The organism is Desmonostoc vinosum (assembly GCF_059505385.1).
In genome coordinates this window covers 1-81,737 of sequence record NZ_JCACKM010000305.1, presented here as the reverse complement: position 1 = coordinate 81,737, position 81,737 = coordinate 1, and the positions used below count along the sequence as shown (strand labels likewise).

The following is an 81,737-nucleotide window of genomic DNA, read 5'->3' as shown; positions in this document are numbered from 1 at the left end:
CCACAAGAGTTTTATTTAATTTGATTATGTAATTTAGATGTTTTTTAGCTTAGTATTAACAGTCAATAATTATGCAACTAAGGGTATAGGGGATTAGTTTTTACCATTCGGTCGTTGAATGATTGTCTCTATCACGCGTCGCTTGGCTTTTTGATCAATTCCTACTAGGCGCACATATTCACCACTGTATTTCGTGAGACAAGATTCCAATATTGAGATTGCATCCGACTCCGCATCTATATGAATAGTGCCACAACTTTGCCAAGAACCTGTACGGAAGCGACGTTCATCTACATGTTCAAAATTAATTTGATGACCTTGGGATAAAATTTGCCGAATCTGTTCTTGTGTCTCTAAACTCAAATGAGTATTTGCAGTTTGTTTTTGCTGGAAGCCATTAGTTAATGTTTGGTTAATTGGCGTGACCACAGTCGATGGTGCTGGTTGAGAATTTCTCCCTCGATTCAGGCGATTATATTCATCTACTAGCTGTGAACTTTCCACTCGTTTTTGTTCAGCCACCATTAAGTGACCAGACTCGATTAAGTGAGACAGGCTGAAGTTTGGTTTTTTAAATTTTGGCAGCCCTTCGGTGCTGTTAACCACACGCAGAGATACACGTTCAAAGCCCACTTTATAGATAAACTCCCGGATTTGCTCATCATAAATGCGCGATCGCAATGCGCTAAAAAAGTCAATCGATTGATTGGCAAAAGTATCGACTAACTGTGCAATTTCTCGTTCTGAAAGTCCATCTGGGGCAAAAATTCCAGCGACAATCCCCACCTTGTCATCACGGTTAGGTTCCCAGTAGAATTTTTCCATCCGACCATCCCGAATTAACGGTGCATAGAGGGTAGAAAAATCGTTGCCGGTGACAATTATTGGTACACGACGTAAAGGTGTGGCGTCATAGCTTCCCGGTAACTGCACATCTGTGGGATTATCTGCAATATTCATCAGTGTGGCATTCACCAACTGCGTATTCACAGTATATTGAGTGCCTTCATCAAAACGCCCTGCACCGGCATCTAAATCATTGATCATCAAAACGCACATTTTACCGCGCACTTTGATTAATTCTGCTGTTTCACGATAACGCAGACGAATCAAACGTGCTGGATCTCCGGCATCGGGGCTTTCTAACTCTCCGCCGGAGATCATCGTCGCTTCGATACCCATCTTCTCGAAAACTAACTCACATTGGAAAGATTTACCCTCACCTTTACGCCCATGAATCCCTAAAATCAAGGGTACTCGCACGCCAGGAAGATTTAAGAAGTTTTTGGTAATGTGAACAGCAAGTTTGTCTAAAAAGCGAGGAGCAATGTAGTAAGCCATGAGCTTGCCTTGTAAATAGTTAGCACTTCTACTAATGTTAGGTTTTTCTGGGGACAGCGATCGCTTTTTCTCTAAATCACCTTTTTACTAGGTTGCTTTTCTTAGCTTTATTTCACCAGTTAGCACCAACCTCAACCCACAGCGTCTACAACTTCACCCTCCAGAAACTGAGTGTGGGTAGGTAAGAAACCATAATTTAGTTTTGTTTAAAGGTGAATTTTTTCTTCAACTTTTGGGCATTTTAGTAAAAAGATAAAAATCTTGTTCTTGTGAGGTTTAATTTACTACTCAGTAAACAAGTAAGACCCAATGTAGTTACAAATTTCTAATTCCTATTTGTTATTTAATCTATTGTTAAGAGGTTAACAATAGATTAAATATTATTGAATTTTACACCCATATAGTAGATAGGCAAATATCAGGTAATTATGTTAACTTTAGCTGGCTATACAATTCTTGATCAAATTTACGAAAGTACTAATTCTTCAGTTTATCGAGGACAGAGAAACCAAGATCATCAACCTGTAATTCTTAAATTTTTGAAACAAGACTATCCCACTCCATCAGCACTAGTGAGATACAAGCAAGAATATGAAATTACGAAAAATTTAGATCTGGATGGTGTTATTAAGGTTTATAGCTTAGAAAAATATCAAAATAGTCTCGTAATAATCTTAGAGGATTTTGGTGGCGAGTCCTTAAAAATTATCATGAATCGTCGAAAATTGACATTGATAGAATTTTTATCTATAGCCATTTCAATTACTAAAGTTTTAGGTGAAATACACCAGAAAAATATTATCCATAAAGATATTAACCCCGGCAACATTGTTATTAATTCCGCTACATCTCAAGTGAAAATCATAGATTTTGGCATTTCGACTATACTAACTCATGAAAATCCGACAATTAAAAACCCTAATGTTCTAGAAGGAACTCTCGCTTACATTTCACCAGAGCAAACAGGCAGAATGAACCGATCAATGGATTATCGCACTGATTTTTATTCGCTTGGTGTAACTTTCTATGAACTACTAACACAACAATTACCTTGTAACTATGCTGATGCGATGGAATTAGTTCATTGTCACATTGCTAAACAACCAGTTACACCTCACGAAATTAATCCCCAAATACCCAAGTCTATTTCCAAAATTATCATGAAACTGTTAGATAAAAAAGTAGAAAAAAGATATCAAACTACTTGGGGAATTATTACTGATTTAGAAACATGTTTAACACAATTACAAACTCAAGGTAATATTTCAGATTTTATACTTGCACAACAAGACCTTTCTAATAAATTTCAAATTCCGCAAAAACTCTATGGTCGAGAACAAGAAGTTTCTGCTCTACTAGCAGCTTTTGAACGAGTTAGTGCTGGAACGATAGAAATGATTTTAGTTTCCGGCTATTCTGGGATTGGTAAATCAGCATTAGTACAAGAAATTTATAAACCAATTACTAAAGCTAGAGGTTATTTCATCTGTGGTAAATTTGACCAATTTCAGCGTAATATTCCTTATTCAGCCGTAGTCAAAGCTTTTCAATCATTAGTTCGACAACTATTAACTGAGAATCAAGAAAAACTAAATCAATGGCAAGAAAAACTTTCAGAGTTTCTTGGTGCTAATGGTCAGCTAATTATTGATGTTATCCCTGAAATCGAACTCATAATTGGTAAACAATCTCCAGTACAAAAACTAGGAGCTTCTGAAGCTCAAAATCGCTTTAATTTAGTTTTTCAAAACTTTATTCGAGTATTTTGTTCGCCAGAGCATCCTTTGGTGATTTTTTTAGATGATTTACAGTGGGCTGATTTAGCTACGCTGAAGTTGCTAGAAGTAATGATGACTGATCAAGAAACGGGTTATCTATTTTTAATTGGAGCATATCGAGATAACGAAGTTGACTGTAGACATGCATTGGTGATGGCCCTTAATTCACTACGTTCTCAAGCAGCCATTATTAACGATATTACTTTGGCTCCTTTAGCAATTGAACACGTTAATGAACTAATTACTGAAACATTGCACAGTGATGCTATCAACATTCAGTCATTAGCCAAATTAATCATACATAAAACTTCTGGAAATCCTTTTTTTGTTAATCAATTTCTCAAAACTTTGTATCAAGAAAATCTGTTAATTTTTCAACCTCCATCAGCAATTAGTCAAGCCTTATGGCATTGGGATATAGCAAATATTGAGTCAATGGATATTACTGATAATGTTGTAGAGTTGATGATTAGAAAATTAAGAAAACTTCCTGATCTCACACAACAAGTTTTACAGTTAGCTGCTTGTGTAGGTAATACATTTGATTTACATACACTTTGTATTATTAGCGAAAAATCAGCAGCAGCAGCTTTTCAAGACATTTTACCAGCTATTGTAGAAGGCTTAATTTTACCTGTTTCCGATTTAGAAACTACACCAGAAGAAGTAATTAATGCTCGTTTAGTTATTTTCAATTTTAGATTTTTACATGACCGTGTACAACAAGCTGCTTATGAACTTATTCTTAAAAAACATAAAAAGCAAGTTCATTTAAAAATTGGTCAACTCTTATTAAAAAATAGTAGTGCTGCGGAACTGGAAGAAAAGATATTTGATATTATTAATCATCTTAATTGTGGTGTTGAGTTAATTAATGATTTAGAACAAAAGGCTCAATTAGCTGAGTTGAACTTAATGGCAGCTAAAAAAGCCAAATGCTCGATGGCTTATGCTACCGCTAGAGAGTATTTGATCATGGCTATGGATAATTTAACTATAGGCACATGGACACAACAGTATAGTTTAGCTTTCAAAATCTATAAGGAACGAGCAGAAGTTGAGTATTTAAACGGAAATTTTGAACAATCTGATGCATTAATTAGATTAATATTATCTCAAGCAAAATCAGCTATTGAAAAAGCAGAAGTTTACAATATACTAATTGTGCAATATACCCTGCTAACTAAATATGAAGAAGCAATTCAAGCCGGACGAGCAGCACTAGCATTATTAGGAATTGACTTATCGCAAAAAGTAGAAGATTTAGAAGCGATGCTTCCCAATGAAATAGCTAAAGCTCAAGCATATTTGGGAGATAAAACAATTGCCTCGTTAATTAATGAAGAAAAAATGAAATCTCCAGAGCAAAAAGTGGCATTAAAAGTATTAGGACATATGGGGCCACTAACGTTCTTTTCTCATCAAGCTTTATGGAAGATTACTGTGATTAAAGCAATTAATCTATCTTTCCAATATGGTTTTGTAGCTGGTGGTTCCTATTGCTATTCTTGCTATGGCATTATGTTGAGTTGCATGTTAGAAGATGCTCAATCTGGATACGAATTTGGACTGCTATCTTTAAAATTAAGTGAACTGACAAATAATTTAGCTCAAAACTGCCAAGATAATGTGATATTTGCCAACTATTTAAATTGTTGGATGAATCATATTAAAACAACTGTTAATATTAACAACGAAGGTTATAAAATTGGGTTGCAATCTGGGAATTTGCAATGGGCAGGATATAACCGGATGTTTCAAACTATCACCCTTTTCTTCCAAGGGCTAAATTTAGAATTTCTTCTAGAGGAAATAGCTAATTTCATTTTATTTTGTGAAAAAACTCAAAACCAATGGGCTGCTGATATTATTTTGGCTAACAAACTAGCTGTATTAAATCTGATAGGAGAAACAGATGAATTAAGAGATTCCCAGTATCTAGAAATATTTCATCAGCATAAGAGTATGGCGGCTATTTGTGAATATCATGTTCTGAAAGCCCAGGTTTTTTATATTGATGAACAGTATGATAAAGCCAAAAAATGGGCCAATTCAGCTGCGGAAATGCTGAATTATTTGATGGGACATATTTCTAGTTGTAATCATTATTTTTATTACTCATTAATTCTCACAGCACTTTATCCCTCTGCTTCTGAATTTGAACAAAAATATTATTGGGAAATATTGACAGATAATCAAACAAAAATAAAAAAATGGGCAGAACAATGTCCAGAAAACTTTTGGCATAAATATTTGTTAGTAGAAGCAGAAATTGCTCGTATCTCTGGTAAAGTTGTCAAAGCAATGGAGTTATATGATCAAGCGATCGCATCAGCTAGTGAGCATGAATTTATTCAAAATAAAGCCTTAGCTAATGAATTAGCAGCTAAATTTTGGTTAGCAAATAGTAAAGAAGAGTTTGCTAAATATTATTTATTAAAAGCTTATCATAACTATAAAATATGGGGAGCTTTCAGTAAAGTAAAAAGCTTAGAAGAGAAATACCCAAAGTTGTTGGTTAAAGAATTAGCGAAGACAATTGCTAAAACTAAGAATATCCAAACAACATCTCATTTTACTACTACGAGCATCGGAGAAACCCTAGATCTAACCACAGCTATGAAAGCAGCACAAGCTATTTCTGGTGAAATAGTTTTAAGCAATTTACTCGCTAGATTGATGAAAATAGTGATTGAAAATGCTGGTGCTGAAAAAGGTTGTTTAATTTTAGAAAACCAAGGTAAATGGCTAATTGAAGCTGAAGGTTCAGTCAATAGTGATGATGTAACTGTGCTGCAATCAATTTCGGTAAGTTCAAAAACAGCTTCTGTGGAAAAACTCAAACTATCAGATGCCATTATTAACTATGTAATTCACACTCACGAAAATGTTGTTTTAAATAATGCTACTCAAGAGGGACAGTTTATCTCTGACCCTTATATTGTGGCTATTCAACCTAAATCTATTCTTTGTACTCCTTTGCTATATCAAGGTAAAATAATCGGAATTCTTTATTTAGAAAACAATCTAACTGAAGGGGCTTTCACTACAGATAGGTTAGAACTATTAAGGTTATTATCTTCGCAAATTGCCATTGCGATCGAAAATGCTCAACTCTACAAAAACTTACAAAAATTCAATCAAAACTTAGAGCAATTAGTGAGCCAACGTACTCAAGAATTATCTGAAACACTACTTAATTTAAAAGCTACGCAAAGTAAGCTAATTGAAGCCGAAAAAATGGCATCACTAGGAGGATTAGTTGCTGGTGTTGCTCATGAAATTAATACCCCAGTAGGTATTGGTGTTACTGTTGCCTCAGCTTTAGTAGAACATACTTCAGATTTATGTTCTAAATATCATAACGGTACTATGAAACGCTCCGACTTAGAAAAGTTTTTTGATTTAACTACACAAAGCGGCAATACGCTTTTAATTAACTTAAATAGAGCAGCAGAATTAATTCAAAGCTTTAAACAAGTTGCTGTAGATCAATCTAGTGAGGTACAACGTGTATTCAAATTTAAAAACTATCTCGATGAGATTCTCATGCAATTACAACCTAAATTAAAAACAAGTAAACATATAATTGAAATTTATGGAGAACAAGATATTACTTTAGATTCTTATCCAGGTGCATTGTCACAAATTGTTACTAATCTACTCATGAATTCTTTGATTCATGCTTACGAGCCAGAAGATTCTGGAAAGCTTGTTTTTAAGTTCCAGCAAATTGATGAACAACTGCAACTAGAATATGCTGATGATGGCAAAGGTATCGCTGCCGAAAATCTAAGTAAAATTTTTGAACCTTTCTTTACTACTAAACGTAGTCAAGGAGGCAGTGGGTTAGGATTAAATCTTGTTTATAACTTAGTTACTCAAAAATTGAAAGGTGAAATTGAATGTCAAAGTGAGTTAGGAAGAGGGACAAAGTTTATGATTAAGTTTCCTGTGCGATTAACTACAATTTAATCACTACCATTTTTTTACAGACAAGATTATGTTACAAAATACTTTGACCTTTGTTGAAAAAGATAAATCATTTCAAAATGTGGCTTCATGTGATATTGATCATTCAATCAATTTAGATGATGAGTTAGTGTTTGCTGCTGAAGTAGATGAAGAATTACCAAATGAGAACTGGAAAATTCTAATTGTAGATGATGAATCTGAAGTCCATACTGCTACTAATATTGCCCTGACAAACTTTGTTTTTGAAAAGAAATCTTTAGCTTTTATCAATGCTTACTCAGCTAATCAAGCTAAAGAGTTAATTCAAGAACATTCTGATATTGCCATAATTATCTTAGATGTAATTATGGAAACAGATAATGCTGGGCTAGAGTTTGTCAAATATGTTCGGGAAGTTATAGGTAATCAATTAGTACGAATTATTTTACGTACTGGGCAACCAGGTCATGTACCAGAAAAGGAAATTATCTTTAACTACGATATTAATGATTATAAAACTAAAACCGAATTGACAATGCAAAAGTTATACACTACGATACTAACTGCTTTAAGAAGTTATTCTTTAAGTCAGAAATTGCAATTAGAAATTGAGCGATGTCAACAAATGGAAATAGCGCTGCGTGAAAGTGAGCAAAGAGAAAGAGAAAAAGCCATTGCTTTAGAAAATTCCTTAAATGCTCTACAAAATGCTCAATTACAGTTAGTGCAAACTGAAAAAATGTCTAGCTTAGGTCAGCTAGTTGCAGGTATAGCGCATGAAATTAATAACCCTGTTAATTTTATTTATGGTAATATATTGCCTATGCAGGAGTATATTCAACAATTAATTGAGTTACTACAAACCTACGAATTACATTATCCAAATCCTGTACCAGAAATTGTGAATCAGATTGAAGATATAGACTTGCCATTTATAATTTCTGATTTATCAAAGCTAATTTCCTCAATGCAATTAGGTAGTCAACGTATTCGTCAAATTGTACTGTCGCTTAGAAATTTTTCTCATTTAGATGAAAATGAAATGAAGCCAGTTGATATCCATGAAGGTATTGATAGTACCTTAATGATATTGCAGCATCGCTTAAAATCTAAATCTGAACGTCCAGATATTGAAGTGATTAAAGAATATGGTGTGTTGCCATTAGTAACCTGTTATGCTGGTCAGCTAAATCAAGTTTTTATGAATCTTTTAGCTAATGCCATTGATGCGATAGAAGAACGTTTTTGCTCTCAAGATTGTGCAAGTGATCGCTTACAAATTCGTATTCGTACCGAGACAACCGAAGGTGGATTGTCTAAAAGCGATCGCCCCACTTCACGTGTTAGAATATCGATTACTGATAATGGCTCTGGGATGACAGAGAATGTTCGCTCTAAAATTTTTGACTCTTTCTTTACTACTAAACCTATGGGCAAAGGCACAGGTATAGGATTATCGATTAGTCAGCAAATTGTGGTAGAAAAGCACTGCGGTCAATTACAGTGTATTTCCTCGCCTCTACAAGGAACAAAATTTACTATAGAAATTCCTGTAAATTAAGGCTTAATCGCTAAGTGTTGCACAAAATTTGTATGTTCTTCGCTATGCAATCCTTGTTGTAACACAGCTAAAACTTCTGCCATTTCTCCTTGAAGTAATGCTTGTACATTCAACCACAAACCGGGAAAGATGCGGCTTTTAATCACTCCATTTGCACTTGGTTGTAATGATACATACTCTCCATTTTGTAGGCTGAACCAAGCGAGTTGATTCTCTAAACTTTGCCAGACAATATACTCTTGAACGCCGTTACGACGGTAGGCTTTTTTCTTATCATATAAGTCAATTGCAGCGCTGCTGGCTGCAACTTCTGCAACCAATTCTGGTGCGCCTGCAATATAATCGTCCTTACTGATACGTGCTTGTCCACCTAAATTTTCATCAATCAACAATACAACATCTGGCTGCGGTTCGTTGTCTAAATCTAAACGTACTGTGGCGTTATCACCCAACTCTACCCCAGGAGTGGAAACTTTATAAGTTCCTAACCAAACTATCAAGTTACCATGAGGTTTGCCATGACTGTTGAAACGTAAAGGTGATGCCACGTAAACAATTCCTTCTATTAATTCTGCTTTCTTCAGATGTGGCATCGCAGTATATCGACGCTCAAATTCACAGCGGGTAAGTCTGTCTCCACTTTCTAAAGGTAGTATAGGTATCTTTTTGGCTGATGCCGTCATCAACAGGTTCCTTTAATTTGGTTATTTGTTCTTTTTACTGAGACTTGCTTGCTAAGTGTTGCACAAAATTGATATGTTCTTCGCTATGCAATCCTTGTTGCAACACAGCTAAAACTTTTGCCATTTCTCCTTGAAGTAGCGCTTGTACATCCAACCACAAACCGGGAAAGATGCGGCTTTTAATCACTCCATCTGCACTTAGTTGTAATGATACATACTCTCCATTTTGTAGGCTGAACCAAGCGAGTTGATTCTCTAAACTTTGCCAGACAATATACTCTTGAACGCCGTTACGACGGTAGGCTTTTTTCTTATCATATAAGTCAATTGCAGCGCTGCTGGCTGCAACTTCTGCAACCAATTCTGGTGCGCCTGCAATATAATCGTCCTTACTGATACGTGCTTGTCCACCTAAATTTTCATCAATCAACAATACAACATCTGGCTGCGGTTCGTTGTCTAAATCTAAACGTACTGTGGCGTTATCACCCAACTCTACCCCAGGAGTGGAAACTTTATAAGTTCCTAACCAAACTATCAAGTTACCATGAGGTTTGCCATGACTGTTGAAACGTAAAGGTGATGCCACGTAAACAATTCCTTCTATTAATTCTGCTTTCTTCAAATGTGGCATCGCAGTATATCGACGCTCAAATTCACAGCGAGTAAGTCTGTCTCCACTTTCTAACTGTGGAATTGGTGCAACTTTGTCGAAGTTTTGTTCTATCGATGCTGTCATTGACAGATTTCTCAAAGGAGTGTCACTGCATCTAGTATAGGCATTTATTGGTGATTACACGATCGCCACTATTATCTGTATGCTTAATACATATAATTCTCATTTAGAACTAGCATACAGCTAATGACAATCACTATTTCACAGCAGGCTTACTGGGAACTATTTGATGAAAATGTCAATAATGTAGATAAAATTGACCCTAGTGATGATTTAGACATAGTTTATAAATATCCTCAGCAGTTAGGTCAAGGTTATTTACGCTCAATTGAACTGCGGCAAGGATTAGAGTTGCAAATCAGCAACTTCCGTCTGCACGATTATTTGATCACCCAAGCTCCTGAACGTGAGCATTGCTTGGAGTATATCTTTTATCTGTCTGGAAATCACATAGATAAATTTTGGGCTATTAATACCGGAGAATACGGCCTCTATGGTAGCGGCATAGCACCAAAAGAAGATTGTCAATCTTTGACAACACAGCAGCTAGTTGAAATTAATGTTCATATGGAACCAGAGATTTTGCGCTCATTTATTGGCGATAAATCTGGGCAATTGCCGCCAGAATTACAGCATTTAATCAAAGGTGGTCAAAATAGCGATCGCATCTACTACAGTAACTCTGGAATCACAACACTAGCAATGCAAACAGCCTTGCAACAAATTTTACACTGTCCCTACCATGGCGTCACCAAGCGTATGTACTTGGAAGGGAAAGTTTTAGAACTAATGGCGTTACTCGTGGAACAAGAACTAGCAAAGCAAAAAGGTAAAAGTCCGACTTATCCATTTAAAGCAGATGAGTTAGAACACCTCTACCACGCTAGAGAGATTTTATTGCGAAATCTTGACAATCCTCCCTCTTTGGTAGAACTGTCACGACAAGTAGGTTTGAATGAGTGTACTCTCAAGCGGGGTTTTCGTCTTGTTTTTGGGACAACAGCTTTTCATTATTTACATAACTATCGCCTCGAAAAAGCACAGCAACTATTGGCACAAGGAGATATGAACGTCATAGAAGTAGCGCGGAAAGTGGGTTTTGCTAGTCGCAGTTACTTCGCAGAGGCTTTTAGAAAAAAGTTCGGCATCAACCCTAAAGATTTTCTTACCCAACAGAAAAATTCCCTCTAGCGTTCAAAAAATTCCCTCTAACGACCATAGTTAACTCCCACGCACCAAAACACTCATGTAAGCTTTTTGATAATGATTCTTTGGTATTGATAGTTTGTCTTACCTCAAAATTTAAAAATCTCCTTCACTAAAAGGCGGGATTCGAGGAAATTTAAACTATTGATTCTGATACAAGCTTGATTTTTCTTTGAGAAATTTTCTTAATTTCTTAACTTTAGTGTGTGGAGTTATGACTAATCAACTGCAAAGACTGTTTTTGATGACCAGTTTGGCGCTAGTGTTAATTGTGCCGCCAGCATGGTCGCAACAAATAAAAATTGAAGGAGAAACAAAAAATAGGAGAACCAAAGAATTACTTTCTCCATCGCATCCAAAAGTGACGACACTTTCCCAAAATCTTTCTCCAACCCCCACTCAAATAACAGGTATCCGCCTAGATACAACTGACAAAGGACTCGAAGTTATTCTAGAAACAACCCAAGGGGACAAGCTGCAAACTGTAGACAAGAGTCAGGGAAATAATTTCATCATTGATATTCCCAATGCTCAACTGCGCTTAGTCGGTGGTAGTACATTTGAGCAAGAGAATCCTATTGCAAATATTACATCTGTGACTGTCACTAACCTGGATGCAAATACTATCCGCGTCACAGTGATAGGTGCGACAAGTCTACCAACAGTCGAATTATTTGATAGTAACGAAGGTTTAATTTTTGGCGTCATAGGTGTTGCATCTGTCACATCACAAAAACCAGAACAAACACCCCCAGAACAACCCGTAGCACAGCCAGAGGAACCTATTGAATTAGTGGTAACGGGTGAGCAAGATGGGTATCGGATACCAGATGCATCAACTGCTACAAAAACGGATACACCTATCCGCGATATCCCGCAATCGATTCAGGTAATACCGAAGGAGATTTTGCAAAACCAAGGTGTAATTCGCGTTAACGATGCGCTGCAAAACGTCAGTGGTGCTAACAATGCTGGTTATTATCAAGGATTTAGTGAGTATCTTTCTTTACGAGGTTTTAGTGCTGATACTTATCGTGATGGTATTCGTTTGTATCAAAATTATGGTGGATTTCTCGAAACCGCTGACATCGAACGTATTGAAGTTCTTAAGGGGCCTGCATCAGTGCTGTTTGGAGACGCAGAACCAGGGGGACTAGTTAATTTAGTATCCAAGCAACCCTTGAACCAACCGTTTTATGCTTTCGAGGGAACCGTTGGTAGTTTCAGCACTTATCGCGGTGCAATTGATTTATCTGGGCCAATTAATCAGGAACAAACAGTACTCTATCGCTTTAATACTTTTTATGAAAATGCAGGGAGTTTCCGCGATTTTGTCAATAGCGATCGCTTATTTTTTGCTCCTAAGTTAAAGTTGGTTCTCAGCCCTAACACAACATTAACACTCGATGGTATACGGTTAGATGAAACCCGAACAGCGGATGATGGTAATGTCGCAATTGGTAATCGTCCGGCGAATTTACCTCGCGATCGCTTTTTGGGTGAACCCTTCCAAAATGTGGAAATTAATGTTACCAATTTTAGCTATCTACTCAACCATAAATTTAGCGAACAATGGTCATTAAGAAACTCATTCCGCGCTCAATTTGTCAATTTACAACGTTACTATCCTCTACGCGATTCCTTGGATGAAGATACAGGTGATTTAAGCCGACTCAGGTATTTTTCTGAACGCCAAGATGATGCCTATGCAACTCAAACAGATGTAGTTGGTAAATTTTCTACAGGTTCTATCAAACATCAACTATTGTTAGGATTTGATTATACTAAAATCACGGAAAATGGAACTTTTGGTGATTTTACACCTTACCCATCGATTAATATTTTTAATCCCGTTTATAGCCGATTAGAGTATCCCAAACAAGACATCATAGACTTTTTCCGCGATGATAGTCTCGATAAATATGGCTTTTATATCCAAGACCAAATCGATCTATTACCGAGTCTTAAAGTACTTGTAGGCGGTCGATTTGATATTTTTGATCAAATTCGCAGCGAGCAAAATTTGGGTGCAGAAAAGCAAGAGTTTGAGCAATCAGATAGCAACTTCAGTCCGCGATTAGGAGTTGTCTATCAACCTACACAAAATATCTCTTTATATGCATCTTACACAACTTCATTTCAACCCAGCTTTGGCACAAGTCGTAATGGTGATGGTTCACCTTTCAAGCCAGAAACAGGTAGGCAATTTGAAGTAGGTATCAAAGCCGATATTAATCCTAACTTGAGTGCAACCTTAGCGTTATATGACCTCCGCAAACAAAATGTTGCAGGTGATGATCCTAATTCATCCGACCCCAACGATCAAATTCAAACAGGGGAACAAACAAGTCGCGGGATTGAATTTGACCTCGCTGGCGAAATTTTGCCTGGTTGGAAAGTGATTGCTTCCTACGCTTATATAGATTCTTTCGTTAGTAAAGATACTTCTGGTTTAGAAGGGCGGCGTCGGGATAACGTACCAGAAAACACTGCTAGCTTGTGGACAACCTATGAGTTTCAACAAGGAAGTTTACAAGGATTCGGTTTAGGATTGGGAGTTTATTTTGTAGGCGATCGCTTTGGAGATTTAGCCAACAGTTTCATCTTACCAAGCTACGTCCGCGCAGATGCCGCCCTATTTTATCAGCGTGACAACTGGAAAGCTGCCATAAACTTAAGAAACCTTTTTGATACAGAGTATTTCTTAGGCACAGATGGTGGACGCTTACAAATTCAGCCAGGGGCACCATTGAGTGTTTCTGGCACATTCTCTATTGAATTTTAAGCGAATAGAATTCACGGCTACACAGACAAAGTGGCTAAAATGAGGGGTCTGCCACTGCAATCATCAAAAGTTTATAGGAAATACAATATTTATGATTAATTCCTATGGCTAGGGGTTGATTAAGGCGATCGCTAACACGGAACTGCGATCGCTTCTTAAATCAGTTACTTATTTTGAGCAGCTATATCAAACTGTTAAATAACAATAGAGACGTTGTAGTGCAACGTCTCTATATAGTCAACCCGCAGCAGTTAAAACAAATTAACGAGATTCAGTTCCTTGATTAGGGCTACCTGGTACAGAATCTTCTCCTGGTGCTTCTGGTGTAGCAGTGGGTCTAGCACCACTTTTTTCTGCATCGCCAGTTTTGCGGATACCTTCTTCGATAGGGGTTTGGTAGCCACCAGAAGCAGTGGGTGTAGTATCTTGATTATTAGATTTTTGTTTGTTTTCTTCAGCCATTGTTAGGACTCCTAAAATTGCTTAGCTACTTGTCTTGCCATTATTTTAAAAAGATAGTAAAGACAAATTTATCTATCTAAAATCTAGTTATTGCTAATTATCCCTCTGTCGGAAGTCTTGTTTAGTACTATTCATGCTGAGCGCTATTAGATAAACATCTCGAACCTCCGGGCAAGCTTACAGATTGCCCCAATAAAGAAATCATTTTTGCACCATTCAAATCAGCATCACCATGCCAGCCACAATTACCACATTTGAAACGTTTATCAGACCTCAAGCCAATGTGCAAACATTGGTGGCAAGTCTGACTTGTGTAGGCAGGTGGCACAGCAATTACTTCTACTCCTTCCTTAATTGCTTTGTACTCAAGGAAGGAACGCAACTGATAAAAAGACCAAGAGTTAGAGCGTCTGCGTTCAACTTGATTTCTAGGTTGCTTGTTAGTACGCTCTCTAATTCCAGTCAAGTTTTCAATTGCAACAATAGCATTTGTGCAGCGTGCTTCTTTGATAATTCGGTAGCTGATTTGATGGTTGAGCCATTGCTGGAATCTTCTCTCACGCCCCGACAACCGTTGCAAAATCTGCCTTGCCCTACGGCGAGTAGACCTTGTGCCTTTCGACGCTTCTTGTGTCTGAAGCCTGGGGCTTCCTCGGCGCGAGGTGTTTGGTGAATAATCATAAGAGGATGTTAAAAGCCGCTGGCAGTGTAATTAATGGAACAAAACAATTCACTGTTACCAACTGGATGTGTCCTCCGCAGGGCAACCTCTAAGGATGTATGGTCGATTCGAGGGCTAGTATTCTCAGCTAAACTTGACCCTACCCAATTACGTTGGCAGCAATTCTGGGTAATTGAATGCAAAAAAGATTTAGTAGCTTGTGGACAGCTACGCAACTTCTCAAGCACACAGGAACTCGGTAGTTTAGTTGTTACACCTGCTTGGAGAGGTCGGGGTTTGGGTACTTTATTGGCACAGCATTTGATCAGTACGGCAACGCAACCATTGTATTTGGAATGTCTGGGTGAGCAACTGGCGCAATTTTACAGTCGCCTGGGTTTTGTGCGAATTTCCTTTGCAGACTTACCGCGATCGCTCAAACCTAAGTTTAGATTATCTCAGTTAGCTAAACAATTAATCAAGGTTCCCGTTGTTTTTATGCATTATCTACAGAGGGAGTAGGGAGTAGGGAGTAGGGAGTGGGGAGTGGGGAGTGGGGATTAGGGGTAATGGGAAATTGGGAATTGTCGTTCTCCGCGTCCCCGCGCATCGCTTAAGGCAGGGGAGCAGCACTTCGACTTCTCCTGTCAAAGACGCTACGCGTAGCTTGCTTCCCCATAGGGGTACGCTCAGTGACCGGGAGCTAGTAGGGTGCGTCAGCACGAATAATTTCTCAGTGACCGGGAGCCGGGAACAGGGGAGCAAGCCCTGAGCCTTTGCATATTCAGTAGCATTTATCACTTTGTATTAGAGATGTATAGCAACCGACACCATAAAAAATCCAAGATTTTGAGCGAATCTAGAAACCCTTGTGAGATAAGAGGCGTTTTCAATTCATATCAAGCGTAATAATAAATAAATTATACAATCTTGTGAGGTGGGCAACATGAGCGCCCCTAATCAATAAACCAGCAAAAGCTGATTAAAAGATACAAAACCATGAATAAATTATTTTCAAGATTAACCCTAACAACAGCCACAGCTTTAACCATTGCACTAACAGGAGGAGTAATGAGCAGTAACTCCGTTCTTGGAGACACATCTATTGACTTAGACGCTGTGCGTAGCGCTGCTGTGTCTAAACACAACACCTACCGAGCTACGCATAAAAGCCCTGACATTACCATCGATAAATCCCTGAACACCAGCGCTCAAGCTTGGGCTGAGAAGATTGCCAGTAGTGAAAACTTTGAACACAGTAAAACTCCTAATCTGGGAGAGAACATATACGCTTCTTATACTCCCGCGACTTCGGTAGACCCAACCACCCTTGGCAACGGAGCAGTTGAAGACTGGTATAGCGAAATTAAAGATTACAAGTACGAGAGTCCAGGGTTTTCTTCTGAAACCGGACATTTTACTCAGGTGGTGTGGAAAGGCACTACCAAAGTAGGCTGTGGTGCAGCACAAGGCACTGCAACGGTTGAAGGTACTAAATATAACGCCTTTTATGTCGTTTGTCAGTACTCTCCTTCAGGTAATGTGAAAGGGGAGTTTCCTGCTAACGTGCTGAAACCATAGTACTTACTTAACCCAAGTTGCTGTACAGATCCCCGACTTCTTAAAGAAATTGGGGATCTGTACCAATACGGTTCAGTTAAGGCTATGTAGTGCTTAAAACAACAAACACAGGAGGATTGGTTATTATTCCAGTGCTTCTGTGTTTAACTTTTTTAGAGCGAAATTTTGATACAGGCTTTTTAACAACCCTTAAGTTATTTCTATGAACCCTTTCAGGTAAAACTTGGTCGAGGATTTCCACAGTTAACCAACTCAAAAAAAGGGGAGATCTTGTGGTTGCAAACGCTGAAATTTTGGGAAGGCACACGAATCTAGAACTATGTTTTGGTGGGCACGTTACCCATAAGTCAAACAATGAGCAGATTTTGACCTGGTAAATGAGTATTTATGTAAAACAGACTATAGCTAATGATTTCTCAAAGCTCCAGATTGCAGTAGTAGACTTGCTAGCCAATAGCACAGCTAGCTGACGATACTACAAAATGTCCGAAATTAGAGGGCACAAAGGTGTAGTCAAGTATATTCCTCAAGAGTAAATATGTAGCCAAAACAAAGCAAAAAGTAATAACTGCATAAAACTCTCGAAACCAACCGTATACATTTATAGAAGTTCAAATCCTACAAATTTAACCAACCTAAAGACTATAAATAATGAGGTGAACAATTATGACAAGCTTTACTCAAATTCTATCACACAACGACCTGTTGCACCCAATTCGTGAGTGGCTGGAATCAATCGAAATTCACAACACCAAGCTAGCCCATTTCTTATGTAAAACTATTCCTGCTCAGTGTCCTTTTGAGCGAGATATCACTCTGTTTGGTCGTAAATTATTTCATATTCCACCAATGTGTAAATTAAACCCGCTTTACGAGCAAGTGGTTAGTCTACGTTTCAAAGCGCTCTGTTATTTGGCTGATGAATGTGGTGAAGATGTCACAGCCTATTGCTAATAATTCAGTATAATGGGCCGATGATAAAGCAGTTATCAGTAATCGCAGACTTACGGTTGTTACTTGCTTAGGTTTATACTAAGCTAACCTAGAACTAATTAGATGTCTGGCTATTTAGAAGCTAGTACCATTCTATTAAGTGTTCCAGTCTTGATAATTGTTTCCCACACCCTGCTGAAATCATTAACACCATCATGACGCACATCTTACTGGTTGAAGATGAAGTCAAATTAGCACGATTTGTCGAATTGGAATTGAATTACGAAGGCTATCAAGTCAGCGTTGCCTACGATGGATTAACTGCACTTACCGCAGCGCGGGAGTTGCATCCAGATTTAGTAATTTTAGATTGGATGTTACCTGGTGTATCGGGGTTAGAAATTTGTCGTCGTTTACGAAGCACTGGCGATCAAGTGCCGATCATCTTATTAACTGCTAAAGATGAAGTGAGCGATCGCGTTGCAGGTTTAGATGCTGGTGCAGATGATTACGTAGTTAAACCCTTCAGCGTTGAAGAATTATTAGCCAGAGTTCGCGCTCACTTGCGAAGAAAACAAGAATTAGACGGCGCAGATATCCGAGAATTTGAAGATCTGAGTTTAAATCGCCGTACACGGGAAGTGTATCGAGGTCAGCGGTTAATTGAGTTAACTGCCAAAGAATTCGATTTACTTGAGTATTTACTTGCCCACCCCCGACAAGTAATTACGCGCGATCGCATTTTAGAAGAAGTCTGGGGCTATGACTTCATGGGCGATTCCAACATCATCGAAGTTTACATTCGTTACCTACGCCTGAAACTCGAAGCAAATAAAGAGAAGCGGCTCTTACAAACTGTGCGCGGCGTAGGCTACGTTTTGCGTGAATCAGATAGGGGCTAGGGGATGAAGCAGGGGAAAGTATACTGAGCGAAGTCGAAGTATACTTTCCCCTGCCCTCAAATAATTCGTAATTCGTAATTCGTAATTAACAAATTGGAATTCTCAGCGTTTGTTCCATCGGAATACCACTCCAAGAGTTGAACACTTGGTTCCAAAGGCTAGCGACTTCCCAAATAGTACGGGCGTATAGCTGTCCACAAGACGAATCGCGATCGCATTGTGGAATCAAATCAAGCCCTAAAATTTGGTGTTTCATATCAGCTGCTTGATGAACTAGCCAATAACCTTTAGGAATCAACCCCAACTCCGCCAACTTAGGGTTGACAGCCGAGTAGAAATCACATGCGATTCCCTCTGTGATTAAATTTAGTGTAATAATTTGATGTGCTACGGGTTCACGCATGACCGAGTGAATAAAATACGAGCCTAAAGCCAGAGTTTCTAATGTTGGTGGTACTGAAGTTGGTTCTTCATCAGTTTTTAACAAGCCAAACTCATGCATCCAATTAGCCAGATCTTCTGGGTGTGTTACTTCTTCAGCAGCATGTTCGCCAAAAGCGTCGCGAAAACGCGGGTCTTGGCAACTACCGTAGCGTAATGCTACTGCCGCTGTAAAGTCGCAAGATAAATAATACAACTGCCGAATCCATTTCAAGTCTGCGGGAGAATCAGCCACAGCTACTGTTTTGTAAAACACACCGCTTCTAACAATATTTAGATACTTTTGTGCTAAGTCTCTAAGCCATTGCATGGGCATTGTACGAGTTAGCATAGTAACTCCTTTTTTACCCTTTGTTGGGTAAAAACTCTATATTTCTATCTCTATTAAAGCCTTAAATTAATTGATTGTGTGTAGATTGCAATTACTTAATATTAAAAAAATAACTACTATAAATAAATAGGGATCAAAGATTTTGATCTAAAAGTAGCTTATACAAGCTGCTATTTTTGATAAAACTATAAAAATAGCAACAAATCCATTGCTAAGGGCTTAACATAGAGCATATCTAACAAAAGATTTAATTATTAAATTATTTTTAACAATTGTTAATCTACAAAGTAGACTTCGTTTGTATGATGGCGAATTCGATTAGGCAACTCTCAGCCAAAACTCATCAAATTGAGGATTAATTATATTAGGCTACATAAGGTGGACTCAATCTCAAAAGTGCAATGACTTATCTCGAAACAGCGGCTCAATTTTACAGTGAAGCTGCCCAAACACCGCAAGTTGGGCTTTGTTGCGTTCAAAGCACACCTCTACAACTACCTGGACTGCAAATTCCTTTACTGATGCAGGAAATGAACTATGGTTGTGGCACCACTGTTCACCCTACCGAACTAGGCAACCAACCAACTATCTTGTATGTCGGTGTTGGGGGTGGGTTAGAAGCGTTGCAGTTTGCTTATTTTTCTCGCCGTGCAGGTGCTGTAATTGCCGTAGAACCCGTTGCACCTATGCGGGAAGCTGCTGCACGCAACCTAGAAATTGCTGCAAAAGAAAACCCTTGGTTTGAGACTAGTTTTGTAGAAATTCGCACAGGTGACGCTTTCAACTTACCTGTGGCTGATGCTTCCGTCGATATTGTGGCGCAAAATTGCCTCTTCAATATTTTTGAACCAGAGGATTTAAACCGTGCTTTGAAAGAAGCATATCGCGTATTAAAACCAGGTGGACGCCTGCAAATGAGCGATCCGATCGCAACTCGTCCAATTCCGGCACATCTGCGAGCCGATGAGCAACTACGAGCCATGTGTTTATCAGGCGCTCTTACCTATCAAGAGTATACTCAGCAGATTATAGACGCTGGCTTTGGTCAAATTGAAATTCGCGATCGCCGCCCTTATCGCCTATTAGATGCTCCAACTTATAACCTCCCAGACAACCTACTTCTAGAAAGTTTAGATTCTGTCTCTTTTAAAGTTGCTATTCCAGAAGATGGAGCTTGTATTTTTACTGGAAAAACAGCAATATACGCTGGGGCTGAAACATTTTTTGATGACGCCGCAGGTCATTTACTGCAACGCGGTATTCCTGCCGCAGTGTGCGATAAAACTGCTGCTAAACTTGCAGTTTTCAATCCCCAAGAAATCATTATTACTGATTCAACCTGGCATTATAGTGGCGGTGGTTGTTGTTAAATCAGTCTTGAAAGTGGAGAGTAGTGAGAAGCCACTCCCTGCCTAAGCAAATAATTTCATGAATCAAGTCAAATTCCATTTACCAATGCAAACTAAATCACTATTAACACCATTTAAAAATAAACTCAGTTCTCCTTTGAACAAAAAGGAGATTCGTGTCCTACAAATTAATTTAGGTAAGCGATGTAATCTTGCCTGTACACACTGCCATGTTGAAGCTGGGCCAAAACGTACAGAAGAACTTTCTTCAGAAGTTTGTGCAAAATTAATTGAATTAATTTACAGATTTCCCCAAATCCAAATTATCGATTTGACTGGCGGCGCACCAGAAATTAATTACGGTTTTAAACCATTGTTAGAAGCAGCCAAGGCAAATAATAAACAGATAATTGTTCGGTCAAACTTAACTATCTATTTTGAGGATGGTTTTGGTGATTTACCTACATACTTTGCTCAACATCAAGTGAGAATAATTGCCTCTCTACCTTGTTATTTAGCAGATAATGTTGATCAGATGCGTGGTACTGGCGTTTTTAATAGTTCAATTAAAGCTTTACAATGGCTTAATCAACTTGGCTACGGTCAAGATCCAAACTTAATTTTAGACTTGGTATACAATCCCCAGTTACCCACAAGTGAAAAATTTTCCTTGGCTCCTGAACAATCCAACCTAGAACGAGATTACAAAATGTTCTTGCAAGAACATTTTGATATTGTATTTAACAATCTCTATACCATCACTAACCTACCAGTTGGTAGAACTCAAATGCATTTGGAGCGCAAAAAACTTTACAGCAGCTATTTGCAGTTTTTGGAATCGCATTTTAATCCCAGCACTGCTGAGCATTTAATGTGTCGCGATGAACTTTCGATTGACTATTTAGGCAATGTATATGATTGCGACTTTAACCAAATGATGAATCTGCCTGCAAAAACTCACAATGGTGAAGTTCTAACAGTTGCTAAATTGCTAGAAGCTGATAGTTTAGATTTAATTGATGAGGTGCAAACAGCAGCTTATTGCTATGGTTGCACAGCTGGGTGTGGTTCTAGTTGTGGTGGAGCCTTGGTGTAAAATTAGTTGAGGTAAGAAATTAAAAGCTGTCGCATTTAAAACTTTGTCTTGGTAATTGCTACTTTTTCCTTGATCCCTATATTCCAGCCATATCAAGAAATCAAGAGTTTTTAATTGAATCCATAACTATCTCTAGATGTCAGAGAATGATTATTTTGTTACAACTTTTGTTACGGATACATACGTAACAGAGAAATGGGTTTATGATGATGTTAGTTAAGTCTCCTCACACCACACCAAAAAACCGTGGAATCCTATAAATTTCCACGGTTTTTATTTTTTAATTGCAGAAAAAACAATTCCCTCTTTCCTCTCTACACTGATATAGATGTCATGTTGGTGATCATGATGGCGTTGCAAAGAATTCTGTTACCAAAACTGTTACGAGCGTGCGGCAGCTTGGCAGTTACTTTATGATGATACCTAGTTAAGCTCCTCACACCACACTAAAAGCCGTGAAACCTCGTGTTTCACGGTCTTTTTCTTTTATGCCTGGTGATATCATGTCCAGATCATGTCAAACACAATTTACTGAGTGTAGTTCACTACCCAATACTATACAAGCAGTTTTTGACTGTGGTGTGCGGCGTATTCATTTATGATCATCATATAAAAATCTCTTTTTTAGCAAAATGTCCGATTGTAGTTACGCCATTTTAGGAACTGGTGCATTAGGTGGCTTTTATGGTGCCAAACTGCAAAAAGCTGGTTTAAATGTCCACTTTTTGCTGAAGAGTGATTATGAACATGTCAGTAAATTTGGTTTGGTTGTTGAGTCAAAAGATGGTGATTTCACCCTTAGACAAGTCAACGCTTACAATAATGTCGAAGAAATGCCACAATGCGATGTGGTGGTGGTAGCACTAAAGACCACACAAAACCATTTATTGCCGCAGATGTTGCCGCCTGTCGTCAAGGATGATGGGGTAGTGTTGGTATTGCAAAATGGACTAGCGGTGGAAGAAGAAGTTGCCAATATAGTTGGCAATGCCAGCATCATTGGTGGGTTGTGCTTTCTCTGTTCTAATAAAGTCGGAGCAGGACATATCCGCCACCTCGACTATGGACAAATTACATTAGGGGGATATGCCTCTGGTTATGATCCTACTGGGATTACAGATAAGATGCGGCAAATTGCCAATGACTTGAAGAGTGCTGGTATTTCAATAGAATTAGCTGAAGACTTATTACTAGGGCGATGGAAAAAATTGGTGTGGAATATTCCTTATAATGGACTGTCTGTAATTCTCAACGCTAGAACAGATGAATTAATGTCCTATATCCACACCCACAAACTAGTTGAACAGTTGATGTATGAAGTTGCAGCAGCATCCAAAAGTTGCGGACGCATCATTCCTGATAGCTTCATTCAAACAATGCTGGATTACACCGTGAAAATGCAGCCTTATCGTACCAGCATGAAAATCGACTATGACGAAAGGCGGCCTATGGAAGTAGAAGCAATTTTTGGGAACCCATTACGGAAAGCGCGTTCCTCTGGTGTGGATTTACCGCAGATTAGCTGTATATACCAACAGCTAAAGTTTTTGGATGAGATGAGAAGAGTGGGAGAGCGGGAAAACGCTTAATTCTTCTGCCACTTTGCATTTTGTCCAACGCCAAGACTCTTTGGTACAGGATTTAGTAACGTAGGGATAAGGGTTTCAGTCTCTAAAATTGGGGATGGTTCAAATGGTACAGCTAAAAGCAGGTATTCAGTCTGTTAAGTTCTTATTTTTAGGGGAAAGTTGAAAAAATTTTCTGAAACTCTTCTGAGTAAAGGTTTTAGCTGAACTTCCCCCGATGCAAATGTACTATACAAGCCTTCAACCCTTGGTACGTAATTAATTTAGGCTTTGCTGCAACTATTAGCGTACCCATGTAAGCCCTGGAACTATTGGTATATCTGGGGTACTAAAAATCGGGGGTCAACGCTTCAAGTTCTCTCCGCAAGCCCCTTTGACAATTGTAAGAGCGTAAGAGCGATTCAAAAAAGTTTGAAAGTCGCTCTGGATAGGAGTTAGCCCTTTTTGCTTGGGGGGAAGTTCAGTTTTAGCCTACGCGTGGCGGCTGGTGATAGGCTCGCTACTTTTGGCCCTACTCAGACTAGGTTTTAGAAAAAAACTAACTTTTACCTAAAGTTTAGGATTTGGCAGACCACATCCACTAATTTTGGATTCATATTTATTCTTTCTAACGGTACAAGACTAATAAATAAAAATAGTGCAAGTTAAGAATAGAGCAATAAAGATAGATTCAGGTGTTGTTTTTAATTGCATCGGCTCTACCTTTAAATCTGATATTTAATACAGGAAAGATTATCATGACACAGCAAAATGCTGCCCAACTTTTGAAGGCTGTGAAGGAAAATCAAGCATTAAAAGAAAGACTAAAAGCAACAGAGAACCCAGAAGCCTTTATTAAGATTGCTCAAGAGAGTGGCTATGACTTCTCAAAGGAAGAACTAGAGAGAGAAATTAGCAAATTATCAGATGAAGATTTGGCAGCCATTGTCAATCCAGGCTGGGGAACTAGACGACACATTCATCCTAGATAAGTGTAAACAAAATTCTGTGGCTGATATCTTGCACCAGTCCCAAAAACCGCCATAGGTTAGAAACCTATGGCTAATAGCAAAAGTCCTCTCAAGAGGACTAAATCTCACAAAAAGCATAGATTTTAGTCCACTTAAGTGGACTTAACCTAATAAGAGCGAGAATTTATTCTCTGGCGGGAGATTGGGCAGGTGCAAGATCTAAGGTGGAGAATTTTACTATAGATGCACATAAAACAGGTTTTTATACCACAGGCAATATTCGTCCACAAATTTGACGGTTTGTAAGTGGACGAGGCTCTACCATGCTCTGTGTCTTCATTCTAGGATTTGTATATTATTATACTACCATGAAAGTGACACAAGAGGGATAAGGTGGGTACTGCCATGACGTTAAAAATCAAGGTTTGAGCGAATCGTCGGCAATACCCGCCTAATAAAAATTGCAATAAGGCAACTTTTAATTGACACATTTGCACTCAAACGATTTATACTATTTACTTAAAATTTACTCCAACTGCCTGATTAGCATCTAGGCAGATGCTTTCACTTATTCCAAGAGTTTTATCGGAATTTCCAGCCATGATTGCTCAAGATGAAGATTCTTATTCTTTTGTTAACGACCTCTTACGAAAAATTAGAATTAGAGAAGCTCAGCTCAAGACTGCACAAGAAGCTAATTTAGTCTATGTGACTGAAGGATTAGAAAATCAATTGTTAGAGTTGCAGCGTCAACTATCAGATTCACATGACCCTCAAATACAATCGTTAATGAGTTTGTTAGACGATTGAATTGCCTGACTCTGGATTCTTTTGTTCCTCCTCCAGTACAGCGAATTGACAGCGATATCGCTAGCCGCGCTGGTGTTGATTTGTGTATGCTGCGCTTGGACTTGATGCATCCACACATTAACGGCAATAAATGGTTCAAGTTGAAGTACAATCTTTTGGAGGCTCAGCAAAATAATTTTAAGACGTTGCTCACCTTTGGCGGTGCATATTCTAATCACATATATGCGATCGCAGCAGCTGGTAATCTTTTTGGTTTCCGTACCATTGGTATAATCCGGGGAGAGGAAAGGCTACCCTTGAACCCCACCTTAAGTTTTGCTAAACAGCAAAATATGCAGATTGTATACTGCGATCGCCTAACTTACAAGCAGCGACATACAGCCAGATTGCAAGCAGAACTACAGCAACGCTTCGGGGAAGTATTTTTGATTCCTGAAGGTGGTAGCAATTTGCATGGTGTACGCGGTTGCACAGAGATAGTTAACCAATCAACAGCATTTACTACCGTATGTTTAGCCTGTGGTACAGGTGCTACACTGGCTGGAATTGCACTCGCACTACACAAACAACAGCGAGTAATTGGTTTTCCTGTACTCAAAGGTGGAGAATTTCTCAACCAGGAAATTGAAAAGCTGATAGCCGATTACCTGGTTTCGGGTTTACCTGTAGGTGCGAGTTCTCCCGCATCTTGGCAACTGGTATGTGATTATCACTTCGGCGGCTATGCCAAAGTTAACAAAGAGTTGTTACTTTTTAGCCAAGAGTTTGCACAAGCGCACGGTATATCTTTAGATTACGTATATACCGCAAAAATGGTTTACGGAGTGATGAATTTGATACAACAAGGATGGTTTAATAGAGGCGATCGCCTGTTATTAATACATACAGGCGGTCTACAAGGCAACCAAGTGGCCAGTCTCCCCTTGGACATTTAATTCTCTTCTACAAATGACAAAGTTGTTTTGCGCGATCGCACTATGTAAGGCATCAAGTAAAAATAAGTAGTGCGAGCATCTTGCTCGCGCGGGCAAGATGCCCGCACTACAAATATTAAATTGTTCAACTTATTTTTACACGAATCCTAACCGGAGGTTTACCCGAAGCGCGGGAGCGATGTCTGCGTCGGGCTACGCCTACGCACTAAGCAGAAAATGGCGATCGCATTCTGAACCAGCCTAACGAGTTGTTCTGCAACTTCTCTGTAATTTGGGTTATCACATGAGGCGGGTGGTAGAAAGCATCTTTTAATTACGAATTACGAATTACGAATTACGAATTACGAATGTTACTCTCGAATCCACGATCGCAACGACCGGATCACCGCATTATCATCGTCCGTATCGTTGCTCTCCTCCAGAAATCGCTGTAAGTCTACCACAGAAACCATTGGGAACGCAGCACTGAATTCACAATTTAGATAGTTCCCGTCATGAAGCTGTTTGATTTCAATCGCCTGCACCGTATACCGCCACACTTCGGGAACCTGTAAAGACTTATAGATAGGCAATCGATGGGTTGAAGAACTGGTAATGTCTACTTCTACAACTAGATCTGGGGCTGGGTTGTTGACCAAATCCAGTTTTCTACCCCGAATACGACTTGCATTTTGAATATAGAATCCTGAGTCCGGTTCTACCCCTTGTTCCAGGTCTTCCCGATTGAGAGTCACAGAGCCAACACCCCGCACTTTCAGGTTGAGTTCTTCAGTTAGGGCTACAACGATTCGTTCCAGCAAATGTTTGATAAATTCGTGCAGATCAGACGGCATTGTGATTTCAAGCACCCCATGATCGTAGGCGAGTTGGGAAGACCGATGATCTCCCATATCTGCCAGCATTGCCTGATAGGTTTGCCAGCTAATGTTATGCAGTACAACCCGCTGGGTGTTTTGCTGATGGGAGGGGTTTTGAAGTAGGCTAACCATAGGCAGGTTGACTCAAGAGTTCCCTGATTCAATTCTACGGCAAAGAGTTGTCAATCTCAAATCCTCGACTTCGAGAAATTAGTGAAGTGATGCTTCTTTGGCACTCAAATCAACTACCAAAGTTGAGAACCATCCTCGTAGATGCAGATAGTTCTAGCTCTACTTCACGCAGGGGATTATCTTTTTACTTTTTACTTTTTACTTTTTACTTCTTAAAAGGATGTAGAAACCCTGTCCTCGACGGGGTAGTTCATGAAATCTTAATGTTATTCCTGCGAGGTAAATTGCGGCGTTGTAAAGTATCAGATTTCACTAATTTCCAAACAGAGTAATAGCGATCGCTGTAAACAAGCTCTGTTTTAGAATTATACCTTTTTTCGATTGCCTTGCGCCAATTATATGTAGGGTTAAATAAAAACACATCAGCAAAACTATCAGGAATTCTGGGAACTTTTTGGTCTTGTACTAATACGAATTTTACTTTTGGTTGCAATAAATAGCTTAAAGAAAATACATTACCATAATTAGTACCAAATGCATCACTAACTACAAGAGGGCGAGCAGTTTGATTGATAATTTGAGCTACTTGGGGGTTGCCATAGCTCATACCTTTATTCCACCACGTATCTGCTTGAATACTCACCCTCGAAGAAACTAGTCCACAAATAATTATCAGTACTGTAACTATTTGCCAGATGAGCCGACGTGACAAGTTTCCATAATATAATTGCGTAGCTAGTAGATAAGCAACAGCTAATTGAATCCCCAAGTAGGATGGGATTAAATATGCTTCTGCTACTGAACTAATATCTCCAAAAATTAAGTTTGGTAACATTAGAGGTAGGGCTGGCACTACAATCAATATCAAAATAAATAACCAAATTTTGTAATTAGTTGTACGGCAAAGAAAATAAAGTGCGTATCCTACTAAAGTTAAAAAAACTGGTACAACTACATAGCTAAAAGGATTTTCTAAGCCAAAATTCAAATCAAAAAATATTCGACTTAATTGGATGAGAGCAAATGGAATCACAGCCATTGAATTTGACTGCATTATTGTTTCTGTTCCATCTGCGGAAATTAAAAATTGGAAGAAGCTAGCGATAATAATTGCCATCCAAGGCATGAAAGCTAAAAATCCCACTAATGATGCTAGCAAATAAGCCCTAACTGTTTCGTTTAGCTGAAATCTATTGGTAATTAACACATAAATTCCATGCGCGATCGCTACAAATCCACTCCACAAAAATGTGTACAAACTAAGTGCTAAAGTAACTGCATAAATGCTCCAATTAGCAAAGCGATCTGGTGGTTGTTTTTCTGGAGCTAATTTAGCTTTATCTTGTGGTTCTAACCTAATTGCACGCAGTAGTGCAGTACTAGAAAGTGATATACTCAGTAACCAAAGTATGTATTCTCCTGCTTCTTGAGCATAAACAAGGTGGATAGGAGAGATAGCCATGAGTGCGATCGCTAAACCAGGTACTGATAAAGGTACATTAAATAATTCCCGACATAGCCAATAAACACCAGGGAAAATTAACAAACTCATCAAAGCCGACAAACTTCTAATCGCCGTCACCGAATTGCCAAAAATTGCTAACCATAACCGGGCAATTACATAATAAAGTGGCGGATGTTGAGAGTCCTCCATTACCAAAGTCATAATTGTGTCATTTAAACTTTTATCAGAATTGACACCTTGGAATAGGGCAAAACTCTCTTTATCAATGACTTGACCGTTAAAAATTTGCTGTTTTACTTGAGTTGTTGTGTAACCAGAAATCCGTAACGAAGTATAAGTTTCATTATGCCAGTAGACTTTACCTTCGATATTAAAAAAACGAAACAGTATACCCATTACTAACAAAAAGATAACTAAAAACCGCAACCAACTCGGAGTAATCTTGAGATGGTGCATAATCCTAATTTGTAATTAAAGAACACATGTAAAAATTTGATTTAAGTGGGTGCTAATTGAGGAAATTAGTGATTAACACTTCTACTCTATTAATTATGAAAATAATTGAATAAAATTGTATCCAATATCGCAAAAACAACTTTATTTTTGTAACGGAGATGCGAAGTAGAGTAAAATATCATAAACTCATAATCAGCACAAAGCTACCATGCAAATTCAACGAACTTTTTCTGGTGCATCTTGGGAATCTCAAGGAGGTTACTGTTGCGGCATTAAAATTGGAAACCACATTTATATTTCTGGTACTGCACTAATTGATGCAGCAGGAAGTGTTTTTGCTCCTGGTGATGCTTATGCAAGATATTGATATATAAGGTTTTTACAAAACACAGTAACCCCATTTGGCAAAGTCGGCAATATTAGATATTGTTAAGAAATCAATAGTTTTGAACTGCCGATCAATAGCTGGAAGGCTACATATTTTAGCTCCGATATTCAAATATGCCTGGACAATTTTAGGAATCTCCACATGACATGCATCTGCACAATCTTGAGGAAGTTCCAAACAGAATTGAGAATTAGGATGAACCAAAATACTAGGATGCATCAAGTTATGTTGCTGAAAATAATTATAAGCAGAAGCTGCTTGCCAAGGAGATTGTGTAAGTAATGATGCACAACCGAAAAAATATTGTTTTCCACTTATAATTAGATACTTTGCTAGCCCTTCCCAAAGTAATAAAAGTGCCTGAAGATTTCGGTATTCTTTAGCTATACATGCGCGTCCCACTTCTACAGATGCTTGAAGTATAGAATCGGGAATTGTGCTGAGATCAAATATATCAGCAGCATCGAAACCAAATCCTTGAGAGGCCATTGTATAAGTTTGCATTCGATAAGTACCAATTGTGCGACCAGTTTGTTGAGAAATGAGCATCAAATGATGACAAACTTCATCAAACTTGTCTTGATCCATTTGAGTTATGCTAGAAGTAGAAAGTCCTAACCCTAGTTCTAGATTAAAAACTTCAAAGCGCAACCGAAAAATAGAATCTAATTCTTCGTCAGTTGAAGCTAGCCGAAGAATATAATTTTCAGTTTGTAGAACAGAAAAATCTGTAAGGGGAAAAGGAGAACTCAGTGGGTAATCGATGTTGCGACTAGAAAATTCCATTGGGGAATGGGGAATGGGGAATAGGGAATGGGGAATTGCGTAAAGCCTACGGCATAGCTTCGCTTAGAGCGAGGTATGAGCGTCTGAAGGAGCGTCATTGCAAATTACGAATTGGTATTAGTTGTGATGTTTTCTTGTGATTAGCTATTTAAATTAAATTTCCATAACAAAACGTAATTACGAATTACGAATTAGTCTGAAGTGTTTTTATTATGGGGTTATTTTTTGAAAAAATCTGGTAATCAGATACAAAATTTTCTATTTATATAGGTCATAAACTAAGCATCAAAGCCAAACACTAAGAAACTTTCAAGCCTGTTCCCTTTAAAAAGAAAGCCCCCAGATGTAGCCGGGGGCTGAGATGATTTCGCTTTGCGATCGCCTTTTCTAGCCTATCCAAATCAATTACGATGATTATTGCTGTAGCGAACCCTAGTACCTGCCCACAACAACTTTTCTCGTAGTGTTTGATAGTAAGAATTGTTCTCCCGCAAAATAATAAACTTCGCCCGACAATCTGCCATCCGCACATCAACACGGTGTCCTGGCCAAATTGAAGTAGCTAATACTCCATCCGTCCACAACTTGGTACTCAAATCGTAATCTCCCAAAGGCCAAACACTCACAACAGAACCAGGGGGTAAAACCAAGGGACGGCTAGAAAGACTCATTGGACAAATGGGAGTGATGGTAATCGCCTCCATGCCATCGTGCATGATTGGGCCATTAGCAGAAACGGTGTAACCTGTAGAACCTGTGGGAGTGGAAATAATCAACCCGTCTCCTACATATTGATCGACTACCTCACCATCAATTTCCATTTCGAGAATTGAGGTAATCATCCGGTCGGCAGATGCAGGTTTAACGCAAAACTCATTCAAGGCGAGGTAACGTTCCGTCACAGGTTCTAAATTTGTGCGATGACCCTCATACACCGCCGCTTGTAACATCATCCGGCGTTGGACAGCATAACGATCCTCCAACAGCCGATCCCAAATCTTTTCCGTATCTTGAAACTCTTCCACAGACTCAGTTAAAAACCCCAGATGTCCTCCCACATTCACTCCTAGAATGGGGATACCAGCCGGGGCTAAATGTCTGGCACTAGTTAAAACAGTACCATCACCACCAAGTACCAAAGCCAGATCGATAGGTTGACCTGCTGATGCCAAAAACACTGGATAAGGGTTATCTTTTGGCCCGCTAGGCCCCATCAGCACTTGGCAAGAACGATTTTCTAGTTGTTTAGCACAGAGTTCTGCCCAGCTTTTACTCTGGGCATCTCGCGCCTTATAAGCAATGATTACCTGCTTGAGTTGCACGCACTGTTACCACTTCAGGAGATTAAACTGCTCCATATCGACGGTATCGCGATTGCGATAAATAGCTAGCACAATCGCCAAACCTACCGCCGCCTCAGCAGCTGCCACAGTAATCACAAATACAGTGAAAACCTGACCCTTAATTAATGTTGAGTCAAGGAAGTTGGAAAATGCCATTAAATTCAGATTAACAGCATTCAGCAGCAATTCAATCGACATTAACACCCGCACGGCGTTACGGCTAGTAATTAGCCCATAGATCCCAATGCAGAACAAAGCGGCTGCTAGTAATAAAAAGTACTGAAGTTGCATGAGTCAGTTGTCAGTTATTCAGTTATGAGTTAGTTGTACTGAGTGGAGTCGAAGTATCAGTTATCAAAAACTGCACAGAGGCTTAGATATTGGTATGAGCAATCGAAATTAGGTGTTAGAAAAACTTTTGCCAATTCCCAATTCCCCATTCCCAATTCCCTAGTCTCGACGCGAACCACCACGATAGCTATCATCATCGCTTGAACCACTGCCAGTTTTTACCGCTGCCAGTTCTCTGGGGCGTTCTGGCAAAGTTAATACGGTTTGCGGCAGTTCAGAAGTTGAAGTTGGTTCTGGCAAGTATTCACGACGCGCCAAAATAATTGCTCCTACCATCGCCATGAGCAGCAAAATAGAAGCCAATTCAAAAGGCAGTAAAAAGTCAGTGAAGAAATGTTCACCAATCACAACTATGGAACTTTGACCAGCTAGACCGGCTACAGGAGTAGTTGAGTACGCCCAAGGGGTTGCTAACACCATCGTACTCAAAAGACCAAATAACCCCAGACTAACTACACCTGTTAGTACTTTCCTTAACCAGGCGCTAGGAAATGGTGCAAAATCTTGGCGTTTGTTTACCAACATAATGGCAAACAAGATTAGCACGTTTACCGCTCCAACATAAATTAGTACTTGGGCTGCTGCTACAAAATCACCATTGAGCAACAGATACATCCCCGCTATGCTGATGAACACACCACCTAGCATAAAAGCAGAATAAACAATACTGGAGAATAGCACCACACCAATAGCTGATCCAATCATCATGGCAGCTAGGATGCCAAACGAAACAATCTGTACTCCTTCCGCAAGATTCACTATTTTTTGCCCTCAGTTATTGGTCATGAGTCATTGGTCATTGGTCATTAGTCATTAACAAAAGACAGAGGACAAATGACAAATGACAATTTATTTTTCTGTTTCTATAAGGTCTTTAGGATTTGCACCTACACGAGGGGCATCTGCTGGTAAGCCATGGGGGTCGAGGACGCCTTTGGGCAGGTAAACTAGTTCACGTAATGGTGTCACCATTGGATCATCTGTCACCTTGTAGGGGAGACGACCTAGTGCTACGCTGTCATAGTTCAATTCATGGCGATCGTAAGTGGAAAGCTCATACTCTTCTGTCATTGATAGACAGTTAGTTGGGCAATATTCCACGCAGTTACCGCAGAAGATACAAACTCCAAAATCAATGCTGTAGTGGTTGAGCTTTTTCTTTTTGCTGGCTTTGTCGAATTCCCAATCTACTACAGGCAAATTAATTGGACAAACGCGAACACAGACTTCACAGGAGATGCACTTATCAAACTCAAAGTGAATCCTACCGCGAAACCGTTCACCAGGAATCAATTTTTCGTAAGGGTACTGGACGGTGACTGGACGCCGCCGCATGTGGTCAAAGGTGACAGACAAACCCTGACCGATGTAACGACCGGCTTGAACTGCTTCTTTGGCGTAATCGCCAACTTGCTTGAGGAATTTGAGCATTTTTTGTGTCTCTCTCTTTTTTGTCATTTGTCATTAGTCCACAGTTCAAAATATTGACTGTTGATTGTTGAGTGTTGACTGTTGACTAACCACCAAAGGCGACGGGAAAAGCTAGTTTGAGGGCTGCGGTGAGGAGGAGATTTACCAAACCTACTGGTAACAAAAACTTCCATCCTAAATCTAATAGTTGGTCAATTCTGACCCGTGGTACTGTCCAGCGCAACAGGATGGCGAGAAATACTAGAAAATAAGCTTTGAGTAGGGTCATGGTGATGCCCAGAGAGGCACCAACTACTTGTAATACGGGGTTGGCTTCACTGACTCCTAGCCAGCTAGCTACGACGCTAAGGGGAATCGGAAAATCCCAACCACCCAGGTATAAAACTGCTACTAAAAGAGCAGAAAGTACGAGGTTGACGTAGGAACTTAGATAAAATAGGGCGAATTTCATCCCTGAATACTCAGTTTGATAGCCTGCGACTATTTCCTCTTCAGCTTCGGGCAAGTCAAAAGGTAATCGTTCGCACTCAGCCAAAGCGGATATCCAAAAGATGATAAAGCCGACTGGTTGCCGCCAAATGTTCCACCCAAGGATGCCATAGCCGGATTGTTGATTGACAATATCAACGGTACTGAGGCTATTTGACATCATAGCGATCGCCAGCACACTCAGCGCTAAAGGAATTTCGTAACTAATCGACTGTGCTGCTGCTCGCAAGCCTCCTAAGAGGGAGTACTTATTATTAGATGCATAGCCAGCCATTAACAAGCCAATCGGCTGAATGCTAGACAATGCAATCCACAAGAAAATCCCCATCCCCACGTTGGTGATGATAATATTCTGTCCAAAGGGGACGATTAAATAGGACAGAAACACCGGCAACACGACAATAATCGGGCCGAGGGTAAATAGCAAGGGGTCAGCTTTAGCCGGTACAATGTCTTCCTTAAATACCAACTTCAAACCATCCGCCACCGGAGCCAGTAGTCCTAAAGGCCCAATATACTCAGGGCCAATTCGTTGCTGTGCTGCCGCTGAAATCTTCCGTTCTAGCCAAACACAGACCAGCACCCCGACTGTTGCGCCAATTAGCATCAGTATCATTGGCAGTGGCATCCAAATCGCTTTGGCTGTTCCTGGGGGTATTCCTAAATCCTTAAGGGATTCAATAAAAGTTCCTTGGAGGTCAATTCCTGAATTCATGTTTCCACTCTTTAAGTCATCGAGTCATGGTGAGCTGGGGACTGGGGACTGGGGACTGGGGACTGGGGAGCCAGTCGCGTGCGGAGGTGTCCTCCGTTGAGCGAACTGGCGTGACTGGGAAAGAATTTTTGTGATTCCAATCTTTAATTCCCAAGCCTTAGTCCACAGTCTCAAAGCAGCGTTTTTCCTCAACCATATCCAAGGATTAGTTAGGGACTACTTGCTGCAACCCTTGAAGTTTTGTTACTAATTCCCATGCCTAGTATATCGTTGGATGGTTTTTGCCCTCTGAAGCGTTATGAGAAGTTCTACTTATGGTCAGCATTGGAATTGGAAATGAGGAACTTGGGGCCCCCACTCCTGGAGGATACAGCTGGCGAATAGGGGTAATGGGGAATTGGGAGATGAGGAAGAAATTTTCCCCGCGTCCCCACGTCCCCGTGTCCCCGCGTCCCCCCATCCCCCCATCCCCGCGTCCCCGCGTCCCCGCGTCCTCTTCCCCAGTCCCCAAAATTGTCTAACGCAGATCAATAGGGGTATAAGAAATTTCGTGACGACCGTTGTAAATCTGGGTGGGACGGAAAATCCGGTTTTCTGCTAGCTGTTCTTTCCAGTGGGCTAGCCAACCAGCAACACGTGCGATCGCAAATATTGGTGTAAATAAGTCTGTGGGTATGCCCATCTTTCTGTACACCAAACCTGAATAAAAGTCAACATTAGGATAGATCCCTTTAGAACCGAGTTTTTCTTCAACTACTCGTTCCATTTCTTGAGCAATGTCATAAAACTTGTCTTGCCCAAACTTAGCAAACAGCTGTTCTGCTAACCTCTGCAAAATTGTGGCTCGTGGGTCTTTGACTTTGTAAACACGATGCCCAAAGCCCATAATCTTAGATTTGCGTTGCAGCAAATCTTCCACGTAAGAGCGTACATTGTCCACAGAACCAATTTCTTCCAACATCTGAATCACTTCTTCATTGGCTCCACCATGCAAAGGCCCGCCTAAAGTTCCAACAGCACTTGCAACTACGGCGTAGGGGTCTGTCAAGGTAGAAGCTGTCACCCTCGCACTGAAGGTGGAAGCATTCATTGTATGTTCGACGTGAAGTATCAAGCAGATATCAAAAATTCTCGCCGCTAGAGGATCTGGTTCTTGCTCATTGAGCATGTACAAGAAATTAGCAGAATAGTCTAAGTCATCGCGAGGGCGCACTGGGTCATTGCCTTTCCGCATTAACTGGAATGCTGCTACCATTGTGGGAATGGTTGCTATCAACCGCACCACAGAATCCCGAATGTAAACGGGGTTATGTAAATCACGGCGCGAATAAAATAAGCCTAAAGCAGCTGCTGAGGCTTGTAGAGCATCCATTGGATGTCCGCTTTCGGGAAAGCATTTCATCATGTCCCGGATGCGATATTTGATTCGCCTATGATGCCGAACTTCATGCTCAAATGCTTCGAGTTCTTCCCTGCTTGGCAATTCACCCCAGATTAAGAGATAAGCAGTTTCTAAGAATGTACTTTTTTCTGCTAACTCCTCAATTCGGAGGCCACGATATTCTAGTATTCCCTTTTGCCCATCAACATAACTGATACTCGATTGAGCGGCGGGAATGCCTTCTAGACCAGGCTTGTATTCGCACACCATCATGGCAACACCATTTACTTTCTGAAATATCTGATCACGCTAACTTACCAGAAATTGTTGTTGCCATAACAGTAGTCTTTCTCACAACAATTCTTTGCGAAATGTTGCAAAACTGTTACAGCAAGTACTTGGGTGGTGTCAACCAAAACATTTGACTGCAACCCAGAGGCGAGCCTGTTTCTGGTAGTTTTATCCCAATCATACCTGCTTTTTTCAAGACTAAACCTGCTTTAATTTCTCCCCAAAGCAAAATTTCTGCCCAATTTGTTAAACCAGGCTCATGTCCAACCAGTGCCAGTTGGGTATTTGGTGAATAATTTTTTGGTTCTAACCAGTCTCTAAGCCAATGAGAAATTTGACCATCAGGGGCGAGGTAGTTTGATTCTTCCAAATGGGAACTTAGACCAGTTTCTACTAAAATTTCAGCCGTTTGGCGGGCACGCACTAAGGGACTAGTAAGAATTAAATCAAATTTTAGACCCAGTTTGACAAGTTTTTGGACTACTTTCTCTGTTTTTTGTCGCCCCTCTTTGGTTAGTCTGCGTTCTTCATCTTTAATTCCATTTTCTCTTTCTTCGGCAATGCCATGACGAATTAGATACAGTTCCATAACTTGATTCTTGAGTGCTGAGTTAGGAGTTACGAAAATTAGCGATCGCTCTCATCTTTTAAGATAACTTCTTCAGCCTCTAATTCCGCTTCGTAAAAATCGGTCAGCCAGTTCTTGGATATCACTTAGTAGGCGAGTATTTCTGGTAAAAGTTGACTAACAGCGAGTTCGATTTCATTTAAGCTATTCATGAGGATAAAAGTCTAAGTCTAGTATCTCATCGACAGAAAAAGGACAGGCGATCGCAAAATTTTCCTCCAATAAACCAGTTTCCACCATGGTCTCTCGTCGCGCTCTTTGATAAGTAGTATTAATCCACTGTCCATCATTTAAAAAACGGTGCAAGCTGGGACTTTCTTGCAGCAATTCATCTATATTCAGTCGTTCACGGGTAATAGTTACTTGCCAATTGTGGGTACGACGTTCGGGTTGATATTTCCATTTCAACAAATGTGACAATACTAACCGTAATGCACTCTGCAACGCTCGCTGTTGACTTTTACCCAAGTCCACCATTTCCTCAATTAAGTGTTCTAAATCCAGCGCGTCCCACTGATGCGATTGTAAAAGCTCTGCGGTTTGCTGTATCCAAGCATAAAAATCTTGCTCATACAGGGTTTGTAACATTTGGAGTTCTCTAGATTTCACGATCCTCCTCCTGAGCAAGATTGAGATGTTGATATCAAGGGTGTTATGAACTAGGGACTAGGAACTGGGGATTATTTTTAGTAGGGTGCGTTATGGACTTTAGTCCTAACGCACCGAGTATCTCTCTTACTCTGACTGAATTGGGTTATCTTTAGGATTCACCAACCTCAGTAGTTTTTGCTTAATTTGAGAATCAAATACTTCCCATTTCATTTTTGCATACGCAGAATTTTCGTTGCTGCCAGATAGGAAACCCATAGGAATTTCAAAGCCGCCTGCACTGGTTCGTCCACCACCAAAAAAGCGTCCTGTGCTGTCTTGTCCAAAAGCTTCTTTAATAAATTCGTCGGGATCTAGGGTAAGTTTGGTGGTTCTCAGGGAGCCGATGACTATTTCTAGTTCTTCATCTTCGTCGTGAACGATACCATAAACTACTGCGGTATGGACGTTTTCTTCGGTGACGAGGAAGTCAGCAGCTTGGGGAATAGCATCTCGGTCATCGTAGCGCAAGTAACCAACGCCGGCAATGGAAAAGTTGTTTTGCACGATGCGATTTTTGAGCGATCGCTCGATCACATCCATTACCCGTTTAGAACGATTCGCCTGTAAAATTGCATTCAGCAGTTGTGCATCATAAAATCGGCTCAGATACGCCGCTGCCATGAAATCCTCTTCTTGCGCTTGCATGAGCCGATTTGTATCCGATCGCAAGCCGTGCATTAAGGCAGTAGCACATTTAACATGTTGGCTAATGCTGCTATCTAAAGTCAAAAGTCCAGTCTGAAGATACTGTGTAAAAATTGTTGCTGTCGCTCGTACATAAGGACGAACATCTACAAACTCTGCTTTGAGTTCCCCCTGTAAACTGTGATGATCGATGAGCGCTACCAGTGGAATTCCTGCTTGCTGTATTGCTGATAAGAGCTGAGAAGTAGTTCCCTGATTATCAATTAATACAAAACCTTGATATGATGATAGGTCTTTGCTTTTTAAGTTTTGTAATGTCCATCGCTGGACAGGTAAATTTGTCAGCTTCACCAAAGCAATATTTTCTTGGTGGCTCAAAGTCCCAGCATAGATAATTTCACATTTGATATCGTATTGCTGAGCAATTAATTGATAAGCCCAAGCAGAAGATAAAGCATCAGGATCAGGAAAGTCTTGCAGAATTAATAACTGACGCTCATGCCGATGCGCTAGAAGAGTTTGTTGCAACTCTTCTGCTTTCTGATTTGCCAAAGAGTTACCACGCTGTACTGAATAGACACCCCCTTCACCCGTTGATAGGGGTAAGGACGGACGAGTAAGTGCAAGTTCTGTTGGCTCTTTGTCTATTTCAGCGTCTTCTGGATTCGGTTCTGTAGTCAATGACAAAGTTTTTAACTGAGTAACAGGAGGGTTTAAGTGCATAGGAAAACTTGTCTCAAACGTGCAACTCTATTGAGTTATGAAGTAATACTACAACTAGCAATTTACTGATTTAGCCCACAATACGATCTTTGCAAAAATATTAAGACGTTGCACTATATATTTGAGTATATTTTTTGTCAACGACAGCACTCAGCAATTAGCTAAAATATTGTGAAAGTCTATACAAAGACTGAAAAAAAACTTGGTATTGGGGAATAGATCAAGCAACATTACATACAATTTTTATCCTTTTGGAAGATTTTGATTGAGAACTGATATGTAGCAGTCCATTCTGATTTTTGAACTTACTTGCGTACATCGAGAAAATAGAGTACAAGAATACTGAGTTTTTTTCAAAAATCAAATAGGATCCCTATATAGATCCTAAATGATTTGTGAAATATTGCATATAGCTGGTGACTATTAACTGTCAACTGCTAAAAACTAACAATTATCACTCGTCTTTTTCTCAACTCAACTAAGACGAGTATGGTTGAGTTTTAATATTTATCAGTCTTAGAGTATATAGACAACTTCAAACTTAGTGATTTAAATGACAGCTAATAGCCTCATTCAATCGGTAGATAAGCGATAATAGCTCTTTTGAGATAAATACAAGAAATGTAACAAACAGAAGTTATGAGTTAGGAGTGAAAATATCGGAATTTGATTTGATTTCTAAAACAAACTACGAGAAAATACGTACAAATATATTTTTTTAGTAGCAAACAATAATCGATTAGCAATACTAAGCTGCGCTCGTAGAGTTACAAGAATTAAGTAATTGTTGATGCGCTCAAGCTTTCAGCAATATTAAAAGCTCCCGTCTGCTAGACAAGCTTTTGGCTGAACTTACATCATATGTAGTTGTTATAGGTAAAATACGTAGTCTTTAAGCTAATAATCATTCAAATTGCATCCCCGCGTCTCCCCTTAAGCGCGTCCTCCGAAGTTTGCTCAACGGGGGGAACCCCCGCACGCAACTTCTCTTTGCGTCTTTCTGAGGCAAAGGATTATGCAAGTTAAAGGCAGATTAGCTTATCTGAGGTCATTTTTGCGGACACAGCGCATTTGCCCCAGAAAAGAATAAGCACAGACCCTTGATACTTATGCAGATAAGTGTGTTAAGTTGTCATAAACCTATAACATATTTTTGCCACTCTTGATGCAATCCACTCTTGAGATGTTTACTAACCTCAAAATAGAGACTGCTGTAAGGTTGACGGGGAGGGTGACGCAAAAGCATATGAGCTTCGTGAGGTGTGCGACTACCTTTTTTAACATTGCAACGCACACAAGCTGTAACTATATTTTCCCAGGTATCACCCCCGCCACGCGATCGCGGTATTACATGGTCTAAAGTCAACTCGTCTCCTGCATAACCGCAGTATTGACAAGCGTGACCGTCGCGATGCAATATATTCCGACGGGTAAGAGGAATTTCCTTGTAGGGAACGCGTACATAATGACGCAACCTAATTACGGTTGGCAACGGAAAATCCGCGTAAAGGAACTTCCCATTGTGTTCAACGCGTTCTGCTTTGCCTTTGATCAACAAAACCGCAGCGCGACGCCAGCTTGTTATGTTGAGCGGTTCGTAAGAGGCGTTTAATACTAAAACCTTCCCCATTGATTAACGCTCAAGGTATTAGTTTTACATATATTAACACAAATATACTCTGCTTGGCAGATGAGAATAAATTATACTTCCGAGATAGTCTGGAGGATGGGGAATGGGGAACTCGGGGCCCCCGCTCCCGGAGGGAGTGGGGATTAGGGGTAATGGGGACGCGGGGAAAATTACTCCCTCATCTCCCTCATTCCCCCTTGCTCTCTTGTGCGTGGATAATAGATAGTCTGTTGGTGGTGTGATAGGAGTCAGGACAAATGTTAAGTCGCAAGCAAAGCCCCAGTGTTGCTTTTGATCAGCAGTGCGACACTTACGCGTGGTTTTCGCAACGGGCTTGGGTAGAAATTGATTTAGAGGCTTTGGCGTACAATGTGCAACAATTGGTGAAATTTTTATCGCCACGCACTCAGCTAATGGCGGTAGTGAAAGCTGATGCTTATGGGCATGGGGCGGTAACAGTTGCCCAAACAGCGCTACAATCTGGGGCTAGTTGGTTGGGAGTAGCTACGGTTCCAGAGGCTATCCAGTTGCGGGAAGGGGGGATTAAAGCTCCAATTTTGATTTTAGGGGCTACCCATACACCAGAGCAAATTCATGCGATCGCTCACTGGCAACTCCAACCAACGCTGTGCAGTCCTAAGCAAGCTTTAGTATTTTCTAATACCTTAGAAGCGATTAACTATAGTTCACCTATACCTGTACACATCAAATTAGATACGGGAATGTCTCGCTTAGGCACCAATTGGCAGCAAGCAGCGGAGTTTGTACAGTTAGTTCAGCGTTTACCGCACCTGCACATTGCTAGTATTTATTCGCATCTAGCAACGGCAGATAGTGCCGATGCCACGGTCATGCAAGAACAGCATAGACGATTTGAGGAAGCGATCGCTCAAATTAGAGCAGTGGGTATTGAACCACCTTGCTTGCACTTGGCAAACTCAGCAGCAACTCTGGCAGATCCAGCCCTACATTACGATATTGTACGAGTCGGTTTAGCTGTTTATGGACTTTACCCAGCACCTCATTTACAAAATGCGATCGACCTCAAGCCTGTTTTGCAAGTAAAAGCACGAGTTACGCAGGTAAAAACAATTGCCCCAAAAACGGGTGTTAGCTACGGACATCAATTTATTGCCCCGTGCGAACTGCGCCTCGCCGTCGTTGGCATCGGTTACGCGGACGGTGTACCTCGCAATCTCTCCAACAAAATACAAGTGTTAATTCGCGGTCAGCGAGTACCGCAAATTGGCACAATTACAATGGATCAGTTAATGCTGGATGTGAGTTCTATCCCTGATATTCAAGAAGGAGAAGTTGTCACTTTGCTGGGGGAACAGGGAAAAGAAAAAATTTCCGCCGATGATTGGGCAGAAAAACTAGACACTATTTCTTGGGAAATTCTCTGCGGCTTCAAGCATCGTCTGCCGCGCGTGGCTGTGGTTTGAGGGAGATGCACTTCGACTTCGCTCAGTGACCGAGGGAAGACGCAAACAGAGGGAGACGCGGGGACACGGTGAGTGTAAATGAAAGTTTCTCCGTGTTCCCGCTTCCTTTTGGTTCCCCATTCCCCAAAAAATCTGTTATACTAGTGTAGTTAAATAACGCGGATGTGGCGGAATTGGCAGACGCGCTAGATTTAGGTTCTAGTTCCGCAAGGAGTGAAGGTTCAAGTCCTTTCATCCGCACTTTATGGAGACGTTGCAGTGCAATGTCTCTATTTTTTTGAGAATGTAACGCGGTATATAGGCGATCGCATCAGCATCAAGCTTTAAACGTATTATGTGGCTTGTGGAGTAATTTATCTCAAGATGTACTCTGCCCGTTTACTGGACATGATGTAACTACCCCAAGAAATTACAAACATTTTGATTAAGTATAATTAATCCTATTTAAGTTACATATATATACTAGATATTTAATATCTTCAATGCCAGAGTAAAGGCTGTGATTGAATTAGAGCGTTTAACAATTATCGCTATTATGTATAAATTGTACAATGTATTAAATAATACTGTTTAATAATCACCAATTACTTTGAAGTTAGATAGATTGTCGCTGTATCAATCATCAAATAAATATCTGTACTAGCAATAACTCAGAAAATTTATCATCGTAACTGAGATATTTTTTAAGTATTTATACGTTAATTTTGTCAGATCTTATCTAAGTTAAAGATAAATATTTACGTAAATATAAACACTGAGATGAAAATATATTGCTGTCAATAAAACCAGTATTATTCCTGTAGTCAGATTAGGGCTACTCAATGGACAGTAGCTTCATCTGGCCTTGACATTTTTGAAGTTTATTCTGTAAAAATGTCTTTCATCTCAGTACAAGTAACAAAAATTATAAGTAGTTACGCCTGAACTGAGATGATTAAATCGCAGGATAACGCCATTAATGTCAGGTTTTACCGCAAACCAAAATTAAAACGTTGTATTTTACAATACACAAGCGTTCTACCTGTTATTTGATTTCAATTGTGCAACAAAGCTCTCTGTAAAAACTTAGTTTAAACGTATCGAATTTAGCCCAAGCAAAAGCAAAATGAGTACAACTCCTATAGGTAGCTACAGGTTGTTCCAGAAACTACATCCGCTATCTCTATTGGCACAGTTAACTAGTCGCCATGCTACAGGTAGCTTAAGAGTATTTACAGGAACAGTTTCTTGGTCAATCTATCTAGAGGATGGTAAGCTTACTTATGCCTCTTACTCAGATAAATTGTTTGAGCGGCTTGATAGTCACTTGCGCCGCTTAAGTCAACAAATTCCCTCTCTCAACAACACCACTCGCGTGCAAATGCGGCTGATGTTTGAAACGAAAAATGAACATCAGTCAATACCAAATGTAGACTATCAAGCTATTTGCTGGTTAGTGAGTCAAGAATATATTACCTCTGTGCAAGCAGCAAACCTCATAGACGAATTAGCTAAAGAAGTACTGGAATCATTTCTGTGCTTAAAAGAAGGCAGTTATGATTTTGATCCTGAAGATTCTTTGAATGGATTACCAAAGTTCTGTCATTTGGATTTGCGGTTAATAGTTGAATATTGCCAGAAGCAGTTACGAAATCGGCAAAATATCAAGTCATCAATTCCTGCTAATGGAGTTTCTCAGGTTTTGCCAACAGCAAAGCCGACTCAAATTCAGTCGCAAACGTCCAAAAAAATCAATTTTGAGATTGCTGAAGATAGAAATCATAGAAATAATCAGCTACCTATCAATAAAACTACATACACGATTGCCTGTATTGATGATAGTCAAACAGTATTAAATTCTATTAAGCATTTTTTGGATGAAAACACATTTTCGGTTGTCATGATCAACGATCCGGTGAAAGCTTTAATGCAAATTTTGCGAAGCAAGCCGGATTTGATTTTACTAGATGTTGAGATGCCAAGCTTAGATGGTTACGAACTATGTTCTTTATTAAGGAGGCATTCAGCTTTTAAGAATACACCCATTATTATGGTGACTGGCAGAACAGGATTTATCGACAGAGCTAAGGCTAAGATTGTTAGATCATCAGGCTATTTAACCAAGCCTTTTACACAATCAGAATTACTCAAGATAGTGTTTAAACACATTGGTTGATTTAGTAAGAACAAATAAAAATTAGTCAGTTTTATAACCTTGTTTTTATTTTTAGGAGATGTGATAGTGAGCCTGACTTTGCTTGGCACAATTCTGATTGTAGAAGATTCTCCCAGTGAACTAGAACTGATGAGTCATTATCTCAAAGAGAGTGGTTACAATGTCATTAAGGCTACTGGTGCAAAAGAAGCGTTAGAAAAGGCTACATCACAAAAGCCTGATGTGATTGTGACTGATGTTGTCATGCCGGGAATGAGTGGATTTGAGTTATGTCGTTCCTTAAGAAAAAATCCAATTACTGAGAAAGTACCAATTATAATTTGTAGTTCCAAAAACCAAGAAATTGACCGTTTGTGGGCGAGGAGACAAGGTGCTGATGCATATATCACTAAACCTTATACTCGCGATCATCTTTTGCGTACTATTAAATCTGTAGTGATTTGAATCAATGAATAGTTCAAAAGTGAAATTGGCTTCCAAGCCACAAAATCATAATAATTTAGGAGATGGTTATCTTAAATTTCAACTAAATCAACAGACTGCTGCTGTTTTGGCAATGAAGCATACACAAGAAGCGGTTATTTTACCTGTTGAATCTGTTACTGCAATGCCAAATATGACCACTTGTATTTTAGGGTTAATGAATTGGCGCAGTCGGATAATTTGGCTAGTTGATTTACCAAGAATGTTTAATTTAGAATCTTTTGATAATCGGCTGCGACAATATAATGTGATTATTGTCCGGGTAGAGTCACTACTTTTGGGTTTAGTTGTGCAAGAGATTAAAGGTACAACTAAGTTTATACCGGAAGATATTCACTCGCCTATCGGACAAGTGGAATCTAGTTTAGTTCCCTATTTACGTGGTTGCGTTGTGCAAGAAAAAGAAATATTTTTGGTATTAGATGCACAAGCGATCGCTCAGTCTTCTATTCTCCGTAGTGATGAGGTTTGACTACTAAAATCAAGTATTTTTAGTGTGCTGATTCACTTTTTATAGAGGAGTATTTTATGTTTAATAAAACTGACATGACTAATAGTAAAAATGTTCAGAATGGAGCAGCGTTTATTGCGTCTCAAAAACTCACTGATCATGTAGTACAACTTCAGGCTAATCCTGAAAATGTGAATAATTCTTTCCCCAATAATGTAGTAGCCTATTTTAAAAAGCTCAGCTTGGGAACGAAGGCGGTAATTTTGGCGATCGCAATTGGTACAATACCAGTAGTGACAATAGGTGCGATCGCTTATGGTTTGGGGAGCAAATCGATGTCTAAGCAAATTATTCAATCTCAGCAAACAGTAGCCACTGATGTCAGCGAGCAAGTAAACCGTTTCATGCTAGGACGATATAGCGATATTCAAACACTAGCAAATCTACCATTTTTGACAAATCTGCAACTGAGAGCAAGCACAACCAAAAAAGAAAAACAAGCAGTGCTAGATCGCTTAGTTGAGGCTTATAAAGTTTATGATAATATTGCTGTCTTCGATATTGAAGGTGACTTAATTGTTCAATCTACAGGCGAAACTCTAGATCACCTCAAAGACAGTAGTTATTTTCAAGACGCTCTTAAAAAAGAGATGACTATTATTAGTCAACCAGAAACTGCAAGCAATACAGGGTTATTGAATATCTACATCGCTGCACCTGTGAAAGATGTAGTCACAGGTAATACTATTGGCGTGATGAGAACAAGTATGCCCATCAAATATTTGGATGAAGCAATTAAGAATTATGTAGCCAATAAACAGCAATATCATTTACTAAATGCTGCTGGAAAAGTTTTGCTCAGTTCCCAAAAAACGTTGGTAAATAAAGAAGCCAAAGCAGAGTATCCTGGTTTAGCAAAACTGCTAGCAGCAAAAAAAATAGATAGCGTCACAACAGTGCAAAAAACACAGCAAAAGCAAGAATTGCTCAGCTATGTACCATCTCAAAAATTAGAAGGATTACCAAACCTCAACTGGCAAGTACTTCTATCTACAGATACAGTAGTTGCCTTTGAACCGCAAAGACAGCTGTCATGGATGATAGTTATCGGCACAGTACTAACAGCAGGTATTGTGAGTGCGATCGCAGTGTGGTTGGCTAAACGGATTGTACAACCAATTTTGAATGCTAATGCAGCCTTGACAGCAGTTATTCAAGGCGAATTTAATAGTACTCCCCTTCTGGTAGAAACAGCAGATGAATTAGGAGTATTGAACGCCAATATTAACCAAATAGCCGAGCGATCGCAATTTTTAGTTAAAGAGCAAAAAATGGATGCGGAAGCAACCAAACTCATTGCAGATATTACCCTCAAAATTCGCTGCATCATCACAGCAGACTATATATATCAAACAGCAGCTCAAGAAATACGGCAAGCGTTAAAAACAGACCGAGTAATTATTTATAAATTTAATCAACACACTTGGGATGGTAACATTGTTGCTGAATCGATAGCTGATGCTTGGCCGCAAATGATTGGATTGTATATTGATGACCCCTATTTTCGTGAACAGCATCTAGAAACTTATAAAAATAGACAAGTACAAGTAATCAATAATATTTATCAAGACCACAGCTTAAAAAATGCAGATGCTTACACTCAACTCCTAGAAAGATTTGCCGTCAAAAGTAATTTAATTGCACCGATTATTGTCCAAGAAAAACTCTTGGGTTTACTGATTGTCCATCATTGCGAAACCCCTCGGATTTGGCAAAAATCAGAAATTAACCTATTACAACAGATAGCTAATCAAATTGGTTATGCCTTAGAACAAGCCCAACTATTAGAGAAGTTAGAAAAAGCCAGAAATCATCATACCGAACATGACATTGAAGAAGAGTGGGAACAAAAACAAGCGCTACACCTACAACTCTCCGATTTGCTCAACGCTGTAGAAGGTGCAGCCAGGGGTGATTTGACAGTGCGTGCAGATGTCACCGCTGGGGAAATAGGTACTGTAGCGGACTTTTTCAACTCAATTGTAGAAAGCCTGCGGGATATCGTCACCCAAGTACAACAAGCTGCCAACCAAGTTAATAGTGCCGTCGATTTTAATGAAGGGGCTATTCGCCAGCTAGCAGACGAAGCACTCACCCAAGCCGCCGAAATCAACCGTACCCTGAACGCCGTTGACGATATGAAGCAGTCTATCCAAGCCGTAGCCGAAAGTGCCCAAACTGCTGCCACCATTGCCAACCACGCAGCCCACACCGCCACAAAAAGTGGACAAGCAATGGACTTAACAGTACACAACATCCTTTCCTTACGGGAAACAGTTGACGAAACCACCAAAAAAGTCAAACGTTTAGGTGAATCATCGCAACAAATTTCTCGTGTGGTATCTTTAATTAATCAAATCGCCATCCAAACCAACTTACTAGCCATCAACGCCGGTATTGAAGCAGCACGTGCAGGTGAAGAAGGGCAAGGTTTTGCCGTAGTTGCCGAAGAAGTAGGCGAACTAGCAGTGCGTAGCGCCGCCGCCACCCAAGAAATTGAACAAATCGTTGAGAACATCCAACGAGAAACTAGCGAAGTCGTACAAGCAATGGAGGTAGGAACCACCCAAGTCGTAGAAGGCACCTTAATAGTAGAAGAAGCCAAACAAAATCTGAGTCAAATTTTAGACGTATCGCGTCAAATTGACACCTTAGTCCAGTCGATTTCCGCTGCCACAACATCTCAAGTAGAAACATCACAAACCGTCAGTCAACTAATGAAAGATATTGCTGCCGTATCACAACGCACTAGCGATTCTTCACGCCTAGTTTCCAAATCTTTACAACAAACCGTAGAAATTTCTCACCAATTGCAAGAAACTGTGGAAACATTCAAAGTTAGTTAAATTTGTCCTTAAAAACAGAGAAGAAATATTTTTCTAGCTCCTTATAAAGCTCATAAAATTCCAACTCTTTCTCTGCGCCTCTGCGCGGCAGTCGCTCATGGGGGAGACCCCAAGACCGCGCTACCTTGCCTCTGCGTGAATAAAAAATGACTAAATAAAAAATCATGTCACAGGATAAAGAACTAGAAATACAGATGCAATTTCTGGAAGAAGCAACTGATTATCTAAATACCCTAGAAGGAGTATTATTAGAAATCGACACCAGTAACCGCATCGATTTAGAAAAAATAAATGCTGCACTTCGAGCCGCACATTCAATTAAAGGTGGTGCGGGGATGATGGGATATCGTGCGCTAAGTGATTTAGCCCATCGATTGGAAGATTCTTTTAAAGTTTTAAAGACTCGCAAAAATTCTTTAGAAATTGATACTCAGCTACAAAGTTTATTATTATCTGGGGTTGACTGGCTGCGGCAGATTGTAGACTTGCTCTCAGGGGGGAATGCCGTTGAAGAACAATGGTTAGCAACCTTTTGTTACCCAATTTTTGATGAGTTGCATGAGCGTTTAGGCGATCCTAGCCCAGAGGACGCCACCACCATGCTATCGCCGGAAGACGGGCAAGACATCATCCCCTTGCTCTTTGAAACCGAGGTTGAGGTATGTTTGCAGCGCTTAGAATCTCTGTTAGCAGATAAGGCATATCCTTCCTTACAAGAAGAAATTGTGATGATGGCGGCAGAATTGGGTGGTTTAGGAGAAATGCTGCAATTGGCTGCTTTTACCCAGCTTTGTGAGTCCATCACAGGCTACTCAGAAACTGCTAACCCTGATCGCGTTTTAGAAATTGCTCAATTAGCATTGCAAGCATGGCGGCGATCGCAAGCTTTGGTACTCACCAACCAATTGGATAGTCTACCAACAAAAATTGAGTTAAGCGAAAGTGTTTATGTTCCCAACAGCTACACTCAATCTGAGCCGTTGTCAATAGCACAAACAGAATTTTTACCTCAGATTTGGCAACCAGAAGTAATTGAGGAAATTGAACCAGAAGAGGAAAAAATTGCAGCTAACTTTGCATTGATAAATGCAAATCTGATTGATGACATCAATGTTTTGAGTATTCCAGAGTTAAACACAGTAATTGCTAGAGAAAATACAATTACAGATTCTCGCTTTGTAGAACGCAAAGGAGAAATAGTTACTGTTGGGAAAGAACGCGATATTCAAGACAATACTGTCCGAGTTCCCAGTAAACAGCTAGAGCAAATCAATGATTTATTTGGAGAGCTGATCGTTCAGCGCAATGGGCTAAGTTCGCAACTAGAAAGATTGCATAAACTCGTTCGTAGTCTTGGTCAAAGAGTGCAAACTCTCGAACGAGAAAATCAAGATCTACGTGCAACTTACAGCAAAATTGTCAATCCAGCGATCGCAGGTAAACAAAGACAAGAGACATTAGAGGGCAACCATGAATTTGATACTTTAAACCTGCGATCGCAAGAAGTTCTGGAGACCATTGTACAAGTACAAGAGGTCACAACAGATATTCAACTGAGTGTTGAAGATACAGATCAAATTGCTCGCAAACTTAATAAAACATCCAAGCAACTACAAACTAAGCTCAACCACATTAGGATGCGCCCGCTGTCTGATATAATCGAGCGTTTTCCTAGAGCATTGCGCGACCTCAATGTCGAATATGGAAAAAATGTTCAACTGAAAATTGAAGGTGGTAATACTTTAATTGAACGCAGCATTTTAGAGGCTTTAAGTGAGCCATTAATGCACCTGTTAAGAAATGCTTTTGATCATGGTATCGAAGACCCTACCACCCGTCGCACTTTAGGAAAACCGGAACAAGGATTGATTGAAATTACAGCCACTCACAGCAGTAATCGTACTATGATTAGTATGCGTGATGATGGCCGAGGAATTTCGCTTGAGAAAATTCGTGCCCAGGCTTTAGCTATGGGATTAGATGCTTCTTTATTAGCTAGTGCTAGTGATGAAGAACTATTATCACTCATATTTGAACCAGGTTTTAGTACCTCCGACCAAGTAACCGCCTTATCTGGTCGCGGTGTGGGAATGGATGTGGTTCGTAACAACCTCAGACTAATTCGCGGCGATATCAAGGTTGATACTGAGTTAGGAGTTGGCACTACCATTACTCTATCAGTACCGTTTACACTTTCTGTAGCGCGGGTTCTCCTAATAGAAATTAACAAGATGCTTTTGGCATTTCCTACAGATGTTGTTGCCGAAATCTTTTTATTGCAGAACGAGCGAGTGTCAGCAATAGCAGGTAAAGAAATTGTCAATTGGCAAGGAGCGACACTACCACTAATTTACCTTAGTCGCTATCTAGAATTTAATTGTCCGCGCTATGATAGCCCAGAGTTAGAAACTCCACCAGCAATTAATACTAATAGCGTTTTAGTAGTTACAAGCAACAACCAACCAGTAGCGATAAAAGTAGACCGTTGCTGGGGTGAGAGAGAAGTTGCAATTCGCCAAGTTGAGGGCAATATACCTCTACCCCAAGGCTTTAGTAACTGCACAGTTATGGGTGATGGTCGAGTTGTAGCACTAGTTAATATCAGCGAATTACTCACTTGGGTAGCTAATAATCAGCTTACCCCCAAAGATCATCAATTACCATCAGCAAGATTAAAGACAGCGTTCCTCAATTTTGATGAAGACAAAGCACCAGCACCTCTTGTTAATCAGAAAGGCACAATTTTGATTGTGGATGACTCGATTAATGTCCGCCGTTTCTTAGCTTTAACTCTCGAAAAAGGAGGCTATCAAGTAGAACAGGCCAAAGATGGTCAAGATGCCTTAGAAAAACTTCAAAGTGGCTTGAAAGTCCAAGCAGTAATTTGTGATATTGAAATGCCTCGCCTTGATGGATATGGCTTTTTAGACCGTGTTAACTCCAATACGGACATGAAAAAGATTCCAGTTGCGATGCTCACCTCGCGCAGCAGTAATAAACACCGGCAACTTGCAATTCAATTGGGGGCGCGAGCCTACTTTTCTAAACCTTATAATGAACAAGAATTACTTAAGACTCTAGAGGAGATAATCTATCCTGTAACAGATAGAGCAATATCTAATTAATATCAATATATTAAAAAATTTTGTAGAGATGCTCTATAGGGCGTCTCTACTACATGGGCGATCGCTTTTGCATTTGTTATATTTATCTCAATAGTGGGCATTCTAAAATTAAACAATCTGCTTCATCAATCTCAACAGTAAATTTCATCTATTTAGAGAGTTTATTTAAAGATTTATTGATACTCTTAAATATTCTTATATTTTTATTTCTTTCATTTTATCTTGAGAGATTTTATCAGCAAAATAATATTGCGATCGCTACCAACCTATGTTAAATTTACCAAAAAACTCTGGCTTTATCTTAATTATTGATGATAGTCCCACAAACCTCTTAGTACTATCACAAATTCTGCAAGGAGCAGATTTATCAATCCGAATCGAAATTGATGGTGAAACTGCCTTAAAGCAACTTGAACAAGATAGTGATCATCCCGAATTAATCATACTAGACGTACACATGCCGGGAATTGATGGCTTTGAAACCTGCCGTCGGCTAAAAACAAATCCCCAAACCTGGGATATTCCAGTAATTTTTATGACCGCAGCTACGGATATTGCTAGTAAAGTTAAAGGTTTGTCTTTAGGGGCTGTAGATTATGTTACCAAGCCATTTGCTGAGGAAGAAATCTTAGCTAGAGTCCGAACGCAATTGCAAATGCGCCAATTAAATAAAACCCTCCAACAATGGAATGAGCAATTAGAGCAAAGAGTAGCAGAACGTACTGCTCAGTTACAAACGACGCACATGCAATTAATGCAGCAAGAAAAGTTTGCTGCCATTGGTCAATTAGTAGCTGGAGTAGCGCATGAAATCAACAATCCCATCACTTGTATAGTCAGCAATATTATGCCTGCTTATGAACATATAGCAGGTTTAACAGAGGTTATCAGTCTTTATCATCAGCACTATCCAGTTCCAATCCCCCAAATTCAGCAAGTTTTAGAAGATCGTGATATTGAGTTTGCTCTACAAGATTTACCCAAAATCCTCAACTCGATGAAATTGAGTGCTGAAAGGATTAAAGAAATATCTGCATCATTACGAAATTTTTCTAGAAGCGATTTATCCAGCAAAATATTTGTCAACTTACATGATGGGCTAGATAGCACATTACTAATTTTAGGTCATCGTTTGAAAGCAAGTGGCGATCGCCCAGAAATTGAAGTCAGCAAAAATTACGGTAAGCTACCCGAAATCGCCTGCTATCCGGGGCTAATGAATCAAGTATTTATGAACATTCTAGCCAATGCGATCGATGCTGTAGAAGACGTGCCAAACCCCACTATTCGCATCTCAACTCAAATGGCAGATTCAGCAACAATATTAATCTTAATTGCCGATAACGGCGTGGGCATGAGCAAGGAAATTAAACACAGGTTATTTGAGCCATTATTTACAACTAAAGTATTGGGTAAAGGCACCGGTTTAGGATTATCAATTGCTCGGCAAATTATTGAAGAAAAGCACGATGGTAAGCTGAGCGTTGTATCAGAATTAGGTAAAGGAACAGAGTTTATTTTGAGTTTACCTGTGTTTTGAATGGGGACTGGAGAATGAGGAGGTAAGCTAATCTGCCTTTAACTTGCATAATCCTTTGCCTCAGAAAGACGCGGGGACGCGGGGACGCGGGGACGTGGGGACGCGGGGATGCAATTTGAATGATTATTAGCTTAAGGGAGGCAGGGAGAGAATAAATAATTATGAATTACACGCTTACGCTTCGTAGCGGTAGCGTCAAGCCTACGGTATAGCTTCGCTTAGAGCGAGGTACGAGCGTCATTATGAATTCCCAATTCCCAAACTAAGCAAACTCTATAGTATCAACAAACCCTAAAACATTTTCCTTGATGTACTCGGCTTCTTCTTCAACAGTACCAGGAGTCTCACCATTTAAAAAACTACGCTGACTGCTAACTATATACAAAAAGTCACTATTAATAAAGGTGAGTAGCCCTCGGTATGCATCTAATCTCGTGGCAGTGCCATTATTTTCTTGCTTGGAAATTGTTGAACCTTTGGGCATATCAACCAATACGTAATAAGCCCCATCTAAGGTATCTGTCAAATACTCGGTGTGCTTGACAACAGCATTTGGTACATTAGCAAAAATTGCTTGAGGTACATATTTTTCTACTAGAATTGACTGGAAATAATTTTCCTGTCCTACAGATTCTAGTTCCTCCATTTGTTCTTCAGGAAAAGGATAATAATCGATTCTTAGCAAAACACCAAAGTCATCAGAAAAACCGACAACCCCTTCTTGGCTTTGAACTCTACCACCTTGCTGAGGGTCAACTGGAATTGGGACTGCAAAATTACCTAAAGGTGACTCATAAACCTGTTGTCCATAGTCGTCTAATGACACTGTGATTTCATCGTCGTCTGCAAATTCTTCGTCTTCTGCTTCTTGAAAAGCAGCGATTACTTCTTTAACAATTTCTTCTGCTTCTTCATCCTCAACTTCCAAGGCTTGTTGTAACTTTTTGAGGTAAGGTTGTTTCTGTTCAGGAATAGCAAGTTCTTCCACGTTGTCTAAAAGTACAATTACCCCAGCGGCAAAACCATCTAATACTAAATCATCTGAAAGTGCATTTTTAGCACCATTAAACAGAGGGCCTATTCCTTCATCTTCCGCAATACCTAGCAGCCTATCAACTATTTCTGCTATTTCATCTTCTGAGTATTCTTCAAAGACCTCAAATTCCCAAAGAATACCAGCTAAACCTTCTATATCCACATCTTCTATCGATGAATCAGCAATTGCAGAGACAACTGCAATTGCTGCAACTGCTTCTTCTGGACTCAAAGATTCTTCTGTTGTCTTTGGTGAGTTAAAAACCTTGTCATATTTAGACATAATTGCTACCTTTATCAAATCAGTTAATTAGAGACATACAAAAAGCGATTGGCAATATTTTCGTAAAAACTTGGAGATGTCCAATAACCTTGGTGTCCTTGATTACCCCAAGATGCTTGATATTGCATTTCCACGTTATCTAGGTTTTCATAGTAATCTAAATGACCGCTAATCGGGTCTTTCAAGTGGTAATAATTGACCCAATCCACTTGATCTAGTTGATATACTACTGGGTTGTTGGTCAAGTATGGACTTTGCAAAGCAAATTTTGGCTTTACACGTAAGGAATTGAGATGTTCTAAAATTCGCTGTCTAATATACTGTCCCTCTTGTACCATTTCTCGGAAGAAAAAAGCAATTTTGTCTAATGGTGAACCAAAGGTAACTAGTCCTTTAAGCTTACTGAGCAATAAACTTTTACCCTGATCTGCGGAAAGACTTGCTTCAATACATAGGAGGTTTAATGTATCATAGGCAATACAACTACCAAGAGAATGCCCCATTAGTATTACTTGGTCATAATCTGCTTGCTGATCTTTAAGAATTGCTTTTAGTAAAGTTAAGGATTCTGTAAGAATTTGCTGGCGGATCTTTTGATAAGGTGATTTGGGGTCGGTAATGCTGTAAATAGCAATATCACCAACAAAATTTACTAAAGGTGGAGTGGCAAGTTGTTTACTCAGCTTCCATGCTGACTGCAAAAACCAACCACTGAGAAATGGGCCGATAAAAAACAGAATTATCCAAAGCACCAGTCGCAAAAGTGGATATATTAAGTTAAATAAACGTAAGAATATTGCGAGCCAACGCAGACGGAATGTAAAGAAACTTTTCTTTTTCTTGTTGGCAAGGAGTTCATTTAATAGAGGTTGATTCTCCTTGCGGCTGTAAAAATCGATTGTGCCATCAAGTGTGCGCTCAGTCCACTGCAATATTTCTGGAACACTAATTTTATTGGCTGTATCAGCTGCCCAATAGTATTCATGAATATCAATTAGCCAGTCTTGAGTAGTGTCAGTTGAATGCAATCTCACAAAGCTTTCTGTCCAAGCAGAACCAGTGGCGAATCTACGTCTGGCAATTAAGTGTTCTAGCTTGAATGGTAAACCCTGTTTGTCAAAATATTTGAGCAAATTTTGGGCGAAAAAATCTACAGTTTCATAAGGATTTTGTTCACCAATACCGTGGATGAGCAAAAATGCCGTGCGGCCTTGGGGATATCTGACGCCAATATTTGGAAAACTCATGATCATCACCATTTTTAGAAAAAATATGGAAGCATTGCGATCGCAGTCAAAGTCAACAAATCATGACTGCTAGCAGCTGCTACATTCTTTGATTTTTATCCTCTAGCAAGTGAATTATATCTATTGATATAACCATAAACTAGCTTGCGATAGATACTTGTATCGTAGGAAGGATGGCATAATCCCGATGTTTGTAGCAACACATGGTACTTGCAGATGCAATACTAACGGTTATACAAGCTTAAAACTCCATGAAACCCTGAATCTTTTATGGTAAAAACTCCTCCATCTCAGTCTTCACCAGAGCAGTACAAAGTTGAGTCTCCACAGGCAGAAGTCGAAGCTATTATACAAGCAACACCATCAGATACTGAGATTGACTTAGAGTTTCTGTATACTAGGGATATTGAATTTCGTCAAGAGACTATTTACTTTCTTGTCGTTGATCGCTTTCATGATGGCGATCTAGACAACAGCGAAGGTGCTAATTCAGAACTCTATGATCCTACAGGACAAGATTGGGGTAAGTATTGGGGTGGCGACTTACAAGGCGTCATCGACAAACTAGACTATCTCAAAAACATGGGAGTGACCGCCATTTGGTTAACTCCTTTATTTGAGCAAGTTGAAGAGTTGTTTGTCGGCAACGCTGCCTTACACGGCTATTGGACAAAAGACTTCAAGCGAATCAATCCTCGCTACATCGCTCAAGGAGAAAACCCTTCTCTCAACGCGACTCAAGAAGATAGAAGTACGACTTTTGATCGGTTAATTACTGAAATGCACAAGCGAAATATGAAGCTTGTGCTAGATATTGTTTGCAACCATAGTAGCCCTGATACCAGCGGTAGTAAGGGCGAATTATATGATGACGGCGTTAAAATTGCAGACTTCAACGATGATGTCAATCACTGGTATCATCATTACGGCGAAGTGCAAAACTGGGAAGATGAATGGCAAGTACAAAACTGTGAATTAGCAGGTCTTGCAACCTTCAATGAAAACAATACTGAATATCGTCAGTATATTAAATCGGCAATTAAGCAATGGTTAGACCGGGGTGTAGATGCACTACGGGTTGATACTGTCAAGCATATGCCGATTTGGTTTTGGCAAGAATTTACTGGTGATATTACCAATCACAAACCAGATGTATTCATTTTTGGTGAATGGATTTACAGCCATCCTGGTGACGATCGCTCTGTAGAATTTGCTAATAACTCTGGCATGACCATGCTAGACTTTGGGCTGTGTGTGGCAATTCGGGCAGCACTAGCGCAAGGTTCGGAAAATGGTTTTGAGACAATTCAATATATCTTTGATCAAGACCATCGCTACAGTGGGGCGACAGAGTTAATTACCTTCATCGATAACCACGATATGCCCCGCTTCCAGTCGCTGAACCCCGATCCAGCGATGTTAAAGGTGGCGATCGCTCTAATTATGACATCTCGCGGTATTCCCTGTATTTATTACGGCACAGAACAGTACCTACACAATGATACCGATGGCGGTAATGACCCCTACAACCGCCCAATAATGGAAAGTTGGGATACTGATACAGAGATTTATCGTTACATCAGGCTGTTATCTGGCTTACGGCGACTCAATCCCGCCGTGTCAATGGGTAGCCACTGGCAAAAATACCTCATCCCCGATGTTTACTGTTACGTGCGCCGCTACCGTGACTCGTTGTGTTTTGTCGCACTCAACCGGGGTGGAGAAGTCACCATCCCAGAAGTTGAAACAGAGTTGCCAGATGGCGAACATACTTGTGTTGTGACTCGCAACAAGTATGAAGTTAAAGATGGTAAAATTCACGACCTAGTGCTAGAAGAACGGGGAGTAATTGTTTTCAGCCACGTTGGCGAACGGATTAAAGGACAGACGATAGTACGCGTCCAACTCAACGGCGTGCAAACCCAACCAGGCGAAACCATTGTAGTGACTGGAGACTGCCCAGAATTGGGTAACTGGGATATCAGCAAAGCATATCCCTTGGAGTACATCAACACTAACACTTGGTTTGCCGAAATTCCCTTTGATGAGAGTGCAGGCAAGCTGATTGCTTACAAATATGCTTTGTGGCGTGAAGGGCGATCGCCCCTACGCGAAAACCTCGTTCCCCGTCGTTGGGTAATTGCCAAAGAAGGCACCGTCAAATGGCGTGATACCTGGGCATCAGGACGAGAATCATAAAAAGTGCTGAGTTTTGTAAAAATTTTATCAATCATTTAGAGACGCACTTTTGTCGCGTCTCTTTTTCATATCTGGTTTTGAAGGCGATCGCTTTAGTCAGGTTTCTATACAAACGCTCTCTATTATTTCCCGTAAGCTAGCTGTATTTTATCAAACATTAAATCTCTGTTATCTAATTTGTAAACTTTTGCCACTAAGCTAGCGATTATCCAGAATAAATGGTAAATAAAATCTGGTGACTTCAGTATATTTCCGGAAGTGTAGTTTCTTTAAGCTTTGGTTTTGATAATTCATTGCTGAGTTGAGTTTCACTATAACTCAACCAGTATCTTGATTTAATTGCCCGCGATTTGATTGGTTGTACTTTCTAGCAGTATTGGAGTTAAATCAATGGCTACATTCAACGTCAGTAATACTAATGGTAGTGGCAGTGGTTCTTTGCAGCAAGCGATACTAGATGCCAATGCTTTAAGTGGAAAAGACTTCATCAATTTTAATGGTGTGTTTGCGGATACCATCGCTGATACTATTACCCTTGGTGGTAGCAGTTTAATCATTACAGACGACCTGAGCATTAAAGGTACAGGTCAAAAATTATTGACTGTTAGCGGTAATAATAACAGCGGTGTGTTTGAGATAGACAGCACTGCTACTGTGGAAATTGTGGGACTGACTATTGCTAATGGCAACGCTGTAACAGGCGGTGGCATTCTCAACAACGGTACTCTAAATATAAAAAATACTACATTTAGCAACAATCAAGCTAGTACTGGTGGTGGCATTTTTAATAACGGCACTCTCAATGTAAACAACACGACAATTACTAGTAACCAAGCTGATTCTATTGGTGGTGGAGGCATTTTCAACAGTGGTAATCTGAGTGTCGGTCACACTACAATCAGTAGCAATCAAGCTGATCGTGGTGGTGGCATCTATAATGAGCCTGATGCCAATCGGTTTATTACTCTAGAGATCAGCAACAGCTCCATCCAAGATAACACTGCACAAGATGGAGGTGGTGTATACTATAGTGCCCTGGGCGAGAGTAGTGAAAATATCGCACGGATCATCAACAGCACTATTAGTAGTAACTCGGCAGATAGTTTTGGTAGCGGTTTTTACATCAATGGTAGCTCTACCACTATTGTACTGAACAACAGCATCATCAGCAAAAACAATGGTGGAAGCGGCTTGTACAATAGTAATGCTATTGTAGTGTTGAATAACAGTACTATTAGTAGCAACTCAGGTGCTGGCATTTATAACTCTAGCTCTCTTGTTGATAGTAGTCTGATCATAAATGACAGTACAATCAGCAGTAATTTAGGTAGGGGTATTTCTAATAACTCCGGAAATGCGATCGTAAACAACAGTACAATCAGTGGTAACTTAAGCGGCGGTATTGGTAATCTTTCTGGCACTCTTGTAGTGGACGGCAGCACTATTAGCAATAACTCAAGTGAAAATAGCGGTGGCGGTATTAGTGACTTTAGCTTTGGCACCTCGACAGTAATAAGCAACAGCACTATTAGCGGTAATTCCAGTGGTAGTAGTGGAGGTGGTATTTTTGGTAGTGACGACTTGATATTGATTAATAGCACTATTAGCGGCAACTCTTCTAAGTCTGAGGGAGGTGGCATCTTTGCGGGTGATAGCTCTCAGTTGATTAACACCACTATAAGTGGTAACTCCGCTAACTCTTATGGAGGTGGCATTTATATTGGTGGTATCAGCAGCTTGACGTTGAGCAATAGCACTATCACGCTTAATAGTAGTACTAACGGCGGTGGCATTTACTCTACTACTTCTTCTTCTTCTCCTATTGTAGTAAATAACAGTCTGATTGCTGGCAACTATGATACAACTAATCCACTCAATTCTGATGTCGCCGTAGCCCTCTTTTCCAGCAGATTTTCCAGCAACGGCTTCAATTTAATTGGTGGTAATTTTGATCCTAGTATCGGCTTCAACAGTAGTGAACGGCTAAACGTTCCGATTACAGAAGTTATTAATCTCATACTACGAGACAACGGTGGCCGAGTTAAAACTCATGCTTTAGTTGTTGGCAGTGCAGCTATTAACACAGGGCGAAACGCAGATATTCCCGCTGATATTACAGACGTTGATGAAGACGGCAACACCACTGAACGAATACCTTTTGACGCGCGTGGTTCTGGGTTTGCGCGTATTTCTGGCGGTCGAGTAGACATTGGTGCATATGAGGCAGTTGTCAATGTAATTAATGGAACGCCTGGACGCGACACCATCAATGGTACTGCTGGCAACGATATTATCACTGGCTTCCAAGGAGCAGATACCCTCACAGGTGGTGTTGGTGCTGATACATTCGTTTACACTAATATTCGTGATACAGGCGATACAATTACTGATTTTGAAGTTGGCAGTGACAAGATTGTTCTGCAAAGGCGAATTTTTAGTAATTCTGGTGTAAATAACATCAATTTTGACAGTGCCATCTCAGGAGGCTACTTGCGCTTCCAAATTGATGACAGGAACACAATTTTACTGATTGATACTGATGGTTTCTCCGGCGCTAATCGCCCAATCAAGTTTATTACCTTGCGGAATCAGTCTCCTGCGATACTAAATAACGCTTTTAATTTTGCATTTTTAGGAGTATCAAATTCTACTTTTACTGTCACTAATACTAACGACAGTGGTAGTGGTTCTCTGCGGCAAGCACTATCAGATGCTAATGCTAATGCCGGAAAAGACATCATTAAATTTGATGGGGTATTTGCTGATGATATTCCTGATAGAGTAAAAGGCGGTCTCCTCATTAAAGACGACCTCACTATTGAAGGCCCAGGTGGAAAATTGCTCACCATTGCTGGGAATATTGAAATTAGTGATGGTGTAACTGTTGAAATAGAGGGGTTAACTATTGCCGATAGCAGCAGCGCATCTCCTGATGATTACTTCGGAGGTAGGGCCATCTATAACTTTGGCACTTTAACGTTAAGCAACATCACTATCCGTAACAACTCGACTGTTGGTAGCGGGGGTGCGATCACTAATGAGGGTACCTTAACAATAAACAATAGTACCATTAGTGACAATAAAGCTAGGGCAGCAGGAGGTATTCTCAATTCTGGTAACTTGACCGTGAACAACAGTACCATAGCTTTCAACAGTGGTTCCAACGATTTTTCTTTTTATAGATATGCTAACGGTATTCACAATTTTGGCACTGCCACAGTGAACAATAGCATCATTGCTGGCAACTATGACATTTACGATGATTCTACTGGCACTACCAAGACTACTTTTACTGATGTGATCGGCGACTTTACTAGCAATGGCTCTAATATAATTGGTACTCTTGATGGTGATAATACAGGCTTTAACAACAGCGAACAGTTAAATGTTCCTCTCAATAAAGTGATAGATGCTATCCTACGAGATAACGGCGGTACTGCTAATACTTATGCCCTCGTTACAGGCAGTCCTGCGATTAACGCTGGTAATAATGCAGATGTACCCGCTGATACCACAGATTTAGATGGCGATCGCAATATTACTGAACCAATACCCTTTGATGGACGTGGCTTTGGCTTTGCGCGGATCTCTGGTCGTCGGGTAGATATCGGTGCTTATGAGGTAATTTAAAGCATCATGAAGAATTAAATAGTTTTTCCTATGAACAGTAGAGACGTAGCAATGCTACGTCTCTATATTTGTCTATATCTTATAGGTTTATATCTGATGAATTTCATGACAATTTTAGGATTAATTGCTGGCACACTTACTACGATCGCCTTTTTGCCACAGATGCATAAAACGTGGCAAACAAAATCAGCAAAAGACGTTTCTTTCGTCATGCTAACTACATTTATGAGCGGTCTTTTTTTATGGTTAATCTATGGAATTTATCTGCAATCTCTGCCAATTATTCTATCTAACGGAATCACATTAATTTTTAACCTCATAATTCTATGGCTTAAAATTAGATATACAGGGAGTGGGGAGTAGGGAGATGTCGAACGACTTCGCTCACCAACCGGGAGATGAGGGAGAAATTTTCTCCGCGTCCCCCTACGGGTGACGCTCGCAAGCTCGCTAACGCAGTCGCCTGCGGAGGGAAACCCTTCTTTACTCGCTGTCTCACCGTGTCCCCATGTCCCGCGTCCTCTTGCCCCTCCCCATTCCCATGCCATCATCTGTATTCGCCTCTGAACGCCTTCTATTTACCCCTGCTACCCCCATTAACAACGCTATACCGCTGATTTTTGCTTTTCCCAATGAATACAGTGTAGGTATTACCAGCCTTGGCTATCAGGTAGTTTGGGCAACTTTAGCAATGCGTGAGGATGTGCAGGTGAGTCGCCTGTTTACAGATACTCATGAACAACTGCCGAGAAAGCCAGAAATAGTGGGATTTTCTATTTCTTGGGAACTCGATTATGTCAATATTTTAAATTTACTGGAATCTCTAGAAATTCCCATGCGAGCAACTGAACGCGATGATCGTCATCCCATTATTTTTGGTGGTGGCCCCGTTCTCACTGCTAACCCTGAACCGTTTGCAGACTTTTTTGATGTTGTTTTGCTGGGTGATGGAGAAGACTTACTAGGAAATTTTATTGCGGCATATCAAGAAGTCAGAAATGCTTCTCGACAAACTCAACTTAAAGCACTCGCACAAATACCAGGAATTTATATTCCTAGTTTATATGAGGTGACATATCAAACAGTTGATGGGCCAATAAAGTCAATTAAACCAATTTTTCCAGAAGTTACCGCTGTGGTGCAAAAGCAAACTTATCGAGGCAATACCCTATCAGCATCAACTGTAGTCACCGAAAAAGCAGCATGGGAAAATATTTATATGGTGGAAGTGGTGAGAAGTTGCCCAGAAATGTGCCGTTTTTGTCTGGCGAGTTATCTCACATTACCTTTTAGAACAGCTAGTCTTGAAGGTTCATTAATTCCAGCCATAGAACGAGGTTTACAAGTTACTAATCGGTTGGGATTATTGGGGGCTTCTGTTACCCAGCATCCAGAATTTGAGACATTGCTAGATTATATTAGTCAACCAAAGTATGATGATGTTCGCCTTAGTATTGCTTCAGTGCGAACCAATACAGTCACAGTACAGTTGGCAAAAACTTTAGCACAACGAGACACGCGATCGCTTACCATTGCCGTAGAAAGTGGTTCCGAAAAAGTCCGGCAAATTATCAACAAAAAGCTGAATAACGATGAAATTATCCAAGCCGCAATCAACGCCAAAGCTGGCGGATTAACAGCCCTCAAACTCTACGGGATGGTAGGAATTCCTGGTGAAGAACCAGAAGATTTAGAGCAAACCGTAGCAATGATTCGGAGTATTAAAAAAGCTACTCCAGGATTGCGTTTAACACTAGGATGCAGCACCTTTGTACCCAAGGCCCACACGCCGTTTCAGTGGTTGGGAGTAAATCGCCAAGCCGAAAAGCGGTTGCAATTATTACGAAAACAACTCAAACCACAGGGGATAGATTTTCGTCCAGAAAGCTATAATTGGTCAATCATACAGGCTTTGTTATCGAGAGGCGATCGCAGGCTTGCTCAACTTCTCGAAATCACACGCAACTTTGGCGATTCTTTGGGTAGCTACAAACGCGCTTTTAAACAGCTCAAAGGGCAAATCCCAGACTTAGATTTCTACGTCCACGCTGACTGGTCAACAGAGCAAGTATTACCCTGGAGTCACTTGCAAGGGCCTCTACCACAGTCTACACTACTAAAGCATTTGGCTGATGCTACCAGTCATTTCGACTCATCCCCCAAAGAACTACAGCCAGTGTGAGGGATGAGGGGGATAAGGGAGATGAGGAAGATGAGGGAGATGAGGAAGATGAGGGAGAAACACAATTCCCCACTCCCCACTCCCTCCGGGAGCGGGGGCCCCGAGTTCCCCAGTCCCCAGTCCCCAATCCCCAATCCTCAATCCCCACTCCCCACTCCCCATTACAGATGCAAACAACAGCAGAGTATTACTGTGCCTATTGTGGCGAACCAAACCTAACTTTTGTTGATTTAAGCGCAGGGGCACAGCAATCTTATGTGGAAGATTGTCAAGTTTGCTGTAACCCCAATATCTTATATGTCCGGATGGATGAAGACACTCTAGATATTGAGATTGATACAGAACCCGAAAGCTAAATTTTAAGTTTTTCTCTCCATGCTGCACTTTATACATTCCTCAGTGATTAACGCACCTACAGAAGTAGTTTGGAAATTTCACGAAAGACCAGATATTCTGCAACTGCTAACTCCACCTTGGCAACCAGTCCAAGTAGTTCGCCGTGAGGGTGGGCTGGATGTAGGTGCAATTACAGAATTTCGCCTTTTTCTTGGGCCGTTACCCTTAACTTGGTTAGCACGACACACCGAACACGAAAAATATCGCTTGTTTACCGACGAACAGATATCTGGGCCTTTTGAGTCTTGGGCGCATCGACATGAATTTAAACCGGAAAATGGCAACACCAAGTTAACTGATAATATTTCATTCTCCATGCCTGGTGGACAATCAGTTGAATTTATTAGTGGTTGGTTAGTGCAAGCTCAACTAGAGGCTATGTTTCGCTACCGTCACTATGTCACAAAACGTGAGTGCGAATAAGAAGGCGACAAGGCTAAATTTATGTAGTGAACTTCAGTAAAATTGTATCGCTGCTGATCATTGGTTTAACCTAGCTTTAAATTTATCACTGTATAATTACTTGGGCACATGTTGCCCAGAATTATCATGGTCAGAAAACAACTTCTAACGGCTGTTCTTACATTTTTCATCTGTCTTAACCTGGCAAGTATGCATTCATTAGGGCAAACAACTACGAACTCATCACCCCAACTACTGACTGATCCATTTTTGCAATTACCAACTGAAACCTCAGTGCGAGTGGTGTGGTTTACTGAGTTTGCTGGTACTAAACACACAGTCACCTACGGCGAAAATCTTCAGCAAACTGCTAGGGCAATTACAACTAAACTTAGCCGTACCCGTGAAGATCAGCAATCGAGAGTAGGCAACCAAACCCAAAACGGACAAGTTTATCAGCAACCTGTGAAACGCGACATTTGGCGACACGAAACGGAGGTAACTGAGTTAACTCCGAGTGTCCGGGTTTCTTATCGCGTTACTAGTGTGCGAGAAGATGGAGAGAGTGTTAGCAGCGATGTTTTTACCCTTACACCTACGCCAAAACCAGGTACACCGCTGAAAATTTTACTGACTTCTGACCATCAACTCAAGGCGATGACAGCGGCAAATCTGCAACAGGTTGTGAAGACAGTTGAACGAGTAGATGGGGTGTGGTTTGCTGGTGATTTAGCCAATACACCCGATCGCGCCTCAGAATGGTTTGATGATAATCGGGGTGGTGCGTTATTTCCCGGCTTACAAGGTCGTGCCAAATATGAAATTGACCACAATGGCGTCAAGACAACCTACACTGGTGGACAAATAATTCAACATGCACCAATGTTTACCTGTATTGGTAATCATGAAGTAATGGGAAGGTTTACCAAAACCAGAGGTTTAAATAGCGAATTTGATGATGCAATTCCCCGAAAAGTTGCTCAAAAACTATATAGTGGTAAATCTCTGATTGATCATTCTTTTAATACTATTACCTATGAAGAACTTTTCACCTTACCAACAAGTAAAGAAGGTGGAAAAAGATACTATGCAGTTAGTTTTGGTGACGTGCGTTTAATAGTACTTTATATTACTAATATATGGCGTTCTCCTAGCTTAGAGGGCAAGTATAAAGGTAGATATAGAGAATCAGAAAAAGATTTAAATCATCCAGAGAATTGGGGTCATGGACAGCTAATTTTTGAGCCAATTAGCAAAGGCAGTAAGCAATACAATTGGTTAGCAGCAGAACTTAATAGTCCTGAATTTAAACAAGCTAAGTATAAAGTTATGATGTTTCATCATCCACCCCATACTTTGGGTGATAACATTGTTCCTGCTTATACAGACCCAGTACAAATAATTGAAAAAGATAGCGATCGCGACATTAAAGCTGTACGTTACGAATACCCTAAAGACGCTGATTATATTATCCGCGATGTTGTCCCTCTATTAGAAGCCGCCGATGTGCAACTTGTATTTTACGGACATTCTCATTTGTGGAACCGCTTTGTGAGTCCCAGTGGTATGCATTTTCTAGAAACATCTAATGTTGGTAATACCTATGGTGCTGCCTGGGGTAACAAAAAGCGAGAAGTGCCAGTTGGATACCAAGAAGATTATGTTGCACTTGGCGATCCTAATGGATTAAAACCCATAGTACCAACAATTGCTCCTCTATTAGGTGAAGATGGTCAACCTCTGCCATACATCGCCAGCAATGATATTACCGTTTTTAGTATTTTTGATACAGGTACAGGTACAGTTAATAGCTATCGTTTTGATACGCGCAAACCCGATTCTGAGGTATTAAAATTTGACCAGTTTAAATTAAAATCGTAAATATAAATCAATAAGTAGCTGGGCAAAATTAAATTCATTCGTAGAGACAGGGAACAGGGAATGCTTAACAGGAAAATAATATAGTACTTAATTAGCCCCATTCTAAAGTAATCTCTATATTAGCTGTAGAAGTACCTTTGACAAGTAGAGGTATAAGTTTACCCGATTCAATACCAATATCTATACCAAATCTGACACTTGCCTTATCTGGCTTAACTTTTTGTAATGTTTCGGCAATTTCCTTACTAAGAGATTCTATACCTACAGTTACTTCGTTAAAAGGTCGAGTTTGAAAATTTATTTTCCGTTCACCAATTGGTGTTGCTTCAACTCTAATATTTGTACCATCAGTAAGTTCTACTGAAATAATTCTAGTTTGGAATTCCATTTTTGTTTGACTGCGTTACTCTGCCTTTATAACATCATTTTACTTAAGGCTAAAACTCTATTTCAATGTCAAATTGTTTGACGTAGACGTGGGTAAAGCAGCGCAGCCTTGAGATTTCACATGAATAATATCATGTTCGCTTGAAGACTTATCTTTAGGGGTGAACTACAGGGCAAACGCATCTAAAGTACTGCCGATTATGACCAAAATTAAGAACCAACGAAAAAATCAGGATTTCTCGTTTGATTTACTTTCCAAGATTTAAAGCGATGCCTATGGCAAGCCGCAGAGCGTCTACGCTAAAATCTTTGTCAATAAGCAGGGACTGATGACATTATTTTGAAGTTTATTGAGAATATACTAGTCTTATTGACATGATGCGGTCGCCCTGGGTTAACGCAAAGACCGGGAACGCGGAGAAATTTTCATAAGCATCTACTAGCGTTTCAAGGCTAAAACGGTGTAATAGCCGTAGGTTGGGTTAAGCAAAGCGAAACCCAACACTAATATCCATGTTGGTTTACCCTGCGGGAAGACGCCCGGAGGACGGCTACATTCCTCAAACGCCAATCGAAACAATCAGGTCTAAAACCGGACTTCGTCCAAAGTTTTTGGTTCTGGCCATAAATCCCCGTTACAAAAACGGACTCCTGCCTTCGTTAGGAGCTTGTTTGTGAATCAGATATGATTTTCTTTTGTTGTTCTTGTAGCCAAGCTTCAAAGAGTTCATTTAGCAAGCGTGCTTTCATGGGTTCATCAAGTTGTGCGGGAATAAATTTTTCCAAGCGCAAAATCACAAACCATTCAGCGATACGAGTCGGGGGTGAAACTTGGCCGGGTTGAATGCTAGAGAGCATTTGCACCATAGCCGGATGTAGTGCATTCAATTCAATTGGCCCTACTAAACCGCCTGTTTGAGCCTCTGGCCCAAGAGAGAATTCCCGCGCTACTTCAGCAAAAGATTTTTCTTTATCTTGAATGCGGAAGTAGAGTTCTTGAGCAATGCCTACATCTTGAGTTCGCAGTAGAGAATAAATTACTTTGTCCAGTTTTGTCTTGCACTGAAAAAAGTAGGATTCTAGTTTATGACTCCAAGTAGCTTGCTTAAATTTTTCAATTTTCAGTCTACGAGTGGTGACAGCTTCTAGTTGACTAGCACTCAAACCTTGATAGGTCATCCAAGCTTGCACCTCAGCTTCATTTGTCAGCTGTTTTTCAGTAAAAAAATGCTGCTGAGCTTGAGCTACTTCTTCAGGCGTACACTCTACTAGTGCGATCGCTTCGTCGATGATCAATTCCCGCTGCAACTGTGGTAGCATTTGGTAGCTTGCCAGTAAAGGAACTACCTCACTCGCCGCAATTGTACGATTACCAATATAGATCGCTTCAGTCATTAGCTTTTGTGAATTTCAAAAATATTGGATCTTTTCAAGAAGCTGTTCTTGAGCTATCTTGCCAGAGGTTTTAGGCATATCTCACTGAGCCAAAGCTCAGTAGACATTGTTTTGTGAAAATTAAAAGTAACTTTAGACACACTTTACGAATATACAATTTATTTGAGTTTTTATCAAAGATTGTACGTATTTGGCAATGAAAAGTTTTATCGAAGAAGGGAACGGAGAACAGGGAACACTTCGACATTTATTGACAAATCTTAAACAATAATGTAAGAAATGTTTAAAATTTGTCAATAAGTGACTATGATTATCTAGGTTATTGGTCGCTTAGTACAAGCTCTTTCGATTCTGCTGTCATCGACTGGGATGATGGTGATATATGCAAGCTGTTAACTTTTCCTGTTTGTTTCAGCAACACTTGACTAATTTGTGCTATGGTGTCTCGCTTGGCATCCAAGATGATTACTTCTGTGTCGGGTAGCACACCTGCTGCTAAGCTTTGGTAATCTTTGACTGCGGAATCGATAAATACAAGGCGACTTAGAGATAGTTGCTTTGTTGGGAATTGAAGTGTATTAGTGATTAACATTGCAAAATCCGTAAATATTTTGACAAAATTTCACCAAAATAATTTGATTGCAGGGAATTAGGTAAGTAGAGGCGATCGCCCCTACTCATATTATTTAGTATTGGCGATCGCTGTATGCTGGTAACTTCTAAAAAATTAAATTCGTGTCTACGCAGACATTTTTTTCCGCAACCGTCGCATACCAACACCAAAACCCAGTGCTGTTAGTGAACCCAAGATAGTCAAAGGTTCGGGAACAGTTTCTAAATTAGCCTTTGTTAACAAAAAGGTTGACGAGGTTGTGTAGTCATCTATATCTACAACTCCAAAACCTATGGTGTAAGTTCCTGCTTTTCTGAAATTGTAAGTATAGCTATTGGCAAAGGATGCATTGGTATAGTCAGCTAGCTTGAAGACTCTGTTGTTGACGAAGAAAAAGCCAAAGTCTTTATTGACAGTCTCTTGGGTACTAAAAGACCAATCAAAACTGAATTTTCCCCCATCTTCTACAGTAACTAAAGATTTGATTGCTGAGCCTTCAAATGCTTGGCCATCGATATCTAGGGCGCTATCACCTAAGCCAAGAAAGGCTTGTAAATCTGGGTTAGGACTAGCTTCACCTGCTGGTTGGCCTGATACATTGTAAAAACCAGAGGGTTTAGGGTCATCATCTTGTTGGATGGCATCATTGGTTAGGAAAACTAAACCAGGCTGAGGCAGAACATCACCAAATTTCTCCCAAGTGCTGAAGTCTACGCTAGCAGCTTCTGAAGGACTTGTGGTTATACCCAAGCTAGCTAGGGTAACGATGCTTACACTCAAAGTGGAACGTTGGATAAATCGGGAAATTGACATAAGATTCCTTAACAGAGATTTTGTAAATGAAGTCAACAACAAATACTCGTTAGCGTGCAACTAAGGAGTAAGCCTAGAACTTAAAACACGAAATTATTCGCGTTAGCTAAAGTCGCTTGGTTTACACCTTGCACCGTCACTAAGGGTGTAGGACGACTGCGACCCCCTGAACCATCAGGGTCAATTAGCACTGTGGTATTGCTACCAGCAGTACCAAAACTTAAATAACCGCCAGAAATGGCATTGCTGTAGTTAGCATTACTAACACTCAAACTCTGGAACAGTTGCCTCAAGACAATTTGGTCTTTACCAGCAACAAAGTCAGTAATTGTATCTCTAGCATCCCGCAAACTTGTGTAGAAAAACCAATCATTGCCACCACCGCCAGTGAGGATATCTGCCCCTTGAAAGCCAGTGATGATATCGTTTTTATTTGTACCTGTGAGAATGTCACGACTGCTTGTACCTTTTTTGCTGCCGTTGAAGTCGTTGTCGGCAATGGTGAGTGTTGCAGAGGTTTTAGATGTATCTATGTCGTAGCTTGAGCTACTTCCAAGGGATAGGATGACAGTTTCGTTAATTTCGAGAAAGGCATCATCTACTGGAGTGATGGTGATGTCTACAGAGGTTTTGCCTGCGGCGATCGCCACGCTACCGCTAAGATTGTTGTAGTCGCTACCTTGAGTACCTGTGCCGCCAATAGTGTAATCAACGGTGAGGGCTGCATTCGTATTGCCAGTGCGGCTAATTCGGAATTTACCAGGGTCTGTGCCTGCTTCTTTGGCGTTGGCGTCAATGGCAGTGATACTAACAGTGTATGGTGTAGGCTTGGTGTTCAATGCCCATAACTGCATTCCATTTATGCCATCATCAACAGCAAAGTAGAGTATACCGTTGACGTTGGTTAACAGCGAGGGATTAGAACCTTTAGATCCTGGGTTGATGTTTTTAACCAAGACAGTTCCAGCAGTGGTACCATCACTCTTCCACAGTTCCGTTCCATTTATACCGTCGTCTACAGTGAAATAAAGCGTACCATTAACATTGGTTAATCTAGAGGGATTTCCTGTAAAAGAATCAAATCCTGGGTTAATGTCTTTAACCAAGACAGTTCCAGCAGTAGTGCCATCACTCTTCCACAACCCAACCCCATTTTTGCCATCATTAGCAGAGAAGTAGAGTGTATCGTTGATATTGATTAACCAAGAGGGATTGGAACCATCAGACCCTGGGTTAATGTCTTTGACTAGTTTTGTGCCATTCTCTGTGCCATCGCTCTTCCACAATTCATATCCATACTTACCGTCAATACTTCCGAAGTAGAAAGTGCTATTGATGTTAGTCCATTCAAAAAAAACACTGATATCTTCTTTAATAAGGACGGTTCCACTCTCTGTGCCATCACTCTTCCATAACCCACGTTTGTAATCAACAATACCGGAGTAGTCTTGAGCATAGAAGTATAAAATACCATTGACGTTAGTTAACAGGGAGAGACTATAACTACCAGAACCTGGTATGATGTCTTTGACTAGTATAGTGCCACTCTCTGTGCCATCACTCTTCCACAGTTCGCTTCCAGTTTTGCCATTGTCAGCAGTGAAGTAGAGTGTACCGTTAACGTTAATCAAACCATAACTAGAACTAACAGGGCCTGGTATGATGTCTTTGACTAGTCTAGTGCCACTCTCTGTGCCATCGCTCTTCCACAACTCATATCCATAATTGTTATTGTAGGGATAAAAGTAGAGTGTACCATTGGCTTCAGTCAAGAACAGAGGAAAAGAATTATCACGTCCTGGGTTGATGTCTTTGACTAGTCTAGTGCCACTTTCTGTACCATCGCTCTTCCACAACTCAGACCCGTTGATGTCGTCTTTAAAAATAAAGTATAGGGTATCATTGACACTGATTGGATAGGGTTCGTAAACCTCAAACTCTACATTGATTTGATCTTTAACCAATACAGTTCCACTCTTTGTACCATCACTCTTCCATAACTCAACTATGTTGTCGTTACCTGTGTTAGAGAATGTGTTAGAGAAAAAGTAGAGTGTGCCATTGACATTGGTGAGAGAGTAGATACGACTGTAAGCACCTGTAGACCCACCAGGCAAAATATCTTTCACTAAATATGGCTCAGCTAGTACAGCACTATAAGCTTCTAAGGTAGCTGGCACAAAGGCAAGTGTAGCAGCGATATTTCCCGTCATCACCTCCAGTTCCCAGTCACCCCCCTTGGCAGCACTCCCGGTATAGTCATCTGATGCTGCTACATTTGCACCTGTTAATTCACTCAACTGCTGCACAAATGCCTTACCTGCATTAGTTCGGGCAACTTCACAGCCATACAGTAGTACGCAAGCATCATTTGTTAAAACATTCGCCCAGTCCATCAATTGCCCAGCATATAAGTTGAGGGTTTGTTGACTCAGTTGTGTGTTACCTAAATAAACCTTACCTGGTGCGCCGTGAGAGACGATATGCAAGCTATTAACTTTTTGTGGCCATCCCAGTAAAACTTCACTAATTTGGGCTATGCCATCTCGCTTGGCATCTAAGATAACCACTTCTGTGTCTGGTAGAACGCCTGCTGCTAAGCTTTGGTAGTCTTCGACTGCTGAATCAATAAATACAAGCCGAACCGTTGATTGTTGTCTGATTGAGCGTTGGGGTATATGGGTATTTGCCATGAGAAAAATCCTAAGTAAATATAAGTGTTCATTCAAACGCCACAGTGCCACTAACTAACAGAAGTTGTGGCGGTATAGCTTTTATTAAGGCTGTTGAACTGTTAAATTGATTTCACACCTAGATAGGCAAGATACCTATCCCACGAAAGCTTGATTTTTCTATACTGTCGTTATTGGGATGACAGTGTATAAGTGTACAAAATAAATAGTGGTTACGTATTTTTACTAGCAAAAATTTTATATATACTTGATAATTATGAAGCAATTGCAAAGTAACGTATGGTGCGATCGCTATTCACAAAAACTAGGGGTGCTTCGACTTCGCTCAGCAACCTAACCCCCATACGCCCACACCCCTTTGCCTATTACAGCGTTTCTAAATAGCTTAAAAGATCAGCCATTGCTTGGGTGCTGGGCTGGAATTTTGGCATTGGGGGCGTTTCACCACTAATCACTTGGCGAATTAATCGATACTCTGACTTTCGCTTTGAGACTGCTTGCAAACTGGGCCCTACCCGTCCGTCTGCTTCTAAACCATGACAACCAGCACAGTTGATTTGAAAAATTGCGTGTCCTTGAATAGGATCTCCCGTCAAGGAGAGAACACTCTTAACGTAGGGATCTGAGGCTCTAACCATCTGAACACCAAAAAAGCCCAGAGGCACTGCTAACAGTATCGCTAGAGCCAACAAAACGATCCGCTGCATCAGAATTTCGGGTTTGGTAATCTGGTTATCCAAAAGGTTTGCGGTGAAGTCTAAATGTACAGAAAAGTTTTCATTTCCTACACATAGCTTAAAAGTTCTTGATTGTGTCTGCAAGCACAAAAGACAATTTTCTAGTTATTCTTTCGGTACAAAAACGCTGTAGAGCGCGGGATTCATAAGAGATTTGGTAAAATCAAAAACAGGAAACAAATGTTTAATAATTGCAAAGAGGAAATTTACAGTGGTTGAACCCCTACTCTCAGGTATTGTCCTTGGTTTGATTGTAGTTACCCTCGGTGGACTGTTTTACGCCGCCTATAAACAATATAAGCGTCCCAACCAACTGGGGGGCTAAGGGCTAGGGATGAGGGAGCAGGGGCCGCGAGTTCCCCATTCCCTACTCCCCATTCCCTACTCCCCATTCCCTACTCCCCATTCCGATAAAAAGTCAAAGCTGTGTTGCCGTAAACTTTTTGGCGGCAAATCTCCCAAGTTGGAATTATTGAGGGTGTCCATCCTTGGGGACTGTGTTCAACTGCGATTTCGCCGCTAGGGTCTAAAAGCTGATAATCTGCGATCGCTTCTAATACTGCTTGATATAATCCGCTAGCATAGGGCGGATCAAAGTAAATTCTGTCAAATTGCTTTGCTGATAAGTTTTTTAGCTGCTTGATTGCATCTCCCTGCAATAACTGCCATTGCTGTTCGCCATCGGCTACGCGCTGCCAGTTTTGTTTGATGGTGGCACAGGCGCGGCTAGATTGCTCAATCCCCACTACAAAACCGGCTCCTCTACACAAAGCCTCTGCGCCCATTGAACCACTACCAGCGCATACATCTAGCCAGCGACAACCAGCAATTTCTCCTTGCCAAATATTAAACAGCGCCTCTCTTACCCGCGCACTAGTGGGTCTAGTTTCTCTACCTGGTAAAGTTTTTAGCTGACGATTCCCGTAAATTCTCAAACTCATTGGTTATCCCTTCTCCTGGCAAAGACGCTCTTGCTAGCAAGATCCCGCAGGGTATGACTTCGCTCAGGGCAAATAGTCATTGGTCATTAGTTTTGCACAAAGGACAAAAAACAAATGACGAAATTCAAATTAATATTATGCGGGGATTTTTTCTCGGACTTGAGCAACAAAATTAGACAAGATTTGCAGTCCGATATTAGAGGATTTTTCGGGATGAAATTGCACTGCCATCAAGTTTTCGTGAGCGATCGCAGCTGTTACAGTTTGATTACCGTGGGTAACAGTTGCAGCCCGAATTTGCGCTTCGATGGGGTCAACATAGTAAGAATGAACAAAATATACCCAAGGATTTGCTGGCAAATGCTCCCACAAAATGCTTTTTGGTTGAGTGAACTCCAGTTGATTCCACCCCATATGCGGGATGGTAATGTTAGGTTCTGGAATAAATCTTCGCACTTTGCCGCGAACAATTCCGAGTCCGGGTTGAGTACCTTCTGAACTAGATTCAAATAGAATTTGCAATCCTAGACAAATTCCTAAGAAGGGTTTGCCAGATGCAATCGCTTCTTTAATCGGTTGTTCTAAGCCTCGCGATCGCAAATGTTGCACTGCTGGATCAAATGCTCCTACTCCAGGTAAGACTATTGCATCTGCCCGTTCTAATTCTTTTGGAGAATAAGTAACATTCGGAGTTGCCCCAGCTTTTTCCAAGCCTTTGCAGACTGAGTGCAAATTTCCCATGTCGTAGTCTACGACTGCAATCACTGGCATTTACCTGCTCCTTGTAAATTAATTATGGAGGGTTTTTCTATTGTAAATAATATTCCTTATGAATAAAACAATTCTATTAACTTCTTTTGACACTTGGCTAGACGATCAACTGTCAAATTCTTCTGATGATTTATTACTAGAAGTTGCCAAACTTGAGTTGATACCACATGCTTTAACTTTTTTACGCCTGTTACCCGTAGATGTGGAGCTTGCTAGTTGTCAGGTAATTGCAAAAATCAATGACATTCAACCAGATTTCATCGTTTGTTGTGGCATGGCTGCCAGCCGAAAAAAATTAAGTATAGAAATCAATGCTAGCCACCAAGAAAGCATTTTGCAGACAGAAGTTAATTTAGAAGAATTGGTATCAGGAGCGACAGCAATTGAGATTAGCTCTGAGTGCGGTAAATTTGTCTGTGAAGGTCTTTATTATTCGGTGTTAGACTACCTGCGGCAAACCCAACTCGCTGCGCGTTGCATCTTCGTTCACGTTCCGGTTTTGCATCAGGAAAATTTGGGAGGAATTCTGGCCGATTTTGTATTAATTATTAACAAACTGGCACTTTTATAAACTAGACTTACACAACTGACAGATGTATCCTTCGTAAAAGGGAACAGGGAATAAGGAATAAAGGATAGGGAAATCTCCATAATTCAAATTAGGGGATTTGTACAAGGACGTATTTTTTCTGGCGCCGCGCGTCCCCCCTTAAAAATGTTTTTATTTTGTTCAAAAATTGAATTAGAGACACAACTCCCCGATATTTTGGCAGGTTTTTCTTACTGTTCCCCATACTTCTCCTGTCGGAGACGCTACGCGTAGCAAGATCCCCATAGGGGTACGACTTCGCTCAGTACAAGTTCCCTGTTCCCTACTCCCCACTCCCCACTCCCTACTCCCCATATATGTTTACATTGCTACTAAATTTTCTGATCGCACAATTAAATCCAGTCACGCCACCACCACAAGAAGTGGTACAACCACAACAAGTGCGTCCTTTATCAGGAGATTTAGATAAAGTAACAGTATTTAACAGTAATAGTCCTGAGTTGGTGTTGAAAGAAGGAATTTTACTTTCCACTTTTCCCCCAGATGGCAAAAAAGTGCCAACAGCACATCTAAATTTTCCCTTGAGAGGACGATTTGATATTTTTGCCCACCATGTTGCTAAGGCTGAACCACCAGAAAATTTACGCTCACTATATTTAGGAATAATTCTGCATAACCCTGGTGCCAAATCAGTAAAGGTAAATATCTTGCAAGCGGCGAGTTATTTGAGTCAACCGGATGCACCATTTATAGAGTTACCGCCCTTTATCCCCAATCCCCTGGGTACAGTTTTTGCTGGCCCAGGCGATCGCGTCATGTCCGAAGTGCTAAGAGGACGGCGACAAAATATTTTTCCTGCCCAAATTATCATTCCCCCAGGGCAGAGTCAGATGTTGCTAAATTTACCCATTCCTGTGAAGGGATTAACACCACCTTTAAATGGTCGGTCTACATTCATGCGACTGTGGAGTAATGGCAGAGTCTATGCAGCTAGCCTCGCCATGTTTGCACCGATCAATGCTGATGGTAGTGAGCGTCCGCCAACTCAACAAGAGTGGCAAAATTTACTCGATAACGGGGAACTGTCCGGGCCGCGAGATAAAATCCCTACTCCCCCAGAGGAAACTGGCAAACCCAGAGTCTATGGACGTGTAGCTGGAGTAGCCAGCGGTTCTCAATGGCGAGCCTTGTTAGTAGATAATCCTCAAGCCAAGCATTTAACTATTCCTAAACCCGGTGAAGTGTTTTCTTATGCCCTGAGTACGCTACCTGGTGGTAGCTTAGGAACTGGCCAAATTCAGAGTGCGCCCATGCTAGTACGCTATCCTGACACCGCATACCGCGCCCATGGCAATTATGGAATTCAATATAGTCTCAAGTTACCGCTATACAACAATACTCAAGCATCTCAAAGCGTGAGTGTATCCCTGCAAACGCCACTCAAAGAGGAGCAATTAAGTCAACCAGGGTTACGCTTTTTTAGTACCCCAGCCCGACCAGTATTCTTTCGGGGAACAGTGCGGGTACGTTACAGAGATGATAAAGGCGAACCGCAAACTCAATTTGTGCATTTAGTGCAAAGGAGGGGTCAACCTGGGGAACCCTTGGCATCAATAAATATGAAAGCAGGCGATCGCTCCCTAGTAGAAATAGACTTTCTCTATCCACCAGACGCCACACCACCGCAAGTATTAACCATCACAACTAAACCGTAGTAGCATAGGGCGTTGCTGAATCATGGGATGAAATTTGATGCCATGAAATATCAAACTCCTTACCCTCTCTGCGCCTCTGTCTTGAAAAGTTGAGCCACTGCGTTGGACGGGTTCCCCGGCAGCCGCGCAAGTGGCGTTCCTACGGAGGGAAACCCTCCTTCTCCTGACGGAGACGCTACGCGAACAGAACTTTTCGCTGCGACTCTGCGTGAGGTAAATCATCCCGAATTATGCAACGCCTAGCATGGCAAGCCTTAAACGTTAAACCTATCCCTACTCAGTTGTAAATTCTAAATGCATCTGCAAAGCACCAAAGAAAAAATCTAGAATATTCTGGTGACGCAAGTGTTTACTTCTACCAGAAAAACTATTAGTTGAGGTAGTAATCCCCATGCATCAGATTTACAAATGGCAGTCTGTCTCTGTACTCATAGTTGGATTAGGAATAATCATTAGTGCAGTTAAACCGATGATATTTGCAGCAACTCCACAAGTAGCTCAAACAACTGCTTTTAGTGATATTAAAGGTAACTGGTCGCAGTCATGTATTACACGACTGGCTAGTCAAGGTCTAATTGCTGGTTATCCAGATGGTACTTTTCGACCAAACGCGTCTGTAACTCGAGCAGAGTTTGCAGCAATGCTCAATAAGGCTTTCCCCAACGCGAAAAAGACTCGTAATGCAACGCGTTTTGTAGATATCCCCTCAAGCTATTGGGCTAATGGTGCGATCGCCAAAGCCTCCCAAACAGGATTCCTCTCAGGCTATCCCGGTGGGGTTTTCAAACCTAGTCAAAATATTCCTCGCGCTCAAGTTTTAGTAGCTTTGGTTAGTGGTTTAAACTACTCTTTGAGTCAGTCTCCCTCCATCACATTAGCTAATTTCGCTGACGCCAAAACAATTCCTAAATATGCCAACAATGGTGTTGCCGCTGCAACACAAAAACGCCTCGTTGTCAATTATCCTAATGTCAAATACCTCCGCCCGAATCAATCAGCCAGTCGGGCTGATGTATCGGCTTTCTTGTGCCAAGCTTTAGATAAACCTGGGCAAGCTTCTGGGGTTCCTGAGCAGTTTATTGCCGGCAGCAATACTGGTGGTAATGGCGGTGTGAACACTGGTAGCTTTGATTACTATGTATCTAGCAACGGTTCAGATAACGGTCGAGGTACAAAATCTTCTCCCTGGCGTACTCTCAACAAAGCTTTAACTTCTGTTCCTGCGGGAAGACAAGTTACTATTGGCATTGGCCCAGGGACTTTTGATTTAGGCGGCAAGGTTTCAGTGCCATCAGGAGTGAAGCTTGTAGGCTCAGGAATTGATGCAACTACGATTATGGGAGAAATGCGGCTGGTTAAAGTCAATGACGTTACTATCAGCAAACTGCAATTAAATGGCAATAAATATAAATATTCGACTGCTCTGTTTATTCGAGATGCCAAACGACTCAATATCGAGAATGTGGCATTTAACAAGTATGAATCTCAAGCAATAGAGATGGAAAGAATTTCGGATAGTGAGTTCGCTTATCTTGACATATTTGATTGCACATTCAATAAGCGCAAAGCTGGTGGAGGTGGCACACAATCAAGAGCAATTGATTTAGGGAATCTGACTAATGTCAACATTCATAATGTCACAATCAATACATTAACTCGTGGTGGTCAAGGAATTGGTTCCAATACTGACAAGTGGAAAGCTGGTATTAGAGGGCCAGGAACGGATGGTATATTTAGAAACGTTAAGCTTTACAATTTAGATATCAAAGTTGATGCTTGGAATGCGTGGCAAAATGGGTGGACTCCACAGATGGCTTTAGAACTTTATTCACATAAGTGCTATGGTTGCGAAGTTTATAATTCTACCTTCAACAGCACGGTATCTTTAGCGGTTCAGCCAACAAAAGAGCCGGTTAGCATCCGTGTACATCATAATTTGTGGTATGGAAACAACCCATATTATGCCTGTGAAGTAACTACCGACAATATCGAATTTGACCATAATTATATTCGTGGAGGCTCTTATTCAATTTCTTCTTTTGGCAATAAATATAGAAACTTGAATGTTCATCACAATGTTTTTGAAAAAACAAAAGGCCCCTTCTTGATTGGTATCTTGAACGACAAACGGGAAAATTTTAAGTTTACTAACAACACGATATACATTTCAGATAAAAAATCTCCACTTTTCCGATTCAAGAATGGACAAGCTCCGAACCAGCAGATTAGCAACAATATTTTCTACTCGCCTAATAAAATCAACAATTCGTTGGGTATTTCGATAGGTTTAGAAAATAACCTTTTCTACAACATTAAACCAGGAGGCGATCGCCCCATAACTGTTGATCCACAATTGAGACTTTCAGGAAGTGTACCTTCACCATACTACATGCCCAAAAACGGCAGTCCAGCAGATAGCCTCAATCTAGGCGCTATTCAACCAGGTAGTTCGGCCTGGGTGGTAGGCAAGAGATGAGTATGCCACTCATCCACAAAATTTTAGTACCGTCTGGTGCGGAATATAAAGCTGTTTGTCGCGGTTTAAAGGGCCTCAGAGGTGTAATGCCAACTGTCGTACCAATTCCGATGGGAATGAAGCCTCTAGCTCAATACTTGCAAAAAGGACAAGCGAGTGAAAACATTCACAATGAGCCACAAAACATACTAGTTATGGGTATTTGTGGCAGCCTGACAAAGCACTTTGTCGTTGGAGACGTTGTATTGTATCGAGATTGTGTTTATCAGGCACAAGTTCGAGAATGCGATCGCACTCTCACTACCCAGTTACACTCGCTCACACAACAAGATGTCTCTTTAGTCAAATCGTTAACAAGCGATCGCGTCATTGCTTTAGCAGGTGAAAAACTTCATTTGGCTACGACTTTAGAAGTTGACGTTGTTGACATGGAAGGATTTGCAGCTTTAGAGTTTTTCCAAGCAGCGGCAGGGGCAGTGGCAATGCTGCGAGTTGTTAGCGACGACTCTGGGCACGATATACCTGATTTATCATCAGCAATAAATTCAGAAGGTTCACTACAACCCCTACTATTAGCACTAAAACTCTTACAAGAACCGATTGCTGCAACTCGACTGATTCGAGGTTCGTTAATAGCACTAAAAGTGTTAGAGAGAGTGACAAATCAGCTTTTCGCTACCCTGCGGGAAACCACCATCTAGCTATACCCCCATGGCTAAGCTAATCTGCCTTGAACTTGCATAATCCTTTGCCTCAGAAAGACGCAAAGAGAAGTTGCTCAACGGGGGTTCCCCCCGTTGAGCAAACTTCGGAGGACGCGCTTAAGGGGAGACGCGGGGATGCAATTTGAATGATTATTAGCTTACAAAAACCTCTTAAATATCAAGACTTTTTCTGTATATTTTAATTACAAATTATGATGTTGAAATCAGGTAGTTTGTGGACAAGTGTCATCAAACAGACTGAGTATGCTCTACAGTGTGGAGCATTGCTTTCTATACCAACAGAGTTTGAATTTGTAGAACAAGATGGTGTGCATTTCTTAGTGCGAATTTTATCTAACCTTGCCCGCAAAGATGCAGCCAAACAAAAACGAGAAAAGCAAGCCACTTCCTCTGGTAAAGAGTTTAATCCTTTTCTTCCTTATGAAAAAGATTTATTTATTGCAGATATTTCTGATACCCATGTGTGTATTTTGAACAAGTTTAACGTTGTTGATTACCATTTGCTGTTGATTACTCGTGCCTTTGAGGAACAAGAAAGCTTACTGACTCAAGAAGATTTTGCTGCAATGTTGGCATGTTTGGCTGAGTTTGAGAGTTTGGCATTTTACAACAGTGGTAAAATTGCAGGTGCTAGCCAGCGACACAAACATCTACAACTTGTACCTTTACCACTTGCACCTTCTGGAGTGCAGATACCCATCGAACCACTGCTAGCATCAGCACAATTTCTCAATTCGATTGCAACTATACCAGGATTACCTTTTGCACATGCTTTTGCAAAATTAGATCCATCAACAGGAGCTGAAGCAACACTAGAACTTTATTACGCTTTGTTGCGTGCTGTGGGTTTAGGCACAGTTGATGGTAATGAGCAATCTGGTGCTTATAATCTGCTAGCAACGCGAGAATGGATGCTGATTGTACCGCGATCGCAAGAGTGTTTTCAATCTATATCTGTGAATTCATTGGGATTTGCAGGTGCGCTACTAGTGCGAAACGAGCAACAAATGCAGATTCTCAAAGACTATGGGCCGATGACTATCCTTGAAAGGGTTGCTGTACCAAATTTCATCAAGCTAAAAGCAGTTATTCCACCTGAAGAATTTGACTAGGCGATCGCTTACTGATTCTAGTTATCTTGCAGACAATGGTGATGCCTGCGGCGAGCTACGCCTACGCACTCTTAATTTTCAACTGCTTCTAACCAAACCGACAAATCAGCTAAACTGGCAAAATCTAACAGCGCTTCGCTCAAATCTTCGAGAACTGTTAAAGGTAAATCTAGGATAAGCGATCGCGTTTCCACAGACAATTCTCCAAATCGCTTAGTCAGCAGTCGGATAATCAGGTTAGCAGCTTCTTCTTTGCGTCCTTCTTTGCGTCCTTCTTTGCGTCCTTCTTTGCGTCCTTCTTCCTTAATTTCTCGATAAACTCTTGTTTCCTTGAGCGTTATTCCTAGCATCGACTCTACCTCGACTCGACTTAATGTTTCAAACTTGTACACCATAATGGTTGTCAGCATCTCTATTATGGCGCGACTCGTTGTTTCAGATACTTCTTGACTGGTTCTTGTCAACAAATACCTTGCTTCATCTGGTGCTTGTTCTGGTTCCACTGTAGTCAACACCGTTAGTGCTACCCATAAGGATAATTGACGAATGTCTCCCAATTCATCCAAATATATCCGATGTACTTGTCCGCCGTTGAGTAATGAGCGATGAGGATAAATATCATTTTGCTCAATGCTACGTGACGGGTAAATGATTACTACTTGCCAGTCGCTAAATCTGGCACGGTTACGGTAAAAATATAACCACGATTCTGCAAATACTCTTTCGTAAAGCTGTTCATCCCTTTGAAATTGGACTTCACAAAAATATACAGTACCTGGACTGGCATTTTCTGGTGGCAGAAATACACCATCGATTTCAAATTTGGGTTCTTTAACAGCTACGCAATCAAATCGATAAGCATCTGCATTTGTTGGCGGATTTGTCAATAACTCAAATAGCAAAGTCGGGGATTGTTGAAATAGTTTGTAAAAAATCGAGTCTCGGCGCATGAAGCATTTTATTTAATTTACCCTGCGATACATTTAATCATAGGGTATGCATTTAGGCACTTTAGACCTCTTGCATAAATATTTTTTTGTTGGGCTACGCCCCGCTTCTCTACGAG

At 40.5% G+C, this 81,737-nt stretch carries 64 protein-coding genes, 1 tRNA gene and 1 pseudogene; 36 read left to right on the top strand and 30 right to left on the bottom strand.

What is annotated here, in order from left to right:
* Positions 1–93 precede the first annotated feature (93 nt).
* A complete protein-coding gene (locus AC5JMF_RS31615) occupies positions 94–1,341 on the bottom strand; it encodes a RuBisCO small subunit-like domain-containing protein (RefSeq protein ID WP_495799661.1) in 1,248 nt (415 codons plus the stop codon).
* 428 nt (positions 1,342–1,769) lie between these two features.
* Here AC5JMF_RS31615 and AC5JMF_RS31610 point away from each other — a divergent pair, with 428 nt between their 5' ends.
* Positions 1,770–7,094 carry a trifunctional serine/threonine-protein kinase/ATP-binding protein/sensor histidine kinase gene (locus tag AC5JMF_RS31610; RefSeq protein WP_495799660.1) on the top strand — a complete coding sequence of 1,775 codons (5,325 nt, stop codon included), beginning with the start codon at positions 1,770–1,772 and terminating at the stop codon, positions 7,092–7,094.
* Between the two features lie 28 nt (positions 7,095–7,122).
* Positions 7,123–8,634 (top strand): ATP-binding protein, encoded by a 1,512-nt coding sequence (locus AC5JMF_RS31605; protein ID WP_495799659.1) that lies wholly within the window; start codon positions 7,123–7,125, stop codon positions 8,632–8,634.
* Here the strand turns inward: AC5JMF_RS31605 and AC5JMF_RS31600 are convergent.
* Positions 8,631–9,317 (bottom strand): Uma2 family endonuclease, encoded by a 687-nt coding sequence (locus AC5JMF_RS31600; protein WP_495799658.1) that lies wholly within the window; start codon positions 9,315–9,317, stop codon positions 8,631–8,633. The genes AC5JMF_RS31605 and AC5JMF_RS31600 overlap by 4 nt on opposite strands.
* Positions 9,318–9,351: 34 nt before the next feature.
* Positions 9,352–10,056: a Uma2 family endonuclease gene (locus tag AC5JMF_RS31595; protein WP_495799657.1), complete on the bottom strand. Its 705-nt coding sequence runs from the start codon at positions 10,054–10,056 to the stop codon at positions 9,352–9,354.
* A 123-nt stretch (positions 10,057–10,179) separates the two neighbouring features.
* Between AC5JMF_RS31595 and AC5JMF_RS31590 the strand changes: the two genes are divergently transcribed.
* The gene (locus tag AC5JMF_RS31590; protein ID WP_495799656.1) at positions 10,180–11,184 is read left to right on the top strand and encodes an AraC family transcriptional regulator; all 1,005 of its coding nucleotides are present in this window, start codon (positions 10,180–10,182) and stop codon (positions 11,182–11,184) included.
* A 229-nt stretch (positions 11,185–11,413) separates the two neighbouring features.
* A complete protein-coding gene (locus AC5JMF_RS31585; protein WP_495799655.1) occupies positions 11,414–13,984 on the top strand; it encodes a TonB-dependent siderophore receptor in 2,571 nt (856 codons plus the stop codon).
* Between the two features lie 261 nt (positions 13,985–14,245).
* Here AC5JMF_RS31585 and AC5JMF_RS31580 read toward each other — a convergent pair whose 3' ends face one another.
* Together AC5JMF_RS31580 and AC5JMF_RS31575 are read right to left on the bottom strand one after the other, a co-directional pair.
* On the bottom strand, positions 14,246–14,446 hold the full coding sequence (locus AC5JMF_RS31580) for a hypothetical protein (RefSeq protein ID WP_495799654.1): 201 nt from the start codon (positions 14,444–14,446) through the stop codon (positions 14,246–14,248).
* A gap of 127 nt (positions 14,447–14,573) precedes the next feature.
* Positions 14,574–15,074, bottom strand: a pseudogene (locus AC5JMF_RS31575) (RNA-guided endonuclease InsQ/TnpB family protein); the annotation flags it as partial.
* 87 nt (positions 15,075–15,161) lie between these two features.
* On the opposite strand from AC5JMF_RS31575, the gene AC5JMF_RS31570 reads away from it, so the two are divergent.
* The 4 genes from AC5JMF_RS31570 to AC5JMF_RS31555 all read left to right on the top strand — a co-directional run bounded on the left by AC5JMF_RS31570 (position 15,162) and on the right by AC5JMF_RS31555 (position 18,523).
* A complete protein-coding gene (locus AC5JMF_RS31570) occupies positions 15,162–15,629 on the top strand; it encodes a GNAT family N-acetyltransferase (protein ID WP_495799653.1) in 468 nt (155 codons plus the stop codon).
* A 477-nt stretch (positions 15,630–16,106) separates the two neighbouring features.
* Positions 16,107–16,688, top strand: coding sequence for a CAP family protein (locus AC5JMF_RS31565; protein ID WP_495799652.1), 582 nt, complete (start codon positions 16,107–16,109; stop codon positions 16,686–16,688).
* 666 nt (positions 16,689–17,354) lie between these two features.
* Entirely contained in the window at positions 17,355–17,642 is a 288-nt protein-coding gene (locus AC5JMF_RS31560) for a Mo-dependent nitrogenase C-terminal domain-containing protein (RefSeq protein WP_495799651.1), read from the top strand.
* 194 nt (positions 17,643–17,836) lie between these two features.
* Complete coding sequence (locus AC5JMF_RS31555) at positions 17,837–18,523, top strand: response regulator transcription factor (RefSeq protein WP_495799650.1); 687 nt, start codon at positions 17,837–17,839, stop codon at positions 18,521–18,523.
* 85 nt (positions 18,524–18,608) lie between these two features.
* Here the strand turns inward: AC5JMF_RS31555 and AC5JMF_RS31550 are convergent, their stop codons facing one another.
* Positions 18,609–19,295, bottom strand: a complete 687-nt coding sequence (locus AC5JMF_RS31550; RefSeq protein ID WP_495799649.1) for an iron-containing redox enzyme family protein — start codon at positions 19,293–19,295, stop codon at positions 18,609–18,611.
* A 401-nt stretch (positions 19,296–19,696) separates the two neighbouring features.
* Between AC5JMF_RS31550 and arsM the strand changes: the two genes are divergently transcribed.
* From arsM to AC5JMF_RS31520, 6 genes are all read left to right on the top strand, one after another.
* Positions 19,697–20,665: an arsenosugar biosynthesis arsenite methyltransferase ArsM gene (gene arsM / locus AC5JMF_RS31545; protein WP_495799648.1), complete on the top strand. Its 969-nt coding sequence runs from the start codon at positions 19,697–19,699 to the stop codon at positions 20,663–20,665.
* A 58-nt stretch (positions 20,666–20,723) separates the two neighbouring features.
* Positions 20,724–21,740 (top strand): arsenosugar biosynthesis radical SAM (seleno)protein ArsS, encoded by a 1,017-nt coding sequence (gene arsS / locus AC5JMF_RS31540; RefSeq protein WP_495799647.1) that lies wholly within the window; start codon positions 20,724–20,726, stop codon positions 21,738–21,740.
* Positions 21,741–22,372: 632 nt separating this feature from the next.
* Entirely contained in the window at positions 22,373–23,329 is a 957-nt protein-coding gene (locus tag AC5JMF_RS31535; RefSeq protein WP_495799646.1) for a putative 2-dehydropantoate 2-reductase, read from the top strand.
* 734 nt (positions 23,330–24,063) lie between these two features.
* Positions 24,064–24,297 (top strand): Nif11-like leader peptide family natural product precursor, encoded by a 234-nt coding sequence (locus AC5JMF_RS31530; RefSeq protein ID WP_495799645.1) that lies wholly within the window; start codon positions 24,064–24,066, stop codon positions 24,295–24,297.
* 537 nt (positions 24,298–24,834) lie between these two features.
* Entirely contained in the window at positions 24,835–25,086 is a 252-nt protein-coding gene (locus tag AC5JMF_RS31525) for a hypothetical protein (RefSeq protein ID WP_495799644.1), read from the top strand.
* Complete coding sequence (locus AC5JMF_RS31520; RefSeq protein ID WP_495799643.1) at positions 25,083–26,021, top strand: 1-aminocyclopropane-1-carboxylate deaminase/D-cysteine desulfhydrase; 939 nt, start codon at positions 25,083–25,085, stop codon at positions 26,019–26,021. Before AC5JMF_RS31525 ends, AC5JMF_RS31520 begins: the two co-directional genes overlap by 4 nt.
* 350 nt (positions 26,022–26,371) lie before the next feature.
* On the opposite strand, the gene AC5JMF_RS31515 is transcribed toward AC5JMF_RS31520, so the two are convergent.
* On the bottom strand, positions 26,372–27,010 hold the full coding sequence (locus tag AC5JMF_RS31515; RefSeq protein ID WP_495799642.1) for a Uma2 family endonuclease: 639 nt from the start codon (positions 27,008–27,010) through the stop codon (positions 26,372–26,374).
* 250 nt (positions 27,011–27,260) lie between these two features.
* Entirely contained in the window at positions 27,261–28,931 is a 1,671-nt protein-coding gene (locus AC5JMF_RS31510; RefSeq protein ID WP_495799641.1) for a glycosyltransferase family 39 protein, read from the bottom strand.
* Between the two features lie 208 nt (positions 28,932–29,139).
* On the opposite strand from AC5JMF_RS31510, the gene AC5JMF_RS31505 reads away from it, so the two are divergent.
* Entirely contained in the window at positions 29,140–29,298 is a 159-nt protein-coding gene (locus AC5JMF_RS31505) for a RidA family protein (RefSeq protein WP_495799640.1), read from the top strand.
* 12 nt (positions 29,299–29,310) lie between these two features.
* On the opposite strand, the gene AC5JMF_RS31500 is transcribed toward AC5JMF_RS31505, so the two are convergent.
* The 11 genes from AC5JMF_RS31500 to AC5JMF_RS31450 all read right to left on the bottom strand — a co-directional run bounded on the left by AC5JMF_RS31500 (position 29,311) and on the right by AC5JMF_RS31450 (position 40,383).
* Positions 29,311–30,105: a GNAT family N-acetyltransferase gene (locus tag AC5JMF_RS31500; protein WP_495799639.1), complete on the bottom strand. Its 795-nt coding sequence runs from the start codon at positions 30,103–30,105 to the stop codon at positions 29,311–29,313.
* Between the two features lie 401 nt (positions 30,106–30,506).
* Positions 30,507–31,427: an NAD(+) kinase gene (locus AC5JMF_RS31495; RefSeq protein WP_495799638.1), complete on the bottom strand. Its 921-nt coding sequence runs from the start codon at positions 31,425–31,427 to the stop codon at positions 30,507–30,509.
* Positions 31,428–31,433: 6 nt separating this feature from the next.
* Complete coding sequence (nuoK, locus tag AC5JMF_RS31490) at positions 31,434–31,739, bottom strand: NADH-quinone oxidoreductase subunit NuoK (protein ID WP_006199065.1); 306 nt, start codon at positions 31,737–31,739, stop codon at positions 31,434–31,436.
* Positions 31,740–31,898: 159 nt separating this feature from the next.
* On the bottom strand, positions 31,899–32,558 hold the full coding sequence (locus AC5JMF_RS31485) for an NADH-quinone oxidoreductase subunit J (protein ID WP_495799637.1): 660 nt from the start codon (positions 32,556–32,558) through the stop codon (positions 31,899–31,901).
* Positions 32,559–32,648: 90 nt separating this feature from the next.
* A complete protein-coding gene (gene ndhI / locus AC5JMF_RS31480) occupies positions 32,649–33,230 on the bottom strand; it encodes an NAD(P)H-quinone oxidoreductase subunit I (protein ID WP_495799663.1) in 582 nt (193 codons plus the stop codon).
* A gap of 85 nt (positions 33,231–33,315) precedes the next feature.
* Positions 33,316–34,434 (bottom strand): NADH-quinone oxidoreductase subunit NuoH, encoded by a 1,119-nt coding sequence (gene nuoH / locus AC5JMF_RS31475; RefSeq protein WP_495799636.1) that lies wholly within the window; start codon positions 34,432–34,434, stop codon positions 33,316–33,318.
* Positions 34,435–34,951: 517 nt separating this feature from the next.
* Entirely contained in the window at positions 34,952–36,088 is a 1,137-nt protein-coding gene (locus AC5JMF_RS31470) for a citrate synthase (RefSeq protein ID WP_495799635.1), read from the bottom strand.
* A 112-nt stretch (positions 36,089–36,200) separates the two neighbouring features.
* Positions 36,201–36,695 carry a phosphohistidine phosphatase SixA gene (gene sixA / locus AC5JMF_RS31465; protein ID WP_495799634.1) on the bottom strand — a complete coding sequence of 165 codons (495 nt, stop codon included), beginning with the start codon at positions 36,693–36,695 and terminating at the stop codon, positions 36,201–36,203.
* Positions 36,696–36,878: 183 nt separating this feature from the next.
* A complete protein-coding gene (locus AC5JMF_RS31460; protein WP_495799633.1) occupies positions 36,879–37,343 on the bottom strand; it encodes a DUF29 domain-containing protein in 465 nt (154 codons plus the stop codon).
* A gap of 126 nt (positions 37,344–37,469) precedes the next feature.
* Positions 37,470–38,753, bottom strand: a complete 1,284-nt coding sequence (locus AC5JMF_RS31455; protein ID WP_495799632.1) for a DHH family phosphoesterase — start codon at positions 38,751–38,753, stop codon at positions 37,470–37,472.
* Positions 38,754–39,885: 1,132 nt separating this feature from the next.
* The gene (locus AC5JMF_RS31450; protein WP_495799631.1) at positions 39,886–40,383 is read right to left on the bottom strand and encodes an HNH endonuclease; all 498 of its coding nucleotides are present in this window, start codon (positions 40,381–40,383) and stop codon (positions 39,886–39,888) included.
* A 257-nt stretch (positions 40,384–40,640) separates the two neighbouring features.
* Between AC5JMF_RS31450 and alr the strand changes: the two genes are divergently transcribed.
* The 8 genes from alr (at position 40,641) to AC5JMF_RS31410 (ending at position 52,488) form a co-directional block, all read left to right on the top strand.
* Positions 40,641–41,828, top strand: a complete 1,188-nt coding sequence (gene alr, locus AC5JMF_RS31445) for an alanine racemase (RefSeq protein ID WP_495799630.1) — start codon at positions 40,641–40,643, stop codon at positions 41,826–41,828.
* 158 nt (positions 41,829–41,986) lie between these two features.
* Positions 41,987–42,068: transfer RNA gene (locus AC5JMF_RS31440), tRNA-Leu, on the top strand.
* An 865-nt stretch (positions 42,069–42,933) separates the two neighbouring features.
* Positions 42,934–43,983: a response regulator gene (locus AC5JMF_RS31435; RefSeq protein ID WP_495799629.1), complete on the top strand. Its 1,050-nt coding sequence runs from the start codon at positions 42,934–42,936 to the stop codon at positions 43,981–43,983.
* Positions 43,984–44,049: 66 nt separating this feature from the next.
* Entirely contained in the window at positions 44,050–44,427 is a 378-nt protein-coding gene (locus tag AC5JMF_RS31430; RefSeq protein WP_495799628.1) for a response regulator transcription factor, read from the top strand.
* A gap of 4 nt (positions 44,428–44,431) precedes the next feature.
* Positions 44,432–44,938, top strand: a complete 507-nt coding sequence (locus AC5JMF_RS31425) for a chemotaxis protein CheW (protein WP_495799627.1) — start codon at positions 44,432–44,434, stop codon at positions 44,936–44,938.
* 56 nt (positions 44,939–44,994) lie between these two features.
* Positions 44,995–47,823 carry a methyl-accepting chemotaxis protein gene (locus AC5JMF_RS31420; RefSeq protein WP_495799626.1) on the top strand — a complete coding sequence of 943 codons (2,829 nt, stop codon included), beginning with the start codon at positions 44,995–44,997 and terminating at the stop codon, positions 47,821–47,823.
* A gap of 164 nt (positions 47,824–47,987) precedes the next feature.
* Positions 47,988–50,948, top strand: a complete 2,961-nt coding sequence (locus AC5JMF_RS31415) for a hybrid sensor histidine kinase/response regulator (RefSeq protein WP_495799625.1) — start codon at positions 47,988–47,990, stop codon at positions 50,946–50,948.
* A 268-nt stretch (positions 50,949–51,216) separates the two neighbouring features.
* Positions 51,217–52,488 carry a sensor histidine kinase gene (locus tag AC5JMF_RS31410; RefSeq protein WP_495799624.1) on the top strand — a complete coding sequence of 424 codons (1,272 nt, stop codon included), beginning with the start codon at positions 51,217–51,219 and terminating at the stop codon, positions 52,486–52,488.
* Between the two features lie 262 nt (positions 52,489–52,750).
* On the opposite strand, the gene AC5JMF_RS31405 is transcribed toward AC5JMF_RS31410, so the two are convergent.
* Together AC5JMF_RS31405 and AC5JMF_RS31400 are read right to left on the bottom strand one after the other, a co-directional pair.
* Positions 52,751–53,806, bottom strand: coding sequence for a tellurite resistance TerB family protein (locus tag AC5JMF_RS31405; protein ID WP_495799623.1), 1,056 nt, complete (start codon positions 53,804–53,806; stop codon positions 52,751–52,753).
* 23 nt (positions 53,807–53,829) lie between these two features.
* Complete coding sequence (locus AC5JMF_RS31400; protein ID WP_495799622.1) at positions 53,830–55,053, bottom strand: hypothetical protein; 1,224 nt, start codon at positions 55,051–55,053, stop codon at positions 53,830–53,832.
* Between the two features lie 270 nt (positions 55,054–55,323).
* Between AC5JMF_RS31400 and AC5JMF_RS31395 the strand changes: the two genes are divergently transcribed.
* The 7 genes from AC5JMF_RS31395 (at position 55,324) to AC5JMF_RS31365 (ending at position 65,743) form a co-directional block, all read left to right on the top strand.
* Positions 55,324–57,252, top strand: coding sequence for an alpha-amylase family glycosyl hydrolase (locus AC5JMF_RS31395; protein WP_495799621.1), 1,929 nt, complete (start codon positions 55,324–55,326; stop codon positions 57,250–57,252).
* A gap of 390 nt (positions 57,253–57,642) precedes the next feature.
* Positions 57,643–60,882, top strand: coding sequence for a choice-of-anchor Q domain-containing protein (locus tag AC5JMF_RS31390; protein WP_495799620.1), 3,240 nt, complete (start codon positions 57,643–57,645; stop codon positions 60,880–60,882).
* Positions 60,883–60,978: 96 nt separating this feature from the next.
* Positions 60,979–61,245, top strand: coding sequence for a SemiSWEET transporter (locus tag AC5JMF_RS31385; RefSeq protein WP_495799662.1), 267 nt, complete (start codon positions 60,979–60,981; stop codon positions 61,243–61,245).
* Positions 61,246–61,423: 178 nt separating this feature from the next.
* Positions 61,424–63,064 (top strand): B12-binding domain-containing radical SAM protein, encoded by a 1,641-nt coding sequence (locus tag AC5JMF_RS31380; protein WP_495799619.1) that lies wholly within the window; start codon positions 61,424–61,426, stop codon positions 63,062–63,064.
* A gap of 167 nt (positions 63,065–63,231) precedes the next feature.
* On the top strand, positions 63,232–63,420 hold the full coding sequence (locus AC5JMF_RS31375; RefSeq protein ID WP_495799618.1) for a CPXCG motif-containing cysteine-rich protein: 189 nt from the start codon (positions 63,232–63,234) through the stop codon (positions 63,418–63,420).
* A gap of 19 nt (positions 63,421–63,439) precedes the next feature.
* Positions 63,440–63,883 (top strand): SRPBCC family protein, encoded by a 444-nt coding sequence (locus AC5JMF_RS31370; protein WP_495799617.1) that lies wholly within the window; start codon positions 63,440–63,442, stop codon positions 63,881–63,883.
* Positions 63,884–64,072: 189 nt separating this feature from the next.
* On the top strand, positions 64,073–65,743 hold the full coding sequence (locus AC5JMF_RS31365; protein WP_495799616.1) for a purple acid phosphatase family protein: 1,671 nt from the start codon (positions 64,073–64,075) through the stop codon (positions 65,741–65,743).
* 91 nt (positions 65,744–65,834) lie between these two features.
* Here the strand turns inward: AC5JMF_RS31365 and AC5JMF_RS31360 are convergent, their stop codons facing one another.
* From AC5JMF_RS31360 to AC5JMF_RS31335, 6 genes are all read right to left on the bottom strand, one after another.
* Positions 65,835–66,131: a CU044_2847 family protein gene (locus AC5JMF_RS31360; protein ID WP_495799615.1), complete on the bottom strand. Its 297-nt coding sequence runs from the start codon at positions 66,129–66,131 to the stop codon at positions 65,835–65,837.
* Between the two features lie 659 nt (positions 66,132–66,790).
* Positions 66,791–67,525, bottom strand: coding sequence for a peptidylprolyl isomerase (locus AC5JMF_RS31355; RefSeq protein ID WP_495799614.1), 735 nt, complete (start codon positions 67,523–67,525; stop codon positions 66,791–66,793).
* A gap of 319 nt (positions 67,526–67,844) precedes the next feature.
* Positions 67,845–68,117 carry a DUF4347 domain-containing protein gene (locus tag AC5JMF_RS31350; RefSeq protein WP_495799613.1) on the bottom strand — a complete coding sequence of 91 codons (273 nt, stop codon included), beginning with the start codon at positions 68,115–68,117 and terminating at the stop codon, positions 67,845–67,847.
* A 147-nt stretch (positions 68,118–68,264) separates the two neighbouring features.
* Positions 68,265–68,951, bottom strand: a complete 687-nt coding sequence (locus AC5JMF_RS31345; RefSeq protein ID WP_495799612.1) for a PEP-CTERM sorting domain-containing protein — start codon at positions 68,949–68,951, stop codon at positions 68,265–68,267.
* Positions 68,952–69,031: 80 nt separating this feature from the next.
* Entirely contained in the window at positions 69,032–71,644 is a 2,613-nt protein-coding gene (locus tag AC5JMF_RS31340; RefSeq protein ID WP_495799611.1) for an ELWxxDGT repeat protein, read from the bottom strand.
* A 365-nt stretch (positions 71,645–72,009) separates the two neighbouring features.
* Positions 72,010–72,384: a c-type cytochrome gene (locus tag AC5JMF_RS31335; RefSeq protein WP_495799610.1), complete on the bottom strand. Its 375-nt coding sequence runs from the start codon at positions 72,382–72,384 to the stop codon at positions 72,010–72,012.
* Positions 72,385–72,592: 208 nt separating this feature from the next.
* Here AC5JMF_RS31335 and petG point away from each other — a divergent pair, with 208 nt between their 5' ends.
* The gene (gene petG, locus AC5JMF_RS31330) at positions 72,593–72,706 is read left to right on the top strand and encodes a cytochrome b6-f complex subunit V (RefSeq protein WP_096553423.1); all 114 of its coding nucleotides are present in this window, start codon (positions 72,593–72,595) and stop codon (positions 72,704–72,706) included.
* A gap of 70 nt (positions 72,707–72,776) precedes the next feature.
* Here the strand turns inward: petG and rsmD are convergent, their stop codons facing one another.
* Complete coding sequence (gene rsmD / locus AC5JMF_RS31325) at positions 72,777–73,322, bottom strand: 16S rRNA (guanine(966)-N(2))-methyltransferase RsmD (protein WP_495799609.1); 546 nt, start codon at positions 73,320–73,322, stop codon at positions 72,777–72,779.
* 135 nt (positions 73,323–73,457) lie between these two features.
* On the bottom strand, positions 73,458–74,093 hold the full coding sequence (gene hisH / locus AC5JMF_RS31320) for an imidazole glycerol phosphate synthase subunit HisH (RefSeq protein ID WP_495799608.1): 636 nt from the start codon (positions 74,091–74,093) through the stop codon (positions 73,458–73,460).
* Between the two features lie 58 nt (positions 74,094–74,151).
* On the opposite strand from hisH, the gene AC5JMF_RS31315 reads away from it, so the two are divergent.
* The 5 genes from AC5JMF_RS31315 to AC5JMF_RS31295 all read left to right on the top strand — a co-directional run bounded on the left by AC5JMF_RS31315 (position 74,152) and on the right by AC5JMF_RS31295 (position 80,671).
* The gene (locus tag AC5JMF_RS31315) at positions 74,152–74,664 is read left to right on the top strand and encodes a pyroglutamyl-peptidase I family protein (protein WP_495799607.1); all 513 of its coding nucleotides are present in this window, start codon (positions 74,152–74,154) and stop codon (positions 74,662–74,664) included.
* 335 nt (positions 74,665–74,999) lie between these two features.
* Positions 75,000–76,358 (top strand): DUF3370 domain-containing protein, encoded by a 1,359-nt coding sequence (locus AC5JMF_RS31310; protein WP_495799606.1) that lies wholly within the window; start codon positions 75,000–75,002, stop codon positions 76,356–76,358.
* 391 nt (positions 76,359–76,749) lie between these two features.
* Positions 76,750–78,834: an S-layer homology domain-containing protein gene (locus tag AC5JMF_RS31305; RefSeq protein ID WP_495799605.1), complete on the top strand. Its 2,085-nt coding sequence runs from the start codon at positions 76,750–76,752 to the stop codon at positions 78,832–78,834.
* A gap of 2 nt (positions 78,835–78,836) precedes the next feature.
* Positions 78,837–79,535, top strand: coding sequence for a phosphorylase family protein (locus AC5JMF_RS31300; protein WP_495799604.1), 699 nt, complete (start codon positions 78,837–78,839; stop codon positions 79,533–79,535).
* Between the two features lie 215 nt (positions 79,536–79,750).
* Positions 79,751–80,671: an ATP adenylyltransferase family protein gene (locus AC5JMF_RS31295; protein ID WP_495799603.1), complete on the top strand. Its 921-nt coding sequence runs from the start codon at positions 79,751–79,753 to the stop codon at positions 80,669–80,671.
* A gap of 71 nt (positions 80,672–80,742) precedes the next feature.
* On the opposite strand, the gene AC5JMF_RS31290 is transcribed toward AC5JMF_RS31295, so the two are convergent.
* Positions 80,743–81,621, bottom strand: a complete 879-nt coding sequence (locus AC5JMF_RS31290; protein ID WP_495799602.1) for an Rpn family recombination-promoting nuclease/putative transposase — start codon at positions 81,619–81,621, stop codon at positions 80,743–80,745.
* Positions 81,622–81,737 lie beyond the last annotated feature (116 nt).

Bases quoted from the DNA above. Each gene is read 5' to 3' on its own strand.
- AC5JMF_RS31395 (WP_495799621.1), top strand. From the start codon at position 55,324: ATGGTAAAAACTCCTCCATCTCAGTCTTCACCAGAGCAGTACAAAGTT.
- rsmD (WP_495799609.1), bottom strand. From the start codon at position 73,322: ATGAGTTTGAGAATTTACGGGAATCGTCAGCTAAAAACTTTACCAGGT.
- AC5JMF_RS31415 (WP_495799625.1), top strand. From the start codon at position 47,988: ATGTCACAGGATAAAGAACTAGAAATACAGATGCAATTTCTGGAAGAA.
- AC5JMF_RS31370 (WP_495799617.1), top strand. From the start codon at position 63,440: ATGCTGCACTTTATACATTCCTCAGTGATTAACGCACCTACAGAAGTA.
- AC5JMF_RS31300 (WP_495799604.1), top strand. From the start codon at position 78,837: ATGCCACTCATCCACAAAATTTTAGTACCGTCTGGTGCGGAATATAAA.
- AC5JMF_RS31605 (WP_495799659.1), top strand. From the start codon at position 7,123: ATGTTACAAAATACTTTGACCTTTGTTGAAAAAGATAAATCATTTCAA.
- AC5JMF_RS31570 (WP_495799653.1), top strand. From the start codon at position 15,162: ATGGAACAAAACAATTCACTGTTACCAACTGGATGTGTCCTCCGCAGG.
- arsS (WP_495799647.1), top strand. From the start codon at position 20,724: ATGAATCAAGTCAAATTCCATTTACCAATGCAAACTAAATCACTATTA.
- AC5JMF_RS31390 (WP_495799620.1), top strand. From the start codon at position 57,643: ATGGCTACATTCAACGTCAGTAATACTAATGGTAGTGGCAGTGGTTCT.
- AC5JMF_RS31385 (WP_495799662.1), top strand. From the start codon at position 60,979: ATGAATTTCATGACAATTTTAGGATTAATTGCTGGCACACTTACTACG.
- AC5JMF_RS31425 (WP_495799627.1), top strand. From the start codon at position 44,432: ATGAATAGTTCAAAAGTGAAATTGGCTTCCAAGCCACAAAATCATAAT.
- AC5JMF_RS31295 (WP_495799603.1), top strand. From the start codon at position 79,751: ATGATGTTGAAATCAGGTAGTTTGTGGACAAGTGTCATCAAACAGACT.
- AC5JMF_RS31530 (WP_495799645.1), top strand. From the start codon at position 24,064: ATGACACAGCAAAATGCTGCCCAACTTTTGAAGGCTGTGAAGGAAAAT.
- ndhI (WP_495799663.1), bottom strand. From the start codon at position 33,230: ATGCTCAAATTCCTCAAGCAAGTTGGCGATTACGCCAAAGAAGCAGTT.
- AC5JMF_RS31435 (WP_495799629.1), top strand. From the start codon at position 42,934: ATGAGTACAACTCCTATAGGTAGCTACAGGTTGTTCCAGAAACTACAT.
- AC5JMF_RS31565 (WP_495799652.1), top strand. From the start codon at position 16,107: ATGAATAAATTATTTTCAAGATTAACCCTAACAACAGCCACAGCTTTA.
- alr (WP_495799630.1), top strand. From the start codon at position 40,641: ATGTTAAGTCGCAAGCAAAGCCCCAGTGTTGCTTTTGATCAGCAGTGC.
- AC5JMF_RS31615 (WP_495799661.1), bottom strand. From the start codon at position 1,341: ATGGCTTACTACATTGCTCCTCGCTTTTTAGACAAACTTGCTGTTCAC.
- arsM (WP_495799648.1), top strand. From the start codon at position 19,697: ATGACTTATCTCGAAACAGCGGCTCAATTTTACAGTGAAGCTGCCCAA.
- AC5JMF_RS31355 (WP_495799614.1), bottom strand. From the start codon at position 67,525: ATGACTGAAGCGATCTATATTGGTAATCGTACAATTGCGGCGAGTGAG.
- AC5JMF_RS31550 (WP_495799649.1), bottom strand. From the start codon at position 19,295: ATGCTAACTCGTACAATGCCCATGCAATGGCTTAGAGACTTAGCACAA.
- AC5JMF_RS31450 (WP_495799631.1), bottom strand. From the start codon at position 40,383: ATGGGGAAGGTTTTAGTATTAAACGCCTCTTACGAACCGCTCAACATA.
- AC5JMF_RS31595 (WP_495799657.1), bottom strand. From the start codon at position 10,056: ATGACAGCATCGATAGAACAAAACTTCGACAAAGTTGCACCAATTCCA.
- AC5JMF_RS31345 (WP_495799612.1), bottom strand. From the start codon at position 68,951: ATGTCAATTTCCCGATTTATCCAACGTTCCACTTTGAGTGTAAGCATC.
- AC5JMF_RS31405 (WP_495799623.1), bottom strand. From the start codon at position 53,806: ATGTCTAAATATGACAAGGTTTTTAACTCACCAAAGACAACAGAAGAA.
- AC5JMF_RS31510 (WP_495799641.1), bottom strand. From the start codon at position 28,931: ATGCACCATCTCAAGATTACTCCGAGTTGGTTGCGGTTTTTAGTTATC.
- AC5JMF_RS31365 (WP_495799616.1), top strand. From the start codon at position 64,073: ATGCATTCATTAGGGCAAACAACTACGAACTCATCACCCCAACTACTG.
- AC5JMF_RS31400 (WP_495799622.1), bottom strand. From the start codon at position 55,053: ATGAGTTTTCCAAATATTGGCGTCAGATATCCCCAAGGCCGCACGGCA.
- AC5JMF_RS31610 (WP_495799660.1), top strand. From the start codon at position 1,770: ATGTTAACTTTAGCTGGCTATACAATTCTTGATCAAATTTACGAAAGT.
- AC5JMF_RS31515 (WP_495799642.1), bottom strand. From the start codon at position 27,010: ATGGTTAGCCTACTTCAAAACCCCTCCCATCAGCAAAACACCCAGCGG.
- AC5JMF_RS31525 (WP_495799644.1), top strand. From the start codon at position 24,835: ATGCTTTCACTTATTCCAAGAGTTTTATCGGAATTTCCAGCCATGATT.
- AC5JMF_RS31315 (WP_495799607.1), top strand. From the start codon at position 74,152: ATGAATAAAACAATTCTATTAACTTCTTTTGACACTTGGCTAGACGAT.
- AC5JMF_RS31455 (WP_495799632.1), bottom strand. From the start codon at position 38,753: ATGCACTTAAACCCTCCTGTTACTCAGTTAAAAACTTTGTCATTGACT.
- AC5JMF_RS31500 (WP_495799639.1), bottom strand. From the start codon at position 30,105: ATGGAATTTTCTAGTCGCAACATCGATTACCCACTGAGTTCTCCTTTT.
- AC5JMF_RS31585 (WP_495799655.1), top strand. From the start codon at position 11,414: ATGACTAATCAACTGCAAAGACTGTTTTTGATGACCAGTTTGGCGCTA.
- AC5JMF_RS31470 (WP_495799635.1), bottom strand. From the start codon at position 36,088: ATGATGGTGTGCGAATACAAGCCTGGTCTAGAAGGCATTCCCGCCGCT.
- AC5JMF_RS31505 (WP_495799640.1), top strand. From the start codon at position 29,140: ATGCAAATTCAACGAACTTTTTCTGGTGCATCTTGGGAATCTCAAGGA.
- AC5JMF_RS31420 (WP_495799626.1), top strand. From the start codon at position 44,995: ATGTTTAATAAAACTGACATGACTAATAGTAAAAATGTTCAGAATGGA.
- AC5JMF_RS31535 (WP_495799646.1), top strand. From the start codon at position 22,373: ATGTCCGATTGTAGTTACGCCATTTTAGGAACTGGTGCATTAGGTGGC.
- AC5JMF_RS31590 (WP_495799656.1), top strand. From the start codon at position 10,180: ATGACAATCACTATTTCACAGCAGGCTTACTGGGAACTATTTGATGAA.
- hisH (WP_495799608.1), bottom strand. From the start codon at position 74,093: ATGCCAGTGATTGCAGTCGTAGACTACGACATGGGAAATTTGCACTCA.
- AC5JMF_RS31580 (WP_495799654.1), bottom strand. From the start codon at position 14,446: ATGGCTGAAGAAAACAAACAAAAATCTAATAATCAAGATACTACACCC.
- AC5JMF_RS31360 (WP_495799615.1), bottom strand. From the start codon at position 66,131: ATGGAATTCCAAACTAGAATTATTTCAGTAGAACTTACTGATGGTACA.
- AC5JMF_RS31350 (WP_495799613.1), bottom strand. From the start codon at position 68,117: ATGTTAATCACTAATACACTTCAATTCCCAACAAAGCAACTATCTCTA.
- AC5JMF_RS31340 (WP_495799611.1), bottom strand. From the start codon at position 71,644: ATGGCAAATACCCATATACCCCAACGCTCAATCAGACAACAATCAACG.
- sixA (WP_495799634.1), bottom strand. From the start codon at position 36,695: ATGGAACTGTATCTAATTCGTCATGGCATTGCCGAAGAAAGAGAAAAT.
- AC5JMF_RS31410 (WP_495799624.1), top strand. From the start codon at position 51,217: ATGTTAAATTTACCAAAAAACTCTGGCTTTATCTTAATTATTGATGAT.
- AC5JMF_RS31560 (WP_495799651.1), top strand. From the start codon at position 17,355: ATGACAAGCTTTACTCAAATTCTATCACACAACGACCTGTTGCACCCA.
- AC5JMF_RS31600 (WP_495799658.1), bottom strand. From the start codon at position 9,317: ATGACGGCATCAGCCAAAAAGATACCTATACTACCTTTAGAAAGTGGA.
- nuoH (WP_495799636.1), bottom strand. From the start codon at position 34,434: ATGAATTCAGGAATTGACCTCCAAGGAACTTTTATTGAATCCCTTAAG.
- AC5JMF_RS31305 (WP_495799605.1), top strand. From the start codon at position 76,750: ATGCATCAGATTTACAAATGGCAGTCTGTCTCTGTACTCATAGTTGGA.
- AC5JMF_RS31310 (WP_495799606.1), top strand. From the start codon at position 75,000: ATGTTTACATTGCTACTAAATTTTCTGATCGCACAATTAAATCCAGTC.
- AC5JMF_RS31380 (WP_495799619.1), top strand. From the start codon at position 61,424: ATGCCATCATCTGTATTCGCCTCTGAACGCCTTCTATTTACCCCTGCT.
- AC5JMF_RS31290 (WP_495799602.1), bottom strand. From the start codon at position 81,621: ATGCGCCGAGACTCGATTTTTTACAAACTATTTCAACAATCCCCGACT.
- AC5JMF_RS31375 (WP_495799618.1), top strand. From the start codon at position 63,232: ATGCAAACAACAGCAGAGTATTACTGTGCCTATTGTGGCGAACCAAAC.
- AC5JMF_RS31555 (WP_495799650.1), top strand. From the start codon at position 17,837: ATGACGCACATCTTACTGGTTGAAGATGAAGTCAAATTAGCACGATTT.
- nuoK (WP_006199065.1), bottom strand. From the start codon at position 31,739: ATGCAACTTCAGTACTTTTTATTACTAGCAGCCGCTTTGTTCTGCATT.